The following is a 113423-nucleotide window of genomic DNA, read 5'->3' as shown; positions in this document are numbered from 1 at the left end:
CCCGAAAAGGTGCTGAAGATCGGGATGGTGGTCTGCAGCGGCTTCACGTAGTGCGGCGCGATCCGGAGGAGCCGGTTGCGTTCCACCACGGACTCCTGGACGAGGCGGAACTCGCCGTTTTCCAGGTACCGGATACCGCCGTGAATCATGTGCGAGGAGGCGCCGCTGGCTCCCTGGCAGAAGTCGCCCCGTTCGACGAGGGCAACGTCAACGCCCTGCAGGGCAAGGTCACGGAAGGTTCCGACCCCGTTGATGCCGCCGCCGATGATGAGCACCTGCGCGTGCGGCCGGTTCCGCAACTGCTGCACGGACGTGCGCTGTGTGCTCGACGCCGGATTGCCGGATGAAACCTTGTTTCCCAAAACTGCTCCTTGGGGATCGGTGCTCTGCGGCGCGCCCACCGGGCACGTCGCCGTTCAACACTATTCTTTGGACTAATGGAAAATGGAGTCAAGCACTATGCACAAACGTGCAGATTGGAAATGGAATGTCGCCAACCCGCCAGTCCGACGCCCTCCGGGCCGCCCAGTTGTATTACCTCCAGGACCTGACGATGGACGCCATCGCCCGTGAGCTCCGAACGTCCCGCTCGACCGTCTCGCGGCTGCTGTCGGCGGCCCGGGAATCGGGCCTCGTGCAGATCCAGATCCGCAGCCCGTTGGACACCGGACCCGAGCTCGCCAGCATGATCCGCGCCGAATACAAGGTCGATGTGCACGTCGTGCCGGTGGTGGACACGCTCAACGAGGCGGAAACGCTGGACCGCGTGGCGATGCAGGCCGCGCGCACCATCGGCCCGCTCGTGGACTCGAACGCGATCATCGGGGTGGCGTGGGGTTCCACGCTGAGCGCCGTGAGCCGGCACCTGACCCGGAAGATCACCCATGACAGCATCATCGTGCAGCTTAATGGAGCCGGAAACATGCAGACCACGGGCATCACTTACGCCTCGGACATCATGCGGCGCTTCGGCAGCGCTTACGGGGCGCGGGTGGAACAGTTCCCGGTGCCGGCGTTCTTCGACCACGCCGCGACCAAGAAGGCCATGTGGAATGAACGCAGTGTTCAACGCATCCTGCAACTGCAGTCCCGGATGAGCATCGCCATTTTCGGGGTGGGATCGGTCGACGCCGACTACCCCAGCCACGTGTACGCCGGCGGCTACCTGGACGAGGACGACCTGAGCGTACTGGCGGAGTCCGACGTCGTGGGCGACGTCGCCACTGTTTTCTTCCGCGCGGACGGCTCCTCGGACGGCATTACCCTCAACGAACGCTCCACCGGGCCGGACCTGGCCCAGCTCCGGCAGGTCCGCCGCCGGATCTGTGTGGTCTCCGGCGCGTCCAAGATCAACGGGTTGCGCGGGGCGCTCGCTGCCGGCCTGGCCACGGACCTGATCCTGGATGAGGCCAGCGCCCGGCGGCTGGTCAGCGCCGAGGGCCTGTCCTGAGGGCCGGACACCCGCGGCCGGGTGCCCGGAATGGGTAGAGTCGTTGCTATGAGAATCTCCCCCCGGCTGACCTTGAACAACGGCGTGATGATGGACCGCCTCGGGTTCGGGCTTTACAAGGTGCCCCCCGCGGACGCCGCCGGGCTCGTGACCATGGCGTTGGAGGCCGGTTACCGTCATTTCGACACTGCGGCGATGTACGGGAACGAGACGGGCGTCGGGAAAGCGATCGGCGCCCTGTCCGCCTTCGACGGCTCCGCCGGCGGCTCCGGCGAGCTGCACTCCCCGCTCGCCCGGGAGGACATTTTCGTGACTACCAAGCTCTGGAATGACGACCAGGGCTACGACGCGACCCTGCGTGCCTTCGACACCTCGATCGCCAAGCTGGGCCTCGAATATGTGGACCTCTACCTGATCCACTGGCCGTGCGCCCGGCGCGGGCTCTTCACGGAGAGCTACCGCGCGCTCGAATCGCTCTACCGCGAGGGAAAGGTCCGCGCCATCGGGGTGTCCAACTTCCAGCCCGCACATCTGGAGCGGCTGCTCCAGACCGCCGAAGTGGTGCCCGCGGTCAACCAGATTGAACTGCATCCCTGGCTGCAACAAGCCGAGCTGAGATCCCTGCACGCGTCGCTGGGCATCACCACCGAGGCGTGGAGCCCGCTGGGCCGCGGCCAGGTGATGGAGGACCCGGTGGTGCTGGAGCTCGCCGCGGCACACCGGCGGACCGCGGCCCAGGTCATCCTGCGCTGGCACCTGGAACTGGGTAACGTCGTCATCCCCAAGGCCAGCTCCTACGCCCGGATCCGCGAGAACCACGACATCTTCGGTTTCAGCCTCAGCACCACGGACCTGGACGCCCTGGCCGGCCTGGACCGGGGATTCCGCACCGGTTCGAACCCCGACGACGTCAACTAGGACCCGAACGAATGGAACACGTGGCCACCGAGCCTTCCCCCCTGCCTCCCCTGCTCAGCGCCGAACTGGAAACGCGCAGCAGCGCCTCCGCGGTGGACCTCAACGGTACCCGGGTCGCCTACTGGAGCTACGAACCGGTCCGGGAGACCGCCGACACCCGGACCATCCTTGTGATCCACGGCTTCCGCGGCGATCACCATGGCCTGCTCCGGGTGGTCGACCAGCTCCCCGAAATGCGCCTCATCATGCCGGACCTCCCGGGGTTCGGCGCCTCCGCCGCGTTCCGGACCGGCGGGCACAGCGTTAGCGGCTACGGCCGGTTCATCGCCGACTTCATGGCCGCCCTCGGGCTGGGCAAGGACACGGTGCTGCTGGGCCACTCCTTCGGTTCGATCATCGCCAGCCACTTCGTGGCGGACCATCCCGGCGCGGTCGCCGAACTGATCCTGATCAACCCCATCGCCGCACCCGCTCTGGAGGGGCCCAAAGGGCTCATGACCAAGGCCGCGGTGCTGTACTACGAGGCGGCGGCCCGGCTCCCCCGCGGACTCGGGAACGCGCTGTTGCGCAACCAGCTGATCGTCCGGGTGATGAGCGAGACCATGGCCAAGACCCAGGACAAGGCGCTGCGGAGGTTCGTCCACGCCCAGCACAGCGCGTACTTCTCCGCCTTCGCCGACCGCGACAGCCTGCTCGAAGCCTTCAAGGCCTCGGTCAGCAGCAACGTCGCGGAGGTGGCTCCACGGCTGGCCCTTCCGGTTTTGCTCGTGGCGGGCGAAAGAGACGAAATCGCCACCCTGCCCGACCAGCACAAGCTGCTCCCGCTGCTGCCGAACGCCAGCCTCGAAGTCATTCCCGGCGTCGGGCACCTCATCCACTACGAAACCCCGGAACCCGCCGCGGGCTTCATCCGACGCTTCCTGAAGGAACACGCCGCGTGAAAATCCTTATTGACGCCCGCTTCACCAGGCTCGACCACCACGATGGCATCAGCCGTTACGGCGCCAGCCTCATTGCCGCGACCGCCAAGGTCGCGGACGTCTCCATGCTGATCAGCGATACGCGACAGCTGGCCTTGCTCCCGGACGTCCCCTACACCCTGATCAACAGCCCGCTCTCGCCCGCGGAGCTATTCGTTGCGGCCAAGGTCAACCCGCTGGGGGCCGACGTGGTGGTGTGCCCGATGCAGACCATGGGCAGCTGGGGCCGGAAGTACGCCCTGGTCCTGACCCTGCACGACCTGATCTACTACGAGCACCCGGCACCTCCCGGCTTCCTCCCGGCCCCGGTCCGGGTCCTCTGGCGGCTCTATCACAAGGCGTTCTGGCCCCAGCGGGTCCTGCTGAACCGGGCCGACGTCGTCGCGACCATCAGCTCCACCACCGAGGCCCTGATGGCGAAGTACCGCCTGACGAAGCGGCCGGTCCGGATCGTCGGCAACGCCCCGCAGCCCGGGCTGACTCCTCGGGACCCCGGCGCCGGCGCCGACAAGACGCTGCTTTACATGGGGTCTTTCATGCCTTATAAGAATGTCGAAACCATGGTCAAGGGCATGGCCCAGCTGCCGGAGATAACCTTGCACCTGCTGAGCCGGATCACGCCCGAACGGAGGGCGGAGCTGGAGGCGCTGGCCCCGGCGGGCGCCAGCATCGTGTTCCACAACGGCGTCACCGATGCCGAGTACGAGGCGCTGCTGGCCCGCACCACGGCCCTGGTCAACCTCTCCAAGGCCGAGGGCTACGGCTTGCCGCTCGTGGAAGCGATGTCACACGGCACTCCGGTCATCGCCAGCGACATTCCGATCTTCCGCGAGGTGGGCGGGGACGCGGTCAGCTACGTCGATCCCGACTCCCCGTCCGCGTTTGCCGCCGCGGTCCGCGAGCTCGAGGAGCCCGAGCTCTGGAAGCAGCGCTCCAGCAGTGCGGTGCAGCGCGCGGCCGAGTTCAGCTGGGACGCCTCCGCACAGCGCCTGCTGGCCGCCGCCGAAGAGGCCGTGGCCCTGCGCCGGCGCAAGCGACGCTAACCTCGGCCGTTTCGATGGTTCCGTGCCAATTCGACGCGGGCGGACGTCGAGTGCGCAGGGAACCGTCGAAGCGGCGCCCCTACGCCGGCGCAAGCACCGTTAGAGAACGTCGACGCCGTCGAGCCGCAGCTGCACCGGATCGTCGGTGCGCTTGGCGGCGGCTGCGGCCTTGACCGCACGCATGGCCTTTGTGGCCTCGGAGGCTTCGGCGTACGGGATGAACAGCAGCGTCCGCACGTCCTCCCCACCGCGCCGCTCCATGCCGGCAGCCGTTGGCGTGGCTACGAATCCGCCGGCGCCCGGCAGCGGCGCCGGCCCGGCCTGCCGGAGCACAATGCCCTTTTTGGCCAGCGCCCGTTCGACGGCCTCGGTGAAGTGCCCGACGGCGGTCCGGCCGCCGGTGACGGACGCGATCCGGACCGCTGGCGGCAGCGACAGCTCCTGCCGCAGGGCGAGCTCGCGTCCGGCGTAGCCGGCGGGGTCCCAACGCAGGAGTGCCCCGACTCCCGCCGTGTCCTCGGCGGTGATGACCACAAGGCCGCCCTCGGACGCGGAACGGACCAGGGCCGCGGCGTTGAACCAGCGCCGCACGGCGTCCTCGCCCGCCCGGAGGTTCTCGCGCCGCAGCAGCGAGTCGCCGTCGAGCAGCAGCGCGGCCGCATACCCGCCCGCCGCGACCGGTTCGGCGCCGACCGTCGCGACCACGAGGGCCTTTGAGTCCGGGACGGTGGCCAGCACGCGGTCGCCGGAGGAAGTGACGACGGGTTTGCCCGGAAACGCCCGGCCCAGTTCCTCGGCCGTCCGAAGTGCCCCGGTGGCGCCCCGCCGGAGTCGGACCCCGTCGCAGTGCATGCAGTGCCAGTCCGGGGCCGCCGCGGAGCACCACCGGCACACCGGCACCGCGGCGCTGCCGCCGGGCCCGGCGATGGCCAGCGGTCCGTTGCAGGCGGTGCAGCGCGCGGCTTCGCGGCAGCGTTCGCAGGCCAGAGACGGCGCGTACCCTGCGCGGGCAACCTGAACGAGGACGGGACCGCGTTCCAGGCCTTCCTTTGCGGCGCGCCATGCGGCGCCCGGCAACCGCGCGATCCGCGCCAGCGGGTCGCGCTCCTGTTCGAAACTGTCCGCGGTGTTCTGGACGCGCGGGACGGTGCGGCGCATCACGGAGCGCCCCGCCTCGATCGGGCGGGCCCAGCCGGATTCCACCAGCCGCTGCGTCTCCGTGCTGCGGGCGTGCCCGGCGAGCAGGCAGGCGGCGCCTTCATGCGCGGCCCGGAGCAGCAGGACTTCACGGGCGTGGGCGTAGGGGGAACGCTGCTCGATGTGCAGGTCGTCGCCGTCGTCCCAGCACACCACCAGGCCCAGGTTCCGCACCGGGGCGTAGGCGGCGGAGCGGGTGCCGACGGCGACCCCTGCGGCGCCGCTGAGGACCCGCAGGAAGCTGCGGTACCGCGGTGTCTGGCCGTCGTCGGCCGTGAGCCGGGCGACGTCGCCGGCCGGCAGGTGTTCCAGCAGGGCCGCCTCCACCCGGTCCAGGTCGCGGTAGTCCGGCACCACGACGACGGCGCCCCGGCCGGAGCGGCGGACGGCGGCAACAGCCTCGGCAACCATCCGGGGCCAGCCGCCGGGACCAAACCCCTGCAGGGCGCTCAGCACGGCACGCGGCGACTCCCCCGCCCCCAGGTGCTGGAGGAATGCCGGGCCGTTGTGATATTCCGCCCAGCCGGACGGAGGGGCAGCAGGCGGCTCTGCCCGGGCGTCGTCCCCGGCGGCGAAGAGTGCCGGGTCGAGCAGGCCTCCCGGTGCGGAGTCTTTTTCCATTTTGGCCATCCGGGGCGGGATGGCGACGCGCAGGACGTCGCTGACAGTTCCGGCGTAGCGCGCCGCCACCCTCCCGGCCAGTTCGGACACGGCGGGGGTGAGAACGGGAACCGGGGACACGACCTTGAATAGCGGCACCAGCGGGTGGCCGGCGTCGGACGCCGCCGTGCGTTCGAGCAGGTATCCGCCAAGCTCCTGGCCGCTGAATTTCACCTTGACCCGCACGCCCGGCCGGGCCGCGGCGTCGAGGTCCGCCGGCACGCTGTAGTCGAACGGGCGGTCCAGGTGCGGGAGGGAGGATTCCAGCAGCACCCGGGCCACCGGCAGTTCCGCGGCAAGGGCGGGCCCGGCGGCTGCCGCGGAGGCCGGGAAGCCGTGCAGCAGCGAGAGCTGAAGCGGTTCCTCCGGCGTGGCGGCGCGGCGATCTGGAGTCATGGTGCCTGCCTCCCTTCGGCGCTGGAATCGGTCAAGTAAAGAGCCTGGAAACTTCGACGATCAGGCTAACGATCAACATTAAAGCTGTAGCCAGGCCGCCGTTCGGCGGCCTGGCTACAGCACATCACAGAGCTGTGACATTGAAGAGCAATGACATTCAAGAGCTCTGCCATCCAGCGGTTCGGCCGGTTGCTAGGCGTTGAAGAAGGCCTTCAGCTCGTCGACCCGGTCCAGGCGCTCCCAGGTGAAGTCAGGCTCCTCGCGGCCGAAGTGGCCGTGCGCGGCCGTCTTCGCGTAGATCGGACGCTTGAGGTCGAGCGCGTCGATGATGGCGCGGGGGCGGAGGTCGAAAATCTCGGCAATCGCGGCGCTGATCCGGGCGGGATCGACGGTTTCGGTCCCGAAAGTCTCCACGTAGGTGCCCACGGGGCGGGCCTGCCCGATCGCGTAGGCGATCTGGATTTCCGCACGCTTGGCGAGGCCGGCGGCCACCACGTTCTTGGCAACCCAGCGCATCGCGTAAGCAGCGGAGCGGTCCACCTTGGACGGATCCTTGCCGGAGAAGGCGCCGCCGCCGTGCCGGGCCATGCCGCCGTAGGTGTCGACGATGATCTTGCGGCCGGTCAGGCCGGCGTCACCCACCGGACCGCCGATCACGAAGGCGCCGGCCGGGTTGAGGATGTTGCGGGACCGGGAGATGTCCAGGTTGGACAGCGCCATGACCGGGTCGACGACGTGCTCGGCGAGGTCGGCGCGGAGCTGGTCCAGGCTGGCGCCTTCCGCGTGCTGGCTGGAGATCACGACGGTCTCGACCGAGACAGGACGGTCGCCGTCGTAGCCCACAGTGACCTGGGTCTTGCCGTCGGGGCGCAGGTAGCCCAGCTGGCCCGACTTGCGGACCTCGGTGAGCCGTTCGGAAAGCCGGTGCGCGAGCCAGATCGGGACCGGCATGTAGGACGGGGTCTCGTCGCTGGCGTAGCCGAACATGATGCCCTGGTCGCCGGCGCCTTGGAGGTCGTAATCGTCTTCCTGGCGGCCTTCGCGTGCCTCGAGGGAGTTGAATACGCCGCCGGCGATGTCGTTGGACTGCTGGCCGATGGAGACCGACACGCCGCAGCGGGCGCCGTCGAAGCCGTTCGCGGAAGAGTCGTAGCCGATCCCGAGGATGGTCTCGCGGACGATCTGCGGGATTTCGACGTAGGCGTCCGTGGTGACTTCACCGGCCACGTGCACGAGGCCCGTGGTGGCCAGGGTCTCGACGGCGACGCGCGACTCCGGGTCCTTGGCCAGCAGGGCGTCGAGGATCGCATCGCTGATCTGGTCACAGATCTTGTCGGGGTGTCCTTCGGTCACCGACTCGGACGTGAAGAGCCGGAGCGAGGCGGGCGTGGACCCATGGAAGTCTGGGATGTGCAGCGGTAAAGTCACTCAACTACCTTACTGGTTGGGAAACGGACGTCCGGCGGCGTGTGTCCCCCTGCTAAGGAGACCTTGATTACGCCAGCGCTTATGCGGGCGGGATAACCCGGCTTAGCTCGGCGCTGATGCGGTCAATGACGGCAGCCGCGACGTCGGATTTGGAACCCGACGCCTCTTGGGGTTCGGAGCCGGACCGCGAAAGGATGACTACGGCGTTGCTGTCCTGGCCAAAGACCTGGTTCTGGCCCACCTGGTTGACCACCAGCAGGTCGCAGGCCTTGCGGCGCAACTTGGCCTGCGCGTATTCAAGGACATCCCCGTCGGCGTCGCCGGTTTCGGCAGCGAAACCCACGATCAGCTGGTTGCGGGACGCAGCATCACGGACCTCGACGAGTTCCCGGAGTATGTCCGGGTTGCGGACCAACGAAATCACGGGATCGGCGACGTCGTCGCGCTTCTTGATTTTGGTTCCGGAGACATCCGCCGGGCGGAAGTCCGCCACCGCGGCGGCCATGATGACGACGTCGGAATCGGCGGCGGCGTGCAGGGCCGCCTTGCGCAGTTCCAGTGCGGTCTCAACCTCCACCACCTCGACGCCGTCGGGGGCCGGGACGTCCATGTGGGCTGCCAGCAGCCGAACGCGGGCGCCGGCCTCGCGGGCGGCGACGGCCAGCGCCACGCCCTGTTTGCCGGAGGAACGGTTGCCGAGGAAGCGGACCGGGTCCAGGGGTTCGCGGGTGCCGCCGGCGCTGATGGTGACAGTGAGTCCGGCCAGCGGCCTGGCTGCGGCGGCTGGAAGGGCCGCGTCCGACGTCGACAGGCCGGGGGTGTTGGGCACGGCCGGAGCGCCGGCCAGGGCCAGCGCGGCAGCGAAGATTGCCTCGGGTTCGGGCAGCCGGCCCGGGCCGGAATCCGCCCCGGTCAGCCGGCCGGTGGCGGGTTCGAGCACGGTGATGCCACGGCTGCGCAGGGTTTCGACGTTGGCCTGGGTAGCCGGGTGCCGCCACATTTCGGTGTGCATGGCCGGGGCCATCAGCACCGGCCCGCCGGCCATCAGCAGCGTGTTGGTCAGCAGGTCGTTGGCCTGACCGGTGGCGGCGCGGGCCAGCAGGTCCGCCGTGGCCGGTGCCACCACGATCAGCTCAGCCTCGTGGCCGAGCCGGACATGGTTGACGGTGTGCACCTCGTCGAAGACGCTGTTGCTCACCGGGTGCCCGGAGAGGGCCTCCCAGGTGGCCACGCCGACGAACCGGGTGGCGGCCTCGGTGGGAATGACGGTAACGTCATGGCCGGCTTCAGTAAAAAGCCGGAGGAGCGACGCCACCTTGTAGGCGGCAATCCCTCCCCCGACTCCGAGGACTATGCGCACGTGACCTCCGTCAGGCAGCAGAGATATTACTCTGCGGCGGCTTCGATCGGCGTGGAAACGAGCTTGCCTTCGTTGATTTCGCGCAGGGCGATGGAAAGCGACTTTTCGTTCAGCTTGGTGTCGACCAGCGGGCCGACGTACTCGAACAGGCCCTCGTGCAGCTGGGCGTAGTAGGCGTTGATCTGCCGGGCGCGCTTGGCACCGAAAATCACCAGTCCGTACTTCGAATCGGCAGCCTTCAGCAGCTCGTCGATCGGCGGGTTGATGATGCCTTCAAGGTTCGTGGACACGAATTCTCCAAATTCTAACGGGCCAATCCGACCCTGCGGTTAGTGCGGGTGCGGCGTTAGCCCCATGAGTGAAACAAGCTCATCCGCTGCCCGACGTACGTCATCATTGATGACTGTGTGATCGAACTCCGGTTCAGCGGCTAGTTCTACTTTACCGGTTTCCAGCCGTCGCTGCTGTTCCTCGGCGGATTCAGTGCCGCGGCCCACCAGGCGGCGCACCAATTCTTCCCAGCTTGGCGGGGCGAGGAAGACGAATTGCGCGTCCGGGACGGCCTGCTTCACCTGGCGTGCGCCCTGCAGATCAATCTCCAAAAGCACCGAGCGACCCTCAGCAATCGCCGCGTCTACAGTGCTCTTGAGGGTGCCGTAAGTATTTTGTCCGTGCACCACAGCCCACTCCAGGAGTTCCCCTGCCGCGATGAGGGCATCAAACTCTTCCTTGGACTTGAAGTAGTAATGCACACCATCGATCTCACCGGGCCGCGGCGGGCGGGTGGTTGCCGACACTGAAAGCCAGACCTCGGGATAGTTGTCCCGAATATAGGTGGACACGGTGCCTTTGCCGACAGCCGTCGGACCGGCGAGGACTGTCAGTCCGGGTTTCTTGCTCACGTATTCCTTTGGGCGGTGGTGGAAGCTCGGCGGGCCAAGCTATTTCTCGTCTATAAAATCTACCAGCGCCCGGCGCTGGTGGATTCCCAGGCCACGAACCCGCCGGGAGGCTGCGATGCCGAACCGGTCCATGATCGCCGCGGCCCGTACGCGCCCGATTCCCGGCAGCGCTTCCAGCAGCTCCACGACCCGCATCCGGGCGATCGCTTCGTCCGTCTCCCCCGCGCTGAGCAGTTCCGCGATCGACAGTTCCCCCGACTTCAGCCGCTCCTTCGCGGCCGCCCGGGCCAGCCTGGCCGCGGCGGCCTTGTGCAGGGCGTCGGCACGCTCCTGCGGCGTGAGGGGTCGCAAGCTCACTGAGGTCCTCCCTGCATTGTCAGCCGGGCCCACGCAAACGGCCCACGCAAACGTCCTGGTCAGACGTGACCGTGAGACGGGCCGCAGACAGCGCCCCGGCCGGTACCGCGGACTTGTCCTGAACTTACAGTCTGAAGTCGCCGGAAAGCAATGGATCGCGTCCGGCGCTAAACCTGCGGCCGACGCCATTGGAGCCAGGCGGCGGACGTGGGGTTCAGCCCGGGCCCAGCACGCCGGAGATGTGGCTGCGGGGCCTGGCGGACAGGCTGGCGGGACGGCAGGCGCCTCGGTTGCCACAGATGGCCGCAATGCCTCGTCCACAGCGGCCTTCTGTGACCAACCGACGCAGCAAACCCGGGGCCGGCCCCGCGGGCGGTTTTCCGCCGAGCCGGGAAGGCCTAGGCTGCGCGGAGTTCGTCGAGCGTGCGCTGCGCGGCGTCCCGGAGCCCTGCAGGCTGCGGCCCGGCGCCGAGGATGTCCCGGCTTGAGGTGCCAAGCACCTGACCGTAAGCGCTGCCGAAGGTGCTCCGCAGATCGGCGGCCGTGGCCCCCTGCGCGCCCAGCCCCGGCGCCAGGATCGGGCCGCGTACCGCCGACAGGTCCAGGTCAAGGTCCGCCAGCGCGGAGCCAACGGTCGCGCCCACGACGAGTCCGACGGAGCCCAGTTTCCCGTCGCCCTGCTCAACACCGTACCGCCGGTTCTCCGCGGCGGCGGCCCGGGCAATCCGCCGCGCCACCGAGTCCGCGCCACCGACATGCTGCACGGAGGCGCCCTCCGGGTTGGACGTCAGCGCCAGGACGAAGACGCCGCGCCCGGACTCCGCCGCGAGGTCAAGCGCCGGCCGGAGCGATTCGAAGCCGAGGTAGGGGCTCAACGTCACCGAGTCCGCGGCCAGGGCCGAGCCGTCCCGCAGCCAGGCGTCGGCGTAGGCGGCCATGGTGGAGCCGATGTCGCCGCGCTTGGCGTCGGCGATGCTGAGCACGCCCGCCTCCGCGCACCCTGCCAGGGTTCGTTCCAGCACAGCCATCCCGGCCGAGCCGTGGCGTTCATACAGCGCCACCTGCGGTTTCACGGCGGCAGCGAGCGGGGCCACGGCCTCGAGCACTGTGAGCGAGAAGCGCTCCAGCCCGGCGACGTCGTCGTTCAGGCCCCAGCGCTGCAACAGCGCCGGATGCGGGTCGATGCCCACGCAGAGCGGGCCGCGCTCCGCCATGGCCCGGCCGAGCCGGGAGCCAAAGGACTCCCGGCCGGACGTCTCAGCTGTGGCAGCCTCAGGCATGCGCTTTCGCTTCCTGCGCGACCCGCTCCTGGGAAGCAGCCAGGGCCGCGGCGTGCTCCTGCAGGCTGGTAACGGACCACTCGTAGGTCCGCATCGCCTCGATGGCCTGGACGGCGGCGTTGAACTCGGCCACCGTGGTGATGCACGGGATGCCGATCGAAGTGGCCGCGGCACGGATTTCGTAGCCGTCGCCGCGGGCTTCGCCGCCGGACGGGGTGTTGAAGACCATGTCGATTTCCCCGGCGATGATCAGGTCCGCGATGGTGCCTTCCCCCTCGGCGCTGGAGCCCTCGGCGACCTTGCGGACCGTGGTGGCCTGCAGGCCGTTGCGCCGCAGCACGTCGGCGGTGCCGCCGGTGGAGACGATCTCGAAGCCGAGGTCGGAGAGGCGCTTGACGGCCATGATGACGGCGCGCTTGTCCCGGTTGGCGACCGAGACGAAGACCTTGCCCTCGGTGGGCAGCGCGTTGTTGGCCGCGGCCTGGCTCTTGGCGAAGGCCGTGTCGAAGTGCTTGTCGATGCCCATGACCTCGCCGGTGGAGCGCATTTCCGGGCCAAGCAGGGAGTCCACCACCTTGCCCTCAAGGGTGCGGAAGCGGCTGAACGGCAGCACCGCTTCCTTGACCGCCACCGGGGCGTCCAGCGGAAGCGTGGAGCCGTCGCCGGATTCCGGCAGCATTTTGTAGGCAGTGCGGAGCTGGTTGATGGTGACGCCGGTGCCGATCAGTGCTGCCGCCTTGGCCATTTGCACACCCGTCGCCTTGGAGACGAAGGGCACGGTGCGGGAGGCGCGCGGGTTGGCCTCGAGCACGTAGAGCACGTCGGAGGCGAGGGCGAACTGGATGTTGATCAGGCCGCGGACGCCGACGCCTTCGGCGATGGCCCGTGTGGCGGTCCGGACCCGGTCGATCACGTTGTTGCCCAGGGTGATCGGGGGCAGCACGCAGGCTGAGTCGCCGGAGTGGATTCCAGCTTCCTCGATGTGTTCCATGATGCCGCCGAGGTACATGTCCTTCCCGTCGTAGAGGGCGTCGACGTCGATCTCGACGGCGTCCTCGAGGAAGCGGTCAATCAGCACCGGGTGGTCCGGGGTGATTTCGGTGGCGTTGGCGATGTAGCGGGAGAGGTTCGCTTCGTCGTAGACGATCTCCATGCCGCGGCCGCCGAGCACGTAGGACGGGCGGACCAGGACCGGGTAGCCGATCTCGTCGGCGATCTTCTTGGCGTCCTCGAAGGAGACGGCGGTGCCGTTCTTCGGGGAGATCAGCCCGGCCTCATCAAGCACCCGGGAGAAGGCGCCGCGGTGCTCGGCCAGGTCGATGGCCTCCGGGGAAGTGCCGAGGATCGGCACGCCGGCGTCGGCGAGCTGCTGGGCGAGCTTGAGCGGGGTCTGGCCGCCGAGCTGGACGAACACGCCCATCACACCGCCGGTCCGCTCTTCGGCTGCAATGACCTCGAGGACGTCCTCGAGGGTGAGCGGTTCGAAGTAGAGCCGGGTGGAGACGTCGTAGTCGGTGGAGACAGTCTCCGGGTTGCAGTTGACCATCACGGTCTCGTAACCGGCCTTGCGCAGCGCCATCGAGGCATGCACGCAGGAGTAGTCAAACTCGATGCCCTGGCCGATCCGGTTCGGCCCGGAGCCGAGGATGATGATGGACGGCTTGGCGTGCAGCGCCACCTCGTCCTCCTCGTCGTAGGACGAGTAGTGGTACGGCGTGTACGCGGCGAACTCCGCGGCGCAGGTGTCCACGGTCTTGTAGACCGGGCGGATGCCGAGGGCCTGCCGGACGCCGCGGACGACGTCCTCGGAGTTGTGCGTCAGTGCCCCGATCTGCGCGTCGGAGAAGCCGTGCCGCTTGGCGCGCTGCAGCATCTCCTGGGTCAGGGCGGTGGAGTGGCGGATTTCCTGCGAGATCTCGTTCAGCAGCTGGAGCTGGTCCAGGTACCAAGGGTCGATCTTGGTGGCCTCGAACAGCTGTTCCAGGGTGGCGCCGCCGAGCAGCGCGCGCTGGACCTGGTGCAGGCGTTCGGTGCTGGGGCGCTTGGCCTTCTCGATCAGTTCCGGGACTTCCCATTCCGGGACCGGGCTGAAGTCCAGCTGGGAGCCCTTCTGTTCCAGGGACCGCAGCGCCTTCTGCAGCGCCTCGGTGAAGTTCCGGCCCATGGCCATGGCCTCGCCCACCGACTTCATGGTGGTGGTCAGCGTGGAGTCCGCGGCGGGGAACTTCTCGAAGGCGAAGCGCGGGACCTTGACGACAACGTAGTCGAGGGTCGGCTCGAAGGAGGCCGGCGTCTTCTGCGTGATGTCGTTCGGGATCTCGTCCAGGGTGTAGCCGAGCGAGAGCTTGGTGGCGATCTTGGCGATCGCGAAGCCGGTGGCCTTGGAGGCCAGGGCCGAGGAGCGGGAGACGCGGGGGTTCATCTCGATCACCACGACGCGGCCGGTGTCCGGCTCGACGGCGAACTGGATGTTGCAGCCTCCGGTGTCGACGCCGACTTCGCGGATGACGGCGATCGAGATGTCGCGCAGCCGCTGGTACTCACGGTCCGTCAGGGTCAGCGCCGGGGCGACGGTGATGGAGTCGCCGGTGTGCACGCCCACCGGGTCGAAGTTCTCGATGGAGCAGACCACTACGACGTTGTCGTTCTTGTCCCGCATCATCTCGAGTTCGTATTCCTTCCACCCGAGGATGCTCTCTTCGAGCAGCACCTCGGACGTGGGGCTGTACTGCAGGCCCTGGCCGACGATCCGGCGCAGGTCCTGCTCGTTGTAGGCCAGGCCGGAGCCGAGGCCGCCCATCGTGAAGGAGGGCCGGACCACCATCGGGTAGCCCAGGTCCTGGGCCGCGGTGAGGGCCTCGTCCATGCTGTGGATGATGTGGCTGCGCGCGGATTCGGCGCCGCAGCGCTCCACGACGCCCTTGAACTTCTCACGGTCCTCACCGAGCTCGATCGCGGCGATGTTGGCGCCGATCAGCTCGACGTTGTACTTCTCCAGCACACCGTTCTTGTCCAGGGCGATCGCCGTGTTCAGTGCGGTCTGGCCGCCCAGGGTGGGCAGCAGTGCGTCTGGGCGTTCCTTGGCGATGATCTTCTCGACCACCTCGGGCGTGATCGGCTCGATGTACGTGGCGTCGGCGAACTCCGGGTCGGTCATGATCGTGGCCGGGTTGGAGTTGACGAGGATGACGCGCAGGCCTTCCTCCTTGAGGACGCGCAGTGCCTGGGTGCCGGAGTAGTCGAATTCGGCCGCCTGGCCGATGACGATCGGGCCGGAACCGATGACCAGGACGCTCTTAAGGTCAGTTCTCTTGGGCATTACTTCTTGTCCTCAGTCTTGGAGTCGGTGGCAGTCTTGGTGTCGGCAGTCTTGGTGTCGGCGTTCTTGGTGTCCGCCATCAGCTCGATGAAGCGGTCGAAGAGGTAGGCGGCGTCGTGCGGGCCGGAAGCCGCCTCGGGGTGGTACTGGACCGAGAAGGCGGGAATGTCGAGGCAGTACAGGCCCTCGACGACGTCGTCGTTGAGGCTGACGTGGCTGACCTCGACGCGGCCGAAGCGCTCCTCCGGAGCCTGGGTGGCGCCTTCGAGCGGGGCGTCGACGGCGAAGCCGTGGTTCTGCGAGGTGATTTCGACCTTGCCGGTGCGGCGGTCCATGACGGGCTGGTTGATGCCGCGGTGGCCGTAGCGGAGCTTGTAGGTGCCGAAGCCGAGGGCGCGGCCCAGGATCTGGTTGCCGAAGCAGATGCCGAAGTAGGGCAGCTTGGCGTCCAGAACGGAGCGCAGCAGGTTTACCTGGCTGTCGGCGGTGGCGGGGTCGCCGGGGCCGTTGGACATGAAGACGCCGTCGGGGTTGACGGCTTTGACGTCTTCGAGCGTGGCGGTGGCCGGCAGGACGTGGACCCGGACGCCGCGTTCGGCGAAGCGGATCGGGGTCATGCGCTTGATGCCAAGGTCGATCGCGGCGATGCTGAACCGCGGCTCGCCCTCCCAGCCCCAGTCGGCGGGCTCGACGGTGTACGCCTCGTCGACGCTGACTTCCTCAGCCAGCCGGGAGCCTTCCATCGGCGCGCTGGCCAGCACGGTGTCCACCAGCTCCTTGTCCGTGGCGCCGGCGGCCTCGCCGGAGAAAATCCCGGCGCGCATGGTCTTGTGTTCGCGCAGGTGCCGGGTGATGGCGCGGGTGTCGACGCCCTGGATTCCCACGATGCCCTGGTCGACGAGTTCCTCGTCGAGGCTGCGCTCCGAGCGCCAGTTCGACGCGCGGCGTGCGGCGTCGCGGACGATGTAGCCGGCCACCCAGATGCGGCGGGATTCGGCGTCGTCCTTGTTCACACCGGTGTTGCCGATGTGCGGCGCGGTCTGCACCACCAGCTGGCGGGCGTAGGACGGGTCGGTGATGGTTTCCTGGTAGCCGGTCATGCCGGTCGCGAAGACCGCCTCGCCCAGCGCGGTGCCGGTCGCCCCATAGCTGCGGCCGCGGAAGATCCGGCCGTCTTCGAGCACGAGCACGGCGGGGGTGGAGGCTGCTGCAGCGGGTGCAGAGTCGTTTGCTGTCACTGTTTCTTCAATCACTTCTGTTGCTGACACTTCTGTTCCTGACACTGCTGTCTCTGACACTGCGTGGGAGTCTGTCACGTCGTTACTTTCCACTATCGGCTTCTGCCTGAGGGGCTGCGGAGATCAAATCTTGGAGGGTGGACAGGAGCAGGGACTTGTCCTCGGCACGGCGGGTGCGGAAGCCGGTGTCCAGCTCCTTGGCGCCGAGCATCCAGCTGAGAACCAGGAGACCGTCCTTTTCGACGAACTTCCCGGCCATGCCGCTTTCCTGCCGGACGCCGGTGAGGCTGGCGGCCGGGATGAACACGGGGGCGGCGCCGGAGCGGTCGAACAACACGCCTTCGGGGTGGACGCTGAGTTCGGCGTTGGTGCGCAGGCCCAACTGGTGGACGGCGATCCGGTCCAGCCAGTCGCCGGCGGTGGTGGAGGCGACGTACTGGCCCTCGGCGGCTGCCAGCGTTCCGCCCAGTTCGGCGGGAACGGCCGGGAGCGGATCGACGTCGGCCTGGCGTCGCAGCCGATTGCGCCAGCCGATCCAGATCAGGACCAGCGCGACGCCGATGAGGACCAGCGTGAAGAGCAGGGAGAGTTCCTTGACCATCAGGGGCGGACCGCCGTGTCCGGGACGTCTGTGCTGTCGGGGAGCCACCGGTACGGGGTGTTGAGTTCCCCGTCCAGGACGGTCGGATGACCCTTGAAGAAGGTGGCCACCACCTTGCCCGGGAGTTGCCGGCCGGCAAACGGAGAGTTACGGCCCATGGTTGCCATCTTAGAAGGGTCCACGGTCCAGCGCGCAGCCGGGTCCACGAGTATGACGTTGGCGGGTTCACCGGTCTCCAGCGGCCGGCCCTGGTCCTCCAGCCGGCCGATCGCGGCAGGCGTGGTGGAGGTCACGCGGGCGAAGTCGGCCCACGTCATCAGCCCGGTCTCGATCATGGTGTGCTGCACCACCGACAGGGCGGTTTCCAGCCCGGTCATGCCCATCGCGGCCTGCGCCCATTCGCATTCCTTGTGTTCGCTCGGGTGCGGGGCGTGGTCAGTGCCGACGACGTCGATCGTGCCGTCCGCCAGGGCGGCGCGCAGGGCCTGGACGTCCTCGTCGGTGCGCAGTGGCGGGTTGACCTTGTAGACCGGGTCGTAGCTGCGGACTAGCTCGTCGGTCAGCCACAGGTGGTGCGGCGTGACCTCGGCAGTGACGTTGATGCCGCGTGACTTGGCCCAGCGCACGATTTCCACCGAGCCCGCGGTGGAGACATGGCAGACGTGCAGCCGGGATCCGACGTGCTGGGCGAGCAGGACGTCGCGGGCGATGATGCTCTCCTCGGCGACGGCGGGCCAGCCGGTGAGGCCGAGGACCGCGGAGACGACGCCCTCGTTCATCTGCGCTCCCGCGGTGAGGCGGGGCTCCTGCGCGTGCTGGGCGACGACGCCGTCGAACGCCTTGACGTATTCGAGGGCACGGCGCATCAGCACGGGGTCGCTGACGCAGATGCCGTCGTCGGAAAAGACCCGGACCCGGGCGCGGGAGTCGGCCATGGCGCCGAGCTCGGCGAGCTGCTCGCCGGCCAGGCCGACGGTGACGGCACCGACCGGGCGGACGTCCACCCAGCCGGCTGTGCGGCCCAGGGTGAGGACCTGCTCGACGACACCGGCGGTGTCCGCCACCGGCGTGCTGTTGGCCATCGCGTGCACGGCGGTGTAACCGCCCAGGGCCGCGGCGCGGGTGCCGGTCTCGACCGTTTCGGCGTCCTCACGGCCGGGCTCGCGCAGGTGGGTGTGGATGTCCACCATGCCGGGCAGGGCGACGAGGCCGGCCGCATCGATGACTGTTGCGTTCCCGGCGTCGAGGTCCTGGCCGCGGGCTGCGATGACGCCGTCGCGGATCAGCAGGTCTTCAGCGGCCCCGCCGAGGATCGAGGCTCCCCGGATGAGGTAGGCGCCGGTGCTGCCTGTGTCCTGTTGCTGTGATGCCATCAGTGGCTCTCCTTGGAATAGGCGGCGGTGGAGGTTGCTGGTTCGCGGGTGTCCCCGGAGAGCAGCAGGTACAGTGCGGCCATCCGGATCGACACGCCGTTGCGCACCTGTGCCAGCACGGTGGAGCGGGGCGAGTCGGCGGCGGCCGAGGAAATTTCCAGCCCGCGGTTCATCGGACCGGGGTGCATGATGATCGTGTCCTTCAGGCCCAGGCTGTCGAGGGCGCGGAGGCGGTTGTCGTCGAAGCCCCAGCGCCGTGAGTACTCGCGGGTGGTCGGGAAGAACGAAGCGTTCATCCGCTCGCCCTGTACGCGCAGCATCATCATCGCGTCAACGCCCCGGGCGAGGGTCTCGTCGAGGTCGTAGCTGACCGTGCAGGGCCACTCTTCGACGCCGATGGGCAGCAGCGTGGGCGGGGCCACGAGGGTGACTTCCGCCCCCAGGGTGCGCAGCAGCCAGACGTTGGAACGGGCCACGCGGGAGTGCAGCACGTCGCCGGCGATCGCGACGCGCATGCCTTTCAGGTCCGCGCCGGCGGACGGGCTGCCGGCGAGCTGCGACCAGTGCCGGCGCATGGTGAAGGCGTCCAGCAGCGCCTGGGTGGGGTGCTCATGGGTGCCGTCGCCGGCGTTGATGACGGCGGCGTCGATCCAGTCGGTCGCCGCCAGCCGGTGCGGGGCACCGGAGGCCCAGTGCCGGATGACGACGGCGTCGGCGCCCATGGCGGCGAGCGTCTGGGCGGTGTCCTTGAGGGATTCGCCCTTGGAGACGGAGGAACCCTTCGCGGCGAAGTTGATGACGTCCGCGGAGAGCCGTTTGGCGGCTGCTTCGAAGGAGATGCGGGTGCGGGTGGAGTCCTCGAAGAAAAGGTTGACCACGGTGCGGCCGCGCAGCGCCGGCAGCTTCTTGACCTCGCGCTCCCCCACCGCGGCCATCTCTTCGGCGGTGTCGAGGATGCGGATGGCGTTGGCGTAGCTGAGGTCTTCGGTGGAGAGCAGGTGCTTCATGCGGTGGCCTCGATAACAACTTCGTTCACGGCTTCGCCGTCGGTTGAGTCGGTTTCTTCCAGCCGGACGCGGACCTTCTCCGCGGAGGAGGTGGGGAGGTTCTTGCCGACGTGGTCGGCGCGGATGGGCAGCTCCCGGTGGCCGCGGTCGATCAGGACGGCCAGCCGGACGATCCGGGGACGGCCCAGGTCGATGATCGCGTCCAGCGCGGCGCGGATGGTACGGCCGGAGTAGAGGACGTCGTCGATCAGCACCACTACCTTGTTGTCGATCCCGGTGCGGGGCAACTGGGTGGGGTACGGGGGCCGGGTCGGCTGGTGCGAGAGGTCGTCGCGGAACATGGTGACGTCCAACTGGCCCACGATCGCGGCCGGGTCCACGTTGGGATCGGCGGCGGCAATCTTGGCGGCGAGCCGGACGGCGAGCGGATAGCCCCGCCGCGGGATGCCCAGCAGGACCAGGTCCTGGGAGCCCTTGTTGGACTCAAGAATTTCATGGGCGATACGAGTGAGTGCACGGTCGATGTCAGCCTGGTTGAGGACAACCCTGCTGAGCTGGACCTTGGCCGGAACCGGTGCTTCTGGAACAGAAGTCAACGCTCGTCTCCCCTTTCCCCGCCTCACGGGACGGAATTAAAAAAGGATCATTTGCTCTTTCAAATTACCACACGGGCCGCCGCCTCCCGGCCCCGGAGCAGGCGGCGTGCGTCACACCGGCACGGGCCGTATTGGGCCGCCCGGCGGCGCGCGGCTTAGGCTCATGGCATGACGAGCTTCGATCCTCCCCCCGCCCGGCAGCCGCCCGGAGCGACCCGGCAGCCGCAGCAGGCGAACCCAAGCTGGATGGGCCAGGTCCAGCCGGAGAACTACCGCCCGGCGCCGGGCTTCGGGCAGGCACCGCTGCCGGCGCAGACGTCAGCGCAGGCTCCGGCGCAGCGCCATCCGGTACTGCCGGCAGCCTACGCCGCGGCACCCCGTGCGCGGGCCTCTGCGGGTATGGCGGCCCTCGTGCTGGGCGGCGCGGTTCTCGCCTTTGTGAGCCTGTTCCTGGTGCTGCCGTTCGTGCTGGAGAACACCGGGCCGGGCGGCTTCGTCGTGGGCTTCATCGCGTCGCTGCTGCCGCTCAGCTCGGTCCTGCTGGCCGTCCGCTACATTGACCGCTGGGAGCCCGAACCGAAACGGCTGCTGTTCTTCGCGTTCGCGTGGGGCGCGCTCGTTTCGATTGCCGTGACGATGCTGATCCAACCGTTCTTCTCGCTCGCCGCGGGTCCCGCGTCCGGGCTGGACTACCGGACGTTCGCCGTCACGGTACAGGCCCCGGTGGTGGAGGAATTCGCGAAGTCACTCGGTCTCTTGCTGCTCCTGCTCTTCGCGCGCAAACAATTCGACGGTCCGGTCGACGGCGTCGTCTTTGCGTTCACGGTTGCCGGCGGTTTCGCTTTCACCGAGAACATCCTGTACTTCGGCCGGGCCATCGCCGAGTCCAGCACTCCGGGCACGGACCTGGCGGTCGTGTTCTTCCTGCGCGGCGTGATGTCCCCGTTCGCGCATGCCATTTTCACCGGCACGACCGGGCTTATCCTGGGCTTCGCGGCGCGGCGCTGGCACTCCGGCCTGACGCTGCTCGCCTTCCCGGTGGGCCTGGTCCCCGCCATGTTGCTGCATAGCGGCTGGAACTCAATGGGCCAGAATTTCCTGGCGCAGTACATCCTGGTCCAGGTGCCGATCTTCCTGCTCGCCGTCCTGGTCGTGGTGCTGCTGCGCGTGGCGGAACGCCGGCTGACCCGCCAACGGCTGCAGGAGTACGCGGCGGCCGGCTGGTTCACCGGCCAGGAGGTAGCCATGCTGGCGACTCCCGCCGGGCGCCGCTCGGCCCTGCGCTGGGCCAGGTCGATCGGCCGGGCCCCGCAGATGAAGGCTTTCCTGCAGGCCGCCACCCGGCTGGCCATCATCCGGCAGCGGATCCTCAGCGGCCGGGACGTGGCGGCGCATCAGCTTGACGAACAGCACCAGCTCGGCGAGATCCTGGCCTTGCGCGACGCCGTGCTGCGCTAACCCCCGGAGGGCAAGCCTAGAGGGAAAGCGGGCCGTGATACGCCAAGGGCCGGTGTCCGCCGTGGGGCGGGCACCGGCCCTTTATGGAACGGCCATCAGGCCAGCAGCGAGGGCTTCAGCTGCTGCAGGCGGCCCAGCAGGCCGTTGATGAACGACGGCGACTCGTCCGTGGACAGCGTCTTGGCCAGCGCCACGGCCTCGCTCACGGCGACGCCGTCGGGAACGTCGTCGTTGTAGAGCAGTTCCCAGGTCCCGATCCGCAGGATGATGCGGTCTACCGAGGGCATCCGCTCCAGCGACCAGCCCTGCGAGTAGGTTTCGAGGAATTCGTCGATCGCGGCCTGGTGGGACACGACCCCCTCAACGATTTCCAGGGTGTAGGGGTTGATGATCTGATCCGTCTGTTCACGACGGGAACGCAGCACATCGAATGCGGAGACGGAGCGCTGCTCCGCCTCGAAGAGTACATCCAGGGCCCGGTTACGGGCCTTACCGCGTGCACTCACTAGTCGTTGACCCGGCCAAGGTAGCTGCCGTCGCGGGTGTCGACCTTGACCTTGGTGTTGTTCTCGACGAACAGCGGCACCTGGATCTCGTAGCCGGTCTCGAGGGTCGCGGGCTTGGTGCCGGCCGAGGAGCGGTCGCCCTGCAGGCCCGGCTCGGTGTAGGTGATTTCCAGCACGACGCTCGGCGGCAGTTCGATGTAAAGCGGGTTGCCCTCGTGGATGGCGATGTTGACCATCTGGTTCTCGAGCATGAAGTTGGTGGCGTCGCCGACGGTAGCGGCGGACACGGTGAGCTGGTCGAAGTCCGAGGTGTCCATGAACACGAAGTCGGCCCCGTCCTGGTACAGGTACTGGTAGTCGCGGCGGTCAACCGTGGCGGTCTCGATCTTGAGCCCGGCGTTGAAGGTCTTGTCGACGACCTTGCCGGACATCACGTTGCGCATCTTGGTGCGGACGAAAGCGCCGCCCTTGCCGGGCTTGACGTGCTGGAACTCGATGATGTTCCAAAGCTGGCCCTCAAGCTTCAGCACGGTTCCGTTCTTGATGTCGTTAGTGGTTGCCACAGTATCCTCAGGTTTCTTTGTTGACTGGTTCTAGCCGCCAGCCGCTTATGCCAGGCAGGCATGCCGATCCGGCCCGCCAGCGCGTATTTATCAAAAATCCAAAAACCATTCTACCGGTTTTGCCGGTGCGCTGCCGGACGGGCCAGGAACGGCCCTTAGCAGGCCAGGTCAAGCACGTCCCGGGCGCGCTGCAGCGCCACGGTCGAGGAGTAGATCAGCGCGGCATCAGCCGAGCCCGCCACCCGCAGGTCCAGCGCCTTGGCGAAGGACTCGACGGCGGCGGCGATGTTGCCGGCGGCGAAGTAGGACCGGCCAAGGTGCTGCCGGACCACGGCCTCGTCGGGAGTGCCCTGGGCTTCGGCGAGGAGCTGGCGGTAAAGCTCTACGGCGCGGTCGAAGCGGTGCGACACCCGCAGGACTTCCGCCTCGAACATCCGCAGCCGGAACGAATCCGGGTCCTTGTACCGGGCCTCGGCGAGCAGCTCGGCGGCCTCGCCCGGGTGCCCTTCCACGAGGCGCACGAAGATCAGGTCCGTGTCGTCCGTTGAGGCGGCCAGCGCCGCGGCGCAGGCTTCCCCGTTGACCACCTGCGGCATGAGGGTTTCCGGGTTGATCCGGATGCCGGGGAACCCGCCGTCGGGCCACTCGCTGGTGCCACCGCTGTCGCTGATCATCAGGACGCGATTTCCTGGTACGCCGCGAAGAGCAGCGAGGTGTCCGGCACGTCCAGGATGCCCGGGCGCCCGACGCCGTCGAGCACCACGAAGCGCAGCAGGTCGCCGCGGGACTTCTTGTCCCGCCGCATGCCGTCCAGCAACGCCTGCCAGCGGTCGCGCCGGTAGGTGATGGGCAGACCGAGGCTCTCCAGGATGCTCCGGTGCCGGTCGGCGTCGGCGTCGCTGAGCCGGCCGACGCTGCGGGCCAGTTCCGCGGCGAACATCATGCCCACCGAGACGGCGGCGCCGTGCCGCCAGGAGTAGCGTTCGGCGAGTTCAATCGCGTGGCCCAGGGTGTGGCCGTAGTTGAGGATCTCGCGCTGCCCGGTTTCCTTCAAGTCCTCGGACACGACCCGGGCCTTGACCGCGATGGCGCGTTCGATCAGTTCGCGCACCGTTTCGGAGCGCGGGTCCGACACCGCGGCGGGGTCCTTTTCAATCAGGTCGAGGATGGCCGGGTCGGCGATGAAGCCGCACTTGATGACCTCGGCCATGCCGGAGATCATCTCGTTCTTCGGCAGCGTGTCCAGCGTGTCCAGGTCGGCGAGGACGCCCGCCGGCGGGTGGAAGACGCCCACCAGGTTCTTCCCCTCGGCGGTATTGATGCCGGTCTTGCCGCCGACGGCGGCGTCCACCATGCCGAGCAGGCTCGTGGGCATGTGGATGACCTTCACGCCGCGCAGCCAGGTCGCCGCGACGAAGCCGGCGAGGTCGGTCACCGCTCCCCCGCCGACGGCGACGATTGCGTCCGAGCGGGTGAAGTCGTTCTGGCCCAGCACCTGCCAGCAGAACGAGGCCACCTCGATGTGCTTGCCTTCTTCGGCGTCCGGAATTTCGGCCGTCAGCGCCGTGAAGCCGGCGGTGGCGAGCTCCTCGCGGGCGGCGTCACCGGTGAGCCGCAGGGCGCGCGGGTGGACGACGAGGACGCGCTTGACGCGCTCCCCCAGCAGCCCGGGCAGGTTAGCCAGCAATCCGCGGCCGACGACGACGTCGTAGTTCTCCGCCGGAGCGTGTCCGGTGACTTTGATGACGGTTGATTCGGTGCTCACTTTTCAACTTTCCTTGTGGCTGCGGGGGTGCGCGTTGCCGCGGTTGGGGCGGCGGCGAGCTGCTCCAGCGCATCTTCAAGCCGGCGTGCGAGCTCCTGGACGGAACCGCTCCGGACATCGAGGGTCAGGTCCGCGAGGCGTTCATAGACCGGCTGGCGGGTGGCGAACAGCGTCCGCCAGCGTTCCATCGCGTCGCCTGCCAGGAGGGGACGCCCGGAGTTCCGGGCAATCCGCTCGGAGACGGTGTCGGCATCGCATTCGAGGTAGACCACGGTGCAGCTGGCCAGCAGCTGCTGCGTTCCGGAGTCCAGCACAGCCCCGCCGCCGAGGGAGATGACGGTGTTGGTGCCTGCGGTGTTGGTGCCTGCGGCCTCCTCGATCGCCTTGGCGACGGCCCGGGCTTCCAGTTCGCGGAACGCGTTTTCGCCGCGGCAGGCGAAAATGTCCGCGATGGTGCCGTGCTGGGCGACCACTTCGACGTCGGTGTCGACGAAGCGGGCGCCGAGCTGCTGGGCGAGCTGCTGCCCGATAGCGGACTTGCCGACCGCCATCGGGCCGATCAGGGCGACCGGGCGGTCCAGTGACTTACGCGCTGCGTGACGACCCGGCACTAGTGCCCGATCGAGTCCAGGGACGCCGGAATGTTGTCCAGGTAACCCTTGATGTTGCGGGCGGTCTCCTGCACGGAGTCGCCGCCGAACTTTTCCGTGACCGCTTCGGCGAGGACCAGCGCCACCATGGCCTCCGCCACCACGCCGGCGGCCGGGACCGCACAGACGTCCGAGCGCTGGTGGTGTGCCTTGGCGGCCTCGCCGGTGCTGATGTCGACAGTCTTGAGCGCGCGCGGCACCGTCGCGATCGGCTTCATGGCGGCGCGGACGCGGAGCACGTCGCCGATGCTCATGCCACCTTCGATGCCGCCGGCCCGGTTGGACGTGCGGATGATCCTGCCGTCGGCGTCCTTGACGATTTCATCATGGGCAGCCGAGCCGCGACGCGCAGCGGTGAGGAAGCCGTCGCCGACCTCCACGCCCTTGATTGCCTGGATGCCCATTAGGGCGGCAGCGAGGCGCGAGTCGAGGCGCCGGTCCCAGTGGACGTAGCTGCCCAATCCGGGGGGCAGGCCGTAGGCGAGGACTTCGACGACGCCGCCGAGGGTTTCGCCTTCCTTGTGCGCCATGTCCACCTCCGCGACCATGGCGTCCGAGGTCTCGCGGTCGAAACAGCGCAGCGGGTCGGCGTCGAGGGCCAGCACGTTGTCCGGCAGCGGCAGCGGCCGGCCCTCCGGGACGGAAACGCTGGCAATGGACACCGTGTGGGAGACGAGTTCGATGCCGAGCTGATTGAGGAACGCGGAAGCGACGGCGCCCAGGGCCACGCGGGTGGCGGTCTCCCGGGCGCTGGCGCGCTCCAGGACCGGGCGGGCCTCGTCAAAGCCGTACTTCTGCATGCCGGTGAAGTCGGCGTGGCCCGGCCGAGGCCGGGTCAGCGGTGCGTTGCGGGCCTGGTCCGCGAGGGCCTCGGGGTCCACCGGGTCCGCAGACATGATCTGCTCCCATTTGGGCCACTCGGTGTTGCCGACCTGGATCGCGACGGGGCCGCCCTGGGTCAGGCCATGGCGCACACCGCCCAGGACCGTCACGGCGTCCTGTTCGAACTTCATCCGGGCGCCGCGGCCGTAACCGAGGCGCCGGCGGGCCAGCGCTTCGACGATCCGGTCGCTGGTGAGTTCAACACCTGCGGGGACGCCTTCGATAATTCCGACCAAGGCCGGACCATGGGATTCTCCGGCAGTCAACCAACGCAACATAAAATCCATCCTGCCATGCAAGGCACTTAGAACACCCGTCGGGGTACCCCGACTGCGTCACACATCACATCTATGACCTCCACCGGCACGGGTCCTTGGAGGCCGGTGAAATGGCGGACCTGCTCCACCGCCTGGTACAGCAGCATTTCCAGGCCGGGGACCACCCGACCGCCCGCGTCCGCCCAGGCCGCGGCGATCCGGCTCGGCCACGGGTCGTAGGCCACGTCGAGGAGCACCCCGGCGACTGTGCCGCCCTTCGCGTCCAATGCTGCGGCGAGTTCCTCCGCGAGGCCGTCAGCGGCGCGGGGCGGCAGGGTGGAGATCACGATGTCCGCTGCTGCGACCGCGGGCGCTGCAGCCGTCAGCGGCAGCACCTGCAGCGGAAGTCCGACGGCGGCGGCCGCTGCCCGGGCTTCGACGGCGCGGCCGACGTCCCGGACGTAAACGGCAGCATCCGGGGCACCGAGTTCCTTCAGCGCGGCAATGGCGGCCGCGGCGGTTCCGCCGCCGCCGAGGATGACGGCGGACGGCTTAGCGGCCACTCCGGCGTAGCGGACGGCGTTGACGATCCCGGCGACGTCCGTGTTGTACCCCACCAGGCGGACCGGCGCACCGGCGGCAGCGCCCGGCCGCTCAAAGGCCACGGTGTTGATGACGCCCAACTGCCGGGCGACGCCGCGGACCTCGTCCACCTCGGCGGCCATCGCGGCCTTGAGCGGCATGGTCACCGACAGCCCGCGCCAGCCTTCGTCCCCGCGTACGCCCGCCATGAAGGCCGGGAGGGCCTCCTCGGTGACGTCGACGGCGTCATAGGCCACTTCCACGCCGAGCTTGGCGTAGGCGGCGCGATGCAGGGCCGGCGACTTTGAGTGGCTGATGGGATGCCCGAGGACGGCGGCCCGCAGCGTCACACGCAACGTCCGGGATTGGCCTCGCACCAGGCGTTGTACTTGGCCACGTAGCCGTTGTGCTCGGCCAGGGTTTTGGAGAACTTCGTCTCCTTGGTGTCCAGGTTGATGGTGACCCAGTAGAGGTAGTCGTTCTTCTTCGGCTTGGCGGCCGCGTCGATAGCCCGCTTGCCCGGCGAACCGATCGGGCCCGCCGGCAGGCCGGCGTTGGCGTACGTGTTGTATTTGTTCGACTTGTCGGCCTTCTGGTCCTCGTCGATGTGGAAGCTCCGGATGCCCAGCCCGTAGGTCACCGTGGCGTCGGACTGGATCAGGCCGTTCGTCTCGGTGTTGTTGGGCTTGAGCCGGTTGTAGATCGCGCCGGCGACGTCTCCGTATTCCGCCTGGCCACCTTCGGCCTGCACGATGCTCGCGACCGTGATGGCGTCGTACTGCTTGGCCGGATCGGTCACGCCCTGTGACTTGAGTTCCTCCAGCGTGCTGCCGACCAGTTTCTGCAGTACGTCCTTCCCGGACGTGCCCAGCGGGAAGCGGTACTCGCCCGGGAACAGGAACCCTTCGAGGTTCTTGGCCTTGGCCGGCACACCGAACTGCTTCGGGGAGTCGCTGAGTGCCTTGAGCTCCGCCACCGGGATTCCGGTGCCCTCGGATATGGCCTGCAGCGATTCGCTGATCCTCAAACCGGCGCTCAGGGCAACGTACATGACCTTTTCCTGGCCCTTGTTCAACAGGACGGCCACGGCATCCGAGTTGTTCATTTCGTTGCGCATCGTGAATGTCCCCGGGCTCAGGGCGCCGCCCGAGGCGGCGAACTGCTTGACGAAGGAATCGGCGTTCGCAATGACCTTTTTGGATTCCATCTCCGCCGCCACGGACCGGGGTCCGGCACCCGGCGGAACGGTAATCGTCACCGAACCGGTTCCCGGGCCCGGGTAGTCGGCGACCTTGTCGCCGCCGAGCAGGGGTTTGATGACCTGCGCGCCGACCACGATTGCGACCACGAACACGGCCAACGTCAGGACGAGGGCGAGGAAGCGGCGGCGGCGGCGGACCTTCTTGGAGGGGCCCTTGGCGGTGGGAAGGCTGGCGGCGCCGGCCATCAGGTCGTGGCCGGGCTCGTCGTCGTAGACATGGTGGGCCTCATCGTCGGGCTGGTCCGCGTAGGCCTGGTGGAAATCCGCCCCGTCGTGAAGGCCGTGGCCGTACTGCAGCGCGTCGGCCCGGCGCAGGGTTTCCTCGCGGGACATCCCGCCGGCGTACTCGTGGACCGGCTCCTCGAGCGCGGGTTCCTCGTGCTGCGGTTGATCATGGTGCGGTTCGTCGTGACCGGAGTAGCCGTGGACCGGCTCCCCCTGCGCGGGGTCCTCGTGCACAGGCTGTTCCGGCTGGGGTGTGGCGTGCCCGGGCTGTTCAAGCACCGGCTCCGCGTGCGCAGGTTCTGCGTGTATGGGTGCTGCGTGTGCGGGATCCTCGTGTTCGGGCTCCTCGTGCACGCGCGCGGCGGGGCTCTCGTTCACGGGTTCGTGCACGGTCGGCGCAGCCTCCGGGGGTTCCGGGGCGTCTGCGGAGGGTTCACGGGGTGCATCAGCCGTGGCCGAAGCGTCGGCGGGCGGCACGGCCGGAGCTTCCGGCCCCGTCTCGAAGGCCTGCGGCGGGATGACGTCGTGACCCTGGGTGGCCAGGAACTTCTCCTGGGCCCTGATCTCTTTGCGCGTCAGCGGTCGGCCGGCGCCGCTCTTGGCAACACCAGAGGAGTCGTCATTGTTGACCGGGCTCACTGTAGCCTTCCATTTTGGGCAGAATGCGTTGTGCAGAATGCGTGTGTACTGCCGGGACGGCCTGAGCGTCGTCACCGGGTGGCCCCGGAGGGAGGTCCGCGCTGACGCGGTTTCCTACATCCGTTCCCCTGGCCTTTTGCATATCGATCGCATGCTGCAGGATACCTGCGGCCGCGACCTGATCAACTACTTTACGGTGGTCCCTGCTGCTCATGCCAGCTTGGTGCAGGTCGCGGTGGGCTGACACGGTGCTCAGCCGTTCGTCAACCAACCTCACCGGCACGCCGGATCCGGCGTCCAATAGTTTACTGACCAGTAGCTTTGCATATTCGGTGGCCATTCGGGCGGAAGCGTGCTCTTCACCTTTCATGGTGCGTGGCAGGCCCACAAAAATTTCCACCGCTCCGAGCTCCACGGCAAGATCCGCGAGGATCCGGACGTCGGTGTTCTTCTTGGCATTGCGGGCCAGCGTCCGCAGGGGCGTGGCCAGGATGCCGTCGCGGTCGCACACCGCGACGCCCACCCTGACGGTGCCGACGTCCACCCCGAGTTTCACGCCCTGGGGGTAGGCGCCGGGCACGGCCGATTCAGTCATCCAAGGTCCTGGGTTAGCGCCGGGTAATGGCGTCCACGACGGCGGAGAGGGCCGCGCCGACCTTGGAAGCGTCGGTGCCGCCGCCCTGTGCAACGTCGTCCTTGCCACCGCCGCCGCCACCGAGGATACCGGCGGCGAGGCGGACCAGCGCACCGGCCTTGACGCCGGCGGACCGGGCAGCCTCGTTGGTGGCGATCAGGATGACCGGGCGGTCGTTGCTAACGCCGGCGACCGCGACGGCGGCCGGCTCGGAGCCCAGCCGGGTCCGGAGGTCAAGGGCGAGGCCGCGAAGGTCGTCGGCTCCGCTGACCAGGCCGGCATCGTGGGCGATCACCTTGACGCCGGCGGCGTCCTTGGCGGTGCCCACCAACTGCGCTGCGGCAGCCGTGAGCTGTTCCTTGCGGAGCCGCTCGAGTTCCTTTTCCGCCGTCTTCAGCTTGTTCAGGGTGCTGGCGATCCGCTCGGTGAGCAGGCCGGAAGGAACCTTGAGCATCTCGGTGAGTTCGGTGACCAGGGCGCGTTCAGCAGCGAGGTGCCGGAACGCGTCCATGCCGACGAAGGCCTCCACGCGGCGGTTTCCCGAACCAACGGACTGTTCGCCGAGCAGCGACAGGCTGCCGATCAGCGAGGTGTTGGACACGTGCGTTCCGCCACAAAGCTCACGGGACCAGGCGCCGTCGATCTCCACGACGCGGACCTCGTTGCCGTAGTTCTCGCCGAACAGCGCCATGGCGCCGAGGGCCTTCGCTTCGGCCAGGCCCATGACCTTGGTCTGCACCTGGAAGTTGTTCCGGATGGCGATGTTGGACACTTCTTCGATCTCGGAGCGGGTGGCGGCGCTGAGGCCCTCACCCCAGGCGAAGTCGAAGCGGAGGTAGCCGGCCTTGTTGAACGAACCGCGCTGCGTAGCCTCCGGGCCGAGGATCTGGTGCAGGGCCGCGTGCACGATGTGCGTGCCGGTGTGCGCCTGCTCGGCGGCGTGGCGGCGTTCCCGGTCCACGGCGGCCTGGACCAGTGAGTCGGCTCCGATTTCGCCCTCGCGGACGATTGCCTTGTGCACGCTCAGGCCCTTGATGGGCCGCTGCACGTCAAGGACCTCGACGACGAAGCCGTCTCCGGTGATCAGCCCGGTGTCGGCGGCCTGGCCGCCGGCTTCGGCGTAGAACGGGGTCTCGGCCAGGACCAGTTCGATTTCCTCGCCGGTGGAGGCCTGCGAGACCTTCCGGCCGCCGGCCAGGATGCCGCGCACCTTGGATTCTCCGGCAAGCTCGGTGTAGCCGGTGAAGACGGTCTCCCCCGCGGCCAGCAGCTCCTGGAAGGCGCTGAGGTCCGCGTGGGCGCCCTTCTTGCCCTTGGCGTCCGCCTGGGCGCGCTGGCGCTGTTCCAGCATGAGTTTGCGGAACTCCGGCTCGTCGACCTTGAGCCCGGCTTCCTCGGCCATTTCAAGGGTGAGGTCGATCGGGAAGCCGTAGGTGTCGTGCAGCGCGAAGGCGTCGGCGCCGGAGAGCGGCTGGCCGGCGGCCTTGGATTCCTTCACGGCGTCCTCGAGCCGCGCGGTGCCGGAGGCGATGGTGCGCAGGAACGCCTTCTCCTCGGCGTAGGCGATCCGGCTGATCCGGTCGAAGTCGGTCTCCACGATCGGGTAGACACCCTTCATGGCGTCGCGGGAGGCGGGCAGCAGCTCGGGCAGGCAGGCCTTCTCGACGCCGAGGAGCCGCATCGAGCGCACCGCCCGGCGGATCAGGCGGCGCAGCACGTAGCCGCGGCCCTCGTTGGAGGGGGTGACGCCGTCGGCGATCAGCATCAGGGCAGAGCGGATGTGGTCTGCCACCACGCGCATCCTGACGTCGTCCGTGTGGTGGGGGTCCGCCGGGGTTTCCGCGGAGGTGTATTCCTTGCCGGAGAGCGCGGCGGCCTTGTCGATCACCGGACGGACCTGGTCCGTCTCGTACATGTTCTCGACGCCCTGCAGGATCATTGCGAGGCGTTCCATGCCGAGGCCGGTGTCGATGTTCTTCTTCGGCAGTTCGCCGGTGATGTCGAAGTCCACCTTGGAGCGGACGTTGTCGATCTGGTACTGCATGAAGACGAGGTTCCAGATTTCGATGTACCGGGTCTCGTCGGCCAGCGGGCCGCCCTCGATGCCGTAGGCCGGGCCGCGGTCGTAGTAGATCTCGGAGCAGGGGCCGGCCGGGCCGGGCTGGCCGGTGGACCAGTAGTTGTCCGCCTTGCCCATCCGCTGGATCCGCTCGGCCGGGACGCCGGTGTTCTTGAGCCAGAGTTCCTTGGCCTCGTCGTCCTCTTCGTAGACGGTGACCCAGAGGCGCTCGGGCGGCAGGCCGTAGCCGCCGTCGTCGACGCTCGTGGTGAGCAGTTCCCAGGCGAACTTGATGGCGTCTTCCTTGAAGTAGTCGCCGAAGGAGAAGTTGCCGCACATCTGGAAGAACGTGCCGTGCCGCGCGGTCTTGCCGACCTCTTCGATGTCGCCGGTGCGGATGCACTTCTGCACGCTGGTGGCGCGGGAGTAGGGGGCTTCCTCACGCGCGGTGAGGTACGGGATGAAGGGGACCATGCCGGCCACGGTGAACAGCAGGGAGGGGTCGCTGGAGACCAGGGAGGCGGAGGGCACGGCGGTGTGGCCCTTGCTGACAAAAAAGTCGATCCAGCGCTTGGTGATCTCCTGCGACTTCATAACCTGGTTACTTACCCTTCAATATGCACTGCGTAGTTGGTTCCGGGCTGGTTGCCTGCCACCGGTTTCTGCCAGCGGTGTGTGCCAGCATGTGGGCGCGGGGCGCCGTGCTGCCAGCCTTCGGAAAATTCTTTGATGCGCCGGCCTGGTTCCGGCAGGCGCCCCGCGGGGCGCCGTTGTTTCCCATTCTCCCCCGGCTAGCGCCGGAGCGCATCCCGGCCGGTGACGGCGCCGTCTGCGCTGGCGTCCACCCCGAGGGCGGTGCGGAGTTCGGTTTCCCGCTCGAGCATCCCGACGCGGACGGCGTCGGCGAAGTCGTACACGCCGTCGGCGAGCCGGCCGACGGCACGGTTCAGGCCTTCGGGGCCAAGGGTCGACTGCGCCTCGGTGAGCTTGCGGAAAGCGATGACACCGATCGCGACGCCGATGCCCATCCAGATGATTCTGTTCATGTCAGATCCTGTCAGCGTGATCGGTTTGGTCAGCGGCTACGGCGGCCGGTGGCGGGCTTCTTGCGGGCTGAGAAGGCGGACCGCACACCGTAGCTGAAGGCGGCAACCTTGATCAGCGGCGAGCCGACGGTCGCGGCGACCAGCGAGGACAGCGCCGAGATGTTGGCGGAGGCGTCTGAGACGTTGGAGGCGATCCCGTCGACCTTCTTCAGCTGCTGGTTGGTGGTGGAGACGGTGGCGGTGACCTCATCCATGAGCGGGGTGGCGCCGTCGCTGATCGAGCGGATGGTGCTGCGGACCTCGTCGAACACACCACCGAGCTTGAGGATCGGTACGGCGAGCAGCAGGACCAGCAGTGCAAACACTCCGGCCGCGATCAGGCCGGCAATATCGCCACCAGACATAGACGTTCATCTCCTTGAAACTACGTGGATTCCTGCGTGGTCCTCCACTGGCCGGGCATGGCAAGCGGAGAACTCCCCCAAGTACCTTACATACAAAGAAGCCCGCGGCGCTTGCCACGGGCTTCTTTGTAAGGTGTCGCGTTGGATCTAGCGTGCGTAGAATTCCACGACGAGCTGCTCTTCGCAGGTCACGGGGATCTCGGAGCGCTTCGGGCGACGGACCAGGCGTGCCTGCAGGGCGTCAAGCTTGACGTCCAGGTAGGCCGGAACCATCGGCAGCACGTCGCGGTGCGCGCCGGCTGCTGCCACCTGGAACGGAGGCATGGTCTCGCTGCGGCTGTGGACGTGGACCAGCTGGCCCTCACCGACGCGGAAAGACGGGCGGTCAACGCGGATGCCGTCAACCAGGATGTGGCGGTGCACAACCAGCTGGCGGGCCTGGGCGATGGTGCGGGCGAAGCCGGCACGCAGCACGAGGGCGTCGAGACGCATTTCGAGCAGTTCGATCAGGTTTTCACCGGTCAGGCCCTTGGTGCGGCGTGCTTCTTCGAAGGCACGGGTCATCTGGGCTTCGCGGATGCCGTACTGGGCGCGCAGGCGCTGCTTTTCGCGCAGACGTACGGCGTAGTCGGAGTCCTGCTTCTTGCGGGCACGGCCATGCTCACCGGGGCCGTACGGGCGGCGCTCCATGTACTTGGCGGCCTTGGGGGTCAGAGCGATGCCGAGTGCACGCGAGAGGCGTGCGGTACGGCGAGCACGAGTGTTGTTAGCCACTTGTGTCCTTCCAATATCTGCGGTGTGTCAGTGTTACTGGCCTCCACGATGGAGAGCATCGGCCAACCGCTGCCTTTTGCTACTGGGCACAGGGCGAACCCATCAAATCAGCAGGAACTGCCGAGAACTGGTGGATTGTGCGTCCGTGCCTTGCCAGACAACGATCAATCCTACCAGAGGTTCACTTGCCCCGGATGATCTTCCGCAGCCGTTCCAGCCGGGTGGAGATGTCGCGTTCGGCGCCGTTGCCGGTGGGTTCGTAGTAGTTCCGGCCAACGAGGTCGTCCGGCGGGTACTGCTGGGTGGCCACCGCATGCGGCGCGTCGTGCGCGTACTTGTAGCCCTTGCCGTGCCCCAGCTGCTTGGATCCGGGATAGTGGGCGTCGCGCAGGTGCGCCGGGATGCCGTTGCCGAGGCCGGCACGGACGTCGGCGATCGCCTGGTTGATGCCCATGTACGCGGCGTTGGACTTCGGTGCGGTGGCAAGGTGGACCACGGCCTCGGCCAGGATGATGCGCCCCTCGGGCATGCCGATCAGCTGCACCGCCTGGGCCGCCGCCACCGCGGTCTGCAGCGCGGTGGGGTCGGCCATGCCGACGTCCTCAGCCGCGGAGATGACGATCCGGCGGGCCACGAAGCGGGGGTCCTCCCCTGCCTCAAGCATCCGGGCCAGGTAGTGCAGCGCGGCGTCGACGTCGGATCCGCGGATGGACTTGATGAACGCGCTGGCGACGTCGTAGTGCTGGTCGCCGGCGCGGTCGTAGCGCACCGATGCGACGTCGAGGGCACGTTCGGTGTGCTTGAGCTCGATCCTGACGGGTGCATCTCCGCCCGCCCCGGTGATCCCGTCAGTGTCGTCCGCGTCCCCGAAGGCGACGCCGGCGGCGGCCTCCAGCGCCGTGAGCGCCCGGCGCGCGTCCCCGCCGGAGAGCCGGACCAGGTGGGCGAGTGCTTCCTCGTCCAGTTCCACCTTGCCGTTCAGGCCCCGCGCGTCCGTGGCGGCCCGGCGCAGCAGTCCTTCGACGTCGGCGTCGGTCAGCGGTTTAAGCGTCAGGAGCAGCGAGCGGGACAGCAGCGGCGACACCACGGAGAACGAGGGATTTTCCGTGGTGGCCGCGACCAGGACCACCCAGCGGTTTTCGACGCCGGGCAGCAGCGCATCCTGCTGGGCCTTGTTGAAGCGGTGGATCTCGTCCAGGAACAGCACCGTCGTGGTCTTGTACAGGTCCCGCGCGGTGAGGGCCTCATCCATGACCCGGCGGACGTCCTTCACGCCGGCGGTGATGGCGGAGAGCTCGACGAACTTCCGGCCCGGGCCTTTGGCGATGACGTGTGCGAGCGTGGTCTTGCCGGTGCCGGGCGGGCCCCAGAGGATCAGCGAGCTCGGTCCGGCCGGTCCGGTGGCGTCGCTGCCGGCCGCGAGCTGGCGCAGCGGCGATCCCTGGCCCAGGAGGTGCTGCTGGCCCACAACGTCGTCGAGGCTGCGCGGCCGCATCCGGACGGCCAGCGGGCTGCGCGGAGCGGAGCGGGCTGTTGTGCCGCTCGGGGAGCTGGCACCGCCGGACTCTTCGGCGTCGACGTCGTTGGTCGCCGACGCGTTGTCCTGCCCTGAGCCAAAGAGATCATCCACATAGATAGGCTACTTCTAGTTCCTGCCCGCCCCGACACGGCGGCCGCCCCTGCACCCTCACAACGGAGATCCGCGCCATGGCCAGCCCCGACACCCGTGTGGCGTTCGTCTCCGGCGGACGGCTGCCCGGCTGGGTGGAGCGGTTCCGCGCCAGCCACGGGGAGTTGCGGGAGGAGCCCGACGACGCCGGCCTGCGGCTGCTCGCGGCCGACGGCGCCACCGCCCTGCTGCTCCCGCCCTGGCCCGACGGCGGACGGCCCGGCCGCGGGAACGATCCCGTGGCCCGGCTGGCGTCGCTGGCCTCGCAGCCGCGCCGGCTCGGCCTGGTGCTGGTGCGCCGCGGCGGCTACTCGGTGGCGGTGGTGTCCGAGGGCCGGGTGCTCGCCGCCAAAACCGGGACCCGGCATGTGCAGTCCCGCACCGCGGCGGGCGGCTGGTCCCAGCAGCGTTTCGCCCGGCGCCGCGCCAACCAGGCCGACGCCCTGGTGGAGGCCGTGGCCGAGCATGCCGCCCGGATTTTCGCGGACCACAGCGTCGAATACCTCGCCCCGGGCGGGGACCGCACCCTGGCCGAGCAGGTACTCGCCGAACCCGCGCTCAAGCGTTACGCGGCGCTGGTCCGGCTGCCGTTCCTGGACGTCCCGGACCCGCGGGCCGCCGTGCTGAAGAAGGCCGCGGCCGACGCGTGTGCGGTGCGGATCATGGTCACAGACCCGCCGGCGTAGGGCGCAGGCTCTCCCGACTCGGCCGTTTCGACGGTTCCGTGCCCGTTCGACGCTGCGAAACACCTTGTGCGCAGGGAACCGTCGAAACGGCCCGAGGGATCCGCGGTCAGCAGCCGGTCAGGTGTCGCTTGGGGCGCTCCTGCCGGTACAGATACCGGCCGGACTCCTCGAAGCCGGCGCGGGCGTAGAGTTCCTGGGCCCCGGTGTTGGCCGCCGTGACGAGCAGCCAGTAGCCGGCCAGGTCCCGGCGCGTTCCCTCACCCAGCAAGGCGTGCAGCACCCTGGCGGCGTAACCTCGCCGGCGCGCGTCGGGACGGGTCGCCATGCAGTAGAGACCACCCCACCCGGGGCTGCCAGGTTCCGCGACGGGCAGGGCAAGGCGTCCGACGGCGGCGGGGGCGCCGTCGGCGTCCCGCACGAGGGCGTAGAGCGAGGGACAACCGGTCAGGATGCCGCGGGCCACGCCCAGTGCCGTCTCGTCGCCGCGGCCGTCGACGCTCCACCACAGCTGCAGCCACTCGCCGGAGGGTTCCGTGGAGAGCTCGACGCCGCGGGCCGAACCCGGAGCCGGCCTACCTCCGGCCCGGACCAGGACGAGGGTTTCCGACTGGCGGGTGAAACCTTCGGTATCGAGGAGGGCGTTGAGCGGCGCGGAGCGCGGGTCGTCGAAGACCTGGAAGATCAGCGGCTGGCGGCGGGCCCGGTACCAGAGCCGGGCGTCCCGGAGCGCGGCGAGCTGCGCGTTCGGGTCAGCTCCCGGCTGGCGGGGCCACACCGAGTTGGCCCGCTGCGTCACGCCCGAGGCAGCCCGAAGCTCCCAGCCGCCGCACTCCTCTCGGTCGGCGGCTGGCCACGCGGCGTCCATCAGGGCCTCAAGGCCGGGCACTGCTTCCATGTTCGTGACCTCCGCAAAAGAAATGACCGCCGGTTTGAACGGCAAAGGCCCCCCGGTTGCCCGGGGAGCCTTTGCTGCTGATCGGGTCAGGCTACTTTGAGCCCTCGTCCTTCTTGGCTTCCGGCTTGAAGTCGACGCCGGCCTCCTTGCGCTGCTGCGCCGTGATGGGCGCGGGCGCCTGGGTCAGCGGGTCGTAGCCGCCGCCGGACTTCGGGAAGGCAATGACGTCGCGGATGGAGTCCACGCCGGCGAGCAGCGAGACCACGCGGTCCCAGCCGAACGCGATGCCGCCGTGCGGGGGCGCGCCGAACTTGAAGCCCTCGAGCAGGAAGCCGAACTTCTCCTGGGCGTCCTCGTGCGAGAGGCCCATGACCTTGAAGACCCGCTCCTGGATGTCGCCCTGGTGGATACGGATGGAGCCGCCGCCGATTTCGTTGCCGTTGCAGACAATGTCGTAGGCGTAGGCCAGCGCGGTTTCCGGGTCCGTGTCGAAGCTGTCCATGAATTCCGGTTTGGGCGAGGTGAATGCGTGGTGCACGGCCGTCCACTTGCCGCCGCCGACGGCGACGTCGCCGGACGCGACGGCCGCTGCCGCCGGTTCGAACATCGGCGCGTCGACCACCCAGCAGAACGCCCAGTCGCTCGGGTTGATCAGGCCGGTGCGGTGGCCGATCTCGACCCGGGCGGCGCCGAGCAGCGCACGGGACGGGGTCTTCTCACCGGCGGCGAAGAAGATGCAGTCCCCGGGCTTGGCGCCGACGGCGTCGGCGAGGCCGGCGCGTTCGGTCTCGGTCAGGTTCTTGGCCACCGGACCGGCAAGCTCGCCGTCTTCCTTGAAGAGCACGTAGGCGAGGCCCTTGGCGCCGCGCTGCTTGGCCCATTCCTGCCAGGCATCCAGGGCCCGGCGGGCCTGCGAGGCGCCGCCCGGCATCACGACGGCACCAACGTAGGGCGCCTTGAAGACGCCGAAGTTCGTGTCCTTGAAGAACTCGGTGAGCTCGGTCAGCTCCAGGCCGAAGCGCAGGTCCGGCTTGTCCGAGCCGTAGCGGGCCATCGCATCGTTGTAGGTGATGCGCTGGATAGGGGTGGGGATCTCGACGTCGATCAGCTTCCACAGCGCCTTCACGATGCTCTCGCCGAGGCCGATGATGTCATCCTGCTCCACGAAGCTGGCTTCGATGTCGAGCTGGGTGAACTCAGGCTGGCGGTCGGCGCGGAAGTCCTCGTCGCGGTAGCAGCGGGCGATCTGGTAGTACTTCTCGAAGCCGCCGACCTGCAAGAGCTGCTTGAAGAGCTGCGGCGACTGCGGCAGCGCATACCAGGAACCCGGTGCGAGGCGGGCGGGGACGACGAAGTCGCGGGCGCCTTCCGGCGTCGAGCGGGTCAGCGTGGGCGTCTCGATCTCGACGTAGCCGTCCTGGTGCAGCAGTTCGCGGGCCACCCGGTTGGCTTCGGAGCGCAGGCGAAGGTTGCGGGCCGGGCCCGGGCGGCGCAGGTCCAGGTAGCGGTGCTTGAGGCGGGCTTCCTCGCCCACCTCAACGTGCTCGTCGATCTGGAACGGCAGCGGGTCAGAGGTGTTGAGGATGGTGACCTTCTCGGCCATGACCTCGATCTCGCCGGTGGCCAGCGCCGGGTTCTCGTTGCCCTCGGGACGCTTGGCGACGGTGCCGATTACCTGCAGCACGAACTCGTTGCGGAGGCCGTGGAAGACCTCTTCTTCGCGGACGACCACCTGGGCGACGCCCGAAGCGTCGCGCAGGTCCACGAATGCGACACCACCGTGGTCACGACGCCGGCCGACCCAGCCGGCGAGGGTTACGGTTTGTCCAATGTGCTCGGAGCGAAGGGATCCGAGGTCGTGTGTGCGCAGCACAGCTCGCCTTTCAGAAGGAAAACAGGGTGGTGTTAAATGGGACCGCTACGGGAACGATCCCGTTCGAGTTTACCCGTTGGAAAGGCCCCACCCGCCATGGCTAGCCATCCGCCCGTGCCGGGGCAGCTAAAGCGCCGACTCGGCGTCGTCGATTCCACCGCGATCGGTCTCGGCTCAATGCTGGGCGCCGGCGTGTTCGTGGTGTTCTCCCCCGCCGCAGCCCTCGCCGGGCCGCTGCTCACCGTCGCAGTGGCCCTGGCCGGCCTGGTGGCCTACTGCAACGCGGTGGCGTCGGCACAGCTGGCCGCCAGATATCCGTCCAGCGGCGGCACCTACGTGTACGGCCGCCGGCAGCTGGGCGAATGGCCCGGCTTCATCGCCGGGTGGGGTTTCGTGACCGGCAAGACGGCTTCCTGCGCGGCCATGGCTCTAACGTTCGGGCATTACTTGGCGCCCGGCTTCGCTACGCCGGTGGCGGTTGCCGCCGTCGTCGTGCTGACCGGCGTAAACCTGCTGGGCATCACCCGTACGGCGCTGCTGACCAAGATCCTGCTCGCCGTCGTGCTGGCCACGCTCGCGTTCGTTTCCGTGGCCTCGGTTATCGGCCCGCACCCTGAAGGCGCCGGCGCGGCACTGGGCGGACCGTTCGGGGCAATATCACTCCAGGCGCTACAGCCCGGTGCCACCGGCGGGGCGTGGGGCGTGTTGCCTGCGGCGGGGCTGATGTTCTTCGCCTTCGCCGGGTACGCACGGATCGCCACCCTGGGCGAAGAGGTCAAGGATCCAGTCACCACCATCCCGCGGGCCATCCTCGCCGCCCTCGCCGCGGCCTTCCTGATCTACCTCGGACTCGCGGCCCTGCTGCAGTGGCACCTGCCGGCGGACCAACTGGCCGGCTCATCCGCCCCGCTGCTCGACGCCGTGACCAACTCGTCGCTGCGCGCCGGCGCCCCCTTCGTACAGGCCGGGGCCGCCGCCGCGTGCCTCGGCGCCCTGCTGGCGCTGATCACCGGCGTGGGCCGGACCACCATGGCGATGGCGCGGGAAAGGGACCTGCCCGCCCCGCTGGCCCGGGTCGGCGGGGCGCACACTGTTCCGGTCGTGGCCGAGCTGACCGTCGCCGCGGCCGTGATCGTGCTGTTGCTGACCACGAACGTGCTGACGGTGGTGGGCTTCTCCAGTTTCGGTGTGCTGATCTACTACGCCGTGACGAATGCCGCCGCGTTCACCCTCACGGGCCCCCGCCGCCTCGCCCCGCGCTGGCTCAATGCCCTCGGATTCGCCGGCTGCCTGGTCCTGGCCGTGACACTGCCGCCCGCCTCGGTGCTGGGCATGGCGGCGGTGCTGGCTGTGGGCGTCGCCGGACGGTTCCTGGTGCTGGCGCACCGAAGGCGCAGCGGACGCTGAAACGGTGCGCGCCGCGGAAGGGCTTAGGCCCTGGTCACGCGGACGTGCAGGTCCTCCTCGGCCGGCGCCCAGCCGGCCGGATCGGCGTCGCCCTGCTCGCCGGTGCGGATGTCCTTGACCTGGTGCTTGCCGTCGTCGTCGGTGAACCAGACGAACGGGATGCCGCGGCGGTCCGCGAACTTGATTTGCTTGCCGAACTTCTCTGCCTTTGCCGCGACCTCCGTGGCGATCCCGCGGGCGCGCAGCTGCGCCGCGACGTCCTGCGCCGCGCCCCAGCTCTCGTCGTTGGTCAGCGCCACCAGAACGGCGGTGGGCACGGCCCGGGACGCCTTGGCCAGCTCCTGGCTGAGCATGCGCGACACCAGCCGGGTCACGCCGATCGACAGTCCGACGCCGGGGAACTTCCGGTTGCCCTTGCTCGCCAGCGCGTCGTACCGGCCGCCGGAGCAGATCGAACCCAGCTGCTCGTGGCCCACCAGGACGGTTTCCACCACGGTGCCGGTGTAGTAGTCCAGGCCACGGGCGATGCTGAGGTCCGCGACCACCTTGCCCGGCGCGCGCTGGACGGCGGCGGCTATGACCTGCTCCAGCTCGTTGAGGCCTTCCTCGAGCAGCTCGTTGCTCACGCCGAGCGCCCGGACCTGCTGCACGAACGAGGTGTCCCCGGTTCGGATTCCGGCCAGCTTGAGCGCTGCCTGCGCCTGCTCCTCGGTGGCGCCGAGCTCGGTCTGGAGCAGCTCAGCGACCTTGGCCGCGCCGATCTTCTCGAGCTTGTCGATGCTGCGCAGGACCCCTGCCGTGTCGGTCAGGCCGATGCCGTTGTAGAAGCCCTCGGCCAGTTTGCGGTTGTTGACCCGGAGCAGGAAGTCCGGGATCGGCAGGGCACCCAGCGCCTCAGCAATCACGAGCGCGATTTCGACATCGTAGCGGAACGGCAGCTCGCCGTCGCCGACGATGTCGATGTCCGCCTGGGTGAACTCGCGGGCGCGGCCCTCCTGCGGACGCTCACCGCGCCAGACCTTCTGGATCTGGTAGCGCCGGAACGGGAACGCCAGGTAACCGGCGTTCTCCACCACGTAGCGCGCGAACGGCACGGTGAGGTCGTAGTGCAGGGCCAGGGCGTGCGGATCGGCCTTGTGGGACGCGGCTGGGTCGCTCGCAGCGCCGCCGGCCCCCTCGTCGTCCTGCAGCCGGCTGAGGCCGTAGACCTCTTTGTCGATTTCGCCCTTGCGGAGCAGCTGTCCCACCGTCTCCACGGCGCGCGTCTCAATGGAGGAGAAGCCGTGCAGCTCAAAGGTCCGCCGCAGGGTGTCCAGCACATGCAGTTCCACCAGCCGCTCCTCGGGAAGCCACTCGGGGAATCCGGACAGGGAGGCGGTGCGTGCCATGGTGGAATTTTCTCCTCTGATAACGACGGCGGCTGCAACGGCCGCGGCGTCGCGCGCTGACCGGCCAGTCGTGCATAAACTGTGTGCGGCAGTCAGTTTATGCTTTCGGCGCGCGCATCTCTAATGCGCGGCTCTGAAACGGTTGCCGCCGGCAGTACTGCCGGAAGCTTGCGTGTTGCACCCGGATCGGCGCCGACGGCGCGGCCCGGGGTGCGGCCCTACAACCAGGAGGACTTTTGGCGGCCAGTTCACGGAGCGCCCGCGAAGCCAAGCGGCGCGTCCAGCAGATGGAGGCGAAGCGCGAGCTGCGCCGGGAGCAGGACAAACGCCGGAAACGCGACAATGTCCTCGCGACCGCCGGCGGCGCCGCCGCCCTCCTCCTCGCCGTCGTGCTGCAGCTGACGGTGTTTTCCAGCAATCCCAGCGAGGACGAGTTCAAGGCCGCGGAAGCCGGGCTGCAGAGCCCGTCGGCCTCCGCCACCCCGTCCCCCGCCGCGAGCAACGGCGCGAACATTCCGAAGCCGGAGACCGCGTCCGGCAAGACCTTCACCGGCACCCTGGCCCTCAACCGCGGCAGCCTGGGGGTCACGTTGGACGGCAGCAAGGCTCCGCAGGCGGCCGCCGTGTTCAAGTCCCTCGCGGACAAAAACTTCTACAAGGGCCTCAGCTGCCACCGGCTTACCACCGCCGCGTCCTTCGGCGTGCTGCAGTGCGGTTCCAAGTCCGGGGACGGCAGCGGCGACCCCGCGTACACCTGGGGTCCGCTGGAAAACACCCCTGCCGACAACAAGTACCCGGCCGGCACCATCGCTGTGGCACGGACCGGCGGCAACGCGTACGGCAATGGAACCCAGTTCTTCATCGTTTACAAGGACACCGTGATCCCCGCCGACGCCGCCGGCGGTTACACGTTGGTCGGCAAGGTCACGTCCGGGCTGGACGTGGTCAAGAAGATTGCGGCGGCCGGCGTCAAACCCGGCGCCAGCGCCACGGACGGCGCACCTGTGGAACCAGTCACGATAGACTCGTTCTCTCTGAAGTAACCAGCCGGGGCCCTCGCGGCCGCGGTGCCGGTATTTCCCTCCAAGCGAAAGACTTCTAGCGGTGACAGACAGTCAGAAATCCGACGAAACAGTGGCAGCAGCTGCCAACGAGACCGAAGCCGAGGTTACGGTGACCGAGACGGCCAACGAGCCCGGCGGCGCCAACCCGGCCACGCCGGAAGTACAGGAGACGGGAGCCCCGGAGCCCGCGGCAACGGAGGCCGACGCCGCATCCGCAGAGGCGGACGTGCAGGCCGAGGCCGAGGAAGCAGTCAAGCCCGAGGCCGCCGCCGCCGCAGAATCCGCACCGGATTCCCGCCCGGCCCCGGCTCCCGCGCCCCGTCCGGCCCCGTCACCCGCCGCCTTTGCCGCACGCCCGAAGGCAACGCCATCGCTGGCCGCGCCCGCAGCCACCCCCTCCTCGAGTGCCACATCGCTTGCCGAGGCAGCACGCTGGGGCCGCGTCGAGGGCGACGGCCACGTGTTCCTGACCATCGATGGCGAGGAACACCCCGTCGGCCAGTACCCCGGCGTCAGCGATGATGAGGCCCTCGGCTACTTCGCCCGCAAGTACGACGACGTCGTGGCCCAGATCGTCCTGCTCGAGCAGCGGGTTGCCTCCAAGGCTCCCGCGACTGACATGCAGAAGACGGTCACGCACCTGCGCGAGCTGCTGGCCGAGCGCAACATGGTGGGCGCCCTCCGTGCCGCGGAGGGTCGCCTGGACACGCTGTCGGGCCAGATCACCGAACTCGAAAAGACCGAGAAGGCGGAGCACGACGCCGTCCGCGCCGCCGAGCTGGCAGCCCGCGAAGCGATCGTGGCCGAGGCCGAGGAGATCGCCGGGCACGATCCCGCGCAGATCCAGTGGAAGACCTCCAGCGCCCGGATGAACGAGCTCTTCGAGAGCTGGAAGACCGCCCAGAAGAGCGGCGTCCGGCTTGGCCGCAGCAACGAGGACGCGCTGTGGAAGCGGTTCCGCGCCGCCCGCACCGTCTTCGACCGCCACCGCCGCGCGTACTTCTCGCAGCTGGACAGCAACAACTCCGCGGCCAAGGCGGCCAAGGAGAAGCTGATCACCGAGGCCGAAGCGCTGTCCTCCTCGACCGACTGGGGCTTCGCTGCCGGCGAATACCGCCGCCTGATGGATCAGTGGAAGGCCTCGCCGCGCGCCAGCCGCAAGGACGACGACGCCCTGTGGGCACGTTTCCGCGCGGCGCAGGACGTCTTCTTCACCAATCGCCAGGCCGCCAACGAGGAGATCGACCAGGAGTACGGGGCGAACCTCAAGGTGAAGGAAGCCCTGCTGGTGGAGGCCAACGAACTGCTCCCGATCAAGGACCTCGCCGCGGCCAAGAAGGCGCTGCAGTCCATCCGTGACCGCTGGGAGGAAGCCGGCAAGGTTCCCCGCGCGGACATGGGCCGGATCGAAGCCGGCCTGCGGAAGGTGGAGGACGCCGTCCGCCACGCCGAGGACGAGAACTGGAAGCGGTCGAACCCGGAAACGAAGGCCCGCACCAACAGCGCCCTCTCCCAGCTGGAGTCTGCCATCGCGGGGCTGAAGGACGATCTGGCCAAGGCCGAGAAAGCCGGCGACGAGCGCAAGATCAAGGCAGCCCAGGAAGCCCTGGAGGCCCGCCAAGCCTGGCTTGAGCAGCTCGAGCGGTCAGCCAGCGAACTCTCCTAGGAACAGCTAGCAGCGACAGGCCCCTCCCGGTTATCCACATGACCGGGACGGGGCCTGTTTCGCGTCCGGGGCCACGCGGCACGATGGCTGAATGACCCTGCGCCCCGGCTACCCCGCCGCCAGTTCCCCGGGTGCCGGCCCCGCGGCTGGCGGCCAGCCGGCGTCCGGTCCGGGCCGGCTCGGCGGTGCGCCGTCGGTGCTCTACTCCCCCGGGACGCTGTTCTCATGGGCGGAGCTGCAGGCCATGGCGTCCGACGGCGTGCTGACGCAACTCTCCCAGCGCGGTTACCTCCCGCCCGGCGCCGCGTCCACCCCGCAGCTGCGCGCCCGGGCGGCGGCCTGCACCATTCCGCCGCCAATCCGGCAGCGCGTGGTCGCGGGACGGATGACGGCGGCGTGGATCTACGGCTGCGCCGGGGAACCGGACCGGACGGCCCTGCTCGTGGACGCCAACCGGCGCGTTTCAAGCCTCCGGGCCACCCGCGGCTGCACCTTCCACGAGGTGCGGCTGGGGCCGTTCGACGTCGTCAGCCTCGGCGGGCTCATGGTCTCCAGTCCGCTGCGGACGGCAGTGGACATCGCCCTGCATGTGGACGCAGAGCGGGCAGTGCCCGCCCTCGGAGCCTTCCTGGCCGCGCCGGAGCTGAACGTGCGGCTGCGGTTGCTCATCCGCGCGGTGGAGGCCACGCCCCGGCTGCCGTACCGGAGGTCGGCCCTGGCGAAACTCGCGGCCTTGCTGCCGGAGCAGGACCGCGGCACTTTCCCGGATTGTTAGCCGGTCCGGGATGCTAGCTGCGGCGGCGGTTGCCCGTGGTTCGATAGACGTCGAAGACACCGTCGATGCGCCGGACGGCACTGAGCACGTGGCTCAGGTACTTTGGATCGCCCATCTCGAACGCGAACTTGGAGATCGCCACCCGGTCGGTGGAGGTGTGCACGCTAGCGGCCAGGATGTTGACGTGGTTCTCCGAGAGGATCCGGGTGACGTCGGAGAGCAGGGACTTGCGGTCCAGGGCCTCCACCTGGATTTCCACCAGGAAGACGCTGGACTGGGTCGGCGCCCACTCCACCTCGACGATCCGGTCCGGCTGGTCCATCAGGCCGGACACGTTGGTGCAGTCGGTCCGGTGCACGGAGACGCCGGAACCGCGTGTGACGAAGCCCAGGATCGGGTCCGGCGGCACCGGGGTGCAGCAGCGTGCCAGTTTCACCCAGACGTCATCGACGCCGCGGACCACGACGCCGGAGTCCGAGTACCGCGTCTTGGTGACCTGCGTGGGGATCGAGATCTCGGTGAGGTCGTCCTCGGGAGTTTCGTTCCCTCCGAGGCTCTCGACGAGCCGCTCCATCACGGACTGGGCCGAGGTGTGGCCGTCGCCCACACCCGCGTAGAGCCCGGAGATGTCCGCGTACTTGAAGTCCTCGGCAATCGCGGCGAGGGCGTCGTGGGTCATCAGGCGCTGCAGCGGAAGGTTCTGCTTGCGCATTGCCTTGGTGAGCAGTTCCTTGCCGCGGTCGATCGCCTCTTCGCGGCGTTCCTTGCTGAACCACTGCCGGATCTTGTTCCGCGCACGGGCACTCTTGACGAAGTGCTGCCAGTCCTGGCTGGGGCCGGCGCCTTCGGCCTTGGAGGTGAAGATCTCCACCCAGTCGCCGTGGTTGAGTTCGCTGTTGAGCGGGACGAGTTTGCCGTTGACGCGCGCGCCGATGGTCCGGTGCCCGACTTCGGTGTGGACCGCGTACGCAAAGTCCACCGGCGTCGAACCGGCCGGGAGGGCCATGACCTCGCCCTTGGGCGTGAACACGAACACTTCGCGGGCGTTGATCTCGAAGCGCAGCGAATCGAGGAACTCGCCGGGGTCGGAGGTTTCCTGCTGCCAGTCCACGAGCGACCGCAGCCAGCCCATATCCCCGTCGCGCGGGCTCCCCGGACCGGCCGCCGTGCGGTTGGGCTGATCCTTGTACTTCCAGTGCGCGGCGACGCCGTATTCGGCGCGGCGGTGCATCTCGTGGGTCCTGATCTGGATTTCCACCGGCTTGCCGCCCGGGCCGATCACCGTGGTGTGCAGCGACTGGTACATGTTGAACTTCGGCATCGCGATGTAGTCCTTGAACCGGCCCGGGAGCGGGTTCCAGCGCGAGTGCATGGCACCGAGGGCTGCATAACAGTCGCGCACCGAGTCGACGAGAACCCGGACACCCATCAGGTCGTTGATGTCGTCGAAGTCCTTATCGCGGACGATCATCTTCTGGTAGATCGAGTAATAGTGCTTGGGCCGGCCGGTGATCGTGGCCTTGATCTTGGCCGCGCGCAGATCCTCGGTGATCTGGTTGCGGATGACGGCGAGGTTCTTCTCCCGCTCTGGGGTGCGGTCCCCCACCATGCGCACGATTTCCTCGTAGACCTTGGGGTACAGCGCAGCGAAGGAGAGGTCCTCGAGTTCCCACTTGATCGTGTTCATGCCGAGCCGGTGGGCCAGCGGCGCAAAGATCTCCAGGGTTTCGCGGGCTTTGCGGGCCGAGGACTCGGCCGAGACAAAACGCCAGGTGCGGGCGTTGTGCAGCCGGTCCGCAAGCTTGATCATGAGCACGCGGATGTCCTTGGCCATGGCCACGACCATCTTGCGCACGGTCTCGGACTGGGCGGCCTCGCCGAAGCTGACCTTGTCCAGCTTGGTCACGCCGTCGACCAGCATGGCCACCTCCGGACCGAACTCACCCTTGAGATCATCCAGGGTATACGAGGTGTCCTCGACGGTGTCGTGCAGCAGGGCGGCGGCCAGCGTCGTCCCGCTCAATCCCAGCTCGGCCAGGATCGTCGCCACGGCCACCGGGTGTGTGATGTACGGGTCGCCGCTCTTGCGCTTTTGTCCGCGGTGGCATCGTTCCGCCACGACGAAGGCGCGCTGGATAAGTTCGAAGTCGTCCTTGGGGTTGTTGGCGCGCACGGTGCGCAGCAACGGCTCCAGAATCGGCGAGTACGAGGGCGTTCCGCGGCCGGTCAGGCGCGCCAGCCGGGAGCGGGTGCGTTCGCGGCGTCCGGGGAAGGTGGGCCGGGTTCCGGAGTTGTCGACGGGCACGGCAGTGTCCGGGCGTCCGGCAGCGACCACGCCAGTCTGGGGCCCCTGGCCGGTAGCCTTATCCGCCGGGGCTGCAGGCACCGGCGTCGAACGTTCTTCCAATGAAGCACCTCTCACAACCCGTTAATTATTCAAGTCTATTCCCGCAGCAGGACACTTCGATAACCGGGACCAACGGCCACGGGCCGGAGAACGTCGCGGGGACGTTCTCCGGCCCGTCGGGCGGTCTTCTGCGGGCCTGCCGGCTAGGCCGTGGCCGGCGCCGCCTTGGCGGCATTCTCGGTGCGGCGCTGCTGCACGCGCTTGGCCTGCTTGATCAGGTCCGGCTCCCCCTGGCGCAGCCAGGCGTACAGCGGGGCGGCGACGAAGATGGTCGCCGCGGTGCCGATCAGGATGCCCACGAACAGCGCCAGCGAGAGATCCCGAAGGGTGCCCGCGCCCAGCAGTCCGGCCCCGATGAAGAGGATCGCGCCGACCGGGAGGATGGCGACCATCATGGTGTTGATGGAACGCACCAGCGTCTGGTTGACGGCGAGGTTCACTTCTTCGGCGAACGTGCGCCTGGTGGATGCCTGCAGGTCCGAGGTGTTTTCCCGGATCTTGTCGAACACCACCACGGTGTCGTAGAGCGAGTAGCTGAGCACCGTGAGGAAGCCGATGATGGCCGAGGGGGTGACCTCGAAGTCGCTCAGCGAATACACCCCGGCCGTGACGAACATCGTTACCGCCATGCCGGCGAGGGCGGACAGGGACATTTTCCAGGTCCGGAAGTACAGCGCCATCAGGACTGCGGCAAGTCCCACGAAGATGGCGAGGCCGAGCAGCGCCTGCTTGGTCACGTCAGCGCCCCAGGTGGGCCCCACGAACGTCGAAGTGACCTCGTTGTCGGTCACGCCATAGGCCTTGGTGAGGCCTTCCTTGACCTTGATCACCTCGTCGTCGCTGAGCTTGTCCGTCTGGATGCGCATGGTGTTGCCGGCGACGTTGGCGACGCGCGGCAGGCTCCCGGAGACGACTTCCTGGACGGCCTTCTCGCCGAGGGCGGCGTCGCGGTCCTTGACGTTGGAGACCGTGAACTCCGAGCCGCCGCGGAACTCGATGCCCAGGTTGAAGCCGCCCTTGGCGATCGGCAGCAGGATGGAAAGCGCGACGGCGGCCGCGGCGATCAGGAACCAGATCTTCTTGGAACCGACAAAGTCGTACGAGCGCTTGCCCGTGTAAAGCTCGTTACCGAAAGTGGCGAAGCTGGCCATTTACTTGCCCTCCTTGGACGCGCTCTTGGAGGAACCAGCAAGCTGTTCCTGCTTTTCCGCGAGGCGTCGTTCTGCAATGGTCATCCGGCGTTCGGCCTCGGCCGCGGCACCGGTGTTCTTGGCGCGCGGGGCCGCAACCGGCCGGTCCTCCGGCGTGCGGATGCGTCCGGCTCCCCGGTACAGGGGCACGGCGCCGAGCCGCTTCGGGTCAAGGCCCGAGAACTTGTGGCCTTCGCCGAAGAACTTGGTGCGGGCCAGGACCTGCAGGGTCGGATGGGTGAACATGAAGACCACGATCAGGTCGGCGATTGCGGTCAGGCCCAGGGTGAAGGCGAAGCCGCGGACGTTGCCCACCGCCACGAAGTAGAGCACGAGGGCTGCCAGCAGGTTGACGGCCTTGGACGCCAGCACGGTCCGCTTGGCCCGCTTCCAGCCGTTTTCCACGGCCGAGACCAGGCCGCGGCCTTCGCGCAGCTCATCACGGATGCGTTCGAAGTAGACGATGAACGAGTCCGCCGTCTGGCCGATTGCCACGATGATGCCGGCCACACCGGCGAGCGAGAGGCGGTAGTTCTCGGTCCAGCCGAGGATTGCGATGGCCAGGTAGGTCAGCGCACCGGCGACGACGAGCGAGGCGACGGTGACAAAGCCGAGCGCCCGGTACTGGAACAGCGAGTAGACCACAACCAGCAGCAGGCCGATCAGGCCGGCCAGCATGCCCATCCGCAGCTGCTCACCGCCGAGGGTGGCGGAGATCTGCTGGTCGCTCTGGATCTCGAAGCTGATCGGCAGGGCGCCGAAGCGCAGCTGGTCGGAGAGGGCCTTGGCGGACTGCTCGGTGAAACCGCCGGTGATCTGCGGGCGGCCATCGGTGATGACGGCTTGGGCCCGCGGGGCGGAAATGACCTGGTCGTCCAGGACAATGGCAAACTGCGCCTTCGGGTCCGAACCGGTCTCGCCGCCGGCAGCGACGTAGAACTTGTTCAGCCGCTCGGTGACCGTCTTGAACTTGGCAGTGCCCTCGTCGTTGAACTGGATGTCGACAGCCCACTGGTTGGTCACCGCGCCCTGCGCGCCGCGCTGCAGCTGGAAGGACGAGGTCGTGATGTCCGAGCCCTTGACCTCAACCGGCCCGAGGATGTACTTGATTGCGGGCCTGCCGTCGGAGGCGGGTTCGCAGGTAACCAGCGGCTTGGCCGGATCGGAGCGTTCCTGCTTGTCCTGGGACGGGTTGTCGCAGTCGAGCGCCTCAAACTTCTTGTAGACGTCCGCGGTGACCCAGTTCTCGTCGCTGCTGTTCTTGGGCGCGGCGGTCGGCTTGGGCAGCTTGTTCGCGGGGGTCCGGGACGCGACCGGGACGGCTGCGCCGGCGCCGGCCTGGATGACCGGGCGGAAGTTCATGTCGGCCGACGCCTGGATCAGCGCACGGGTCTCCTTCGACGGAGTGCCCGGAAGGCTGACGACGACGTTGCGGCCGGACTGCGTGCTGATTTCAGCTTCCGCGACGCCGGAGCCGTCCACACGCTGGCGGATGATCGCCACGGCCTGGTTGAGCTGTTCTTCGTTGATGTCCGAACCGCCCTCCACCTTGGGCGCCAGGATCATCTGGGTGCCGCCTTCAAGGTCCAGTGCCAGCTTGGGAGCCCAGCTCGCCTGCCCGGCCATGGTGCCGCCCGCCAGGACGGCAGTCAAGACGGCGAGAATTACGCCAAGCCAGACCAGCACCCTGAGGGCTGAGTTTTTGGGGCCAGTTCGTGCCATTGTCGATCTTTCTATTGTTTACGGAGGAACCGCCGGTGCGGCCTGTCAGGCCTGCACCGGCGGATGCCCGCGCACCGTAGCTTCGCGGGATAGCTCAGGAGGCAGACTAGCTGTCTTTCTTGCCTTCGTCGTTCAGGCGGCGCAGGGTTTCGTCCGGCGTTTCGTGGCGGGGCGCCTCACCGGCGGTGGCGGCGCTGTCGACGCCGTCGATGGTGGCATCGGTCTTCCCGAGGGTCAGCGAGGAGGCATCGTCCGGAACAACCGTCGGTTCCTCGGCGGCAACAACCGGCTCAACGATCTTGGTGACGGCCTGGCGGTGCACGGTGGCGGTGTTGCCCGGGGAGAGCTCCAAAACAACCTTGTTCTCGGCTTCGTCGATCTCAACGATGCGGCCGAACAGCCCGAAGCTGGTCATGACATCAACGCCGGTGCCGAACTTCGACTGGAGCTCTGCCTGCTGCTGCTGCGTCTTCTTGTTGCGGCGGAACATCATGAAGACGAACACGCCGAGCATGACGAACAGGAGAATAGTCATTGGATCCAAGGGGAAAGTTCCGTTCTGTACTTGCAAGCTGGTTTCACAGCAACGTCCGTTCCGTTCCGGGGCCGCCTGGTGTGGGCCCTGGCAGTAGACCTGGCAGAAAATCATGCCCGGCCGGCAGCGGCTAGCGGTAGCCGCACACGGAAACAATGGCCCGAACGTGCCGAGCGTCATACCAGTCTAAAGGGAAAAGGTCACTAGCGAGTGCTATTGACTATTACGGATCCATTCCGGATCGACTTCGCCCTCGGCATCCACGCCGAAGCCGGCCGGTCCACTATCGGGGGTGCCGGCCTGGAACAGGTCCAGCGGGTCCTGCCCGAAGGCGCCGGCGGGCACCGCAAAACCCAGGTGGGTCCACGCCGGGGCCAGGGCAATCCGACCGCGCGGCGTCCGGCCCAGCAGACCCTCCCGGACCAGATATGGTTCGGCGACGGTTTCCACCGTTTCGGTTTCCTCGCCGACGGCGATCGCCAGGGTGGACAGGCCCACCGGTCCGCCGCCGAATTTGGTGATCAGCGCCTCCAGGACGGCACGGTCCAGGCGGTCCAGGCCGCGTTTGTCCACTTCGTACATGTCGAGGGCAGCGGACGCCGTCCGGGCGTCGATTTGATCCACGCCGTGCACCAGAGCCCAGTCCCGGACGCGGCGGAGCAGGCGGTTGGCAATTCGGGGCGTGCCCCGGGACCGGCCGGCGATCTCGCTGAACCCGGCCGAATTCACCTTCAGGTCCAGCAGGCCGGCGGAGCGCCGCAGCACCAGTTCGAGCTCCTCGACGGAGTAGAACTCGAGGTGGCCGGTGAAACCGAACCGGTCCCGCAGCGGCCCCGGCAGCAGCCCGGCGCGGGTGGTGGCGCCGACCAGGGTGAAGGGCGGGAGCTCGAGCGGGATGGCGGTGGCCCCGGCGCCCTTGCCGACGACGATGTCGACGCGGAAGTCCTCCATGGCCATGTAGAGCATCTCCTCGGCCGGGCGGGACATCCGGTGGATCTCGTCGAGGAAGAGGACTTCGCCCTCGGACAGCGAGGAGAGGATGGCGGCCAGGTCACCGGCGTGCTGGATGGCCGGGCCGCTGCTGATCCGCAGCGGGGCGTTCATCTCGGCGGCGATGATCATGGACAGCGTGGTCTTGCCCAGGCCGGGCGGCCCGGACAGCAGCACGTGGTCGGCGCTGCGGCCGCGCATCCGGGAGGCCTCCAGGACGAGGGAGAGTTGTTTGCGGACCCGGTGCTGGCCCACGAAGTCGTGCAGGTTCTTGGGCCGGAGGGCGGCCTCGATCGCGCGCTCCTCGGGTTCCTCGCCCCCGGCGACGAGCGACGGCTCAGCCACGGGCGCCTACCCTGTTGCCGGCGCGGGCGCCGTCCTGGCCCAGCCAGCGCAGCGTGGCGCGGAGGATTTCCGCGACGTTGCCCTTCTCGGCGAGCTCCGGGGAATCAGCCAGTGACTTGTCGATGCTGGCGGTGGCGTCCTTCTCGGACCAGCCCAGGCTCGTCATCGCGGCAACCACCTGCGGCTTCCACACGGCTTCGGCGGACACGGCCGCCGCGGAGCCTCCGGGCGTGCCGTGCGGGACCAGCTTGCCGGCCAGTTCCAGCACGATCCGGCCGGCGACCTTGGGGCCGATTCCGGGAACCTTGGTGAAGGCCTTGCCGTCACCGGAATGCGCGGCGACCCGGATCGCCTCGGGCTCATGGACGGCCAGGACGGCCAGGGCCAGGCGCGGGCCGACGCCGCTGACGCTGAGCAGCACGTCGAAGACCTCACGTTCGTCGTCGCTGGAGAAGCCGAAAAGGGTCAGCGAGTCTTCGCGCACGATCAGGGAAGTAAAGAGCTTGCCCTCGTCCCCGACGCGGAGCTTGCTGAGGGTCTGCGGCGTCGCGTTGACGCTCATGCCGGCGCCGTTGAGGTCGATCACTGCCGAGGACAGGCCAACGTGCGCTACGGTTCCGCGGAGAAAACTGATCAAGGCCTGGCTCCTGGGTCTACGGCTGGGTTGGCAGCCGGCTATCCGAACATATCTACGAATACCCTAGCAAGCGTCCCGGACATTCAGCGCGCGCGGCGCGCCTTGGCCTCCGCGTCGGCCCAGGCGCGCTGGGCCGGGGTAAGGGACTGGCTTCCCGGCCCTGTGGTGGCCACCGCGGCACCACTGCCGGCCCGCCACGCGTGTGTGATGGCCAGTGCCAGCGCATCGGCGGCATCGGCTGGCCGCGGCGGGGCATCCAGCCGCAGGATCTTGGTGACGAGCTTGGTGACAGCGTCCTTGTTGGACGTTCCACTGCCGGTCACGGCGGCCTTGACCTCCGAGGGCGTATGCAACGCCACCGGGATGCCGCGGCGCGCGGCGGCCGCGATCACGACGCCGGAGGCCTGGGCCACACCCATGACCGTGCTGACGTTGAGCTGGGAGAAGACACGTTCGACGGCGAGGACCTGCGGCTCATACTTGTCCAGCCAGTCGTCGATCGAGGTGGCGATGACAAGCAGCCGCTGGTCCAGGCTCTCCTCCGGGGAGGTACCGACGACGCCGAACGCCACCATCGTGGCGCGCCGGTTTTTCTCGACGTCCACGATGCCGATGCCGCAGCGGGTGAGGCCCGGATCGACGCCGAGGACGCGAAGGGTCACTCGGCTTCCAGTGCGGCCTGCACTTCGTCGCTGAGGTCTGCGTTGCTGTAGACGTTCTGCACGTCGTCGAGCTCTTCCAGGGCATCCACGAGCTTCATGAACTTCTTGGCGGCGTCGAGGTCCAGCGGCACCTGCATGGAGGGCACGAACTCGGCCTCGTCGGTGTCGTAATCGATTCCGGCTTCCTTGAGCGCATCGCGGATGGCCTGCAGGTCAGTCGGTTCGGAGTGGATCTCGAAGCTGTCGCCGTTGTCCTTGACTTCCTCGGCGCCGGCGTCCAGGACGGCCATCAGCACGTCGTCCTCGCTCAGGCCGTTCTTGGGCAGCGAGACGACGCCCTTGCGGGAGAACAGGTAGCTGACCGAACCGGGATCGGCGATCGTGCCGCCGTTGCGGGAGATGGCGAGCCGGACCTCGGAGGCCGCGCGGTTCTTGTTGTCCGTAAGGCACTCGATCAGCAGGGCCGAACCCTGCGGTCCGCGGCATTCGTACATGATCTCGGTGTAGTCCACGACCTCGCCGGTGAGGCCGGCGCCGCGCTTGATGGCGCGGTCGATGTTGTCAGCGGGGACCGAGGTCTTCTTGGCCTTGGTGACGGCGAGTTCCAGGCTCGGGTTGCCGGCGAGGTCGGGTCCGCCCATGCGCGCGGCAACTTCGATGTTCTTGATCAGCTTGGCGAACGACTTGGCCCGGCGGCTGTCCAGGATGGCCTTCTTGTGCTTGGTCGTCGCCCATTTGGAGTGGCCTGACATGCTTTACGCTTCTCCTCTGATCATTCGAATAAACAATTCGTGCACGCGCTTCTCCCCCGTCACTTCCGGGTGGAAGGAGGTGGCCAGCAGCTTGCCGGAACGCACAGCAACAATTCTAGCCGTCCCGTCGAGGGATTCCGGGTGGCCGGCCTTGGACGGTTCCACCTGGGCCAGGACCTCAACGCCCGCGCCGACGCGCTCCACCCAGGGTCCGCGGATGAACACGGCGTGCACCGGGGCCACGCCGGATTCATCGGCGCTGAACTCCAGCCCCTTGAACTCAAGGTCGGTCTCGAACGATTCCCGCTGCCGGCCGAAGGCGTTGCGGCGGACCGTGATGTCCAGGCCGCCGAAGGTCTGCTGGGGGTTGCCGGCAAGGTCCAGGGCCGGGTCGGCGATGTCCGCCGCCAGCAGGATCATGCCGGCGCAGGAACCATAGACCGGCAGACCGGCCTGGATGCGTTCGCGCAGCGGATCCCGCAGTTCGAACATCCGGGCGAGCTTGTCGATGGTCGTCGATTCCCCGCCGGGAATGATGAGGCCGTCAAGGCCGTCCAGCTCGGCGGGGCGGCGGACGCCGACGCCCGTGGCGCCGGCTGCCTCCACGGCGTGCAGGTGTTCACGGAAGTCGCCCTGGAGCGCCAGGACGCCGATCCGGAGGCCTGATCCCGCGCCGGAACCAGGCAAAGAAAGGGGGGTGGTCATGGTGCCAGCATAATGCGCCGCGCTCCCCGGGGCCGCACCGGAGCGCGCCCCCGGACCGGGTTCCATGCCGCCGCTGGGATATATTACAAAGCATGCTCTACTTCAGCGTTCCGCTCGGCAAGCTCGTCCGCCGGGTCTCCCGGCTCCGGGGCGGAGGCTCAGCCCTCCCCGGTCTGGTGGTCGAAAAAATCGACCCCGGCTTCATGCAACGGACGCTCTCCACGCTGCCGCTGGGCGTCGCCGTCGTCAGCGGCACGAACGGCAAGACCACCACCACCAAGATGGTCGTGGAACTGCTGGAGAGCCAGGGCCTGAAGGTCTTCACCAACCGCACCGGCAGCAACTTCACCCGGGGCGTGGCCGCGGCGCTGCTCGGCGAGGTGGACTGGCGCGGCCGGCTCGACGCCGACGTCGCCGTCCTGGAACTCGACGAGGCCCACGCCGTGCACTTCGTCAACAAGGTCCCGCCGCGCTACTGCCTGCTGCTGAATGTCCTGCGCGACCAGCTGGACCGCTTCGGCGAGATCGACAAGACTGCCGAGCTGCTGCAGCACATCGCCGCCAAGACCTCCGGGACCGTCGTCCTGAACCGCGAGGACCCGCGCGTGGCCCGCATCGCCGACACGCTCGACGGCCCGGCGGCCGGCGGTCCCGAGGTCCGCTACTTCGGCCTCGATGATTCGCTGCTCAGCACGTTCCCCAACGACGACGAAATGCGTGCCGCGCCGGGCAGCCCGGTGCCTCCGGCCCCCGCCAAGCCGGGTGCCGACGTCGTCCTCCGCCGGGTGGGCGCGGACGACGCCGACTTCGAGTACGACGGCGCGACGGTCAGCACCGGGATGAAGCTCCGCGGCGTCTACAACATCTTCAACGCTGCGGCTGCCCTGACCCTGGCGCGGGCCATCACTGGCGCCCGCGGCACGGGCACCGACCACGCCGGCCTGCTGACGGCGCTTTCCAACGTTGCCCCTGCCTTCGGACGCGGCGAAAGCCTCGTCGTCGACGGACTGCCGCTGGAACTGGTCCTGGTCAAGAACCCCAGCGGCTTCCGCCTCGGCCTGAAGTCCTTCCCGGCCGCCGGCTACGCCACGATGATCGCCATCAATGACAACTACGCGGACGGCCGGGACATGTCCTGGCTGTGGGACGTCGAATTCGACACCCTGCGCGACGGCGGCGTGGACCAGCTCTCCGGCTCGCGCGCCTACGACATGGCGCTCCGGCTGCAATACGACGACGTGGCGATCGGCGCCGTCGACACGGACATCGCCGCCGCCCTTGCCGCCTTCATCCGCGGCTCCAAGGACAAGCCGAAGCGGATTTTCTGCACCTACACGGCCATGCTGGCCATCCGCCGCGAGCTGTCCAAAATCACCACAGTGGAGGTGGTCTCATGACCCCCGCGTCCCCCGAAACCCCGAACGGGCTCTCCTTCGGGCACGAACTGCCCCCCGAGGACACCCCGGCCCCCAGCAAGGGCAGCGTCCGCGTGCTGCAGCTCTATCCACGGGACATGAACATCTACGGCGACTGGGGCAACGCCCTGGTCCTGGCCCAGCGCCTGCGCTGGCACGGGTACACCCCGGAACTGCTCGAGTACAACGTCGGGGACGAGTTCCCCGCAGGCGTCGACCTGATCGTGGGCGGCGGCGGCCAGGACAGCGGCCAGCTGGTGATCCAGGATGACCTGCTCTCCCGCGAGACCGTCCTGAAGGAACTCGCCGAGGCCGGCACGCCGATGCTGGTGATCTGCGGGCTGTACCAGCTGTTCGGGAAGTTCTTCAAGACCAGGACCGGCTCCGTCATCCCGGGCATCGGCATCCTGGACGTCGAGACGCACGGCACGGACGAACGGCTGATCGGCAACGTCTCGGTGGCCTCCCCCGAATTCGGCACCGTGCTGGGCTACGAAAACCACAGCGGCCAGACCACGCTGGGCCCGGGCGTCGCGCCGCTGGGAACCACGGCCAAGGGCACCGGCAACAACAGCAGCGACGGCCAGGAAGGCGCCCGCTACCGCAACATCGTCGCCAGCTACCTGCACGGCTCGCTGCTGCCCAAGAACCCCGCGCTGGCAGACTTCCTGATCAAAACCGCCGTCGAGCGCAAGTACGGCAGCTTCTCACCGGGCACCCCGGATGACTCGTACGCCGTCCTGGCCCGCGATCACGCGGCCCGCCGGCCCCGCTGACGCGCGCCGCATGATCAAGGTTGCCCGCGACAACCCGGCGCGCCCGGACGTCCGGCGCCTCCTGGAAGAACACCTCGCGGACATGTATGCGACCTCACCGGCCGAGAGCGTGCACGCCCTGGACCCGGACGCGCTGGCCGGTCCGGAGATCGCCTTCTGGACCGCGCGCGACGGCGGCGGCGCGCTGCTTGGCTGCGGAGCGCTGAAGGACCTCGGCGCGGGCGAGGGCGAGATCAAGTCGATGCGGACAGCGCTCCACGCCCGCGGCCGTGGCATCGCCGCACTCCTCCTGGCCCGGATCCTCGACGAGGCACGGAACCGCGGCTACGGCCGGGTGTGCCTGGAAACGGGGTCGGAGGACTTCTTCGCACCGGCACGGCGGCTCTATGAACGGCACGAATTTGTCCTTTGCCAGCCGTTCGCCGATTACCTGCCCGACCCCAACAGCGTCTTTATGGCCCGCAATCTGTCGGGTTCGCTGACGAATTGAGAAGCGCCGGACGCCGCGGTCAGTTGCCCGACACCCGGAGGATCTCCAGCCCCTCCGACTCCCCCGGCTCCTCGAAGATTGCCGCCAGGTGCCGGACCCCGGAGTCCTCCAACGCATGGGAACCCGGTTCTTCCGCCAGGGTCCGCCGGCGGACACGCTCAAGGGCGGTGTCCAAGGGCGTCTGGAGATAATGCAGCACGACGTCGAACCCGGCCGCGGTCGCCTTCCCATGCCACAGCGCCCGCCGGGCGCGGCTCCACTGGTTCCAGTCGAGGACCACATCCGTCCCGGCGCGCAGGACCTGCGCAGCCGTGTCCCAGATGAGCAGTTTGCAGCTCTCTGCGCGGCCGCCGAACTCCTCGGCCGCGTAGTGCAAGCCCGGATACAGCCGCAGCATCCAGTCGTCGAGGCTGAACCGCACGGCCGGTAAGGTTGCCTCAAGTTCCCGGGCCAGCGTCGTTTTGCCCGCACCGTTGAGCCCGCAGAGCAAATGGACCGCGGGCGCCGCCGTCGTCGTCATCCTCCGGCTCCGCTGTTCCTGAGCAGCGCCGCGAGCTCGGCCGGCCGGGTAGCCGGCCACCAGTGGCCGCTGTCCACCCTCACCACGCGCAGGTCATCCACCCACGCCTCAAGCCCCTCCACCAGGTGCGGGGACAGGAAGGGGTCCCGCAACGGGACCACCACCTGCACCGGCATCGCCACCCGCGCGGGTGCAGGCCAGTTCCGGGCGGACCGGAAGTTGCTGCGGTACAGGGCCAGCCCGCGGACCGGGTCGTTGCCGACGCTGCGTTTGGCGCCCCGCTCGTAGCGCCGGGTCAGGAACAGCCGCCAGGCAGCCTCCGGCAGCACCGGGACCAGGAACGCCGCGATGTACCAGCTGCGCAGCAACTGCCCGGCCGCTTGCCGCCAGGACCGGGGGTCCCGGAGCCGTGAGCGCACCCAGCGCGAGAAGTGGCGCAGGTCCGGGCCGGAGATGCTCGTGTAGCGGCGGATCACACCGGCGGCACGCGGATCCTGCACCGCTGCCCAGCCCTGGATCGACCCCCAGTCGTGGCCAACCAGATGCACCCCGGCGGCTCCGACGGCGTCGAGCACGGCAAAAAGATCGTCCACCAGCGTGGCCAGGCTGAAGTCGCCGGGGCTCCCGACGACGACGGAGGCGCCCGCATTGCGGGTGTCGTACGCGACCACGTGGTGCGTTGCGGCAAGCTCCCGGATGACCGGCAGGAACACCCGGTGGTCATCAGGATACCCGTGCACCAGCAGCAACGTCGGAACGTCCGGACCCGGCTGCCGGCCGTATTCGACGACGGCCAGCTCGGCACCGTGCGCGCCGACAGTCCGCCGTCGTTCGCTCAGTGTGTCCAGGGCTACCGCTCCTTCGTGATCAGCAGTTCATGGGCGCCTGCCGCGGCAGCGCCCATCGATTCAACCACGGTCCGGGTCCGGAGCCGGGTGGCCGCGTCCGCGGCGGCACCGGCGCAGGGACCCTGCGGGGCGTCGGAGGCGACCGAACACCAGCGGTAGGGCCCGCGCACAATGACCGAGGGCGCCCAGGCCAGGTCCGAGGCGGACCACTTGCCCGCGGCGTCCTGGCTGAACTGCGCCCGCACCAGCAGCCCCTCGTTGTTCACCACGTACCAGGGCGAGAGTTCGGTGACGCCGTTGCCCAGCCCGTACACGATCCAGGTCCCCTTGTAGCGCTCAATCGGGAGCACCGAGTGGGTGTGGTGGCCGTAGATCATGGTGAACTGGCCGCTGTCCACCAGCGCGTGGGCCACGGTGCGCTGCTGCTCGTTCGGCACGTTGGAGTACTCGTCCCCGGCATGCATGACGCCCAGCACGATGTCCGCCCCGAGTGCCCTCGCCTTGCGGGCCTTGGCAATCATCGCGGCGGGATCGAGCATGTCCACCTGCCAGGCGTGCTCCGGGGTCTGCCCGTTCAAACCGTAGGCGCCCTCGATCACGGCCACCGTGGCGGCGGCGGTATTCAGGATCATCACGCCGCGGGAGTCGGCTTCGCTGCGGTAGGAGCCGGTGTGCTGCAGTCCGGCCGCGTCGAGGGCGTCGAGGGTGCGGACCAGGCCCGCGGTGCCCTGGTCGATGGTGTGGTTGCTGGCGGTGGTGCACGCCTGGTAGCCCACCTGCTGGGCGGCGGTGATGATCTGCGGCGGCACGTTGAACGACGGGTAGGCGGAGAACGGCCCGGTGGGTCCGGAGACCGGCGTTTCCTGATGGCAGACCGCGAGGTCGCTCTTTTCGATGTACTTGCGCTGGCCCGCCAGCAGCGGTTCGAAGTCCAGGCCCTTGGCACCGGTAGCGAGGGCGTCGGCACGGGCCTGCTCCCAGAGCTGGGCGTGGACCAGCATGTCCCCGGTGACCAGGACAGTGGTGCAGCGGATGGCGGCGCAGGCCGGCCCCTTCCCCGGCGTCGGCGTCGGGGTGGGTGTCGGCGTCGCGTCCGGCGTGGATCCCGGGGTTCCAGAGGCAGTGGTCCCGGCAGTATTGGCGGCAGCCGCCGAGGACGGTCCCGCGCTGGAGTCCGGGCGGGCGACGAGGCCGCAGGACGCCAGGGAGACCGCCAGGAGAGCCGCGGCGGACCCGGCCAGCAGCCGTCCGCGCAGCGTGGGGGTGATGATTCGCATTTTGTCATCGTACGGTGGCCCGGGTCACAACACGCCTAGCGGTCCATTGAGAACCGGCGCTGTGCATGAAAGAGTTATTTCATGACCAATCCCCTCCTGAGCCCCAGCACCCTGCCCTACGGACTGCCGCCATTCGCGGACATCGAGGTCCAGCACTACTCCGAGGCCGTCGAGGCCGGCCTCGCCGAACACCTGGCCGAGATCCAGGCCATCGTGGCGGACCCGGAGCCTGCGACCTTCGAGAACACGGCGCTGGCGATGGAGCGCTCCGGACAGCTGCTGCAGCGTGCCGCGGCGTCGTTCTTCACGCTGGTGTCCGCGGACGCCTCGGAGGCCATCCGGGAGCTCGAGACCCGCCTCTCCCCCAGCTTCTCGGCCCACCAGGACGCGGTGTACCTGAACCGGGGGCTGTTCGAGCGCTTCGCCGCCATCAACACCGACCGGCTGGACGCGGAATCAAACCGGCTCGTGGAGGAATACCTCAAAGAGTTCCGCCAGACCGGCATCCAGCTCGACGCGGCCGGCCAGGAACGGCTCAAGGCCATCAACGCCGAGCTGTCCACCCTCGGGACCGAGTTCGGCCAACGGGTCAAGGAGGGCATGAAGTCCGCCTCGTTGCTGCTGGACGACGCCGCCGAGCTCGCCGGTCTCCCGGCGGACGACGTCGCCAGCGCCGCCGAAGCCGCGCGCACCGCGGGGCACGAGGGGAAATTCCTGCTCACCCTGATCCAGCCCAGCAACCAGCCCGCGCTGGCCGCCCTGGAGAACCGGGAGGTGCGGCGCCGGCTTTTCGAGGCGTCGGTTGGCCGTGGCAGCGGCGGTGGCGACCTCGATGTGCTGGACCTGGTCAAGGACATGGTCCGGCTCCGCGCGGAGAAGGCCGGCCTCCTTGGCTTCGCCAACTTTGCCGAGCTCAGTGTGGACCAGCAGACCGCCCCCGATTTCGAGGCCGTGCAGGCCATGATGAACCGGCTCGCCCCGGCCGCCGTCCGGAACGCCGACGCCGAGGCGGAGGCGCTGGCGGAGGTCGCCGGCCACCCGCTCGAGGCCTGGGACTGGGCCTACTACTCGGCGCAGGTGAAGCGTGAACGGTACTCGGTGGACGAGCAGGCCCTGCGGCCGTACTTCGAGCTGGACCGGGTGCTCCGGGATGGAGTTTTCTTCGCCGCCACCGCCCTGTACGGCATCACCTTCCACGAACGCACCGACCTTGAGGGCTATCACCCCGATGTCCGGGTCTGGGAGGTAAAGAACTCCGACGGCACCGACCTCGGCCTGTTCCTGGGCGACTATTACACCCGGGATTCGAAGCGCGGCGGGGCCTGGATGAACTCCCTCGTGGAGCAATCCGGACTGCTGAACACCCGGCCCGTGGTGATCAACAACCTCAACATTTCCAAGCCGCCGGCCGGCGAGCCGACGCTGCTGACCCTGGACGAGCTGCGGACCACCTTCCACGAGTTCGGCCACGCCCTGCATGGGCTGTTCTCCTCGGTCACCTACCCGAGGTTCGCCGGCACCTCGGTGCCGCGTGACTTCGTCGAGTACCCCTCGCAGGTCAATGAAATGTGGATCATGTGGCCGGAGGTGCTCGCCAACTACGCCCGGCACCACGCCACCGGCGAGCCGCTGCCGCAGGAAGCGGTGGACAAGCTCAACGAAGCCGCCCTCTGGGGCGAGGGCTTCGGCACCACCGAGTACCTTGGCGCCGCGCTGCTGGACCTCGCCTGGCACGTGCTCGACGGTACCGAGATCCCCGAGGACGCGCTGGAGTTCGAGGCCAAGGCCCTGGCCGCCGCCGGCGTCGCGCACAGCCTGATCCCGCCGCGCTACCGCACCGGCTACTTCCAGCACATTTTTGCCGGCGGCTGGTACGCCGCGGGGTACTACTCCTACATCTGGAGCGAGGTGCTCGACGCCGAGACGGTCGAATGGTTCAAGGAAAACGGCGGCCTGACCCGGGCGAACGGTGACTTCTTCCGGGCCGAGCTGCTCTCCCGGGGCAACAGCCGCGACCCGCTGGAATCCTTCCGCGCCTTCCGGGGCCGGGAAGCCCGGCTCGAACCGCTGCTCAAGCGCCGCGGCCTCAACTGACCCCCAGAACGCAAACGACGGCGGCGGGTCACCTCAGAAAGGTGACCCGCCGCCGTCGTTCAATCAGAAGCGCAAGGCGCGGGGCGGTGTGATCCGGCAACGCGCGTAAAAGGGCCCCCGCCGCCGTCGTCGGTCAAAAATCAGGCAACAGACGCGCCTAACTCTCTTGGCTTAATAAGAGAGACTGCAGAGGCTCCATGGACGAGGCGCCTTGGCGCCGAGTCTGTGGAGAAGCAGTCGAACGCTACCAGCCGCGCTCGGCGAGCCGGTGCGGCTGGGGGATTTCGTCGACGTTGATGCCGACCATCGCCTCGCCCAGGCCGCGGGAGGCCTTGGCGATGACGTCCGGGTCGTCGAAGAAGGTGGTGGCCTTCACGACGGCGGCGGCGCGCTGGGCCGGGTTGCCGGACTTGAAGATGCCGGAGCCGACGAAGACGCCGTCGGCGCCGAGCTGCATCATCATGGCGGCGTCGGCCGGGGTGGCGATGCCGCCGGCGGTGAACAGCACCACCGGAAGCTTGCCGGTCGCGGCAACTTCCTTGACCAGGTCGTACGGGGCCTGCAGCTCCTTGGCGGCGACGTAGAGCTCGTCCTCAGGCAGGGCGGCGAGCTTGAGGATCTCGGCGCGGATCTGGCGCATGTGGGTGGTGGCGTTGGAGACATCTCCGGTGCCGGCCTCGCCCTTGGAGCGGATCATGGCCGCGCCCTCGTTGATGCGGCGCAGCGCTTCGCCGAGGTTCGTGGCACCACAAACGAAGGGGACGGTGAAGTTCCACTTGTCGATGTGGTTGGTGTAGTCGGCCGGGGTCAGGACCTCGGACTCGTCGATGTAGTCCACGCCGAGCGACTGCAGGACCTGGGCTTCGACGAAGTGGCCGATCCGGGCCTTCGCCATAACCGGCACGGATACGGCGTCGATGATCTTGTCGATCATGTCCGGATCGCTCATCCGGGACACGCCGCCCTGGGCGCGGATGTCGGCGGGAACGCGTTCCAGCGCCATCACGGCCACGGCACCGGCGTCCTCGGCGATGCGGGCCTGCTCGACGTTGACGACGTCCATGATGACGCCGCCCTTGAGCATCTCCGCCATGCCGCGCTTGACGCGGCTGCTGCCCGTAACGTTCTTGGCGGACGCGCCGGCTTCGCTGCTTACATCAGGTGTAGACACAAAAACCCCTATGGGTAGATAGATGACCTCGCCGGGGCGCGGACGGCACGCAGATGACAATCTCGCATACACCGGCTCGCACACACCGGATTACCGGGAACCATTGGCCGGTAAGCCTAATACTAGTCCCCCGCCGCGGCGGGGTTGAATTCCGATTACGGGCTCAGGCGGCCTGTTCCGTGGCGCTTCCCGTATTTTCCTCCAGCGACTGGCGGTGCACGGAGGCGATGCGCTGCACGACCGTCACGAAACTGGCCAGGGCGAGCAGGCAGAGGGTGGCAAACAGGACCACGGTGGGGAGGCCTATCCCGGTGAAGCCGGTGACCACCAGGACCGACACCAGCCGTTCGGCCCGCTCCGCGATGCCCACGTTCGCGTGGTAGCCGAGCGCCTCGGCCTTGGCCCGCGCGTAGGACACCACCATGCCCAGTACGAGGCAGACGACGGCGGCGATGGCGATGGGGATATCGGAGCCGCCGGTGAAAAACCAGATGGCGACGCCGGCAAAGAGGGCGCCGTCGGCGACCCGGTCCAGGGTGGAGTCCAGGAAGTTGCCCCAGCGTCCGCCGCGTTCCTGCATCCGGGCCATGATGCCGTCGATGACATCGGAGAAAATAAACGCCGTGATGAACAGCGTTCCCCACCAGAGCTGGCCCAGCGGATAGAACACGAGCGCTCCGATGACGACGCCGGCGGTGCCGATGATCGTGACGGCGTCGGGCGAGACACCCACCCGCAGCAGCCAGCGGGCCAGCGGCGAGAACAGCGCGGTGAAGAAACCGCGGGCGTGCTTATTCAGCATCCGACGTCCCGGAGGGCCGCTGCCCCGTAGGACCGGCCTGGTCGCTGCCCTCGTCATTGGCCTGGTCATTGGCCTGGGGCCAGGCCTCGGCGACCTGCTGTCGGACCTCGCCCAGGGTCTGGGTGATCGCCTTGGTCTGCGCGATGATCGGGAAGAAGTTGCCGTCCCCGCCCCAGCGCGGCACCACATGCTGGTGCAGGTGGCCCGCGATGCCGGCCCCGCCGGTCACGCCCTGGTTCATCCCTAAGTTGAAGCCGGTGGGGTTCGCGACCTTGCGCAGCACCCGCATCGCAGTCTGGGTCAGCTCGGCGAACTCCGCGGTCTCCTCGACAGTCAGGTCCGTGTAATCGGGGATATGCCGGTAGGGGCAGACCAGGAGGTGGCCCGGGTTATAGGGGAAGAGGTTGAGCACGACGTAGCAGGACCGGCCGCGGAACACGATCAGGGAGTCGTCGTCCTCGCGCTCGGGAGCGACGCAGAAGGGGCAGTCATCCGGGTTCTTGAACTGGTGCTGGCCGCCCTTGATGTACGCCATGCGGTGCGGAGTCCACAGGCGCTGGAAGGCGTCCGGCACCCCGGCCAGGCCAAAGTCGTCGGTTACGCCGTCGTCACCCGGGTAGCCCGGGACAGCGCCTGTGGTCTCCTGCACGTGCTGCTCCCCTAGCTGGTCCGGTTGCGGACGGCGTCGACGATCCGCCGGACGGCCTCGGCAACGGGCACGCCGTTGTCCTGGCTGCCGTCGCGGAAGCGGAAGGACACGGCGCCGGCCTCGGCGTCGTCCCCGCCGGCGATCAGCACGAACGGGATCTTGTCCTTGCTGGCGGTGCGGATCTTCTTCGGGAAACGGTCCGAGGAGATGTCCACCTCGGCGCGGATCCCGGCGGCCTTGAGCTGGTCGACGACGTCGAACATGTAGTCGTTGAACGCCTCGGCCACGGGGATGCCGACCACCTGCACCGGGGCCAGCCAGGCCGGGAAGGCGCCGGCGTAGTGCTCGGTCAGGACGCCCATGAAGCGTTCAATGGAGCCGAAAAGGGCGCGGTGGATCATGACCGGGCGCTGGCGGGTGCCGTCCGCGGCCTGGAACTCGAGTTCGAAGCGCTCCGGCAGGTTGAAGTCCAGCTGGATGGTGGACATCTGCCAGGTCCGGCCGATGGCGTCGCGGGCCTGCACCGAGATCTTCGGGCCGTAGAAGGCGGCTCCGCCCGGATCAGGGACCAGTTCCAGTCCGGACTCCTGCGCCACCTCGGCGAGGGTCTGGGTGGCTTCCTCCCAGACCTCGTCCGAACCCACGGACTTCTCCGGGTCCTTGGTGGAGAGTTCCAGGTAGAAGTCCTCCAGGCCGTAGTCCTTGAGCAGGCCGAGGACGAAGTTGAGCGTCTTGGTGAGCTCGTCCTTCATCTGCTCGCGGGTGCAGTAGATGTGGGCGTCGTCCTGGGTCATGCCCCGGACGCGGGTGAGGCCGTGCACGACGCCGGACTTCTCGTAGCGGTACACCGAGCCGAATTCGAAGAGCCGGAGCGGAAGTTCGCGGTAGGAGCGTCCGCGGGAGCGGAAGATGAGGTTGTGCATCGGGCAGTTCATCGGCTTCAGGTAGTAGTCCTGGCCGGGCTTGCGCACGGTGCCGTCCTCGTTCAGTTCCGCGTCGATGTGCATCGGGGGGAACATGCCCTCGCGGTACCAGTCCAGGTGTCCGGAGACCTCGTAGAGGTGGCCCTTGGTGATGTGCGGGGTGTAGACGAACTCGTAGCCCGCGTCGACGTGGCGCTGGCGGGAGTAGTCCTCCATAGCCTTGCGGATGATGCCGCCCTTGGGGTGGAACACCGGCAGTCCGGAGCCCAGCTCGTCCGGGAAGGAGAACAGGTCCAGTTCGGCGCCCAGCTTGCGGTGGTCGCGGCGTTCGGCCTCGGCGATCCGCTCCTGGTAGGCCTTGAGGGCTTCCTTGGTGGGCCAGGCGGTGCCGTAGATGCGCTGCAGCTGCTTGTTCTTCTCGCTGCTGCGCCAGTAGGCGGCCGACGAGCGGGTCAAGGCGAAGGCGTTGGAGATCAGCTTGGTGTTGGGCAGGTGCGGGCCGCGGCACAGGTCGCACCAGACGGTGGTGCCTTCCTTGCGCTCCACGTTGTCGTAGATGCTCAGCTCGCCGCCGCCCACCTCCACGCTGGAGCCGTCGGCGTCCGAGCCGGCGCCCTTGAGGCCGATCAGTTCCAGCTTGTAGGGCTCGTCCTTCATGGCTTCGCGGGCCTCGTCCTCGGAGACGACGCGGCGGACGAACTTCTGGTTCTGGTTGATGATCTTTTGCATCATCTTTTCCAGCTGGCGCAGGTCTTCCGGGGTGAACGGCTCCTCGACGTCGAAATCGAAGTAGAAGCCGTCGGTGATGTACGGGCCGATGCCGAGCTTGGCGTCGGGGCGCAACTGCTGCACGGCCTGGGCCATGACGTGGGCGGTGGAGTGGCGCAGGACGTTGAGGCCGTCCGGGGAATCGATGGTGACGCCTTCAATCGCTGCACCCTCGGGCAGCGGCTGGTCCAGGTCTTTCAGCTCGCCGTTGACGCGGGCCACAACGACGTCGCGGCGCTCAAAAAAGAGTTCCGCGCCGGTGGTCCCGGTAGTCACCTTGGTCTCTTCGCCGTCGACGATAAGGGTGATCTGCTGGGCATCTGACACGGGTGTCTCCTATTCAAAGTTAAGGCTTCGTAGCTTGTGGCGTACGGGGACCACAGCCAGCCTCGTCCATGCTATCGGGTTCCGGATAGGCCAACCAACGCGGCAGGCCGCCGGCCGGCAGGCGTTTTGCCGCCGCTTAGCCGGAGAACCCGGTGATGGCCAGGGTCCGGCGGATCCCGTCCAGCGGGCCCCGGACCGGGTGCTCAGGACGGCCCTGCGCGGGGGTGGCAGCTCCGCCGGCGCCGGGCCCGGCAGCAGCCGTCCGGTTGGCGGGGGGCGCCGGGAAGGGCAGCGTCTCGGTCCGACTGAGGTCCCAGGCCATCGAGGCGCTGATGCTGATGCCCCGCGGCCCAGTCCGCCGGGTGGTACCGCGGATCAACAGCAGCCGGGTGCCGAACAGCAGCGGACCGGACTGTTCCTGGGCCTCATGGAAGAAGACCGAGTCCACGCAGCCGGTGCCGTCATCGATGCTGATGAACACCACCCGCCTGCCGCCGCGCATCGGCGGGGTCTGGGTGGCCACCCGCACCCCGGCCACCAGCACCTCGGTACCGTTGCGCAGTCCCAGCAGCTTGTCCGCCGTCGTAACGCCCAGCCGGTCCAGCAAGGGGCGGTGGCTGTCCATCAGGTGTCCGCTGACATCCAGGGCCAACAGGTCCAGTTCGGCGCGCACGGTTTCCACCAGCGTAGGGGCCGGCAGGCCGCCCTTCAGGTTCCTGAGCTCGACGTCGCCCAGCGGCAAGGCCAACTGCCCCTCGATGACCTCGACCCCCTTGCGCTGCGGCCTGCCCTGCAGCTGCTGCAGGTGCTGGACCAGGTCGGCCCGGTTGGCGGTGCTGCCGGAGGAGCGGTGCAGCGAGTCGAAGGCGCCCAGTTGCGCCAGGCGCTGGATGCTCGGCTTGCTGAGCCGGGTGCGGGCACGCAGGTCCGCGAGGGAATCATAGGGCTGGCCGGCCACAATCCGTTTCAGCTCGGCCCCGGAAAGCCCGAAAATGCCGTTCAGGCTCAGCCGGATGCCGAGCTTGCCCCGGTCCGGGCCGGTGTCCACCCGTTCCACCCGGTATTCGGCGTGGCTGCGGTTGATGTCCAGCGGCAGGATGGGGATCCCCAGCCGCCGGGCTTCGGCCACCAGCAGCCGCTTGGGGTACATCCCCGGGTCGTGTTCCCAGAGCCCGGCCAGGAAGGCTTCGGGGTGGTGGGTCTTGAGCCACGCCGACTGGTAGGTGGGCACGGCGAAGGCGGCGCCGTGGGCCTTGCAAAAACCGAAGCTGCCAAAGGCTTTCAGCGTCCCCCAGACCTTGTCCACCACCTCGGGGGTGTAGTTCCGGGCCCGGGCTTCGCGGCGGAAGAATTCCTCCACCCGTCCCTCGAGGACCTCGTTGCCGAGGGCCCGCCGGAATTCATCGGCCCGGGCCAGCCCGCAGCCGGTCATGACGTCGAAGGTTTTGAGGATCTGCTCATGGAAGACGGTGACGCCGTGCGTCTCCTGCAGCACCGGCTTGAGGTCCGGGTGCGGGTAGACCTCCGGCGCGAAGCCGTGCCGGTGTTCCAGGAAGGGCCGGACCATGTCCGACTTCATCGGCCCCGGCCGGAACAGCGAGATGTCGATGATGAGGTCGTTGAATTCCCGGGGCGCCAGCTTGCCGATAAGTTCCCGCTGGCCCGGGGATTCGATCTGGAAGCAGCCCAGGGTGTGGGTGCTGCGGATCAGCTCATAGGTGGGTTCGTCGTCGAGCGGGACGGCGTTGAGGTCGATGCGGCCGTCGGCTGCGATGTAGTCCGGGCCGGAGCCGTCCGGGCCTGCGGGGTGGCGGCCGGCCGCCACCACCTCGGCCTTGGACGGGTGCAGCCGGATCACCTCCCGGACCGCGAACGCCATGGCACTCTGCATCCGGACGCCAAGGACATCGAGCTTGAGCATGCCCATCGGATCCATGTCGTGCTTGTCGAACTGGCTCATCGGCAGGCCCAGGCCGCTGGGCTGCACGGGGGTGCGGTCCAGCAGTGTCGCATCGCCCAGGATGACCCCGCAGGGGTGCATCGAGATGTGCCGCGGCAGCCGGTCCAGCCGTTCGGTCAGGTCCACCAACAGGTCCAGTTGCTGGTTTTCGGTGAAGTCCCGCTGCTCCACCCGGCCGGCGAATTCCTTCAGCTCCGGCTTCTTTACCAGGGCCTCACGGAAGTTCCGGGCCGAAAACCGCCACAGCTGTTTGGCGATCTCGTCGATGTCGCCGCCGTCCATGCCAAGGGCCAGGCCGGCGTCGCGGACGGCCCCGCGGGCGCGGTAGCCGTTCTGCATGCTCATCAGCGTGACGCGTTCGGAGCCGAAGCGCTCAAAGATCCTCCGGTAGACGTTGTGCCGTTCGGCGCTTTCGACGTCGATGTCGATGTCCGGCAGGGTGGCGCGGTCCCTGGACAGGAATCGTTCAAAGATGAGGTCGTGCTGCAGCGGGTTGACCTGGCTGACATCGATCAGGAAATTGACCAGGCTGGAGGCGCCCGAGCCGCGGGCTGCCGCCCGGACCCCCATGTCCAGGATCATCCGGGACACTTCGGCCACCGTCAGGAAATAGGAGGCAAAACCAAGACTGTCGATGATCCGCAGTTCGTGCTCCAGCCGGGCGCGCATTTCTTCGGCTGGCTTGCCGGCGATCCCGGGGAAGCGTCGGCTGATGCCGGCCTCGCAGCGCTGCGTGAGTTCCACGAGCGGGTCCCCCGCAATTCCGATCACCGAGGCCTCCGGGACCACGGGCTGCTTCCATCCCATGTCCGTGACCGGATCCATCCGGCAGCGGTCCGCGAGCGCCTCGGTGTGTGCCAGCAGGCTCTTAAGGTCCGCGGCGCCGTAGCCGGCGGCGTGCATGATTTCCTGGCCCAGCCGCAGCATCTGCGCGGAGGATTTCAGCCAGGCCTGCCCGTTGGGTTGCAGCTGCGGCGCGGCGGAGAGCTCGGGCAGGGATTTCAGTGTCCGGGCGGAGTCCAGCACGTCCGCCGTCGCGGCACCGTCCTCGGCACAGTAGCGCACGGCGTTGCTCAGCACCGCGGGGACTGCGTGTTCCGCGGCGAGCTTGAGCATTCGCACCGCGTGGGCCGTGCTCAGCGGCTCGCCGGGCGGGCTGAGCTGCGAGACGACCTCAGCGGCGAGAGTTCCCGCCGGCATGGCGTCCAGCCAGCGCTTGAAGAACGTGCGGGGCCGGAGGTAGCGCCGGCCGCCCATCGCGCGGCCGACGTCGGAGTCCGGGCCGATCAGCACGGTCAGCACCGGTTCGAGGGTCTGCGGGTCGAGGGCGCGGGAGGCCAGTTCCGCCCTGGTCACGGCGACGGGCACCGTTCCTCCGGCCTTGCCCGTGGTGCGGGCGTGGGCGTCGGAGACCAGCCGGCACAGCGCCCGGTAGCCGGCGCCGCGGTTGTGCCCGTGCGCCAGTACGACGACGCGGCCGCCGAGCTGGGTGCGGAGGTCGCCGTCGTCGTCGAAGACTGCCAGGTCCACCCCCACGACTGGGTCAAGCCCTGCCGCCATGCAGGCTTTCAGGTGCTTGACCGTGCCGTAAAGCCCGTCACGGTCCGTGCAGGCGAGCGCCGTGGCCCCGTCCGCGGCGGCGGCAGCAGCCAGTTCCTCCGGCCAGGACACCCCGTAATGGGCGCTGAAGGCGGTGGCAACGTGCAGGTGGGTGAAGCTCATGCCGACTCGGGCTTCCTGATAGTGCGCAGGGCATCGTGGATCCGCAGCAGCCGCCAGCGACCGCTGCCCAGATGACGGCTCAGGTCCAGGGTGAGGGTGTCCTCCGGGTTACCGGCGTCCCGGACCTGGATCCGCCAGATCTCGTGGTCCACCAGTCCCGGGCCGCTGCCCAGCGGAGCCCGCTGCTCCTCGGCCCACCACTGCCGCCGCTCAAACCAGCGGACCGGTTCGGCGCAGACGTCGTAGTGCCGGCCGCCCCAGGCAAGGGACAGCGGCTGGCCGGACGGGGTGCACGCGACGTCCACCGACTCGCTGAACATCCCCATGGTGCCTCCCGGAATACGCTGACCTCTGGCAAGAATCTTGAGAGGGTATTCGAATATATCTTCGAACAATTCAAGTCTACGCCGGGCCCGGGACAAAACCTAGATGGGGGTGGACGGACGCAAGCGCAGGTAGCAGGATTGAGCTATGAGCTCCCATAGCGCACTCCTGAAGCACGTAAGCATCGCCGCCAAGGATTCAACCTTGGTGGCGAAGTTCGATATAGACGGGAATATCCCGAGTTCCGGGGCCTATGTGGTGGGGCTCGTGGCGGCCACCCCGGACCATTCGCACCAGCGCCGGATGGAAATCGAGTTCATGAACGGCGAGGCAGTTTCTTTCTTCTGTTTCAGCCATGACGGCACGGAAGAGAACTTCGACCTCAAGGGTGTGGAGCACTCCGGCAACACCATCACCGGCAACTTTCCGCTGAGCACGGTGATGGGGCTGGCCAAGGGCCATCTGATGACGGCCTACAGCGATTGTGAGGGCCGGGAGTACCAGGCCAACGTGCCCGTCGAAGAGTCGCTCTAGCTGAGTCGACCAGCCCTAGCTAGAAGCTTTGTAGACGTCCAGCTCAAGCCGGATGAAGGCATCGATCATGGCCCGGTAGGTCTGTTCGACGATCTCGGTGTCGATGTCCTTCTGCTCAGCCGTCGCCTTGACGTGTTCTAGGACCCGCTCCACGCGGCCGGGCGCCCGCACCTCGGCACTGTCCGCCTTCAGGGTGCCGGCAATCCGGATAAGCCGTTCGCGCCGGCCGATCAGCGCGACGATCTGTTCGTCCACCTCGTCGACCGCCACCCGCACGGCGGCGAGTTGTTCCTTATCGGCCTGGGCGTCTTTGGCGTCACGGTGATGTGTGGACATGTGCATGACAGTATCGAACGATGCAACCACGAGTCGACTTCATCTCATTGGGTGTCCGCAGCGTTGACGCCTCGCGCCGCTTCTACGTGGAGGGCCTCGGGTGGCCGGTCCACCGGGAGGTTTCCGGCGAGGTGCTCTTCCTGCAGGTCAACCACGGGCTTATCCTCTCGCTCTGGGACGCCGGGCAGATGCAGGCCGAGGCCGCCACCGATCCCCCGGCGGGCATCCCCTGCATCACCCTGAGCCACAACGTGGGCAGCGCTGACGAGGTGGACCAGGCGATGCGCCAGGCGGAGGCCGCCGGCGCCGTCGTCGTGGCCGCGCCGAAGACCCAGCCTTGGGGCGGCTATACGGGCTACTTCGCGGACCCGGACGGTTTCCGCTGGGAGGTCGCCTTCAACCCCACTTGGACGGTCGACGCCGGCGGCAAGGTCACGGTCTAGTCGCCGCCGATGACCTGGCTCGAAAACACTTCTGCAGACGGGCCGCCCGCTGCGACGAATTCTTTCAAAAGGGAAAGCCCCACTGAAAGCGGCAGGGAGAGCCTTCCCCGGTACTGGGGCTCGAGCATTGTTTCCGGCGACGATCCCCATTCGCTCGGTTCACCCACAAGCCTGGTGAATGTCCGTCCGCGAACGAACGGTCTCTCGAGTTTCCCCGTCATCCGCTGTTCCAGAACGTGCGAGTCCACGGAGAGCAAACTCAATGTCATGAGTTCGGGACGCGCCGCCTTTTCAAGCCAGCGTCCGAAGCCTAGGAAGTAGCTCTCTTGGATCTCACTGGCCAGAACTCCAGCTTCTTCCTGCAACTCACGGTTGGCCCCGTTGGCCGCCAGTTCCGCCAAGGGAAGCGAAGCGCGGCCCTGAAAATCCTTGGGCTCCAGCGCACCCGAGCCACTCGGAGCCAACTGACCGCCGCTGTTTAGGTTATGAATTCCTTGATCCACTATGAGCAGCTTGCCATCGCTCGTGAATGCCATGACTGAGGTCCCAACCACGTTTACAAGCCATGAGTCGTGGAAGTCCCTGAGCGCCCCGCGTCGGGTAATGAAAAGCCTTCGTCCGTGGTCTTCGGTGAAACGACCGGCCTGGCTTACGTCGTGGAGCGCAAGCTGGTCCGTTGCGATGTGCTGAAAGTAGGTTGCGGGCTGAAAATCTATCCAGCGAGGCAGCTCAGACGCAGCCGGCCCTACCCCAACGTTCGAGTTCCAACCAAGGATAGACCCGTCAAAGACATGCCTAACCTTGATCTTGTCGTCTAGAAAGCGTTGGCCGAGGGCGCTCAGGGACGGGGGCATCGTGAACGGTTTGGATTCCAGTCGCGCCTCCAGTCCGTCCTGTATGGCCGAGCTCACCAAGTTGTCCGAGAGGAAGGATCCGTGCGGGAACTTGCGATAGGTGAACCGGCCGTGGCTGCTAGTCGTCGGCACGAAACTTTCGAAGGAATCGCTAATGCGCGGTTCAAACACCGTCGAGGCAACGGAACGACGGTGGGCGCGCACCTCCATGTACAACAAGGCAAATGAGATTGCCGCCAGGAGCACGTTGATCCATTCCGGGATGGTAATCCATACGCCGAGAAGGCCCATCACAGCGAGTACGGTGCTTAGGATGATCCACCGCAGCCCACTCGCTTTTCGCCTTATTCGAAAGACCGCGGTAGCCGACTCACGACCCAAAATTGTCACCATTGCCCCCCATGGCAGAACCAGATTCTAATCGAGTCAAATGTACCTTTGTCTCGGCCCTGCAGAGCCAAACATGGCCGGGAACGGAGCCAAGCCTGCCGGCCCGTCCGCTAAAACAGGCTGCCGACCGGCTCGATCAGCTCCGGGGAGTCATTCTTGACGTTCCCGACGGCGGTGCCGACGGCGTCGATCCTCCAGCCCTCGGCGACGTCGTGCGCGCCGGCGCGGACCAGCCCGACCAGCGCGGCGGCGTCTTCCGCCTGCGGATCCAGCCAGGTCTCCATGGTCCTGCGGTCCATCGGCAGCGGGACGCGGTCGTGCAGGGCCGTCAGTTCCGCCAGCATGCCGTCCGCGTAGCCCTCCGGCGGAGAATCGGTGGTGAGGATCGACGTCGAGAGCAGCCAGCGCCCCGGGTCCCCCTCGGTCTTTGACGGGTCCTTCCACCATTCATAGAGGCCTGCGAAGACCACCGGGCTGCCGTCCTTTGGGTGCACGTAGTACGGCTGTTTGCCGCGGCCCTCGCCCTTCCACTCGTAATAGCCGTCGGCCGGAACGGCGCAGCGGCGGGTGCGGGTGGCCTTGCGGAAGGCCGGCTTCTCCAGCACGCTCTCGCTGCGGGCGTTGATCATCTTCGAGCCGATGCCGGGGTCCTTGGCCCAGGACGGCACCAGTCCCCAGCGGGCAATGTGGAGCTGCCGCACGGGTTCACCGTCCACCAGCCGCTCAAGCAGGATTGGCACGTCCGCGGTCGGCGCGACGTTCCAGGACGGCGGAATCACCACCTCTTCCTCGAGTTCGGCGTCGAATTCTGCCAGCAGGTCCCCGACGGCCCGGGCCATCACGTAGCGTCCACACATGGCACCAGCATGCCACCGCGGGCCGCCCAGCGGGAATAGAGCAGGGAATAGCGGGCCCCGGGTTACCGTTATTGGGAGTGACATACGACTTTTGTCGGCAACGGCGATGCCACTCATCATCGCCAACCAGTGCCGTCAACCTGCCTTGAGGAGAACTTCGTGGACTTCACCCCCGATTCCGGCACCATCACCATGTTTTCGACCACCTGGTGTGGCTACTGCAACCGGCTGAAGAAGCAGCTGGACGCGCAGGGCATCGGATACACCGAGATCAACATCGAGGAAGTCGAAGGCACTGCCGAACTCGTGGAGCAGCTCAACGGAGGCAACCGCACGGTCCCCACCGTGCTCTTCCCGGACGGCACCGCCGCCACCAACCCCTCCGCGGCCGAGGTCAAGAGCCGCCTCGCGGCCTAACGCCACCTTTTCAGGACACCCCCCAAACCACTTACGGCGCGGACTCCCGGCTCACCCCAGGGGCCCGCGCCGTGCCGCTTCCCGCCACGGAAGCGGTGATGAAAGGAGCCAACCCCATGGTCCACGAAGTCAAAGGCGCAGTAGTCCGTTCCAAGAACGCACCCGTCACCCTGGAGACCATCCTGGTCCCTGACCCCGGACCCGGCGAGGCCCTGGTGGACATCCTCACCTGCGGTGTCTGCCACACCGACCTGCACTACAAGCAGGGCGCCATTAACGACGACTTCCCGTTCCTGCTCGGCCATGAGGCCACCGGCGTGGTTAGCGCCGTCGGCCCCGACGTCACCGAGGTGGCCCCCGGCGACCGGGTGGTGCTGAACTGGCGAGCCGTCTGCGGCGAGTGCCGGGCGTGCCGCCGCGGCGAGCCGCAGTACTGCTTCAACACGCACAACGCGACGCAGAAGATGACGCTGGCGGACGGCACCGAGCTCACCGCCGCGCTCGGCATCGGCGCCTTCGCCGAGAAGACCCTCGTCGCCGCCGGCCAGTGCACCAAGGTGGACCCCGACGCCGACCCCGCCGCGATCGGCCTGCTCGGCTGCGGCGTCATGGCGGGCCTCGGCGCCGCGATCAACACCGGCAACGTCCAGCGCGGTGATTCCGTCGCCGTGATCGGCTGCGGCGGCGTGGGCGTGGCGGCCGTCGCCGGTGCCGCGCTCGCCGGCGCCACCACCGTCATCGCGGTGGACATCGACGCCAAAAAGCTCGAACGTGCCAAGGAACTCGGCGCCACCCACACGGTGGACTCTTCCGCCGTCGACCCGGTGGAGGCGATCCGCGAACTGACCGGCGGTTTCGGCGCCGACGTCGTGATCGACGCCGTGGGACGGCCCGAGACGTACAAGCAGGCCTTCTATGCCCGCGACCTCGCCGGCACCGTGGTCCTCGTGGGTGTCCCCAGCCCGGACATGACCCTGGAACTGCCGCTGCTGGACGTGTTCGGCCGGGGCGGCTCGCTGAAGTCCTCCTGGTACGGCGACTGCCTGCCGTCGCGCGACTTCCCCATGCTTATCGACCTGTACCAGCAAGGCCGGCTGGACCTGGACGCCTTCGTCACGGAGCGGATCACCATCGACCAGATCGAAGACGCCTTCGAGAAGATGCACTCCGGGGCCGTCCTCCGCTCGGTGGTGGAACTGTGAGCGCCGGTTCCGGAACCGGACTGAGGATCGAGCGGCTGGTCACCTCGGGCACGTTTTCGCTCGACGGCGGCACCTGGGACGTGGACAACAACGTCTGGCTCGTCGGTAATGACCAGGAGTGCGTGGTGATCGATCCGGCCCACGACGCCGCCGCCATCGCGGCCGCCGTCGCCGGCCGGAAAGTCACAGCCATCCTGCTCACCCACGGCCACGACGACCACATCGCCGCGGTGGGCGAGTTCCGCGGCCTGGTCAACGCGCCGGTCTACCTCAACCGGAACGATTGGATGCTCTGGGACCGGGTCTTCCCGGGAACCGAGCCGGATCACGGCATCGACGACGGCGACACCTTCGACGTCGGCGGCGCGCGGCTGGTGGCGCTCCACACCCCGGGCCACTCGCCCGGCTCCTTGAGCTTCTACCTGGCCGCCGAGGGCACGGTCTTCACCGGCGACACGCTCTTCCAGGGCGGCCCGGGCGCCACCGGCCGGTCCTTCAGCGACTTCCCCACCATTGTCGAGTCGATCAAGTCCAGGTTGCTGACGCTTCCCGCGGACACGGTGGTCCGCACCGGCCATGGGGACTCGACCAGTGTGGGCGCCGAAGCGCCGCAACTTGAGGATTGGATCGCGCGGGGGCACTGACGTCCCGGTGTTCCGTCATGGGCTGGCCCTGTCCGAAGTCGCGGACGGGGCCAGCCCATGGTGGGGGTGGATGCGGTAAGGGCAGGCCTGCGGGCGCCCGGCGGCAGGGTATTAGGCTGTGGACCCATGAGCACATTCCCCAGCATGGATCCCGGCATCTTCGCGGCCGACCTTCGGGCGCAGTTCGACGCCTTCCTGGACGAGCACCGGACCTCACTGCACGACTGCCTGGATGGGATGAGCGAGCACGAGGCCCGGGCCTCCCTGGTCCCCTCGCGCACCACGCTGCTGGGGCTGGTCAAGCACGCCACGTTCGTGGAAAAGGTCTGGTTCGACGAAGCCATCACGCGCCGTAGCCGCCAGGAGATCGGCATACCTGCCACCCCGGACGAGTCCTTCATCCTGGACGACGGCGACACCATCGCAAGCGTCCAGGCCGCGTACCGGCTGGCCTGCGCTGGGTCGCGCGAAAGGACCCGGCCGCTGGGGCTGGACGACCTGGTCACCGGAAACCGGCGCGGGCCGCTCCCGCTGCGGTGGGTGTATCTGCACATGCTCCGGGAACTCGCCCAGCACTGCGGGCACGCCGACATCCTGCGCGAGCAACTCCTCGCGGCGCGCGCCCCAGGCTAATCCAGCAGGCTGTCGAAGTCGCCGTAGGCCAGGGTGGCGTAGCGGCCGTACGCGCCCAGCACGGCGGCCTCGATAGCGTCCACGCCCAGGTGCGGGACAAGATCGTTGACCGCCCCCGCCGTCGCAGGGTCCCAGTCCAGGCCCAGGGCCGCGTAGCTGGCCTCGAGCACGGCCTTGATCGGCGCTGAGTTCTCCACGATGATCACCGAGCTGAACAGCCAGCCGCCGGAGACCACGCGCTGGGCGGTGCCAATGAGTTTGAGCCGGCGCTCAGGAGCCAGCGGGTCCTGGCCGTGCACGCTGAACTCGCCGGGGCAGTATTCGCCGGGGATCTCCCCGACGGCGGCCTCCACCCCGGCGTCGCGCAGTGCCTGCGCCAGCAGTTCGCCGAAGAAGGAAAAGCGTCCCTTCGCGCCCGCGATCGCATCGGCGTCCGGCTCGAGATGGTCGATCACCAGCGTTCCCCCGTGGTACGCGGCAGCCCGTCCGCCTGCCTTCCGGACCAACGGCTCGAACCCGAGCTCGCGGCAGGCCCGCGCCGCGGCGTCGAAGCCCGGCAGGTGCGTGTCACGCTGACCGAAGGCCACGGTGGGCGCGGGCCGGTAAAGCCGCAGCATGGGTCCCACCGCGCCGGTCTTCACCCGCTGCAGCAGCTCCAAGGCGAGGTCCAGATCCTCCGCGGCGCCGAGGGAGTGCTCCTGCCGGAACGCCGTCAGGCTCCGGGGTCCGGCCGCGGCCTGCTGCATGTTGTTATGCTCCCTTATGGTCATTCTGCAATTCCTAGTGGTAGCCGCCGCGTTCGCCGTCATCGACGCCGTCTGGCTCAAGTCGATGAACAAGTTCTACCGCCGGCACCTGGGCCACCTGATGGCCGACAAACCCCATCTAGGGTACGCCGTGGTGTTCTACGTGCTCTACATTGCCGGGATCGTCTTCTTCGCCCTCCGCCCGGCCCTCGACGGCGGCAGCTGGCTGACCGCGCTGGGATACGGCGCCGCCCTCGGCGGGTTCGCCTACGCCACTTACGACCTCACCAACGCCGCGACGCTGAAGAACTGGCCGCTGGCGATCGTCGTGGCGGACATCCTTTGGGGCGCGTTCCTGACCGGCCTGGCCACAACCGTCGGCTGGCTCGTCTTCCACTGACCGGACAGTTTCCCTGCCGGGGCACTCGACTAGCTTTTGCGCAGCGTCAGGATCTGCTCGGCCCGCCCGAAGGGGCCCTGCAGATCGTGCAGCACCGTGGAGGTCAGGCCGATGCCGTCCGTGCCGAAGGACACCTCGTTGTCCAGGCCCAGCCACTCCCCCTCCGGGCGCCGGTACATGTGGATCTGCAGGTCCAAGTTGGGAAATGCATAGCTGCCCCTGCCCGGCGGAACCCGTGCGGCAATCCCGTTGGCTGTGTCCACGAGGCCGATCAGACGGGCCAGGTCGCTGCTGTCCGCCCGGTCCGTGAGCGGGTGGTCGGTGTGCAGCCAGACGGTCCCGGAGCCGGCGCGGTGGCCCTCGGCGATGCGCATCTTGAGCGAGGCGATGTACCCGCCCGGCCAGACCGTTGCGGCGTCATAGGGCTCACAGTCGTCCGGTGCCGGGATCCTCGGGTCTTCGAAGGCGGCAATGGCCGAGGTGTCGGAGGTGATCATGCGCCACGCCGTCGCCCGGATCGCCACGCGGCCGCCGGCCACGAGTTCGGCCTGCAGCAGTTCAATGGTCCGGCCCGGGCGCAACGTGGTGGTGGTGACCTCAAATTCGCCGCCGGGGATGAGGCCCAGGATCTCGTAGCTGATCCGCGCCATCCGCATGTCGTCCCGCGGTTCGTGCCGGGCCAGGCAATCGGCCATGATGCCGGACGCCGGCGCCATGTGCTGTTCGTGCACGTTCCAAGCGCCCTGGGCGTGGATGGTGGAGCGGAAACGCCCGTCCCCCAGCACCTCGTAGTAGAAATCGCCCTCGGCCAGCACGGGTAGTTCAGCAGTCAACGTCGACCCTTTCGCAGCAACAATCAGAGAATCCCAACCACCTTATCGCCTCGGGCCACCACCGCTTCAGCGCGCCATTGCGGCGGCGGTTCCACGGAGCGGCCCGGGCAGTCACCCGGCCAGTCTGGTCCCGTCCGATCCGCCGGACTGGGTAGACTCGGGAGCAGGTTTACCCCGACTATTGCGCGAAGAGGTGCTCCCCCTGATCCGAGTTATCAGCTACAACCTCCGCAAACACAAGGCCAGCGGCGAACTGGAGGCTTTGGCCAGCGGCTATGAGATCGATGCGCTCTGCCTCCAGGAGTGCGACACCGAAGACCTGCCCGAAACCATCGGCGACCTGCACCTCGCGGATGCCACGAGAGGCAACCGGCTGGGCCTGGCCATCTACTACCGCAAGGACCGTTTCACCGCGTACGAGACCAAGACGTTCGCCCTGAAGAAGTCGATGCATGACCGGGTGCTGGCACCCGCGCACGAGCGGCTCATCGGCACCCGGGTGGTCGACAACGAGACGGACCACGACCTCGTCATCGCCTCTTTCCACGCGGCGCCCCTGACGGCGTCGAACTCGCTGCGCCGGAACCAGATCCACGCCGCGCACGCGGAACTGCTCAGCATGGGCGGCGGGCTGATGACACTCATGGTGGGCGACTTCAACTACCCGTTCTTCACCAAGTACCTCACGGAACAGATGAAGGACGCCGGCTACGAGCTCTCCCTCAGCGACCGGCGGACGTACACCCGGTACAAGGTCTTCAAGGGCCACTTCGACTTCGCCACGTCCCAGGGCCTCATGATCGAGAACGTCGAAACGCTGCCGCGCGGCGCCTCCGACCACCTGCCCATCCTGATCTCGGCCGAGTACGGCCAGAACGCGCCCGGGATGCCAGGCGGAACCGCGCCATCCTGACCGTTGCCCGGCGGAAGTCCGGGGTCCTGCCCGGATTTCCGCGGCGGTACCGGACCGCCAACACACGGTGAACAGTTCGTGAACCAGCCCCGAAACGGGCCGGGGCCGTAACCTTTCCGTGATCTACTTCTGGGCGTGAACTTAACACGACGTAACTTCATGACCGCCGCCGGCACGGCCCTGGCCGCCAGCACCGCCACGGCCCTGGCCACCGGCAACGCTTCCCGGGCCGCAGCCGCGGCGACGCTGCCTGCACCCGGTGCCTCCGGCATCGACCACATCATCGTGGTGATGATGGAGAACCGCTCCTTCGACCACTTCCTCGGCTGGATGCCGGGGGCCGACGGGAAACAGTCCGGGCTGAGCTTCACCGACCGCTACGGCATCCCGCACTCCACCCACCACCTGACAGACTTCCAGGGCTGCGGCCACCCGGACCCTGACCACTCCTACGAGGGCGGCCGGATCCAGTTCAACAACGGGAAGAACAACGGCTGGCTCCAGGCCGGGGAGAACGACGAGTTCGCCGTCGGATACTACGACGCCGCCGACCTGGACTTCTGGCGGCAGGCCGGCCCCGACTGGACGGTCTGCGACCAGTACTTCGCCGCGACCATGGCAGAGACCTACCCCAACCGGTTCTACCAGCACGCCGCAGCCACCGACCGGGTCCATAACTCCACGGTCACCAGCACCCTGCCGACCATCTGGGACCGGCTCGCCGCCGCAGGGGTATCCGGCAAGTACTACTACGGCGACATCCCCTTCACCGCGCTCTGGGGGGCCAAATACCAGGGCATCTCGCACCATTACTCCGAGTTCCTTACGGACTGCTCCGCCGGGACCCTGCCCGCGGTGTCCTTCGTGGACCCGCGGTTCACCGACGAGGGCTCCGGCACCTCGGGCGATGACCATCCGCACGCGGACATCCGCTCCGGCGAAACGTTCCTGGCCGAGGTTTACAACGCGGTCACCTCCGGTCCCGGCTGGGCCAACACCCTGCTGGTGGTCAACTACGACGAATGGGGCGGCTTCTACGACCACGTAGCACCGACGACGGCCCCGGACACCAGTGCCGCCACGGCCCTGCGCGGCTTCCGGGTCCCCTCCCTGGTGGTCTCGCCCCGCGCACGACGCCGCTACGTCGCCCACGACGTCTACGACCACACCTCGGTCCTCAAGGCCATCGAATGGCGCTGGAACCTCCCGCCACTGACGCCGCGGGACAGGGCCGCCCGCAACATCGCCGAAGTCCTGGACTTCGCCACACCGGCAAACCTGGCCGCGCCCAAGTACCTTGTCCCGCCCTTCGTGGCCGGACCGGCCTGCACCCCCGTCGGCCCGCCGCCGGCCGAGGAATGGTCCGGACTGAAAGAGAAAGCACTCGCCGACGGATGGAAGCTCCCGTGAACCCCACCACCCCTACCGCATCCGCACCCCGGCCGCGTAGCCGCCGTACGCTCAAGCGCTTCGCCGCCGCCGCGCTGCTCGTACTGGCCGCCGCGGCGCTCAGCTACGGCCCCCAGGCCGGCACGGCGGCCACGCCGGCCAACGCTGCCCCGGCCGGCACCACCGCCGGCCAGGGCTACCTGCCCGGGGCCCAGCACGTCTTCGTCATCAACCTTGAAAACAAGGGCTACGACAAGACCTGGGGCCCGGCGTCGGCAGCACCGTATCTCTCCCAGACGCTGCGCAGCCAGGGAGTCCTGCTGAACCAGTACTTCGGAACCGCGCACAACTCGCAGCCCAACTACGTGGCGCAGATTTCGGGGCAGGGACCGAACCCCCAGATGCAAGCCGACTGCCAGAGCTACACCCCCTTTGCCGGCAGCGGAACGGCCAGCCCGGGCCAGGCCGTCGGGGACGGCTGCGTCTTCCCGGCCAGCGTCCCCACCGTCGCCGGCCAGCTGACGGCCGCCGGGAAGACCTGGAAGGGGTACATGGAGGACATGGGCACCCCGTGCCGGCACCCGGCGCTCGGCGCCGTCGATGACACCCAGAAAGCCAAGGTTGGCGACCAGTACGCGGCGCGCCACAACCCGTTCGTATACTTCGCCGGGATCACCGGCTCGCCCGACTGCGCCACGAACGACGTCGACCTGGCCGCCCTGAAGACGGACCTCGCCTCCGCCGCCACCACCCCGAACCTGTCCATGATCACTCCCAACCTCTGCCACGACGGACACGATTCCCCGTGCGTGGACGGGCAGCCGGGCGGCCTCGCCAGCGCCGACGAGTGGCTCAAGCAATGGGTTCCGGCCATCACCTCCTCCCCCGCGTTCAAGCAGGACGGGGTCCTGGTCATCACCTTCGACGAGTCCGACGGGCCGCAGAGCGACGCCAGCGCCTGCTGCGGCGAAGGCCCCGGGCCGAATGCGCCGCTGCCGGGCATCACCGGCATGGGCGGAGGCCGGGTCGGTGCCCTGGTCCTCTCGCCGTTCACCAAGGGCGGCACCTGGTCCACCACGCCGTACAACCACTACAGCCTGCTCGCCAGCATCGAAGACACCTTCGGGCTGCCCTACCTGGGCTATGCCGGGACACCGGGCCTGAACCGCTTCGGCCTGGACGTCTACAACGCCGGGTCCTAGGACACCCGCGGCCAGTTCTTAAGCGTTTCTTAAGAGCCCCGCGGAAGAGTTGATCAGGACGCGTGACCGCGCGCCGCCGACTCGAGCCGAAGGATTCCATGACTGGGCCCGCCACTGACGACCGCACTGCACCGTCCCGCCTGCCCGACAATCGGGCCGCTGCCGGACCAGGTTTTTGGACCCTCCCCCAGGCCAGGCACTGGCTGGTGGTGGGCGCGCTGCTGTGCGCGGCCGTCATCGCGCTGGGCCTGGCGGTGCAGCTGGTGCCCGGCGAAACCTCCGCCGAGCTGGGCGTGGACCAGGGTCTCAGCCGGCACCACGGCGCGGCGCTGACCGCCGTCGCGATGGGCATCAACGTATTGTTCGGTCCGCTGGTAGGGCTCATGCTGGTCGGCGTCGTCTCCGTTTACCTCTGGCTGGTCCGCCGTGACCTGGTCAAGGCCGTGGCCTTTGGCTTGGTCGCCTGCTCCGGCTGGGTGGCCAGCGAAGCCTTCAAGCTCCTCATCGCCCGGCAACGGCCGGATCCGAAGCTGCTCTTCGACCCGCTGGCGCCGGAGACGGGCTCCAACAGCTTCCCCTCGGGCCACGTCTCCTTCGCCGTCGCGCTCGCCTTCGCCCTGTATTTCCTGGCCCGCGGAACCCGCTGGTCCAAGGCCGCCGCCGTCGCGGGTGCGGCCATGGCGCTGGTCGTGGCCTGGTCGAGGCTCTATGTCGGCGTCCACTACCCCACCGACGTCGCGGCCAGCTTCCTGGCCGCGAGTGCCGCGGTGGTCCTGCTCACCGGACTGTGGAACCGGTTCGCGCCCCGGATCGTGGAGCGCCTGCCGGCCGCCCCATTCCTCCCTTCACACCGACCCTAAGGACGTGACCGTGCACAGCATCCTGTCTTCGGGACTGGCCCCTGCCCTGGCCGCCGCGGCCGGAACCCCCTCCCTGCTGGACCCGGCCAGCCTGCTCGCGGGGCTCGGACCGGCCGCGCTGGGCGTCATTGCCGCCATGGTGTTCGTTGAGTCCGGGGTCCTGTTCCCGTTCCTGCCCGGCGATTCCCTGCTCTTCACGGCGGGGCTGCTGCATCAGCAGCTGCACCTGACGTTGCCGGCGCTGATCGGCGTCGTGACCGGGGCCGCCATCGCCGGTGACCAGGTTGGCTACATGCTGGGACGCACCTTTGGCCGGAGATGGTTCAAGGATGACGCCAGGGTGCTGAAGACGGCCCACCTGACCACCACGGAGGACTTCTTCCGCCGCCACGGGGGCGCCGCCGTCGTGCTGGCCCGCTTCGTGCCGATGGTCAGGACCTTCGCGCCGCTCACCGCAGGCATCGGCCGCTATGGGTACAAGTCCTTCACCCTCTGGAACATCGTCGGAGCCCTCGCGTGGGCCACGTCCGTGACTTTGCTGGGCACCTGGCTGGGACACTACGAGATCATCGCCAAGAACATCGACGTCATCGCCGTTGTCATGGTCCTCGTCTCGGTGGTGCCCTGGGTGATCCAGTTCCTCAAGCGCCGGCGGAGCAACCGCCGCACCGCTGCTGCGGCCGCTCCGGACGAAGCAGCCGGTGTAGACGGAACTGGACACGACACGGCCGGGGGCGTGCTGGCCGGGAAGACCGCCACGGAAGAATAGGCTCCATGACCACCGCTGACCGGCCGTCCCTGCTGCTCGTCGAGGATGACCCCGTCCTGGGCCCGATGATCGCCGAGCTGCTGGAACCGGACTACCGGGTCCGGCTGGTCGCCAACGGCCAGGACGGCCTGCATCTGGGGCTGACGGAGCCCTGGGACGTCATGGTCATCGACCGGGGACTGCCCGTGATGGACGGGATCAGCGTGATCGCTGCCTTGCGGTCCAAGGGCATCGCCGCGCCGATCCTGATTCTGACGGCGCTGGGCGACCCGGACGAAAAGGTCCGGGGGCTCGACGCCGGCGCCAACGATTACGTCACCAAGCCGTTCGACGCCGGCGAACTGGCGGCACGGCTGCGCGCGCTGACGCGCACCTTCGCCCGGCCCGCCGGCCCGGTGAGCATCGGCGACTGGGAACTCGATCCGGCGTCGCGCTCGGTCCGCTCTGTGTACGGAGGCCAGGTGTCCCTCACCGCGAAGGAGGCCGAGGTGCTCGGGGCACTCGCCGCCGAGCCCGGCAGGGTCTTCACCCGTGACGAACTGCTTGCAGGCTTCTTCCACGCCACCGACCAGCCCGGCGTGATCGACACCTACGTCCACCACCTGCGCCGGAAGATCGCCAAGACCGTCATCCGCACCGTCCACGGCGTCGGCTACCAGATCGGCGACGCCAATGACTAGGAAGCCAATGACCAAGGAAACCGTGCCGGGGGGAACGCCGGACCAGTCCACCCTTCGCAGGGCCTCGCTCAAGGTGGCGGTGCGGATCAGCGCCGCCTGCGCGGTGATGGTGGTCTGCCTCCTCGCCGTCGCCGCCGTATATCTCATGAACAAACTGGCCCATCCGGAGTTGCCGCCCGCCGCGGCTGCCGGGACTTACGCCTACCTGGATTCCAGGGACCTGCTGGAGGCGATGATCATCGCCGGGGTGGCCGGAATCGCACTCGCCGGCCTCGTGGGCTGGCTCAGTGCCCGCAGCGCCATCCGCCCGCTGGGCGAGGCGCTGGCCCTGCAGCGCCGCTTCGTCCAGGACGCCAGCCACGAACTGCGCACGCCGCTGGCCATCCTGGACACTAGGATCCAGCTCGCGCAGCGCGATGCCGCGCCGGACTCCCAGCAGGGCCGGAACCTGGCCCGGATCCGCGAGGACGCGGCCACGCTGACCGGAATCGTCAACGAACTGCTGCTGGCCGCTACGGCCGCGGCACCCGATCCCGGCGCGGAGCCCGTCGAACTGGCCGAAGTCGCCGCTTCCGTCGCTGAGAGCCTCCAGCAGCTGGCGTCGGCGAACGGGGTGCGACTGGACTTCGCCGCTCTCGGCCGGCCACAGGCCAGGATTGAGCAGAACGCCCTGCGACGCGCGGTACTGGCGCTCGCGGACAACGCCCTCGCCCACACGCCGCCCGGCGGGCGCATCACCATTTCAACGGGTGCGGAGCAGGACCGGGCCGTCATTACCGTCGCAGACACGGGGACCGGGATCAGCGGCGTCGAGCAGGACCGGATCTTCGAGCGCTTCGTCAGGACCCCCAACGCCGACGGTGCCCGAAGCCAGCGCAGCTTCGGTATCGGTTTGTCCCTGGTCCGTGAGATTGCCATGGCCGCCGGCGGCACGGTTGAGGTGGCCCGCACCGGGGCCGAAGGAACCGTCATGAAGATCGTCCTTCCCGCCGCCGGGCGCTGACGCCGGGGCGCTGGCGTCTCATTCGGGGGCGCCGGACCCCCGACGGACTAGTCTCATTCCATGGCGAAACACCCCAGAATGAGGGCCGCGGCGGCTTCCGTCATCTGGCTGCCTGAACCGGCGGCACAGGCGCCCGCCGCACAGGTGCCGGGGGCGCTTGCGCCGTCAGCGCCGCCCGCCGGGTTGCGTCCACGGTGACGTTCCTGTCCCTGGCGCTGATCGCCGTCGTCGCCCTCGCCGGGCCCGTGCTCGCACTGCCGGTCCGCTGGCGCCTGCCGGTGGTCCTGGGCGAGCTGCTGGCCGGCGTCGTGATCGGCCGAACGGGGCTCTCGCTGGTCGATCCGGGTGATCCCACCTTCAGTCTGCTGGCAAACATCGGCTTTGCGCTGATGATGTTCGTGGCCGGAACGCATGTGCCCGTCAGGGACCCACAGATCCGCTCCGCCTTGGGAAAGGGATCGGGCAGGGCCGCGGTGGCTGCCGGCGCGGCCGTGGTCATCGGAACCGGCATGGGCCTGGCCTTCGGTACCGGCCATGCTCCGCTCTATGTGGTGCTCCTGGCGTCATCGTCAGCCGCACTGGTCCTCCCGATCGTCGACTCCCTGCGCCTGGGCGGACCGAAGGTGGTGGCAATGACGGCCCAGGTTGCGATTGCCGACATCGCCTGCATCGTCGCGCTGCCACTGGCCGTGGATCCGCCGAACGCCGGCCGCGCCGCGCTGGGGGCGCTCGCGGTGGGGGTCGCGGCCATGGCGCTCTTCTTCGCGTTGCGCGCCCTGGAGCGGAGCGGCACCCGGCAGCGCATGCACCGGCTCTCCGAGGAGCGCAAATTTGCCCTGGAGCTGCGAATCCAGCTGACCCTGCTTTTCGCGCTGGCCGGAGTGGCCAACTTCGGCCATGTCTCCGTGATGCTGGCAGGCTTCTCGTTCGGTCTGGTGGTGGCCGCCGTCGGCGAACCGAGGCGCCTGGCCCGCCAGCTTTTCGCCGTCAGCGACGGATTTCTCGGCCCGATTTTCTTTGTCTGGCTGGGCGCGTCCCTGAATCTGCGCGATCTCGCCGGCCACCCGGACATGGTGGTCCTGGGACTCTCCCTGGGGACCGGGACGGTGCTGCTCCATGCCGGCCTGAGAGTGGTCGGACTTCCCCTTCCGCTGGGCGTTCTCTCGGCGGCCCAGCTGGGGGTGCCGGTGGCAGCTGCCAGCATCGGCACGCAGCTGAACGTGCTGCTGCCCGGCGAGGACGCCGCCCTGCTCCTCGGCGCCTTGGTGACCATAGCCGCCAGCAGCCTGGCCGGATCGCAGGCGGCCAAGACCTTCGCCCAACCTTTGAAAACCGGAGACTGAAGCCGGAGACGGCAAGAGCAGTAGCAGCCAGCGGCACTGGGCCAGGGCCGGAAAGGCGCATATGTGCAGCCGCGCTGTCCTGTTACCGGGAAGTACCCTCATGCGGCGAGAAACCGCTGCACAAACGTGCAGAAAAGTCCGCACGTCGGGAAGAGCTATCTAGCGTGAAGGGGTGGACGTGAGCCGGATCACAAGGGGGGCGGTCCCTAACTCACCTCCATCTACACAGACCCCTCAGTGCCGAGGGGCCCAATCGAAGAGGTACTTCCGTGTCCCAGCCCAGCACATCTGCCCGAACCAAGCGCGCCAAGGCCATGTCCGCCGCGGTGGGTGCAATCGCCCTCCTCTGCGGATCCCTGGCGGCTGCACCCGCGGCTAACGCCGACACCGTCGACGTCTCCCCTCCCGGTGCAAACGACTGGTCGTGCAAGCCCACGACGGCGCATCCCTACCCGGTGATTCTGGTACCCGGCACCTTCGAAAGCATGGCAAAGAACTGGGCGACCATGGCGCCGGCCCTCAAGAGTGAGGGCTACTGCGTCTACGCGCTCAACTACGGTTCGACCAACGGCATCGACGCCACCGGCCCGATCGCCGACTCCGCGGCGCAGCTTGCCCCGTTTGTCGACGCCGTACTGGCCTCGACCGGGGCGAAGAAGGCCGACCTGGTGGGACACAGCCAGGGCGGCATGATGCCTCGTTACTACATGGGATTCCTGGACGGCGCGGAAAAGGTCAACCACCTGGTCGGCATCGCCCCGTCCAACCACGGCACCCAGGGGCTGATAGCTCCGGCGCCGGACTCCGTGCCGCCCGCTACCTCCCTGGGCGGCTCCAACTGCCAGGCCTGCGCTGACCAGCAGGCGGGCTCGCCGTTCCTGGCCAAGCTGAACTCGATCGGGGATACCGTGGCGGGGCCGGCATACACGGTCATCTCAACGACGCACGATGAGGTGGTGACGCCGTATCAGAGCCAGTTCCTGGCCGGGTCAGCGCAGCAGGTCACCAACATCACCATCCAGGACAAGTGCCCGGCGGATGTGATTGAGCACGACCAGACGCCCAACGATCCGGTCGTTCAGCGGCTCGTCTCCAACGCGCTCGGGCGCCCGGCCGGTCAGCCGGCCGACCCCGCCTACCAGCCAAGCTGCGTTTAGGGGGGGGTCCGGCCGGCCGGCCGACGTAGAATCGAGCATGAAGCGCGCCCGCTCGTCACCGGCCTGGAACTGAGCCGGCCGCCGTGCGCCGCCGCTGGATCGGAAGTGTGCCGCCCGGCCTCAAGATTGTCCTCGGCTACCGGCGCTCCTGGCTGAAGTCCGACCTGGCTTCGGGCGCGGCCCTGAGCGCGGCATTGATCCCGGCCGGCATGGCCTACGCCGAGGCCTCGGGCCTGCCCGCCGTCACCGGTCTCTACGCCTCGGTGGTTCCCCTGCTCGCGTACGCCGTGTTCGGCCCCTCGCGGGTGTTGATCGTCGGGCCGGACTCCTCCCTCGCACCGATGATCGCCGCGGCGATCCTCCCACTGGCGGGCGGGGCGTCCGGCCACGCCGTGGCCCTGGCCGGGGTGCTTTCGCTGCTGATAGGGGCGATGCTGATCGTTGGCCGGTTCCTCAAACTCGGTTTTGTCACCGGCCTGCTGTCCAAGCCCATCCGCGTGGGCTACCTGAACGGCATAGCGCTCGTCGTAATCGCCAGCCAGCTGCCCAAGCTGTTCGGCATCCCGGCCGACGCCGGTTCACTCGCCGGCAGCCTTGGCGGTACGGGGCGGGCACTGCTCCAGGGCGCCGCTAATCCGCTGGCACTGTTGTTCGGCGCCGGCACCATCGCGGTCATCCTCGGCTGCCGGGGGCTACCGTGGAAAGTCCCCGGTGTGCTGCTGGCGGTGCTGGCTTCCATGGCTGTCACCGCCGCGGCCGGGCTGGGCGGGGCCGTTCCGGTGGTTGGCGCCCTCCCGGCAGAGCCTTCGGTGCCCGCGCTTGGCAGCGTCCGGCCGGAGGAAGTCCTTGCCCTGCTGGGGCCCGCGGCCGGCATCGCACTGATCGCCTTCGCGGACACCTCAGTGCTCTCGACGAGCCTCGCGCGCCGGCGCGGCACCCGCGTGAATGGGAACCAGGAAATGGGCGCACTCGGCTTCGCCAATGCGGCCTGCGGACTGTTCGGCGGTTTTCCGGTTTCCGGCAGCGCGTCCCGCACCCCGATCGCGCTTGAGGCCGGGGCGCGCAGTCCGCTCAGCGGCGTCATCGCGGCAGCCCTTGTGGTGCTGTTCATGATCTCCGCGCCCGGGATCACGGCGTTCCTGCCCTCCAGCACCCTGGCCGCCGTCGTGATCCTTGCGGCGGCCTCGATCGTTGACGTCAAGACCCTCGTGCGGCTGATCAGGATGAGCCGGACCGAAACGGCGCTGCTCGTCACGACGTTCCTCGGCGTCGCCTTCGTGGGTGTCCTCGAGGGCATCCTGGTCGCAATCGGCCTGTCCCTGATCGCTTTCGTCCTGCGCGCCTGGGACCCTTACCGCACGGAGCTGGCCAGTGTTGAGGACCTGCCCGGCTACCACGACCTCAGCCGGCACCCGGAAGGCCACCGGGTGCCGGGGCTGGTGATTGCCCGCTTCGACGCCCCGCTGTTTTTCGCCAACGGCGCGGTGTTCGCCGAGCACATCCGCACGCTCGTGGCGCAGGCCCCCGGACCCGTACGGTGGGTGGTGGTGGCGTCGGAGGCCATCACGGACCTCGACACGACTGCCCTGGATGACCTCGTGGAACTCGACGACGAACTCGCCCGGAAAGGCATCAGCCTGGTGTTCGCCGAGATGAAGGGGCCGATCAAGGACCGGCTCATCCGCTTCGGCGTCAGCAGCCGGTTCGGCCCGGACCACTTTTTTCCCACGGTGCACAACGCCGTCCGTTCCTACCGCAGGGAATTCGGACTTCCGTGATCCGGGCCGGCGGGTCCTGGCCTAGCCGGCTACCCCGGTGATGCTGCCTGCGGGCTCTTCGGTGAGGTCAACGACGTCGGCCCCGGCGTTCTTCTTGACGGATTCGACTCCGCCCATGGCGCTGGCCTTGGACTTGTAGCTCTGCGAAGACGCCACTACCTCGCCGTTGGCAGCCTTGAGCCGGAACCGGAACCCACCGGACTTGTCCTTGTACACTTCGAATTTTCCAGCCATGTCGCACCCCGACTTCTTCGTCGATAACCACGGCCGGGCGGCCGCTAATCGACAGGCTACTGCTAACCCTGGAGGACCGGCCAGAGACCCGCCGGGCGGTGTCGCCGGCTGCCCGCAACCGGCTCAGCCGCGCAGCGGTATGACGTCCACGCTGCCGCCGGGACCCGTGATCACGAGCACGCGCTTGGCGCTTACCCCGGCGAGGGCCTCGGCCAGCCGGCCGCCGGGATCCCCCGCGGACACGCCGGCCTCGGACAGGCCGACGCCGGGCGCGCCGGCGTCAGGCACGCCGGCGGCAGGCACGGCGGCCGCCGGTACGGGCACGGCGATGTCGTCCCGGATCCAGACAGTAACCGCGGCCCCCGTGAGCTCCTCGAGGGCGCGGCGCAGCGGCTCCGGGTCGGGGCCGGCCACAAGGATCACGTGCCCAATCGTCCGTTTCCGGCCGAGCCCCGCGGCTGCCGGCCGGGACCTGTCCTGCCGCCAGACGGCAAAGTGGTAGCCGGCGGCCAGGCCCGTGGCCACCAGCAGGCCCAGCGGTGCGCGGATCCGGTCCACCAGGCTGCCGCCGGTTACGTCGCCCAGAAAATATTCGAAGACGCGGTAACCGACCACCAGGAGGGCAATCAGGGCCACCACGGCGCTGAGGCCAAACACCGCGATGAGATAGACGCGCCGCCCGAGCGGGACAGCGCCTTCAAGCCGGTGCTGCCTCGCCGGCCGCCACGCAAGCCACCAGACGCAGCCGCCCACGGCGAGGGAACTGATGCCGCCGAGCAGCAGGGTGCGGGCGTTGCCTCCGGCCAACGGCGACACCGCGATGGAGAGGGCCGCGTTCACGATCACGCCGACGCCGGTGGCGGCAGCCGCCAGGGCCACACCCGAGGTCACCAGCGCCCCTGCCTGACGGGTCCGTTCGGCGCGGCTGACCGCAATGGTCCGGTAATAGCGCCAGACCAGCGAGCCGACGGCGGCCGACGCGATCGCGACGCCGAGGGGCGCAAGCAATTCCATCAGGGCGTCCTGCCGGTCAAACGCCAGTCGCAGCAGGACAAAAAGGACGGTCCCGGCCCCGCCCAGGGCGAGAAGGCCCGCCGCCAGCACACCGACGACGACAAGCCCCACATCGGCGAACCCGCCCCGGAGCCGGCGCGCACCACCCCGGACCCAGTGCCACCACCAAACCAGGCCCCCGCCGGCCGCCCAGACCAGATCCTGCAGGGTGGATTGCCACCACGGGTCAACGGTCGACGTGAGCTCCATCGATCCGCGGATGGCGACGTCCAGCAGGCCGCCAAAGGCCGTCACCGCGGCGCCCACTCCGACGCCCAGCCCGAAATACGTGCCGATGACGGCCGGCACGTTCGCAAGCTCGAGCGGGCTCCGCGCCCGATGCCGCCACATCCAGCGGTGCCACACCCACACTAAGGCCCAGACCAGGCCGACGGAGAGCGGCGACCGCCACTCCGGATTCGCGTCGGCGATGAACGAGGCCGCCATCGCCAGCAGGGACGTCACAAAGAGGATCAGCGAAATCGTGTAAACCGCGGCGACGTAAAGACCCCACGACGTGGCCGCCCGCTCCGCTTCCTCGTCCAGCCGCCGCCAGACGAACCACCAGAGCAGCGCGGCGAGCGGGCCGCCGATCAGCGTGAACGCCAGCGACAACGCCAGCCCCGCGACCCCTTCTCCGGCCAGCACCTGGCCGGAGCGCAGCAGCCGTTCCAGCAGGCCGCTGAGCCCGTTGGCGGCGATCACCACGAGGGCAAAGAGCAACACGAAGACCACCAGGCGGCGGACCTTCGCCTGCGCCGACCCCGCCGCTGGGCCGGTGGGCACCCTGGTGGCGCTCACTTTTTCAACACCCCGCCGGCGCAGGTCTGGAGGCTGTATGGCAGATCGTTGATCATCCACTTGCCGGCATCCTTCACCAGGCCGATGACGGCTTCCTCGGCGTATTCGGAGGGGCCGAACGGCCCCTCCGACGCCGAGTGCACCACCGAGACCTTCACCGTGGCGGTGTCCCCCCGCTCCGAGGTGGAGATCAGGACCACCCGGCTGGCCTGGGCACTGCCGTAGAAGTTGGCGCAGCGGGACCGGGCGGCGTCGGTGAGGTAGGCGTCCGCGGCGGCGGTGTCCGCGTCGATGACGGCCCTGCTGTAGCGCTGCACCACTCCGGCCGGGGACGACTCATCCAGCGGCTGCGGCTCCCCGCGAAGAAAGACCACGGCCAGCGCGACCACCACCAGCACGGCGATCGCAGCAACGATGCCCTGCAGCACCCGGTCGGGCCGGTGCCGCTCCGGGACCGGTGCCTCGGCTGCGGCGGGTCCCGGAACCGGATCCTTGCCGCGCGGGCCGTCGCTGCGTGCTGTGGCCGGTCGTTCGGGGCCGTTCGGCGGTTGGCTCATGCCGTCAGTATGGAGGGGCCGCGATGGCCCGTCATGGTGTCTTTAGGCCCTTTCAGCGCCTCCGCGGCTCGACGACGCTGGCAGCAGACACTACTCTCAGGCGATGGGGATCATGCGGAAAATCATTGGCCCGAAACTGGCGGGCGCCCTGCTGCTGCTCATCGCCCCGTTGGCCATCCTGCTGGGCGCCGCGCCGGCGGCGCTCGCCGTCCCGCCGGCCGACGTCGTCGTGGAGGACCGGGCGGGGGTCCTGGACCGCAACACGCTGATCCCTGCGGTGCAGAAGATCGAGTTCTACGAGCCCACCAAGGTCGCCGTCTACACGTACAAGGGCAGCGCGGCGGACAACCTCAACGAGGAGGTGCTGCGCTTCGCCCGCGCCGAGCACCCGGACTGGATCAGCAAGGACGGGCAGAAATGGGCGGACGGCCTCTTCATCTTTGCGCTGGATCCGGTGGGCCGGCACGTCGGAACGTACATGGGCGAGGACCGGAAGGTATCCCTCGAGCAGCGCGCTGACATCCAGGACGCCGCCAAGGAACTGCTGCGCGACGCCCAGTGGACGGAAGGGACCATTGCGGGCATTCGGCGCGGCGCGGAGCTGATCAACCAGCCGTGGTATCGCTCCACCGCCTTCCTTGTCACGGCCTGGGGCGCTGTGGGGGCCGCGGTGGCCGCTGCGGGCACCTGGTTGCTGGTCCGCTGGCGGACCCGAGTGGGCAGCCGCAAAGAGATCGCCCGCGGCGACGCGAACTATGCCAACGTGAGCATGGATCTGCAGGTGACGGAACTCAATGCCAGCACCATCCCCGAGTCGTCGCGGTACGGCAGCACCGTGCTGGAGAAGCACCGCACCTTCCTGAGCCGCTACAACACGGCCACCGGGCTCTCGAACCAGGTGCATGCCCTGACGCCGCGGCAGCTGGGGCGCCGTTCCAGCCTGTCGCTGGCCCGGCAGTACGCCGATGCAGCCGCCGAACTCGATGCCCTGGATGACGTCATCGCCGACACGAACGCACTGCTGAACCGCGGGTCCATCTGGGCGACGGCGTGGGACCGGCAGCTCGCCCCCTTCCGCAGCGACCTGGCGGGGATCGAGGGCATGCTCGCCAAGAGCCACGGTGAGGGCGATTCCGCCACTGCCGCCGCACTCCGTTCCTTCCGCGACCGCAGCCAGCGGGACATAGAACGCTGGACCGCGGAACTTTCCGACGGCAGCATCACCCCAGAAACCGCGCTGGACCGGCTGCGCGACGCCAGGACCGAGCTCTCAGAGCTGCTCAAGAGCCACGCGGACACGGTGATCGCCGGCTTCGCCCGGAACGATCGCGAGGCCAAGCTCATGCGCAAGGAAATGGAGGAGGCCCAGGCGGGGACCGGCAAGAAGCAACGGCGCAGCTATGAGCCCAGCATCCTGGGCACGGTGTATCCCTCTTATTACTTCTTCTCGGTCCCCACTTTCAACAGTGGTTTCAGCACCGGCGTCAGCAGCGTCAGCTCCGCCAGGGGCGGTTCCACCACAGGATACGGCGGCAGCGGCGGCAGCTTTTCCGGCTCCGGGAGCTCGTCCAGCTTCTAAGAAATGTGTATCGACAACGGGCGGCCAAGCGAGGACGCTTGGCTCCGTAAGCAGTTAAATTCCCTGATAGGGAAGAGGGAGTGCCATGACCACAAATGTTGTTACCCAGCTGCAGGTGAAGTCCCACAACTCGCCCGATGAGAAGCGCCGTCCGGACAAGACCGAGGTCGACATCGTGTCCGTCGGCGACTACACGATCGGCCGATTCAGCTTTGAGCCGGGATGGCGCTGGTCCGAATGCATCAAACCCGTGGTGCACACTGATACGTGCGAGAACAGCCACGTGGGGTTCTGCGTGTCCGGCAAGCTGACCGTCGAGACCACCGACGGCGGCCGCATCGACATCGCCGCGGGAGATTCCTACACCATTCCCCCGGGCCACGACGCCTGGGTTGAAGGCGGAGACCCGTTTGTCGGGGTCGAGTTCCTGAGCGCGGCCACCTTCGCCAAGGGCACGGAATAGGGCGCGGCCGGGCCTAGACCTTCCATGTCCTGGTTCAGGCGTTGATCTCCTGGCGCCTGAACCGCAATTCCCGCTGCGCTCCGCGCAGCGGGGAACCCGAGAACGGCAAGTCTTCGAGGCGGATGGCGTCCGCCGCCGCAAGCGCAGTGCGGTTGGCGCTCTCCGCGGCCCGGCGCGGCAACCCGAGTGTGTCCGCGAATTCCGCCCAGTGCCTGGCCTTGAGGTTCCGGGTCTTGCCGGCGACGGGGAGGGCCAGCGTCTCGTCCCCGTACAGCAGGGTGCAGGGAACGTCGTAGACGGGGGCCATCGCGAAACCGGCGGGACCGCCTAGGATGGCCAGGTTCTTGGCGTGAAGGTCGCCGTTTCCGGTCAGCCACGCGAAGAGGAACTGGAGGTACAGGTTGCGGCTGGCAACCACCGGCGCCTTGCACATCCGGGCCAGCGCGGCCGCAACATCCTCCGACGCCACGCCGTACTTGGACGCCGGCGGGAGGCCCAGCACCTGGGTGCCGTCTTCGAGCGGCAGCCGGTGCCATGCGCCGTCGGCCGTCTTGACCCGGTCAAACCTTTCGACGAGGAGTCCGGGCAGGCCGTTCCGGTCGGCAATGACGGAGCTTTTTGCGACGGCGATCTTCAGCGCCTTCGCACCTTTCAGGTGGGCGGCCTCGTTTTCCACCAGGTGCGGGTGTTCCGGCGGATCGAGTTTCAGCAGGTAGCGGTGTCCCCGCAGGGCCAGCGGAGTGGTCAGCATGGAGGCGCTGGTCTTGCGCTGTACCCCCGGGATGCCGTGCAGGTCCACGGTGTTGGCGAGGAAGGAGAAATCCAGTTCTTCGGGCCGTGAGGTATCGGCCAGGGCCGCCGGTTCCGCCGGGGGCTCTCCGGCCGGAACCACCTGCACGTCGCCGGGAACGTCCGCCCCGACGGCGAGCAGCAGGGTCAACTCGTCGTCGAAACTCGTTTTGGTGGCGTTCTTCAGCACGGTGAGCCGGTGGCCCTCGGGGAGGAGTCCGGCAAAGAAGGCGGGCAGCGCCCCGGCGGGGGCTTCCACTGCCACCTCGGACGGGGGCAGGGAGATGGCGACGGCGGGGTGGCCGCCTGCGAGGTAGTCGGGCCGGTAGGAGAACCGCACTCCCCCGGTGCCGGTCCGTGCGAGGTGGCCGGCCAGGCGGCCGTTCTTGTAGACGTCGGCCGCCCTGACGAACCTCAGGTCCTGGAGTTCGGCCGGCATCAGCCCACCGCGAGTTTCAGGCCGAGCACGTTCGCCACCGCCACCACAGCCTGCAGCGACGGGTTGCCGCTCCCGGTCTCGATGGCGCGGACGGTACGCTCCGAGGTGCCGGCCAGGTGCGCCAGGTCCTCCTGGGTCAGTCCGGCCTCCTTGCGGGTCCGGCGGATCCCCTCGGCAATCGCCGCCACGTCGCTCACTGGCACTCCCCTTCGCTGCGCGCACACCATGCCGCGGTCTGATGTCCCGGCTTCGCCATATCGGCATCATTTTGCCGATCCCTCAGCAGGACTCTCCTAATAGTGCCCGAATATTGCCCATTCGGCAACATACTGCCGAAATTCTTTTGTCGCGAGCCTACGGCACGAGCTTGGAGTCCAAAACGGCAGGATGTTGCCGCTCACCGGGGACGAGCGCCGCCTTCCCGCAACGCTTCGTCCGGGCGTAGGCTCTGGCCCATGCGAAAGATCATTCTGGCCCTCCAGGTCTCCCTCGACGGTTTTTTCGAGGGGCCGAACGGAGAGATTGACTGGCACATGGTGGACGAGGAGCTCCACAGCCACTTCAACGAGCAACTGGCCTCTATGGGCGCCTTCCTGGACGGCCGCGTGACCTACGAACTGATGGCCGACTTCTGGCCGACGGCGGACCAGGATCCGTCCAGTACACCGGCTATGGTCGAGTTCGCCAAAATTTGGCGGGACATGCCGAAGATTGTCTACTCCAGGACGCTGGAACGGGCCGACTGGAACACTACGGTGGTGCGCGACGTCGTCGCCGATGACGTGCTGGCACTGAAGGCGCAGCCCGGCGGCGACTTGGCACTGGGCGGGGCCGACCTCGCCGATACCTTCCGCCGGCTCGGGCTCATTGACGAGTACTGGATTTATGTCCACCCGGTGCTGATCGGGCGGGGGAATCCCTTGTTCAAGTCAGCAGACGACAGGACCGCGCTCACGCTCGCCGGCACCCGCGCGTTTGGCAACGGCGTCGTCCTGCTGCGGTACGCCGGCTGAGCTCACCGGCCGGCGTAAACGTGCACAAAAGCCGGTGGCCAGCTGCCGTTTAGCAGCCGACCACCGGCCCTGGAAAGAGGTTCTTACGCTTTTTGCTATGCGCTGGCGCGGACGAAGGTCACGCCACCCGTGGCGGTCAGCCAGGACAGCGGGTGCTTGATCGTCTGGTTGCTGCCGTTCATGCCACCGCTGATGGCCATGCCGTCACCGGCGTAGATGGCGACGTGGCCGGACTGGACGATCATGTCGCCGGGCTGCGGGGCACCCACAACCTTGCCGTAGCCCATGAACTGCTGGGGACCGAGGTCGCCCACGTGGATACCGGCCGCACCGAGGGCCTTCTCCACCATGGCGGTGCAGTCCTGGGTGATGCCGATCTGGCTGTAGGCGGCCGAAAGCATCGCGGCGTTGGCTCCGCCGGCTGCCGAGGCAGGTGCCACGGCCGCCTTCGCCTGAACGCTGACCTGCGGCGCTGCCGGCGCGAGCACCGGAGCGGGGGCAGGCGCGACAGCCGGAGCGGCGGCAACCGCAGGGGCGGTGACGGGCTTGGGCTGCTCGATCACGGGCGCCGGCGTGGTAGCGACTGCCGGGCGGGCGAAGCTGATCTGAACTGCGGAATCAGCGGTAACCGGCGCGGAGACCTTGCTGCCGACGTCAACCGACGAAGCCGGGCCGGTCTTGTTTTCGGCCGGGGCAACGGCTGCATTGGCTGCCATTCCGCTCGTGAGGACGAGGCCGGAGGCTGCGAAGATTACTGCGGCCTGACGACCGATGGTGCCTGATTTGCCCGAGAATGCTGAGGCCCGTCCGGCGGATGCGTCGGAACGATGGCGCGCAGAAGTAATGCTTGAAGTCATGTTTGTAGCCTCTCCCAATGCCTGCGAGGTGAGCTGTCGGATTCGGATGGGAGGCACCCGGCCGCGGGCCCGTCAATGCGGGCGCTGTGCGGCTTCACCCCAAGACCTGCTAAAACTGCAGGTCAAAAGTGGTTTCCCCGTCTCTGCCAGAAAGGTTGCATTCGGATCCCAGGCCGCGGCAGAGTTAGGCAATCGGCTCGGGAGCGCCCGTATCGGAAACAAACAGGCACCCATCTACGGTAACGGGCCCGGGCGGGAATGTCACATTCAGATAACGGATCCGTGTCCTGGCGCGGAAGAAAGCCTAGGACGCTGCTACCTGCCAGCCATAGGATGAGGGCACCCAGCATTCCCCGAGCGGAGGCCCCGTTATGAACAGCCACTGTGTCGCAATTTGCCAGCTCAGCGATCAGCCGCAGGAGGATTTCGACGTCAACACAGAGCTGCTGGTTCTCGAGGGAAAGGAAATCCACGTAGCCACGTGGGACGCGGAACCGCGCGACGGCGGCTTCGATATCCACGTCCTGAATGACCGCGTGGACGCGCTCGGTTTTATGGTGGTGACCGACTGGCAGTTCCTCGACGGAAAGGCGTATGCCGTCGTGGAGCGCCGGCCCGGCAAGTAGCGCTACTTCGCCATCCCGGAGGTGACGGCAGCGATCGCCTCCCTCACCAGACCGGCGTCGTCCGGGGTGCCCGACTCCGCCAGCCCGGCCTGGCGCCGGTAACGGTCCCAGTCCCCTCCCCCGGCCCGTAGCTCGCGGAGCGGCGCCATCAGGGCCGCCCGCCGCAGCCAATCGTCCGGGTCCTGCAGCCAGCGGCCCAGCACGGTTTCCGCGCGGGAACGGTTTTGGCCGTCCAGTCCCGCAATCAGCGGCCCGACGACGTCGGTCGCCAGCGGATCGGCCAGCTCGCGCAGGCGCGCAGTCCGCAGGAAACCCTCGATCCGGGTCAGGTCCGAATTGTCCAGCAGGGCCAGGCTGGACTGCAGCAGGACGATGGCGGCAAGGCGGCGTTCGAAGACGGGCACCTCCCACAACTCCGAGCTGAGGGCGGTGACATCGTCGCGGCCTAGTGACCGGTACCGGCGCAGCGCGTCGCGGACAGTGCCGCGGACGGCGCCAACCGAGGAGCCATAGCTCCCCAGGGCCGGGCCGTATCGCGCCTGCGCTTCCTCGGCCCGCTGCCACGAGCTCTCACGCAGCAGCGCCGCGTCAATGAAGTCACCGGCCTCGCTCATGGATCCATTCTGTCGTGCGGGGGCCGGCTTGGCCTAAGCAGCTGCGTCCTCCCGCGGGAAACCGTCGGCGAGCGCAGTGTCCTACGCGGACCGCTGGGGCCCGGGGGCCCGCACGCGCTAGCCGGTCACCAGTCTGGTTGAGCTATTCCAGGTCAACCGCCCGTGCTGGAAGTCCGAAGCCCGGCCCACGGACACTGCGTACTCGTCCCGGGTCGGATATCCCAGACGTCCCCTTTCCCTGCCGAGGGCCGTCCACTTGGCACGGATCGCACCGAGGACGTAGTGCGACCCGGTCTTCGCCGACCAGTAGATCGATGCACCGCCCGAGCCTGTGAAGTGGCTGTAACGCCCCACGCCATCGGGGGTGCGCGTCTCGTCTGACGTCGGATAGCCCAGCAGCCCCCGTTCCCTGCCCAGGGCCGACCACTTGGCACGGACCGCGCCCGTGATGAAGTGCGCCCCGGTGCTTGGCGTCCAGTAGATCGATGAACCCCCCGAACCTGTGAAGTGGCTGTAACGTCCCACGCCATCAGGGGTGCGCGCCTCGTCCGACGTCGGATAGCCCAGCAGTCCCCGTTCCCTGCCCAGGGCCGACCACTTGGCACGGACCGCGCCCGTGATGAGGTGCGCCCCGGTGCTTGGCGTCCAGTAAATGGATGCCCCGCCGGAGCCGGCGAAGTGTTCATACCGCCCGATCGTGTCCGGGGTTGTCAGCTGGTCGGTGGTGGGGAACCCCAGGACACCGGCAGCGCCGCCCGCGGCCTTGTAGCGGGCATAGATCGCGCCTGCGACCCAATGGGCCCCGGTGGACGGGGACCAGCAGATCACGCCCTTGGTGTAGTCCTGGCATTTCCCTGCCCCCACCGGGTACTCCAAGGTCAGCGACCTGCCGAGGACAGACCGCGGGTCACCGGCATTGGTCTGGTACGCCTTCAGGCCGATGGGATCGTCGACGCCCATTCCGGTGAGCATTACTTTCTGTGCTCCTTGGCCGTCGTCCGCGGTCAGCAGATAGTAGGTGTCGGCGGTTCCGGCCTGACCGACCACCGTCGGCTTGAACGTCACGCTCTGATGTGCGGACTCTCCAGGCGGGATCACCAGGCCTTCCGAGATTGGAACGGTGGTGGAGAATACACCCTCCGGCGCCTTGGCCTTGGTGATCGTCAGGGGGATGTTGCCAGTGTTAGTAATGGTGAAATCCCGGGTGGCCGCAGCGCCGGCAGGCACATCACCAAAGTCCAGGGATGCCGGCAGCTGCAGATGCGCTACGCCCGACACGGCGGTCGCCGTCACCGGTACCGTGAGTGATCCTCGGTCGCTCGTGATGAGGAGCTGATCAGCCACCGGGGTTGCCGTCGTCGGACTGAAGGTGACGGACACCGGAACGGAAGTAAGGGGTTGAATCTTCTGTCCCACGGCCGGCAGCGTGGCCGGGTCGACCGCAAGCTGGGCGTTGCCCGGCAAGGTGACGCCGGTGATCGTGGCGACGCTCGTGCCGGTGTTGACCACGTTTACGGTCTGGCGACTGCTGGTCTGGGTCGGCACGTCGGTGAATACCAGGGTGGGCGGCGTTGCCCCCAGTCCGTCCTTGGTGCCGACGCCGTGAACCCCCAGAAGGTCCGTCTCGCCGTCGGAGGTTTTGACGGTCAACGTCCCGTCGACCTGTCCGGCTACGGTCGGCGAGAAGGTGACCGGGACCGTCATGGTTCCGCCTTTGGCAAGCGTCCGGGGCAGTGTGAGGGCCTCGATCCCGAACGGCGCAGGTGCTGCGACGGAACTGACCGTAACAGCCCTGCTGGCGGTGATGATCAGGTTCCCTTTCACGGAGGTGCCTACCGCGGCGGTTCCCAGGTCCGTGTTTGTCGCCCCAACCGCTGAGGTCGTCGGGGCACCGAAGCCGATCACGTGCCCGTCCCGGGTTCCCACGTAGACGCGCCCGTTGTCAGTGGCAACCGTGGAAAACTTGGCGGCGGTGCCCAGCGGGGCCGCGAAAACCTGCTGAAGCTTACCGGTGCTGTCCGGCATTGCGCGGTAGGCACGGAGTTCCGCGCCGGTACCGGTGGGTCCCGTTACGTACACGGCCCAGACCAGGGCGGTGGAGGCGTTTGTACCGTTGGAGGTCACCGTGGGCGCCCCGGAGGTGTACCCGAAGGTGCCAATGGACGTACCGACGGAGGCCAGCTGGATGCCGCCGGTACTGCTGGCCAACAGCTTGTGCGCACGAAGGTAGCCCTTGTTCTCCACGGTGTAGATGTACCCGCCGTTTGTGGTCCCGAGGAACGCGGGCCTGCCCCAGACGCCACTGTACGGCCCGGCGCCGTCGAGGACGGCGTCCGTTCCGCCGCTCCCCTGCCCCATACCGCCCAGGTTGTCCCGGTCCAGCAGGTAGACCCGGCCGTCCTTGCCGACCTGGACCATCAGGCGAGGGTGGGCCGTGGTGCCGTAGCCGGTGGGGATGGCGATCGGGGCACCGGAACCCAGGTCGGCATCGTTCTGATCCAACTTGGCGTTGTTGGCCGGGCTGAAGAAGTCCGTGGCCTTGAGGTTTCCGTCGGCTCCGACGCTGACCCGAACGACTGACTCTGCGAGGGTCGCCGGAGGGGTCTTGCCCGGTCCCGGCTTAGGGGAAATCCCGTTCCCGGTGGAAAACAGGATCTGGCCGGTGCCGTCGGAGACCAGGCCGCCGCCGGATTGCCAGATTCCGCCCTCCGCACTGCTGTTGCCGGACTCGGTGGCCCACATCGTGGTCTGCCGGCCTGCGGTGGACACCCCGACGACGTAGCCGACAAACGGTGCCCAGTCGCAGTGGCTGGCGAAACCGGCGTAGACCACGCCATCCAGCAGGAGAAGCCCGGGCCGCTGCATCGCAGTCATCGCGTTGAACGGCCGTGTCGGGTCGTTAGTGGGCGCGCCGTTGATGAGCACCGGGAACCCTGGCCTCTCGGCCCCCGTGACCCTGTCCAGCGAATGCATGTACCAGTGCGGGAGCTGCGGCGTCGCTCCGTCGTTCGTCTTCGCCATCAGGAAGACGCTGTTGGTCGCGGCGTCGAAGACCGGAGTGGACGTGACTCCGATGTTGGGGGTGAGGTCACCGCAGCTTACGGTCGCTGCCGGCCAGGCCGGACCGAGGTTGCGCTGCCACTTCACCGCTCCGGTGCCGCCATCCAGGCCGTAGACGTTGTTGTTCTCCGTCGCGGCTATGACGGTGCCGCCCACCACGAGCGGCTGGGCGTACACCTGGCCGTCCACGGCGGTGGAAAAAAGCTTGCCGAAATTTGATGACGCGACCGACGTCGGCGAAAGCGCAGTCTCGTTGCTGTCCCACCCTGTCCGTAGCAAATCGTGCGCGATCGTGCCGACGTCGGCAGAGGCCGGACCGCTGACGGATAGCCCGGCCAGGGCGAGCGATGACGCCACGAAGATCGCCCACGCGCGTCGGGTCCGCGACCGTCGCCGGGAGGGAGCCTGGGACCATCCGGCAGCCCGCTTCCGCTTGAAATGGGATGCCCCGGCCGCGCCCCCACAGCGACCAGGAAAATGTCCGGACAAAGCACGAAGTGCCGCTTGTTCACGCATGGCTGAGACCCGTTTCTGAACATTCAATTGACTAACTCCACCCAGTACTCCGGAGCCTAGAAGCGCCGAAAGAGCAGCGCGCGAGTGGCGCCTACCCGTCTTCTGGAAGGGGCTTCTTGCTTTCCGGCCGGTCCTACTTGGTTGGTTGTTAGGGACACTTGGTCGCCTACTTGCTTCCGGTCATCCGCCGGACTTGGTCCCCGGCATTGAGTAACCTCCGGCGCGGCCCGGGGGCATAAATCCTCTGGTGCCCCCGGCCCCTGCGCCGGATCATGGGCTCAGCACATCTTTCGACGGCAGGGAGTCCAGTCGTGTGTCCAGGTGCTGCAACAACACGGAACACCAGCGGTCCCCGCTCGCGGACCCAGCGCTGGCTCCTGGCCTGCGCTGCCGCTGTTCTGGCGGTGACCGGCTGCACGCCGGGCTCACCCTCACCGCCCGCGGGCAGCGGATCGTCTCCCGCAACCGGGACTCTCCCGTCGGCGACGGCGGAGAAGGTGCTTTCCGATGAGGAACTGATGGTCCTCGTGGACAGGGCGATCAACAGCGGCCAGGAAGGCACCGGGCGGGTCTCCAGAAGCTCGGACCTGCGCACCCGCCTGCAGGGACGACCGGAGCCCGCCGATAAGCCGGCCGTCGAGCCCGGCGAGTGCAGCGTGTTCCGGCCGCACAGTTCGCCGACCAGCGGAGCGGACCTGGCAATGCACTTCGCCGCGGGCGTCCTGACGCTGACCGGCGTGTGGTCACGCGAGTCCCTGGCGTTTGTCTTTGCCCGAAGCGCACCGCGCAGCGACGTGCTCGCTGCGGATTTCGCCTACACCGACGACCTGGCCCAAAGGTGTTCAACGTTCCGGCAGACGGTGGGGAATGATCCAACGTCCACGGTCAGGCTGCTTAGGACGCCGGCCGTGGGCGAGAAGGCCTACGCCACGGTTTTGAGCACACCGGCAACCGCCGGCACTCCCCCGGGCGGCGCCACCGTTGCACTGCAGGTACTCAAGGGAACCCTGACGATCGGGCTGAGCCGGCAGGCACCCACCGCCAGGTCCGACGCGGAACTCAGGACCGCCCTCGAGCCGCTGGTCCGGCTGGCCCAAAAACTGGTCGGGCAGACCGACTCCGGCACGGCACCGTCAGCCGCACCGCCGCCTGGTCCGCCCGCTACCCCACAGCCCCCCGAACAACGGACGCCGCAGCAACTGGCCCGGCTGCTGCAGGGCGTTACCGGCCCCACTGGAAGGCCGGCCCAGGTGCTGGAGGGACGCTACACCCGGAGCGGCCCTGCCACGGCGCCGGCCGTTTCCGGATGCATTTACGACGACGCCGCCTATCTTGCCTCGTTCTCCGGGGCGGCCACCGTGGTGGCTGAGATCGCCGGTGGGCCGCAGGTGCTGGACCAGATCAGCCTGCGGCTCGTCAGCTTGCCGCCCCCGCCGGCCGGGCCGTCCCCTTTTGACAGCCGGGCAGCCGACCTCAGCCGCTGCAGTTCGATCCGGGAGAGCCTGCCGGGCGGCGGCTCGCGCACCTGGACCGCCATCAAACACCCGATCGTCAACACCGGCGGCGAAGCGGGCTACGCCGTGGTTTATGTGCTTCCCGACGGGACCGGAGTCCGGCACATCCAGGTGGGTGCCCGGAAGGGCAGGCTGTGCGTGGAAACGGAAACGAAAGCCCTGTCCGACGCCGGCGTCCTCCAGGCCGCGCGCGGGCTCGCGGCGACCATCAACAAGGTGCTGGCCAGGATCGGCAACTGAAGCCTCCGGGCGACGTCGGCGGCACCGCAGGACCGGTCCGGCGCCGCTTGCGTGATACCCCCGGGGGTATTACTGTTGAATGTAGAGGAGGAAGGAATCCCTTCCCCGTCCACCTCAAGAAGGAGTTCTCCCGAATGCTTATCGAGCGCATCTACGACGAAGACCTTGCCCAGGCGAGCTATTTCATCGGCTGCCAGGCCAAGGGCGAGGCCCTTGTGGTTGATCCCCGGCGTGATATCGCCGTGTACCGGGACCTCGCTGCCGCGAACGGCATGAAGATCGTGGCCGTTACCGAGACGCACATCCACGCGGACTTCCTCTCCGGCACCCGGGAACTGGCCGCCGCGACCGGCGCCACCGCCTATGTCTCGGGCGAGGGCGGCGCGGACTGGCAGTACGGTTTTGAGGCCGAGCGGCTCAACGACAACGATGAGATCGTGCTGGGCAACGTCACGGTCAAGGCCCTCCACACCCCCGGGCACACCCCGGAGCACCTGTCCTTTTTGATCACCGACGGCGCATTCGCAGACAAGCCGGGCTACCTGCTCTCGGGTGACTTCGTGTTCTCCGGCGACCTGGGCCGGCCGGACCTGCTGGATGAGGCCGCCGGCGGCGTCGACACCCGCTTCGCAGGCGCCAAGCAGCTGTTCGCCAGCCTGCGGGACAAGTTCCTGACCCTGCCGGACCACGTCCAGGTCCACCCGGGCCACGGCGCCGGCAGCGCCTGCGGCAAGGCCCTGGGCGCGATCCCGTCCTCGACCGTCGGCTACGAACGGCTCTACGCCTGGTGGGGCCCCTACCTGGCCGCAAACGACGAGCAGGGCTTCATTGATGAACTCCTCGACGGCCAGCCGGACGCGCACGCCTACTTCGCCCGGATGAAACGCGAAAACCGTGAAGGCCCCGCCGTCATGGGCGAACGCGCCCCGCTCCCCGAGCTGGGCACCGCCGATGTCGCCCGCGACCTCGCCGCGGACAAGGTCATTTTCGTTGACACCCGCCCGAACAACGAGGTCCACGAAGGCACCGTCACCGGCTCCGTCAACGTCCCGGCCGGTAAGTCCACCGCCAGCTTCGGCGCCTGGGTCGTAAACCCGGAAACCGACACCAACCCGCTGGTCCTCCTCGCTTCCAGCCAGGCGGACGCGCAGGAAATGTGGGACCACCTCGTCCGGGTCGGCATCGACAAAGTCGCCGGCTACGTCACCAGCCTCGAGGGCCTGCCGGTCAGCGTCCCGAAGCTGATCCAGCCCGAGGAACTCGACGGCTTTGACGCCGCCATGGTCCTGGACGTTCGCAACCGCACCGAACATGCAGCCGGCCACATCCCCGGCTCCTACCAGCTCAGCGGCGGCCGCGTGATGTGGCACCTGGATGAACTCCCCACCGAAGGCACCATCGTGTCCTACTGCCAGAGCGGCGTCCGGAACTCCGTCGCGGCCAGCGCGCTGCGCCGCGCCGGCTACGACGTCGTCGAACTCGACGGCAGCTACGCCGCGTGGAACGCAATGGAACAGGCCGCCCGCCGGCAGGCACCGGAAACCGTTCCGGCCAGCTAAGCAGGACAACCAGTAAGGCAACACAGTGACAGCGTGGCGGCGGCCCGGGTAACCCGGGTCGCCGCCACAGCTGTGTCCGCGACCAGTTCCAATCCCTGTCGTCAGGCGGCGACGGGAGCCGGCACCGGGGCTACGCCTTGTGCAGGCCCGTTCCCTCCCCCGCGGCGAGCTCCGGAAGCTGGAGGCCCTCCAGCCACTCCAGCGCCTCCGTGCGTGAGGTGAAATACGCGTGCGGGCAAAAGCTGTGGCGGCCGAGTGCCGCCGCAACGACGGTGTCCACCACGCTGGAACCCAGCAGGGCCACCGCGGTCACTGCCTTGGCACGTTCGTAGGTATGTCTTGCCGTCGAGCGCATCGTTACACCGGATATATCCACGAGTAAGGGCAACTCCCGGCCGCCGCCAAGGGCCCGCATCGCTTCAATCGAAGCGGCCGCGTCCCGGGCGTCGACAAGCGTCCCCGGCGCCCAAACCAGGTGAAAATGAGGCCCGCAGATTCCGAGCCGTCCTTTCCCGCCTGCGATCAAGATCTCTTCCATTCATCCCCCTAAGCACCAAAGGTACCCTCCACCAACCGACTTGAGCAGAACCCGGGCAACGAAAAAGCGCCGGAGGACATGTCCTCCGGCGCTTTACCGCCGTGCTGTTTTCCCTCGGGCTGTCCGGCTTAGGAGAGCAGTGCCTGCACGCTCACGTAGGCCGCGACCAGCAGGACCAGGACGCCGAAACCGCGTTTGAGCACCCTGTCCGGAATCCTGGTTCCGAGCCGGCCCGCGATCAGGGAGGCAACCATTGCTGCCCCCGCGAACGCTGCCGTCACGGCCCAGTCGATCTGCAGGTCACCGAGGTGCGCCGCGAAGCCGGCAATCGAGTTGATCACAATAATGACCAGCGAGGTACCGACGGTCACCGCCATCGGCAGGCCCAGGACCAGGGTCAGGGCCGGGACGATCAGGAAGCCGCCGCCGACGCCGAGCAGCCCGGTGAGGAAACCCACGACGGCACCCGTCGCGATGGCCTTGGGCAGGCAGCTGCGCCAGTTCACGCCGCCGCTAGGCAGGGCGCAGGAGCCGCCGGAGGCCTTGGCCGGAAGCATCATCCGGATGCCGGCGAACACCATGATGGCGGCGAAAGCCAGCAGCAGCACCTTCGGGTCGAGCAACCGGTTCACGTAAGCGCCCAGGTAGGCAGTTGCCGTGCCGGCCGCACCGATAATGAGGGCCAGCCGCCAGTTCACACCACCCCACAGGCGGGGCAGCACCGCGACGGCGGAGGACGCGCCGACAACGACCAGCGACGTCGGGATCGCCGCAGCCAGCGGAAGCCCCACGCCGTAGACGAGGGCGGGGACGGCGAGAATGGACCCGCCGCCTCCAACCAGGCCCAGCAGGCCGCCGACGACCAGCCCGAACGCCGCCGCGGTGAGGATCATGCCTTGGAGCCCAGGTTCTGCAGCGCCTGGTGGGCGGTGGGCTCGTTGGCGGAACGGTTCCACGGCATCTTGGAGAGCATCTGGCCCATGGCGCAGCTGTTCGTCGCCGCGGAGAAGGTCAGGCCGGCGCCGATGCCGCCGGCAAGCAGGCCGAGCTTCGGCGAGAGCAGCTTGCTGCCCACGATGCTGGCCAGGACCAGGGAGCCGGCCGTCATGCGGACCTGGCGTTCCAAGGCCCAGGTGTTGCGGCCCTTCACCACGTTGCCGCCGGCGGCAGCATAGGCAGGAACGCCGCCGGCCAGCACGCTCGCGCTGCCCAGGCCGACTGCGTCCAGGTGCTTGCGGGCCTGCTCGGCCCGATTCCCGGACTGGCATACGAGGACAACGCGGGTGCCCATTTTGGCGGCGAATTCCTCGGTGTGTTCGCTCAGCATGGGGAGCGGGACATGGTACGAGCCCTTGATGTGCATCGAATCAAACTCGGCACCGCTGCGTACGTCGATCACCATCAGGTCATCGTGGTTGTCCTCCCAGGCCTTGAGCGTGGCGGCGTCAATGGACTGGGGTGCGGACTCGGCCGTAGTGGTCTTGTTTGAGGTAGTCATAGTCTCTTTCGGTCTAGCTTGGGTGGTTCTGGCGGCACCCCTGCGGATGCGGGCCGCCGTCCACCGGCCTGAAGCCCGTTAGGGCGCAGTCAGGACAGGTGGAGGCCCGGGCGGCGCATGGGGGGAGGCGCCGCCCGGGCAGTCTAGGGGGAGTGTCAGCCGGCGGGCAGCCCGGCGTCGGACCAGTCGAGCATCCCGCCGGTCATCGTGTAGGCGGTGAAGCCGGCGGCGGCAAGCTGGTCGGCGGCTGCGGCGCTGCGGCGGCCGCTGCGGCAGACGGCGACGACGGGACGGGTCTTGTCCAGTTCCCCCAAGCGGGCCGGCAGCTGCGCCAGCGGGATGTGGCGGGCGCCGGCAATCATGCCGGAAGCAATCTCCTCGGATTCGCGAACGTCCACGACCTGGGCGTCGCTGCCGCTCTTGAGCTGTTCGTTGAGTTGCTGGGCGGTAATGTCCATTGATGTGCACCTTTCGGGAGGCGTTCGGCAGGGGCATGTGGCCGATCCAGCCACTCACAAATATACCCCCAGGGGTATTGAGGTTCAAAATCTGCCGCTGTTCGCCCGGAGTCGCCGGGGGCGCCGCGCAAGCCCCGGGGCGTCAGGCCAGGCGCAGGAAGAGGGCACGGATTTCGTCGAGAGTTAGCCTCTGCACCTCGGCGCCTGGGGGTATTTGATCAAGACCCCGCGCCATCCACCTCCCCCGTGGCGCACGCTTGCTCCGATACCCCCGGGGGTATATATTTGGAGTATGGCAACCATCGACATTTCTGAAAAGACCTTCAACGACACCATTTCCGGCAACGACATCGTCCTGGTGGACTTCTGGGCAGCCTGGTGCGGTCCGTGCCGCATGTTTGCCCCCACATTCCGCAAAGCTTCCGAAGCCCACCCCGACGTCGTCTTCGCGAAGGTGGACACGGAGGCTGAGCCGGGGCTCTCCGCGGCAGCACGCATCACCTCGATCCCCACCCTGATGGCCTTCCGAGAGGGTATCCTCGTCTTCTCGCAGCCCGGCGCCATGAACGCCAGCGGGCTCGACGGACTCATCACCGCCGTCAAGGGGCTGGACATGGAAGAAATCCGGGCCAAGATGGCCGCCGCGCCCGCGTCCTAACCGCCAGCAATACCAAACCAACGCAGCACCCAACCAGCAGCACCCACTTAAGGAGAAAACAATGTGCAGTCCCGTCCGTTGCAATAGCTGTGGAAAGATCACCTGGGCCGGCTGCGGCGAGCATGTCGACTCCGTCATGGCCGAGGTGCCCACCGAACAGCGCTGCACCTGCAAGTGACTCGTCCCCGGCCGGCTCCGGTGCTGGGCTAGCATGCTCAGACGGCGTCGTTGCGATCCGTACGCAGCGACGCCGACCTGACCGCCAGCCCAAGGAGAACCGAAGCCATGTCAGACACCGCTGCGACGCGCGCCCCCAAAAGCTCCGACTCCCCCGGTGGCGTCCGCTGGGGAATCCTCGGCACCGGATTAATCGCCGGGCTGCAGACTTCGGACCTGGTGGAACACGGCTTCAACGTCCAGGCGGTGGGCTCCCGGAACCTCGCGACGGCCCGCGAGTTCGCCGGCAGGTTCCGGCTGCCCGCGGCCCATGGCAGCTACGAAGCGCTGGTGAACGACCCCGAGGTGGACGTCGTCTATATCTCCTCGCCGCACCCGTTCCATTACGAGAACGCACTGCTGGCCCTCAACGCCGGCAAGCATGTGCTGGTGGAGAAGCCGTTCGCCATGAACGAGTGGCAGGCGCAGGAAATCGTGGACCTCGCCGCATCGAAGGGGCTGGTGGCCCTCGAGGCGATGTGGACGCGCTACCTCCCGCACATGGTCCGGGTGCGGGAACTGATCCGCTCGGGTGCCCTGGGGGAGGTCCGGACCGTCATTGCGGACCACAACCAGAACCTGCCCAAGGATCCGGCGCACCGGCTCAACGACCCCGCCCTGGGCGGCGGAGCCCTCCTTGACCTGGGGATCTACCCGGTCTCCTTCGCCTTCGACGTGTTCGGCGAGCCAGCCCGGATCCAGGCAGCCGCCAGCATGACGGCCACCGGCGTCGACCGCCAGACCGCGATGATCTTCGAATACGCGGACGGACAGCAGGCTGTGCTGCACTGCGCACTGGACACCGCTGGGCCCAACCGGGCCGCGGTGATCGGCACCGAAGGCAGCATCGAGATGGACCCGGTCTGGTACACGCCCACCGGTTTCACCCGGTACGACGACGGCGGCAACGTCGTTGAGCGCTTTGACCAGCCGGTCACCGGCCGCGGCATGCAGTACCAGGCGTGGGAAGTCGAGCGGCTCATTGCCGACGGCGCGGTGTCCAACGACGTGCTGTCACCCAGCGAGACGGTCCAGGTCATGGCCGCGCTGGACACTGTCCGAAGCCAGATCGGGCTCAGCTACGCCAGCGACGAACGGTAGGGGCGCGGCAGTTCGGACCCAGCCGGCCTACCCTCCCAGGTCCGGGCGCCGCTCCCGGCGTGCGCGTTCGACGTCGCGGGCACTGGCTGCGTGCCCGCACCCCGCGAGTCCGGCCACGACGCCGTCGACGTCTTGATCGGAGCGGTTTTGGCTGAGCTTGGTCTTCGCCTCGATCCTGCCGATCAGCAGTTCGACGCCGACAATGGCGCGCAGTTGGCCGGCAATGTACCGCTCCGGCGCATCGTCGACGGACCAGGGCCGGGCTGAACCGGCTTCGTTGAGGTCGGTGAGCCGCCTGACGTGGCCGGCGAGCCAGGCCGGATCATCGTGGATGACCAGGGTGCCGTAGACGTGGGCCGTGGAGTAGTTCCAGGTCGGGACCACGCGCCCGTGTTCGGCCTTTGATGCATACCAGCCCGGTGAAATATAGCCGTCGGCGCCCTGCATGATGACCAGGGCCTCGCCGAGAGCCGGCTCGGACCACTGCGGGTTATTCCGGGCCAGATGGCCGTGCAGGGCCCCGTGCTCGCCGATTGAGGGATCGTAAACCAAGGGCAGCAAGGTTGCGAGCATGCCGTGCGCGGTCGTCGTGACCAGGTTGGCGGCCGCCGGGGTGGTGAGCAGGTCACGGACGGCGCCGGGGCCGGCCGCGAAGTGCGCTGGGATGTACATGGGATTGTCCTTTGCCGTTGGGTGGGGTGCCGGAAGAGTCAGGGCCGCGGTGGCGGCGGTGTTGGCCTCAGCCGGACGCGGACGGCGATGCCCGCGCAGGCGATTACCGCGGCCCCGCCGACCAGGGTGGTCGGCGTCAAGGTTTCGCCAAGGAGCAGCGCGGCCCAGGCGATGCTCAGCACCGGCTGGATCAGCTGGATCTGGCTGACTTGGGTCATGGGGCCGATGGCGAGGCCGCGGTACCAGGCGAAGAACCCCAGGAACATGCTGACGACGCCGAGGTAGGCGAAGGCGGCCCACTGCGCCGGAGTACCCGACGGGGGCTGCTGGATCATCGTCCACGCGGCCAGAAACAGCATCAACGGCGCGGCGAGCACGAGAGCCCACGAGACGGTCTGCCACGCACCGAGCTCCCGGGCGAGCAGGCCCCCTTCGGCGTAGCCAACCGCCGCGGCCGCGACGGCGCCCAGCAGCAGCAGGTCCGACCAGTGCAGTTGCCCAAAGCCCCCGGGCTGCGCGAAGGCGAAGCCAAGGGCCGCCGCGGCGCCGGCAGCCGTAGCGAACCAGAAAGCCGCGCGCGGACGTTCGTGGCCGCGGAGGACGACGGCGGTGGCGGTAGCGGCCGGGAGCAGGGCGATAACGACTGCGCCGTGGCTGGCGGGCACACTGGTCAGCGCGAACGAGGTGAGCAGCGGGAAGCCGACGACGATCCCGCCGCCAACCACCGCGAGACGGGCCCACTGAAGGCCCAGCGGAAACCGCTGACGGGTCAGGACCAGGGCGGTGGCAGCCAGGGCCGCGGCAACGACCGCCCGGCCGGAGCCGATGAACAAGGGCGACAGTCCCGCCACGGCCACCCGGGTGAAGGGAACGGTGAAGGAGAACGCCGCAACTCCGAGCAGTCCCCACCCGAGGCCGCCGCCGGAACGGCCGGACCGAGGAGTCGGTATCACTGGGCGAAAAAGTACAGTAGCGCTACTATTGTCTCTCATGAACCACGATAGCAGTTCACGGATTGTGACGCAGCTCAAAGAGTGGATCGCACGTGCCGCCCCCGGAGCCCGGCTGCCGTCCACGCGGTCGCTGGTGGCCGAACACCGGGCCAGTCCCGTCACGGTGCAGAAGGCGCTGCAGGTCCTCGCCGCCCAGGGGCTCATCGAGAGCCGGCCCGGCGTCGGGACCTTCGTCCGGGAGATCCGGACGGCGCGCCCCTCCGACTACGGCTGGCAGACCGCGGCGCTGCGGACGCCGCACGCGCCGCTTCGTTCAGCATCCACCGCGATGCGCAGCGCGGCGAACGATGTCATCGCCCTGCACTCCGGCTACCCGGCCCGCGAACTGCTGCCCGAACGGCTGGTCCGGGCAGCCCTGACCAGGGCGGCCAGGGGCGACGCGGCACTGTCCCGCGCACCGGCAGCGGGGCTCCCGGAGTTGCAGTCCTGGTTCGCGCACGAACTGGGTGCCTCGATGCAGGCCGGCGTCACCCCGCCGGCTGCGAGCGACGTTGTCGTACTGCCCGGAACCCAAAGCGGACTCAGCTCGATCTTCAGGTCGCTGGTGGGCAGCGCGCAGCCGCTGCTCATGGAATCCCCAAGCTACTGGGGCGCGATTCTCGCTGCCGCCCAGGCCGGCGTGCGCGTCGTTCCCGTTCCGAGCGGACCCGACGGCCCGGAGCCGGACGGGTTGGACCGCGCGTTTCAGGAGACCGGCGCCCGCCTGTTCTACGCACAGGCCAACTACG

Annotated in this window: 108 protein-coding genes and 1 riboswitch (2 of these 109 cut by a window edge); of the genes, 40 read left to right on the top strand and 68 right to left on the bottom strand. The window is 68.2% G+C overall.

Features of this window, described 5'->3' with window-relative positions; genetic code table 11:
* Positions 1–362, bottom strand: the 5' end (the start) of a protein-coding gene (locus AC1DB8_RS06105) for a glycerol-3-phosphate dehydrogenase/oxidase (protein ID WP_441417729.1). It extends 1453 nt beyond the left edge of the window; 362 of the gene's 1815 nt are visible here — the first part of the coding sequence; its start codon is at positions 360–362; the stop codon falls past the left edge of the window.
* 125 nt (positions 363–487) lie between these two features.
* Here AC1DB8_RS06105 and AC1DB8_RS06100 point away from each other — a divergent pair, with 125 nt between their 5' ends.
* Genes AC1DB8_RS06100 through AC1DB8_RS06085 form a run of 4 tightly spaced genes read left to right on the top strand, consistent with a single transcriptional unit; the run spans position 488 to position 4391 of the window.
* Entirely contained in the window at positions 488–1450 is a 963-nt protein-coding gene (locus AC1DB8_RS06100) for a sugar-binding transcriptional regulator (RefSeq protein WP_441417728.1), read from the top strand.
* Positions 1451–1498: 48 nt separating this feature from the next.
* On the top strand, positions 1499–2368 hold the full coding sequence (locus tag AC1DB8_RS06095; RefSeq protein WP_441417727.1) for an aldo/keto reductase: 870 nt from the start codon (positions 1499–1501) through the stop codon (positions 2366–2368).
* Positions 2369–2379: 11 nt separating this feature from the next.
* The gene (locus AC1DB8_RS06090; RefSeq protein ID WP_476892480.1) at positions 2380–3309 is read left to right on the top strand and encodes an alpha/beta fold hydrolase; all 930 of its coding nucleotides are present in this window, start codon (positions 2380–2382) and stop codon (positions 3307–3309) included.
* Entirely contained in the window at positions 3306–4391 is a 1086-nt protein-coding gene (locus AC1DB8_RS06085; RefSeq protein ID WP_476892479.1) for a glycosyltransferase family 4 protein, read from the top strand. The genes AC1DB8_RS06090 and AC1DB8_RS06085 overlap by 4 nt, the downstream gene beginning before the upstream one ends.
* Positions 4392–4490: 99 nt before the next feature.
* On the opposite strand, the gene AC1DB8_RS06080 is transcribed toward AC1DB8_RS06085, so the two are convergent.
* The 13 genes from AC1DB8_RS06080 to pyrR all read right to left on the bottom strand — a co-directional run bounded on the left by AC1DB8_RS06080 (position 4491) and on the right by pyrR (position 20105).
* On the bottom strand, positions 4491–6644 hold the full coding sequence (locus AC1DB8_RS06080) for a primosomal protein N' (RefSeq protein ID WP_476892478.1): 2154 nt from the start codon (positions 6642–6644) through the stop codon (positions 4491–4493).
* 192 nt (positions 6645–6836) lie between these two features.
* Positions 6837–8072 (bottom strand): methionine adenosyltransferase, encoded by a 1236-nt coding sequence (metK, locus tag AC1DB8_RS06075; RefSeq protein ID WP_441417723.1) that lies wholly within the window; start codon positions 8070–8072, stop codon positions 6837–6839.
* A gap of 79 nt (positions 8073–8151) precedes the next feature.
* Positions 8152–9432 (bottom strand): bifunctional phosphopantothenoylcysteine decarboxylase/phosphopantothenate synthase, encoded by a 1281-nt coding sequence (locus AC1DB8_RS06070; protein WP_476892477.1) that lies wholly within the window; start codon positions 9430–9432, stop codon positions 8152–8154.
* A gap of 26 nt (positions 9433–9458) precedes the next feature.
* Positions 9459–9722, bottom strand: a complete 264-nt coding sequence (gene rpoZ, locus AC1DB8_RS06065; RefSeq protein WP_138769242.1) for a DNA-directed RNA polymerase subunit omega — start codon at positions 9720–9722, stop codon at positions 9459–9461.
* Positions 9723–9761: 39 nt separating this feature from the next.
* On the bottom strand, positions 9762–10334 hold the full coding sequence (gene gmk, locus AC1DB8_RS06060; RefSeq protein ID WP_441417721.1) for a guanylate kinase: 573 nt from the start codon (positions 10332–10334) through the stop codon (positions 9762–9764).
* Between the two features lie 39 nt (positions 10335–10373).
* A complete protein-coding gene (gene mihF, locus AC1DB8_RS06055) occupies positions 10374–10691 on the bottom strand; it encodes an integration host factor, actinobacterial type (RefSeq protein ID WP_441417720.1) in 318 nt (105 codons plus the stop codon).
* 398 nt (positions 10692–11089) lie between these two features.
* Complete coding sequence (gene pyrF / locus AC1DB8_RS06050) at positions 11090–11971, bottom strand: orotidine-5'-phosphate decarboxylase (protein WP_476892476.1); 882 nt, start codon at positions 11969–11971, stop codon at positions 11090–11092.
* Positions 11964–15290 (bottom strand): carbamoyl-phosphate synthase large subunit, encoded by a 3327-nt coding sequence (carB, locus tag AC1DB8_RS06045; RefSeq protein WP_441417718.1) that lies wholly within the window; start codon positions 15288–15290, stop codon positions 11964–11966. Before carB ends, pyrF begins: the two co-directional genes overlap by 8 nt.
* Complete coding sequence (gene carA, locus AC1DB8_RS06040) at positions 15290–16528, bottom strand: glutamine-hydrolyzing carbamoyl-phosphate synthase small subunit (RefSeq protein WP_441417717.1); 1239 nt, start codon at positions 16526–16528, stop codon at positions 15290–15292. Before carA ends, carB begins: the two co-directional genes overlap by 1 nt.
* A gap of 82 nt (positions 16529–16610) precedes the next feature.
* Entirely contained in the window at positions 16611–17129 is a 519-nt protein-coding gene (locus AC1DB8_RS06035; RefSeq protein WP_476892475.1) for a PH-like domain-containing protein, read from the bottom strand.
* Positions 17129–18502: a dihydroorotase gene (locus AC1DB8_RS06030; protein ID WP_476892474.1), complete on the bottom strand. Its 1374-nt coding sequence runs from the start codon at positions 18500–18502 to the stop codon at positions 17129–17131. Before AC1DB8_RS06030 ends, AC1DB8_RS06035 begins: the two co-directional genes overlap by 1 nt.
* The gene (locus AC1DB8_RS06025) at positions 18502–19509 is read right to left on the bottom strand and encodes an aspartate carbamoyltransferase catalytic subunit (RefSeq protein WP_476892473.1); all 1008 of its coding nucleotides are present in this window, start codon (positions 19507–19509) and stop codon (positions 18502–18504) included. Before AC1DB8_RS06025 ends, AC1DB8_RS06030 begins: the two co-directional genes overlap by 1 nt.
* Complete coding sequence (gene pyrR / locus AC1DB8_RS06020; protein WP_441417713.1) at positions 19506–20105, bottom strand: bifunctional pyr operon transcriptional regulator/uracil phosphoribosyltransferase PyrR; 600 nt, start codon at positions 20103–20105, stop codon at positions 19506–19508. Before pyrR ends, AC1DB8_RS06025 begins: the two co-directional genes overlap by 4 nt.
* A 168-nt stretch (positions 20106–20273) precedes the next feature.
* On the opposite strand from pyrR, the gene AC1DB8_RS06015 reads away from it, so the two are divergent.
* On the top strand, positions 20274–21563 hold the full coding sequence (locus AC1DB8_RS06015) for a PrsW family intramembrane metalloprotease (protein ID WP_441417712.1): 1290 nt from the start codon (positions 20274–20276) through the stop codon (positions 21561–21563).
* Positions 21564–21658: 95 nt separating this feature from the next.
* On the opposite strand, the gene nusB is transcribed toward AC1DB8_RS06015, so the two are convergent.
* The 14 genes from nusB to AC1DB8_RS05945 form a co-directional block, all read right to left on the bottom strand.
* Entirely contained in the window at positions 21659–22069 is a 411-nt protein-coding gene (gene nusB / locus AC1DB8_RS06010; protein WP_441417711.1) for a transcription antitermination factor NusB, read from the bottom strand.
* Positions 22069–22632: an elongation factor P gene (gene efp, locus AC1DB8_RS06005; protein ID WP_018773146.1), complete on the bottom strand. Its 564-nt coding sequence runs from the start codon at positions 22630–22632 to the stop codon at positions 22069–22071. Before efp ends, nusB begins: the two co-directional genes overlap by 1 nt.
* A gap of 155 nt (positions 22633–22787) precedes the next feature.
* Entirely contained in the window at positions 22788–23306 is a 519-nt protein-coding gene (locus tag AC1DB8_RS06000) for a tetratricopeptide repeat protein (RefSeq protein ID WP_441417710.1), read from the bottom strand.
* A complete protein-coding gene (gene aroB, locus AC1DB8_RS05995; RefSeq protein WP_441417709.1) occupies positions 23306–24397 on the bottom strand; it encodes a 3-dehydroquinate synthase in 1092 nt (363 codons plus the stop codon). Before aroB ends, AC1DB8_RS06000 begins: the two co-directional genes overlap by 1 nt.
* Positions 24394–25008: a shikimate kinase gene (locus AC1DB8_RS05990; RefSeq protein WP_476892472.1), complete on the bottom strand. Its 615-nt coding sequence runs from the start codon at positions 25006–25008 to the stop codon at positions 24394–24396. The genes aroB and AC1DB8_RS05990 overlap by 4 nt, the downstream gene beginning before the upstream one ends.
* Positions 25008–26207 (bottom strand): chorismate synthase, encoded by a 1200-nt coding sequence (gene aroC, locus AC1DB8_RS05985; RefSeq protein WP_441417708.1) that lies wholly within the window; start codon positions 26205–26207, stop codon positions 25008–25010. The genes AC1DB8_RS05990 and aroC overlap by 1 nt, the downstream gene beginning before the upstream one ends.
* Before the next feature lie 26 nt (positions 26208–26233).
* Positions 26234–27118, bottom strand: coding sequence for a shikimate dehydrogenase (locus AC1DB8_RS05980; protein ID WP_476892676.1), 885 nt, complete (start codon positions 27116–27118; stop codon positions 26234–26236).
* A complete protein-coding gene (gene mltG, locus AC1DB8_RS05975) occupies positions 27115–28893 on the bottom strand; it encodes an endolytic transglycosylase MltG (RefSeq protein WP_476892471.1) in 1779 nt (592 codons plus the stop codon). Before mltG ends, AC1DB8_RS05980 begins: the two co-directional genes overlap by 4 nt.
* Positions 28874–29488, bottom strand: coding sequence for a Holliday junction resolvase RuvX (gene ruvX, locus AC1DB8_RS05970; RefSeq protein ID WP_476892470.1), 615 nt, complete (start codon positions 29486–29488; stop codon positions 28874–28876). The genes mltG and ruvX overlap by 20 nt, the downstream gene beginning before the upstream one ends.
* A gap of 13 nt (positions 29489–29501) precedes the next feature.
* Positions 29502–32180, bottom strand: a complete 2679-nt coding sequence (gene alaS / locus AC1DB8_RS05965) for an alanine--tRNA ligase (RefSeq protein ID WP_476892469.1) — start codon at positions 32178–32180, stop codon at positions 29502–29504.
* Positions 32181–32377: 197 nt separating this feature from the next.
* On the bottom strand, positions 32378–32632 hold the full coding sequence (locus tag AC1DB8_RS05960) for a DUF6167 family protein (RefSeq protein ID WP_441417704.1): 255 nt from the start codon (positions 32630–32632) through the stop codon (positions 32378–32380).
* A 29-nt stretch (positions 32633–32661) separates the two neighbouring features.
* Positions 32662–33036 (bottom strand): DUF948 domain-containing protein, encoded by a 375-nt coding sequence (locus tag AC1DB8_RS05955; RefSeq protein WP_175321020.1) that lies wholly within the window; start codon positions 33034–33036, stop codon positions 32662–32664.
* 147 nt (positions 33037–33183) lie between these two features.
* Complete coding sequence (rpsD, locus tag AC1DB8_RS05950) at positions 33184–33810, bottom strand: 30S ribosomal protein S4 (protein WP_091251848.1); 627 nt, start codon at positions 33808–33810, stop codon at positions 33184–33186.
* A 181-nt stretch (positions 33811–33991) separates the two neighbouring features.
* A complete protein-coding gene (locus AC1DB8_RS05945; RefSeq protein ID WP_476892468.1) occupies positions 33992–35440 on the bottom strand; it encodes a replication-associated recombination protein A in 1449 nt (482 codons plus the stop codon).
* Between the two features lie 77 nt (positions 35441–35517).
* On the opposite strand from AC1DB8_RS05945, the gene AC1DB8_RS05940 reads away from it, so the two are divergent.
* Positions 35518–36165, top strand: a complete 648-nt coding sequence (locus AC1DB8_RS05940; protein ID WP_476892467.1) for an acVLRF1 family peptidyl-tRNA hydrolase — start codon at positions 35518–35520, stop codon at positions 36163–36165.
* Between the two features lie 106 nt (positions 36166–36271).
* Here the strand turns inward: AC1DB8_RS05940 and AC1DB8_RS05935 are convergent, their stop codons facing one another.
* Positions 36272–37060 (bottom strand): GNAT family N-acetyltransferase, encoded by a 789-nt coding sequence (locus AC1DB8_RS05935; protein WP_476892466.1) that lies wholly within the window; start codon positions 37058–37060, stop codon positions 36272–36274.
* A 91-nt stretch (positions 37061–37151) separates the two neighbouring features.
* Complete coding sequence (aspS, locus tag AC1DB8_RS05930; protein ID WP_441417701.1) at positions 37152–38933, bottom strand: aspartate--tRNA ligase; 1782 nt, start codon at positions 38931–38933, stop codon at positions 37152–37154.
* Between the two features lie 96 nt (positions 38934–39029).
* On the opposite strand from aspS, the gene AC1DB8_RS05925 reads away from it, so the two are divergent.
* Positions 39030–40340: an APC family permease gene (locus tag AC1DB8_RS05925; RefSeq protein WP_476892465.1), complete on the top strand. Its 1311-nt coding sequence runs from the start codon at positions 39030–39032 to the stop codon at positions 40338–40340.
* A gap of 23 nt (positions 40341–40363) precedes the next feature.
* Here the strand turns inward: AC1DB8_RS05925 and hisS are convergent, their stop codons facing one another.
* Positions 40364–41728 carry a histidine--tRNA ligase gene (gene hisS / locus AC1DB8_RS05920; protein ID WP_476892464.1) on the bottom strand — a complete coding sequence of 455 codons (1365 nt, stop codon included), beginning with the start codon at positions 41726–41728 and terminating at the stop codon, positions 40364–40366.
* Between the two features lie 236 nt (positions 41729–41964).
* On the opposite strand from hisS, the gene AC1DB8_RS05915 reads away from it, so the two are divergent.
* The 3 genes from AC1DB8_RS05915 (at position 41965) to AC1DB8_RS05905 (ending at position 45233) form a co-directional block, all read left to right on the top strand.
* Positions 41965–42771 (top strand): peptidylprolyl isomerase, encoded by an 807-nt coding sequence (locus tag AC1DB8_RS05915; protein ID WP_476892463.1) that lies wholly within the window; start codon positions 41965–41967, stop codon positions 42769–42771.
* A gap of 61 nt (positions 42772–42832) precedes the next feature.
* Positions 42833–44458 (top strand): DUF349 domain-containing protein, encoded by a 1626-nt coding sequence (locus tag AC1DB8_RS05910; protein ID WP_476892462.1) that lies wholly within the window; start codon positions 42833–42835, stop codon positions 44456–44458.
* Between the two features lie 91 nt (positions 44459–44549).
* Positions 44550–45233, top strand: coding sequence for a hypothetical protein (locus tag AC1DB8_RS05905; protein ID WP_476892461.1), 684 nt, complete (start codon positions 44550–44552; stop codon positions 45231–45233).
* 13 nt (positions 45234–45246) lie between these two features.
* Here AC1DB8_RS05905 and AC1DB8_RS05900 read toward each other — a convergent pair whose 3' ends face one another.
* From AC1DB8_RS05900 to pdxT, 9 genes are all read right to left on the bottom strand, one after another.
* Positions 45247–47640, bottom strand: coding sequence for a RelA/SpoT family protein (locus tag AC1DB8_RS05900; protein WP_441417695.1), 2394 nt, complete (start codon positions 47638–47640; stop codon positions 45247–45249).
* A 143-nt stretch (positions 47641–47783) separates the two neighbouring features.
* On the bottom strand, positions 47784–48791 hold the full coding sequence (secF, locus tag AC1DB8_RS05895; protein ID WP_476892460.1) for a protein translocase subunit SecF: 1008 nt from the start codon (positions 48789–48791) through the stop codon (positions 47784–47786).
* Positions 48792–50552 (bottom strand): protein translocase subunit SecD, encoded by a 1761-nt coding sequence (secD, locus tag AC1DB8_RS05890; RefSeq protein WP_441417693.1) that lies wholly within the window; start codon positions 50550–50552, stop codon positions 48792–48794.
* Between the two features lie 106 nt (positions 50553–50658).
* Complete coding sequence (gene yajC, locus AC1DB8_RS05885; RefSeq protein ID WP_441417692.1) at positions 50659–51087, bottom strand: preprotein translocase subunit YajC; 429 nt, start codon at positions 51085–51087, stop codon at positions 50659–50661.
* Between the two features lie 213 nt (positions 51088–51300).
* Positions 51301–52422 (bottom strand): Holliday junction branch migration DNA helicase RuvB, encoded by a 1122-nt coding sequence (ruvB, locus tag AC1DB8_RS05880; protein ID WP_441417691.1) that lies wholly within the window; start codon positions 52420–52422, stop codon positions 51301–51303.
* Positions 52415–53059 (bottom strand): Holliday junction branch migration protein RuvA, encoded by a 645-nt coding sequence (gene ruvA, locus AC1DB8_RS05875; protein ID WP_476892459.1) that lies wholly within the window; start codon positions 53057–53059, stop codon positions 52415–52417. Before ruvA ends, ruvB begins: the two co-directional genes overlap by 8 nt.
* A gap of 83 nt (positions 53060–53142) precedes the next feature.
* Positions 53143–53721, bottom strand: a complete 579-nt coding sequence (ruvC, locus tag AC1DB8_RS05870) for a crossover junction endodeoxyribonuclease RuvC (protein WP_476892458.1) — start codon at positions 53719–53721, stop codon at positions 53143–53145.
* The gene (locus tag AC1DB8_RS05865) at positions 53718–54473 is read right to left on the bottom strand and encodes a YebC/PmpR family DNA-binding transcriptional regulator (protein ID WP_441417688.1); all 756 of its coding nucleotides are present in this window, start codon (positions 54471–54473) and stop codon (positions 53718–53720) included. Before AC1DB8_RS05865 ends, ruvC begins: the two co-directional genes overlap by 4 nt.
* Positions 54474–54476: 3 nt before the next feature.
* Positions 54477–55178, bottom strand: coding sequence for a pyridoxal 5'-phosphate synthase glutaminase subunit PdxT (pdxT, locus tag AC1DB8_RS05860; RefSeq protein WP_476892457.1), 702 nt, complete (start codon positions 55176–55178; stop codon positions 54477–54479).
* 92 nt (positions 55179–55270) lie between these two features.
* On the opposite strand from pdxT, the gene AC1DB8_RS05855 reads away from it, so the two are divergent.
* Genes AC1DB8_RS05855 through AC1DB8_RS05845 form a run of 3 tightly spaced genes read left to right on the top strand, consistent with a single transcriptional unit; the run spans position 55271 to position 57859 of the window.
* The gene (locus AC1DB8_RS05855; protein WP_476892456.1) at positions 55271–56575 is read left to right on the top strand and encodes a MurT ligase domain-containing protein; all 1305 of its coding nucleotides are present in this window, start codon (positions 55271–55273) and stop codon (positions 56573–56575) included.
* Positions 56572–57369: a type 1 glutamine amidotransferase gene (locus tag AC1DB8_RS05850; RefSeq protein WP_476892455.1), complete on the top strand. Its 798-nt coding sequence runs from the start codon at positions 56572–56574 to the stop codon at positions 57367–57369. The genes AC1DB8_RS05855 and AC1DB8_RS05850 overlap by 4 nt, the downstream gene beginning before the upstream one ends.
* A 10-nt stretch (positions 57370–57379) precedes the next feature.
* A complete protein-coding gene (locus AC1DB8_RS05845) occupies positions 57380–57859 on the top strand; it encodes a GNAT family N-acetyltransferase (protein ID WP_476892454.1) in 480 nt (159 codons plus the stop codon).
* Between the two features lie 19 nt (positions 57860–57878).
* Here the strand turns inward: AC1DB8_RS05845 and AC1DB8_RS05840 are convergent, their stop codons facing one another.
* Genes AC1DB8_RS05840 through AC1DB8_RS05830 form a run of 3 tightly spaced genes read right to left on the bottom strand, consistent with a single transcriptional unit; the run spans position 57879 to position 60504 of the window.
* Positions 57879–58379: a P-loop nucleotide/nucleoside kinase family protein gene (locus tag AC1DB8_RS05840; RefSeq protein ID WP_476892453.1), complete on the bottom strand. Its 501-nt coding sequence runs from the start codon at positions 58377–58379 to the stop codon at positions 57879–57881.
* Positions 58376–59176, bottom strand: coding sequence for an alpha/beta fold hydrolase (locus AC1DB8_RS05835; RefSeq protein ID WP_476892675.1), 801 nt, complete (start codon positions 59174–59176; stop codon positions 58376–58378). The genes AC1DB8_RS05840 and AC1DB8_RS05835 overlap by 4 nt, the downstream gene beginning before the upstream one ends.
* Positions 59177–59229: 53 nt before the next feature.
* Positions 59230–60504 (bottom strand): CapA family protein, encoded by a 1275-nt coding sequence (locus AC1DB8_RS05830; protein WP_476892452.1) that lies wholly within the window; start codon positions 60502–60504, stop codon positions 59230–59232.
* An 81-nt stretch (positions 60505–60585) separates the two neighbouring features.
* Between AC1DB8_RS05830 and AC1DB8_RS05825 the strand changes: the two genes are divergently transcribed.
* Positions 60586–62598 (top strand): M3 family metallopeptidase, encoded by a 2013-nt coding sequence (locus AC1DB8_RS05825; protein WP_476892451.1) that lies wholly within the window; start codon positions 60586–60588, stop codon positions 62596–62598.
* 244 nt (positions 62599–62842) lie between these two features.
* On the opposite strand, the gene pdxS is transcribed toward AC1DB8_RS05825, so the two are convergent.
* The 6 genes from pdxS to AC1DB8_RS05795 all read right to left on the bottom strand — a co-directional run bounded on the left by pdxS (position 62843) and on the right by AC1DB8_RS05795 (position 71246).
* The gene (pdxS, locus tag AC1DB8_RS05820; protein WP_441417680.1) at positions 62843–63769 is read right to left on the bottom strand and encodes a pyridoxal 5'-phosphate synthase lyase subunit PdxS; all 927 of its coding nucleotides are present in this window, start codon (positions 63767–63769) and stop codon (positions 62843–62845) included.
* Between the two features lie 163 nt (positions 63770–63932).
* Positions 63933–64571 carry a phosphatidylinositol phosphate synthase gene (pgsA, locus tag AC1DB8_RS05815; protein WP_476892450.1) on the bottom strand — a complete coding sequence of 213 codons (639 nt, stop codon included), beginning with the start codon at positions 64569–64571 and terminating at the stop codon, positions 63933–63935.
* Positions 64561–65220 carry an HIT family protein gene (locus AC1DB8_RS05810; protein WP_476892449.1) on the bottom strand — a complete coding sequence of 220 codons (660 nt, stop codon included), beginning with the start codon at positions 65218–65220 and terminating at the stop codon, positions 64561–64563. The genes pgsA and AC1DB8_RS05810 overlap by 11 nt, the downstream gene beginning before the upstream one ends.
* 11 nt (positions 65221–65231) lie before the next feature.
* Positions 65232–67238 carry a threonine--tRNA ligase gene (gene thrS, locus AC1DB8_RS05805; RefSeq protein WP_476892448.1) on the bottom strand — a complete coding sequence of 669 codons (2007 nt, stop codon included), beginning with the start codon at positions 67236–67238 and terminating at the stop codon, positions 65232–65234.
* Between the two features lie 136 nt (positions 67239–67374).
* Complete coding sequence (locus AC1DB8_RS05800) at positions 67375–70920, bottom strand: DNA polymerase III subunit alpha (protein WP_476892447.1); 3546 nt, start codon at positions 70918–70920, stop codon at positions 67375–67377.
* The gene (locus AC1DB8_RS05795) at positions 70917–71246 is read right to left on the bottom strand and encodes a DUF6504 family protein (RefSeq protein WP_476892446.1); all 330 of its coding nucleotides are present in this window, start codon (positions 71244–71246) and stop codon (positions 70917–70919) included. The genes AC1DB8_RS05800 and AC1DB8_RS05795 overlap by 4 nt, the downstream gene beginning before the upstream one ends.
* 145 nt (positions 71247–71391) lie before the next feature.
* On the opposite strand from AC1DB8_RS05795, the gene AC1DB8_RS05790 reads away from it, so the two are divergent.
* A complete protein-coding gene (locus AC1DB8_RS05790) occupies positions 71392–71778 on the top strand; it encodes a hypothetical protein (RefSeq protein WP_441417674.1) in 387 nt (128 codons plus the stop codon).
* Between the two features lie 15 nt (positions 71779–71793).
* Here the strand turns inward: AC1DB8_RS05790 and AC1DB8_RS05785 are convergent, their stop codons facing one another.
* Entirely contained in the window at positions 71794–72120 is a 327-nt protein-coding gene (locus tag AC1DB8_RS05785) for a chorismate mutase (RefSeq protein ID WP_441417877.1), read from the bottom strand.
* A gap of 14 nt (positions 72121–72134) precedes the next feature.
* Between AC1DB8_RS05785 and AC1DB8_RS05780 the strand changes: the two genes are divergently transcribed.
* Positions 72135–72557: a VOC family protein gene (locus AC1DB8_RS05780; RefSeq protein ID WP_441417673.1), complete on the top strand. Its 423-nt coding sequence runs from the start codon at positions 72135–72137 to the stop codon at positions 72555–72557.
* On the opposite strand, the gene AC1DB8_RS05775 is transcribed toward AC1DB8_RS05780, so the two are convergent.
* A complete protein-coding gene (locus AC1DB8_RS05775) occupies positions 72554–73705 on the bottom strand; it encodes a hypothetical protein (RefSeq protein WP_476892445.1) in 1152 nt (383 codons plus the stop codon). The genes AC1DB8_RS05780 and AC1DB8_RS05775 overlap by 4 nt on opposite strands.
* A gap of 206 nt (positions 73706–73911) precedes the next feature.
* Positions 73912–74658, bottom strand: a complete 747-nt coding sequence (locus AC1DB8_RS05770) for an SOS response-associated peptidase (RefSeq protein ID WP_441417671.1) — start codon at positions 74656–74658, stop codon at positions 73912–73914.
* 159 nt (positions 74659–74817) lie between these two features.
* Here AC1DB8_RS05770 and AC1DB8_RS05765 point away from each other — a divergent pair, with 159 nt between their 5' ends.
* The 4 genes from AC1DB8_RS05765 to AC1DB8_RS05750 all read left to right on the top strand — a co-directional run bounded on the left by AC1DB8_RS05765 (position 74818) and on the right by AC1DB8_RS05750 (position 77554).
* A complete protein-coding gene (locus tag AC1DB8_RS05765; RefSeq protein ID WP_056739948.1) occupies positions 74818–75075 on the top strand; it encodes a mycoredoxin in 258 nt (85 codons plus the stop codon).
* A gap of 116 nt (positions 75076–75191) precedes the next feature.
* Complete coding sequence (locus AC1DB8_RS05760) at positions 75192–76277, top strand: S-(hydroxymethyl)mycothiol dehydrogenase (protein ID WP_441417670.1); 1086 nt, start codon at positions 75192–75194, stop codon at positions 76275–76277.
* Positions 76274–76921: an MBL fold metallo-hydrolase gene (locus AC1DB8_RS05755; RefSeq protein ID WP_476892444.1), complete on the top strand. Its 648-nt coding sequence runs from the start codon at positions 76274–76276 to the stop codon at positions 76919–76921. The genes AC1DB8_RS05760 and AC1DB8_RS05755 overlap by 4 nt, the downstream gene beginning before the upstream one ends.
* Positions 76922–77047: 126 nt before the next feature.
* Positions 77048–77554, top strand: a complete 507-nt coding sequence (locus AC1DB8_RS05750) for a DinB family protein (protein WP_441417668.1) — start codon at positions 77048–77050, stop codon at positions 77552–77554.
* Here AC1DB8_RS05750 and AC1DB8_RS05745 read toward each other — a convergent pair.
* Positions 77551–78300: a lipoate--protein ligase family protein gene (locus AC1DB8_RS05745; protein WP_441417876.1), complete on the bottom strand. Its 750-nt coding sequence runs from the start codon at positions 78298–78300 to the stop codon at positions 77551–77553. The genes AC1DB8_RS05750 and AC1DB8_RS05745 overlap by 4 nt on opposite strands.
* Positions 78301–78316: 16 nt before the next feature.
* On the opposite strand from AC1DB8_RS05745, the gene AC1DB8_RS05740 reads away from it, so the two are divergent.
* Positions 78317–78700 (top strand): DUF2177 family protein, encoded by a 384-nt coding sequence (locus tag AC1DB8_RS05740; protein WP_175320988.1) that lies wholly within the window; start codon positions 78317–78319, stop codon positions 78698–78700.
* A gap of 29 nt (positions 78701–78729) precedes the next feature.
* Here AC1DB8_RS05740 and AC1DB8_RS05735 read toward each other — a convergent pair whose 3' ends face one another.
* A complete protein-coding gene (locus tag AC1DB8_RS05735; RefSeq protein WP_476892443.1) occupies positions 78730–79533 on the bottom strand; it encodes a thioesterase family protein in 804 nt (267 codons plus the stop codon).
* 205 nt (positions 79534–79738) lie between these two features.
* Between AC1DB8_RS05735 and AC1DB8_RS05730 the strand changes: the two genes are divergently transcribed.
* The 10 genes from AC1DB8_RS05730 to AC1DB8_RS05685 all read left to right on the top strand — a co-directional run bounded on the left by AC1DB8_RS05730 (position 79739) and on the right by AC1DB8_RS05685 (position 90627).
* The gene (locus AC1DB8_RS05730) at positions 79739–80446 is read left to right on the top strand and encodes an endonuclease/exonuclease/phosphatase family protein (protein ID WP_476892674.1); all 708 of its coding nucleotides are present in this window, start codon (positions 79739–79741) and stop codon (positions 80444–80446) included.
* Between the two features lie 135 nt (positions 80447–80581).
* Complete coding sequence (locus tag AC1DB8_RS05725; RefSeq protein ID WP_441417666.1) at positions 80582–81856, top strand: alkaline phosphatase family protein; 1275 nt, start codon at positions 80582–80584, stop codon at positions 81854–81856.
* Positions 81853–83037 (top strand): alkaline phosphatase family protein, encoded by a 1185-nt coding sequence (locus tag AC1DB8_RS05720; protein ID WP_476892442.1) that lies wholly within the window; start codon positions 81853–81855, stop codon positions 83035–83037. The genes AC1DB8_RS05725 and AC1DB8_RS05720 overlap by 4 nt, the downstream gene beginning before the upstream one ends.
* Positions 83038–83135: 98 nt before the next feature.
* A complete protein-coding gene (locus AC1DB8_RS05715) occupies positions 83136–83897 on the top strand; it encodes a phosphatase PAP2 family protein (RefSeq protein WP_476892441.1) in 762 nt (253 codons plus the stop codon).
* Between the two features lie 10 nt (positions 83898–83907).
* The gene (locus tag AC1DB8_RS05710; protein ID WP_476892440.1) at positions 83908–84666 is read left to right on the top strand and encodes a DedA family protein; all 759 of its coding nucleotides are present in this window, start codon (positions 83908–83910) and stop codon (positions 84664–84666) included.
* A 5-nt stretch (positions 84667–84671) separates the two neighbouring features.
* Entirely contained in the window at positions 84672–85346 is a 675-nt protein-coding gene (locus tag AC1DB8_RS05705; protein ID WP_476892439.1) for a response regulator transcription factor, read from the top strand.
* A gap of 7 nt (positions 85347–85353) precedes the next feature.
* A complete protein-coding gene (locus tag AC1DB8_RS05700; RefSeq protein WP_476892438.1) occupies positions 85354–86349 on the top strand; it encodes a sensor histidine kinase in 996 nt (331 codons plus the stop codon).
* 194 nt (positions 86350–86543) lie between these two features.
* A complete protein-coding gene (locus tag AC1DB8_RS05695; protein WP_476892437.1) occupies positions 86544–87692 on the top strand; it encodes a cation:proton antiporter in 1149 nt (382 codons plus the stop codon).
* Between the two features lie 314 nt (positions 87693–88006).
* Positions 88007–88849 carry an esterase/lipase family protein gene (locus tag AC1DB8_RS05690; protein WP_441417874.1) on the top strand — a complete coding sequence of 281 codons (843 nt, stop codon included), beginning with the start codon at positions 88007–88009 and terminating at the stop codon, positions 88847–88849.
* Positions 88850–88956: 107 nt separating this feature from the next.
* Positions 88957–90627, top strand: coding sequence for a SulP family inorganic anion transporter (locus tag AC1DB8_RS05685; protein WP_441417659.1), 1671 nt, complete (start codon positions 88957–88959; stop codon positions 90625–90627).
* 21 nt (positions 90628–90648) lie between these two features.
* Here AC1DB8_RS05685 and AC1DB8_RS05680 read toward each other — a convergent pair whose 3' ends face one another.
* The 3 genes from AC1DB8_RS05680 to AC1DB8_RS05670 all read right to left on the bottom strand — a co-directional run bounded on the left by AC1DB8_RS05680 (position 90649) and on the right by AC1DB8_RS05670 (position 93272).
* A complete protein-coding gene (locus tag AC1DB8_RS05680) occupies positions 90649–90861 on the bottom strand; it encodes a YegP family protein (protein WP_441417658.1) in 213 nt (70 codons plus the stop codon).
* Between the two features lie 123 nt (positions 90862–90984).
* Complete coding sequence (locus tag AC1DB8_RS05675; protein WP_441417657.1) at positions 90985–92715, bottom strand: DUF5671 domain-containing protein; 1731 nt, start codon at positions 92713–92715, stop codon at positions 90985–90987.
* A complete protein-coding gene (locus AC1DB8_RS05670) occupies positions 92712–93272 on the bottom strand; it encodes an LpqB family beta-propeller domain-containing protein (protein ID WP_441417656.1) in 561 nt (186 codons plus the stop codon). The genes AC1DB8_RS05675 and AC1DB8_RS05670 overlap by 4 nt, the downstream gene beginning before the upstream one ends.
* A gap of 103 nt (positions 93273–93375) precedes the next feature.
* Here AC1DB8_RS05670 and AC1DB8_RS05665 point away from each other — a divergent pair, with 103 nt between their 5' ends.
* Positions 93376–94851 carry a DUF5129 domain-containing protein gene (locus AC1DB8_RS05665; RefSeq protein WP_476892436.1) on the top strand — a complete coding sequence of 492 codons (1476 nt, stop codon included), beginning with the start codon at positions 93376–93378 and terminating at the stop codon, positions 94849–94851.
* Positions 94852–94936: 85 nt separating this feature from the next.
* On the top strand, positions 94937–95314 hold the full coding sequence (locus tag AC1DB8_RS05660) for a cupin domain-containing protein (protein WP_441417654.1): 378 nt from the start codon (positions 94937–94939) through the stop codon (positions 95312–95314).
* 34 nt (positions 95315–95348) lie between these two features.
* On the opposite strand, the gene AC1DB8_RS05655 is transcribed toward AC1DB8_RS05660, so the two are convergent.
* Together AC1DB8_RS05655 and AC1DB8_RS05650 are read right to left on the bottom strand one after the other, a co-directional pair.
* Entirely contained in the window at positions 95349–96542 is a 1194-nt protein-coding gene (locus AC1DB8_RS05655) for a type II toxin-antitoxin system HipA family toxin (protein ID WP_476892435.1), read from the bottom strand.
* A complete protein-coding gene (locus tag AC1DB8_RS05650; RefSeq protein ID WP_349627135.1) occupies positions 96542–96739 on the bottom strand; it encodes a helix-turn-helix transcriptional regulator in 198 nt (65 codons plus the stop codon). The genes AC1DB8_RS05655 and AC1DB8_RS05650 overlap by 1 nt, the downstream gene beginning before the upstream one ends.
* A 258-nt stretch (positions 96740–96997) precedes the next feature.
* Here AC1DB8_RS05650 and AC1DB8_RS05645 point away from each other — a divergent pair, with 258 nt between their 5' ends.
* Entirely contained in the window at positions 96998–97555 is a 558-nt protein-coding gene (locus AC1DB8_RS05645) for a dihydrofolate reductase family protein (protein WP_476892434.1), read from the top strand.
* 95 nt (positions 97556–97650) lie between these two features.
* Here the strand turns inward: AC1DB8_RS05645 and AC1DB8_RS05640 are convergent, their stop codons facing one another.
* Positions 97651–98412: a hypothetical protein gene (locus tag AC1DB8_RS05640; RefSeq protein ID WP_476892433.1), complete on the bottom strand. Its 762-nt coding sequence runs from the start codon at positions 98410–98412 to the stop codon at positions 97651–97653.
* A 4-nt stretch (positions 98413–98416) separates the two neighbouring features.
* A riboswitch (cyclic di-AMP (ydaO/yuaA leader) is annotated at positions 98417–98582 on the bottom strand.
* 201 nt (positions 98583–98783) lie between these two features.
* On the opposite strand from AC1DB8_RS05640, the gene AC1DB8_RS05635 reads away from it, so the two are divergent.
* On the top strand, positions 98784–99038 hold the full coding sequence (locus tag AC1DB8_RS05635; RefSeq protein WP_175320975.1) for a hypothetical protein: 255 nt from the start codon (positions 98784–98786) through the stop codon (positions 99036–99038).
* A gap of 2 nt (positions 99039–99040) precedes the next feature.
* Here the strand turns inward: AC1DB8_RS05635 and AC1DB8_RS05630 are convergent, their stop codons facing one another.
* Entirely contained in the window at positions 99041–99652 is a 612-nt protein-coding gene (locus tag AC1DB8_RS05630; protein ID WP_476892432.1) for a DNA alkylation repair protein, read from the bottom strand.
* A 117-nt stretch (positions 99653–99769) separates the two neighbouring features.
* A complete protein-coding gene (locus tag AC1DB8_RS05625) occupies positions 99770–103069 on the bottom strand; it encodes an Ig-like domain-containing protein (RefSeq protein ID WP_476892431.1) in 3300 nt (1099 codons plus the stop codon).
* Positions 103070–103725: 656 nt separating this feature from the next.
* On the opposite strand from AC1DB8_RS05625, the gene AC1DB8_RS05620 reads away from it, so the two are divergent.
* Positions 103726–104982, top strand: coding sequence for a hypothetical protein (locus AC1DB8_RS05620; protein WP_476892430.1), 1257 nt, complete (start codon positions 103726–103728; stop codon positions 104980–104982).
* Positions 104983–105116: 134 nt separating this feature from the next.
* Positions 105117–106541 carry an MBL fold metallo-hydrolase gene (locus AC1DB8_RS05615; protein WP_476892429.1) on the top strand — a complete coding sequence of 475 codons (1425 nt, stop codon included), beginning with the start codon at positions 105117–105119 and terminating at the stop codon, positions 106539–106541.
* A 130-nt stretch (positions 106542–106671) separates the two neighbouring features.
* Here the strand turns inward: AC1DB8_RS05615 and AC1DB8_RS05610 are convergent, their stop codons facing one another.
* The 4 genes from AC1DB8_RS05610 to AC1DB8_RS05595 all read right to left on the bottom strand — a co-directional run bounded on the left by AC1DB8_RS05610 (position 106672) and on the right by AC1DB8_RS05595 (position 109035).
* Entirely contained in the window at positions 106672–107079 is a 408-nt protein-coding gene (locus AC1DB8_RS05610; RefSeq protein ID WP_476892428.1) for a DUF7793 family protein, read from the bottom strand.
* A gap of 128 nt (positions 107080–107207) precedes the next feature.
* Complete coding sequence (locus tag AC1DB8_RS05605; RefSeq protein WP_441417644.1) at positions 107208–107972, bottom strand: sulfite exporter TauE/SafE family protein; 765 nt, start codon at positions 107970–107972, stop codon at positions 107208–107210.
* A complete protein-coding gene (locus tag AC1DB8_RS05600) occupies positions 107969–108577 on the bottom strand; it encodes a rhodanese-like domain-containing protein (RefSeq protein ID WP_441417643.1) in 609 nt (202 codons plus the stop codon). The genes AC1DB8_RS05605 and AC1DB8_RS05600 overlap by 4 nt, the downstream gene beginning before the upstream one ends.
* A gap of 155 nt (positions 108578–108732) precedes the next feature.
* Complete coding sequence (locus AC1DB8_RS05595; RefSeq protein ID WP_441417642.1) at positions 108733–109035, bottom strand: rhodanese-like domain-containing protein; 303 nt, start codon at positions 109033–109035, stop codon at positions 108733–108735.
* Positions 109036–109327: 292 nt separating this feature from the next.
* On the opposite strand from AC1DB8_RS05595, the gene trxA reads away from it, so the two are divergent.
* Together trxA and AC1DB8_RS05585 are read left to right on the top strand one after the other, a co-directional pair.
* A complete protein-coding gene (gene trxA, locus AC1DB8_RS05590; RefSeq protein ID WP_441417641.1) occupies positions 109328–109693 on the top strand; it encodes a thioredoxin in 366 nt (121 codons plus the stop codon).
* A 285-nt stretch (positions 109694–109978) separates the two neighbouring features.
* On the top strand, positions 109979–111010 hold the full coding sequence (locus AC1DB8_RS05585; protein ID WP_476892427.1) for a Gfo/Idh/MocA family protein: 1032 nt from the start codon (positions 109979–109981) through the stop codon (positions 111008–111010).
* Between the two features lie 27 nt (positions 111011–111037).
* Here the strand turns inward: AC1DB8_RS05585 and AC1DB8_RS05580 are convergent, their stop codons facing one another.
* Both AC1DB8_RS05580 and AC1DB8_RS05575 read right to left on the bottom strand, forming a co-directional pair.
* Positions 111038–111682 carry an FMN-binding negative transcriptional regulator gene (locus AC1DB8_RS05580; protein ID WP_476892426.1) on the bottom strand — a complete coding sequence of 215 codons (645 nt, stop codon included), beginning with the start codon at positions 111680–111682 and terminating at the stop codon, positions 111038–111040.
* Positions 111683–111720: 38 nt separating this feature from the next.
* Positions 111721–112674 carry a DMT family transporter gene (locus AC1DB8_RS05575; RefSeq protein ID WP_476892425.1) on the bottom strand — a complete coding sequence of 318 codons (954 nt, stop codon included), beginning with the start codon at positions 112672–112674 and terminating at the stop codon, positions 111721–111723.
* Between AC1DB8_RS05575 and AC1DB8_RS05570 the strand changes: the two genes are divergently transcribed.
* Positions 112673–113423, top strand: partial view of an aminotransferase-like domain-containing protein gene (locus tag AC1DB8_RS05570; protein WP_476892424.1) — the 5' portion only. The gene runs 662 nt beyond the window's last position; 751 of the gene's 1413 nt are visible here — the first part of the coding sequence; its start codon is at positions 112673–112675; its stop codon lies off the right edge, out of view. The genes AC1DB8_RS05575 and AC1DB8_RS05570 overlap by 2 nt on opposite strands.

This window comes from Arthrobacter sp. 10N410 (assembly GCF_056394945.1).
The sequence above is the reverse complement of the archived record's forward strand: the minus strand, read 5'-3'. Positions and strand labels throughout refer to the sequence as shown.

Excerpts from the sequence above, each read along its gene's own strand:
- AC1DB8_RS05635 (WP_175320975.1), top strand. The coding sequence starts at position 98,784 with ATGAACAGCCACTGTGTCGCAATTTGCCAGCTCAGCGATCAGCCGCAG.
- AC1DB8_RS05855 (WP_476892456.1), top strand. The coding sequence starts at position 55,271 with ATGCTCTACTTCAGCGTTCCGCTCGGCAAGCTCGTCCGCCGGGTCTCC.
- AC1DB8_RS05790 (WP_441417674.1), top strand. The coding sequence starts at position 71,392 with ATGAGCTCCCATAGCGCACTCCTGAAGCACGTAAGCATCGCCGCCAAG.
- alaS (WP_476892469.1), bottom strand. The coding sequence starts at position 32,180 with ATGAAGTCGCAGGAGATCACCAAGCGCTGGATCGACTTTTTTGTCAGC.
- AC1DB8_RS06025 (WP_476892473.1), bottom strand. The coding sequence starts at position 19,509 with ATGAAGCACCTGCTCTCCACCGAAGACCTCAGCTACGCCAACGCCATC.
- AC1DB8_RS05745 (WP_441417876.1), bottom strand. The coding sequence starts at position 78,300 with ATGCAGCAGGCCGCGGCCGGACCCCGGAGCCTGACGGCGTTCCGGCAG.
- AC1DB8_RS05955 (WP_175321020.1), bottom strand. The coding sequence starts at position 33,036 with ATGTCTGGTGGCGATATTGCCGGCCTGATCGCGGCCGGAGTGTTTGCA.
- AC1DB8_RS05960 (WP_441417704.1), bottom strand. The coding sequence starts at position 32,632 with ATGAACAGAATCATCTGGATGGGCATCGGCGTCGCGATCGGTGTCATC.
- AC1DB8_RS06080 (WP_476892478.1), bottom strand. The coding sequence starts at position 6,644 with ATGACTCCAGATCGCCGCGCCGCCACGCCGGAGGAACCGCTTCAGCTC.
- AC1DB8_RS05795 (WP_476892446.1), bottom strand. The coding sequence starts at position 71,246 with ATGGGGATGTTCAGCGAGTCGGTGGACGTCGCGTGCACCCCGTCCGGC.
- AC1DB8_RS05645 (WP_476892434.1), top strand. The coding sequence starts at position 96,998 with ATGCGAAAGATCATTCTGGCCCTCCAGGTCTCCCTCGACGGTTTTTTC.
- AC1DB8_RS05600 (WP_441417643.1), bottom strand. The coding sequence starts at position 108,577 with ATGACTACCTCAAACAAGACCACTACGGCCGAGTCCGCACCCCAGTCC.
- AC1DB8_RS05925 (WP_476892465.1), top strand. The coding sequence starts at position 39,030 with ATGGCTAGCCATCCGCCCGTGCCGGGGCAGCTAAAGCGCCGACTCGGC.
- AC1DB8_RS05640 (WP_476892433.1), bottom strand. The coding sequence starts at position 98,412 with ATGACTTCAAGCATTACTTCTGCGCGCCATCGTTCCGACGCATCCGCC.
- AC1DB8_RS06090 (WP_476892480.1), top strand. The coding sequence starts at position 2,380 with ATGGAACACGTGGCCACCGAGCCTTCCCCCCTGCCTCCCCTGCTCAGC.
- AC1DB8_RS05840 (WP_476892453.1), bottom strand. The coding sequence starts at position 58,379 with ATGACGACGACGGCGGCGCCCGCGGTCCATTTGCTCTGCGGGCTCAAC.
- carB (WP_441417718.1), bottom strand. The coding sequence starts at position 15,290 with ATGCCCAAGAGAACTGACCTTAAGAGCGTCCTGGTCATCGGTTCCGGC.
- AC1DB8_RS06095 (WP_441417727.1), top strand. The coding sequence starts at position 1,499 with ATGAGAATCTCCCCCCGGCTGACCTTGAACAACGGCGTGATGATGGAC.
- AC1DB8_RS05715 (WP_476892441.1), top strand. The coding sequence starts at position 83,136 with ATGACTGGGCCCGCCACTGACGACCGCACTGCACCGTCCCGCCTGCCC.
- AC1DB8_RS05785 (WP_441417877.1), bottom strand. The coding sequence starts at position 72,120 with ATGCACATGTCCACACATCACCGTGACGCCAAAGACGCCCAGGCCGAT.
- hisS (WP_476892464.1), bottom strand. The coding sequence starts at position 41,728 with ATGGCACGCACCGCCTCCCTGTCCGGATTCCCCGAGTGGCTTCCCGAG.
- AC1DB8_RS06015 (WP_441417712.1), top strand. The coding sequence starts at position 20,274 with ATGACGAGCTTCGATCCTCCCCCCGCCCGGCAGCCGCCCGGAGCGACC.
- AC1DB8_RS05845 (WP_476892454.1), top strand. The coding sequence starts at position 57,380 with ATGATCAAGGTTGCCCGCGACAACCCGGCGCGCCCGGACGTCCGGCGC.
- AC1DB8_RS05605 (WP_441417644.1), bottom strand. The coding sequence starts at position 107,972 with ATGATCCTCACCGCGGCGGCGTTCGGGCTGGTCGTCGGCGGCCTGCTG.
- AC1DB8_RS06035 (WP_476892475.1), bottom strand. The coding sequence starts at position 17,129 with ATGGTCAAGGAACTCTCCCTGCTCTTCACGCTGGTCCTCATCGGCGTC.
- AC1DB8_RS05800 (WP_476892447.1), bottom strand. The coding sequence starts at position 70,920 with ATGAGCTTCACCCACCTGCACGTTGCCACCGCCTTCAGCGCCCATTAC.
- AC1DB8_RS06030 (WP_476892474.1), bottom strand. The coding sequence starts at position 18,502 with ATGGCATCACAGCAACAGGACACAGGCAGCACCGGCGCCTACCTCATC.
- AC1DB8_RS05680 (WP_441417658.1), bottom strand. The coding sequence starts at position 90,861 with ATGGCTGGAAAATTCGAAGTGTACAAGGACAAGTCCGGTGGGTTCCGG.
- aroC (WP_441417708.1), bottom strand. The coding sequence starts at position 26,207 with ATGTTGCGTTGGTTGACTGCCGGAGAATCCCATGGTCCGGCCTTGGTC.
- AC1DB8_RS05690 (WP_441417874.1), top strand. The coding sequence starts at position 88,007 with ATGTCCGCCGCGGTGGGTGCAATCGCCCTCCTCTGCGGATCCCTGGCG.
- AC1DB8_RS05615 (WP_476892429.1), top strand. The coding sequence starts at position 105,117 with ATGCTTATCGAGCGCATCTACGACGAAGACCTTGCCCAGGCGAGCTAT.
- yajC (WP_441417692.1), bottom strand. The coding sequence starts at position 51,087 with ATGACTATTCTCCTGTTCGTCATGCTCGGCGTGTTCGTCTTCATGATG.
- AC1DB8_RS06100 (WP_441417728.1), top strand. The coding sequence starts at position 488 with ATGTCGCCAACCCGCCAGTCCGACGCCCTCCGGGCCGCCCAGTTGTAT.
- AC1DB8_RS05935 (WP_476892466.1), bottom strand. The coding sequence starts at position 37,060 with ATGGAAGCAGTGCCCGGCCTTGAGGCCCTGATGGACGCCGCGTGGCCA.
- AC1DB8_RS05700 (WP_476892438.1), top strand. The coding sequence starts at position 85,354 with ATGACCAAGGAAACCGTGCCGGGGGGAACGCCGGACCAGTCCACCCTT.
- AC1DB8_RS05585 (WP_476892427.1), top strand. The coding sequence starts at position 109,979 with ATGTCAGACACCGCTGCGACGCGCGCCCCCAAAAGCTCCGACTCCCCC.
- pgsA (WP_476892450.1), bottom strand. The coding sequence starts at position 64,571 with ATGCTGAATAAGCACGCCCGCGGTTTCTTCACCGCGCTGTTCTCGCCG.
- AC1DB8_RS05630 (WP_476892432.1), bottom strand. The coding sequence starts at position 99,652 with ATGAGCGAGGCCGGTGACTTCATTGACGCGGCGCTGCTGCGTGAGAGC.
- AC1DB8_RS05705 (WP_476892439.1), top strand. The coding sequence starts at position 84,672 with ATGACCACCGCTGACCGGCCGTCCCTGCTGCTCGTCGAGGATGACCCC.
- secF (WP_476892460.1), bottom strand. The coding sequence starts at position 48,791 with ATGGCCAGCTTCGCCACTTTCGGTAACGAGCTTTACACGGGCAAGCGC.
- AC1DB8_RS05655 (WP_476892435.1), bottom strand. The coding sequence starts at position 96,542 with ATGCCGGCCGAACTCCAGGACCTGAGGTTCGTCAGGGCGGCCGACGTC.
- AC1DB8_RS05740 (WP_175320988.1), top strand. The coding sequence starts at position 78,317 with ATGGTCATTCTGCAATTCCTAGTGGTAGCCGCCGCGTTCGCCGTCATC.
- AC1DB8_RS05780 (WP_441417673.1), top strand. The coding sequence starts at position 72,135 with ATGCAACCACGAGTCGACTTCATCTCATTGGGTGTCCGCAGCGTTGAC.
- AC1DB8_RS05940 (WP_476892467.1), top strand. The coding sequence starts at position 35,518 with ATGGCCAGCCCCGACACCCGTGTGGCGTTCGTCTCCGGCGGACGGCTG.
- AC1DB8_RS05760 (WP_441417670.1), top strand. The coding sequence starts at position 75,192 with ATGGTCCACGAAGTCAAAGGCGCAGTAGTCCGTTCCAAGAACGCACCC.
- AC1DB8_RS05770 (WP_441417671.1), bottom strand. The coding sequence starts at position 74,658 with ATGTGTGGACGCTACGTGATGGCCCGGGCCGTCGGGGACCTGCTGGCA.
- AC1DB8_RS05595 (WP_441417642.1), bottom strand. The coding sequence starts at position 109,035 with ATGGACATTACCGCCCAGCAACTCAACGAACAGCTCAAGAGCGGCAGC.
- AC1DB8_RS05750 (WP_441417668.1), top strand. The coding sequence starts at position 77,048 with ATGAGCACATTCCCCAGCATGGATCCCGGCATCTTCGCGGCCGACCTT.
- pdxT (WP_476892457.1), bottom strand. The coding sequence starts at position 55,178 with ATGACCACCCCCCTTTCTTTGCCTGGTTCCGGCGCGGGATCAGGCCTC.
- pyrF (WP_476892476.1), bottom strand. The coding sequence starts at position 11,971 with ATGCCTGAGGCTGCCACAGCTGAGACGTCCGGCCGGGAGTCCTTTGGC.
- trxA (WP_441417641.1), top strand. The coding sequence starts at position 109,328 with ATGGCAACCATCGACATTTCTGAAAAGACCTTCAACGACACCATTTCC.
- AC1DB8_RS05850 (WP_476892455.1), top strand. The coding sequence starts at position 56,572 with ATGACCCCCGCGTCCCCCGAAACCCCGAACGGGCTCTCCTTCGGGCAC.
- AC1DB8_RS05575 (WP_476892425.1), bottom strand. The coding sequence starts at position 112,674 with ATGAGAGACAATAGTAGCGCTACTGTACTTTTTCGCCCAGTGATACCG.
- AC1DB8_RS06000 (WP_441417710.1), bottom strand. The coding sequence starts at position 23,306 with ATGATCAGCGACAGCGGTGGCACCAGCGAGTGGCCCGACGGCGGGTTC.
- AC1DB8_RS05610 (WP_476892428.1), bottom strand. The coding sequence starts at position 107,079 with ATGGAAGAGATCTTGATCGCAGGCGGGAAAGGACGGCTCGGAATCTGC.
- AC1DB8_RS05665 (WP_476892436.1), top strand. The coding sequence starts at position 93,376 with ATGGGGATCATGCGGAAAATCATTGGCCCGAAACTGGCGGGCGCCCTG.
- AC1DB8_RS05670 (WP_441417656.1), bottom strand. The coding sequence starts at position 93,272 with ATGAGCCAACCGCCGAACGGCCCCGAACGACCGGCCACAGCACGCAGC.
- ruvX (WP_476892470.1), bottom strand. The coding sequence starts at position 29,488 with ATGACTGAATCGGCCGTGCCCGGCGCCTACCCCCAGGGCGTGAAACTC.
- secD (WP_441417693.1), bottom strand. The coding sequence starts at position 50,552 with ATGGCACGAACTGGCCCCAAAAACTCAGCCCTCAGGGTGCTGGTCTGG.
- AC1DB8_RS05825 (WP_476892451.1), top strand. The coding sequence starts at position 60,586 with ATGACCAATCCCCTCCTGAGCCCCAGCACCCTGCCCTACGGACTGCCG.
- AC1DB8_RS05580 (WP_476892426.1), bottom strand. The coding sequence starts at position 111,682 with ATGTACATCCCAGCGCACTTCGCGGCCGGCCCCGGCGCCGTCCGTGAC.
- AC1DB8_RS05660 (WP_441417654.1), top strand. The coding sequence starts at position 94,937 with ATGACCACAAATGTTGTTACCCAGCTGCAGGTGAAGTCCCACAACTCG.
- AC1DB8_RS05905 (WP_476892461.1), top strand. The coding sequence starts at position 44,550 with ATGACCCTGCGCCCCGGCTACCCCGCCGCCAGTTCCCCGGGTGCCGGC.
- AC1DB8_RS05830 (WP_476892452.1), bottom strand. The coding sequence starts at position 60,504 with ATGCGAATCATCACCCCCACGCTGCGCGGACGGCTGCTGGCCGGGTCC.
- AC1DB8_RS05865 (WP_441417688.1), bottom strand. The coding sequence starts at position 54,473 with ATGTCAGGCCACTCCAAATGGGCGACGACCAAGCACAAGAAGGCCATC.